The organism is Streptomyces sp. NPDC027185 (assembly GCF_055567035.1).
Genome location: NZ_JBVHRF010000007.1, coordinates 115344 through 230686, shown reverse-complemented (window position 1 = coordinate 230686; position 115343 = coordinate 115344). Strand labels below are relative to the sequence as shown.

At 73.1% G+C, this 115343-nt stretch carries 87 protein-coding genes, 2 tRNA genes and 1 pseudogene (2 of these 90 cut by a window edge); 62 read left to right on the top strand and 28 right to left on the bottom strand.

The window, feature by feature from the left end; translation table 11 throughout:
- Positions 1–294, top strand: the 3' portion of a protein-coding gene (locus ACZ4M8_RS23480) for an endonuclease V (protein ID WP_467610339.1). It extends 423 nt beyond the left edge of the window; the window shows 294 of its 717 coding nt (coding positions 424–717); its start codon lies off the left edge, out of view; its stop codon occupies positions 292–294.
- A 363-nt stretch (positions 295–657) separates the two neighbouring features.
- Entirely contained in the window at positions 658–1587 is a 930-nt protein-coding gene (locus ACZ4M8_RS23475) for a dihydrodipicolinate synthase family protein (protein WP_467610336.1), read from the top strand.
- A gap of 13 nt (positions 1588–1600) precedes the next feature.
- Here the strand turns inward: ACZ4M8_RS23475 and ACZ4M8_RS23470 are convergent, their stop codons facing one another.
- Positions 1601–2341, bottom strand: coding sequence for an MgtC/SapB family protein (locus ACZ4M8_RS23470; RefSeq protein ID WP_467610333.1), 741 nt, complete (start codon positions 2339–2341; stop codon positions 1601–1603).
- A gap of 558 nt (positions 2342–2899) precedes the next feature.
- On the opposite strand from ACZ4M8_RS23470, the gene ACZ4M8_RS23465 reads away from it, so the two are divergent.
- From ACZ4M8_RS23465 to ACZ4M8_RS23450, 4 genes are all read left to right on the top strand, one after another.
- A complete protein-coding gene (locus tag ACZ4M8_RS23465; protein WP_467610330.1) occupies positions 2900–4105 on the top strand; it encodes a CaiB/BaiF CoA transferase family protein in 1206 nt (401 codons plus the stop codon).
- Between the two features lie 61 nt (positions 4106–4166).
- Positions 4167–5309 (top strand): acyl-CoA dehydrogenase family protein, encoded by a 1143-nt coding sequence (locus tag ACZ4M8_RS23460; RefSeq protein ID WP_467610327.1) that lies wholly within the window; start codon positions 4167–4169, stop codon positions 5307–5309.
- Positions 5310–5371: 62 nt separating this feature from the next.
- Complete coding sequence (locus tag ACZ4M8_RS23455; RefSeq protein ID WP_467610324.1) at positions 5372–6586, top strand: acetyl-CoA C-acetyltransferase; 1215 nt, start codon at positions 5372–5374, stop codon at positions 6584–6586.
- A gap of 50 nt (positions 6587–6636) precedes the next feature.
- The gene (locus ACZ4M8_RS23450) at positions 6637–8802 is read left to right on the top strand and encodes a 3-hydroxyacyl-CoA dehydrogenase NAD-binding domain-containing protein (RefSeq protein ID WP_467610616.1); all 2166 of its coding nucleotides are present in this window, start codon (positions 6637–6639) and stop codon (positions 8800–8802) included.
- A 406-nt stretch (positions 8803–9208) separates the two neighbouring features.
- Here the strand turns inward: ACZ4M8_RS23450 and ACZ4M8_RS23445 are convergent, their stop codons facing one another.
- Positions 9209–9955 (bottom strand): MerR family transcriptional regulator, encoded by a 747-nt coding sequence (locus ACZ4M8_RS23445; RefSeq protein WP_467610321.1) that lies wholly within the window; start codon positions 9953–9955, stop codon positions 9209–9211.
- 359 nt (positions 9956–10314) lie between these two features.
- Between ACZ4M8_RS23445 and ACZ4M8_RS23440 the strand changes: the two genes are divergently transcribed.
- Positions 10315–11796, top strand: a complete 1482-nt coding sequence (locus tag ACZ4M8_RS23440) for an amino acid permease (protein ID WP_467610319.1) — start codon at positions 10315–10317, stop codon at positions 11794–11796.
- A 78-nt stretch (positions 11797–11874) separates the two neighbouring features.
- Here the strand turns inward: ACZ4M8_RS23440 and sph are convergent, their stop codons facing one another.
- The 3 genes from sph to ACZ4M8_RS23425 all read right to left on the bottom strand — a co-directional run bounded on the left by sph (position 11875) and on the right by ACZ4M8_RS23425 (position 15695).
- Positions 11875–12852, bottom strand: coding sequence for a sphingomyelin phosphodiesterase (gene sph / locus ACZ4M8_RS23435; RefSeq protein ID WP_467610316.1), 978 nt, complete (start codon positions 12850–12852; stop codon positions 11875–11877).
- Between the two features lie 195 nt (positions 12853–13047).
- Positions 13048–14538, bottom strand: coding sequence for a M1 family metallopeptidase (locus tag ACZ4M8_RS23430; RefSeq protein WP_467610312.1), 1491 nt, complete (start codon positions 14536–14538; stop codon positions 13048–13050).
- Between the two features lie 164 nt (positions 14539–14702).
- Positions 14703–15695 (bottom strand): FAD-dependent oxidoreductase, encoded by a 993-nt coding sequence (locus ACZ4M8_RS23425; protein ID WP_467610310.1) that lies wholly within the window; start codon positions 15693–15695, stop codon positions 14703–14705.
- A gap of 535 nt (positions 15696–16230) precedes the next feature.
- On the opposite strand from ACZ4M8_RS23425, the gene ACZ4M8_RS23420 reads away from it, so the two are divergent.
- Positions 16231–18291: an FUSC family protein gene (locus tag ACZ4M8_RS23420; RefSeq protein ID WP_467610307.1), complete on the top strand. Its 2061-nt coding sequence runs from the start codon at positions 16231–16233 to the stop codon at positions 18289–18291.
- A gap of 299 nt (positions 18292–18590) precedes the next feature.
- Here the strand turns inward: ACZ4M8_RS23420 and ACZ4M8_RS23415 are convergent, their stop codons facing one another.
- The 3 genes from ACZ4M8_RS23415 to ACZ4M8_RS23405 all read right to left on the bottom strand — a co-directional run bounded on the left by ACZ4M8_RS23415 (position 18591) and on the right by ACZ4M8_RS23405 (position 23077).
- Positions 18591–20999, bottom strand: coding sequence for a Tex family protein (locus tag ACZ4M8_RS23415; RefSeq protein WP_467610614.1), 2409 nt, complete (start codon positions 20997–20999; stop codon positions 18591–18593).
- A gap of 188 nt (positions 21000–21187) precedes the next feature.
- Complete coding sequence (locus ACZ4M8_RS23410; protein WP_467610305.1) at positions 21188–22057, bottom strand: SCO6745 family protein; 870 nt, start codon at positions 22055–22057, stop codon at positions 21188–21190.
- A 252-nt stretch (positions 22058–22309) separates the two neighbouring features.
- The gene (locus ACZ4M8_RS23405) at positions 22310–23077 is read right to left on the bottom strand and encodes an enoyl-CoA hydratase/isomerase family protein (protein WP_467610303.1); all 768 of its coding nucleotides are present in this window, start codon (positions 23075–23077) and stop codon (positions 22310–22312) included.
- 54 nt (positions 23078–23131) lie between these two features.
- Here ACZ4M8_RS23405 and ACZ4M8_RS23400 point away from each other — a divergent pair, with 54 nt between their 5' ends.
- The 4 genes from ACZ4M8_RS23400 (at position 23132) to ACZ4M8_RS23385 (ending at position 26400) form a co-directional block, all read left to right on the top strand.
- Positions 23132–24775 (top strand): ABC-F family ATP-binding cassette domain-containing protein, encoded by a 1644-nt coding sequence (locus ACZ4M8_RS23400; protein WP_467610300.1) that lies wholly within the window; start codon positions 23132–23134, stop codon positions 24773–24775.
- A 70-nt stretch (positions 24776–24845) separates the two neighbouring features.
- Positions 24846–24919: transfer RNA gene (locus ACZ4M8_RS23395), tRNA-Met, on the top strand.
- A gap of 128 nt (positions 24920–25047) precedes the next feature.
- A complete protein-coding gene (locus tag ACZ4M8_RS23390; protein WP_467610297.1) occupies positions 25048–25752 on the top strand; it encodes an HdeD family acid-resistance protein in 705 nt (234 codons plus the stop codon).
- 93 nt (positions 25753–25845) lie between these two features.
- Entirely contained in the window at positions 25846–26400 is a 555-nt protein-coding gene (locus tag ACZ4M8_RS23385; RefSeq protein WP_467610294.1) for an ATP-binding protein, read from the top strand.
- Here ACZ4M8_RS23385 and idi read toward each other — a convergent pair.
- Positions 26333–26944, bottom strand: a complete 612-nt coding sequence (gene idi / locus ACZ4M8_RS23380) for an isopentenyl-diphosphate Delta-isomerase (protein WP_467610291.1) — start codon at positions 26942–26944, stop codon at positions 26333–26335. The genes ACZ4M8_RS23385 and idi overlap by 68 nt on opposite strands.
- A gap of 548 nt (positions 26945–27492) precedes the next feature.
- Between idi and ACZ4M8_RS23375 the strand changes: the two genes are divergently transcribed.
- From ACZ4M8_RS23375 to ACZ4M8_RS23300, 16 genes are all read left to right on the top strand, one after another.
- Positions 27493–29313 carry a DUF5941 domain-containing protein gene (locus ACZ4M8_RS23375; protein WP_467610612.1) on the top strand — a complete coding sequence of 607 codons (1821 nt, stop codon included), beginning with the start codon at positions 27493–27495 and terminating at the stop codon, positions 29311–29313.
- On the top strand, positions 29310–30047 hold the full coding sequence (locus ACZ4M8_RS23370) for a phosphocholine cytidylyltransferase family protein (protein ID WP_467610289.1): 738 nt from the start codon (positions 29310–29312) through the stop codon (positions 30045–30047). The genes ACZ4M8_RS23375 and ACZ4M8_RS23370 overlap by 4 nt, the downstream gene beginning before the upstream one ends.
- Entirely contained in the window at positions 30035–31096 is a 1062-nt protein-coding gene (locus ACZ4M8_RS23365; RefSeq protein ID WP_399083418.1) for an iron-containing alcohol dehydrogenase family protein, read from the top strand. Before ACZ4M8_RS23370 ends, ACZ4M8_RS23365 begins: the two co-directional genes overlap by 13 nt.
- Positions 31074–31853 carry a CDP-alcohol phosphatidyltransferase family protein gene (locus tag ACZ4M8_RS23360; protein WP_467610287.1) on the top strand — a complete coding sequence of 260 codons (780 nt, stop codon included), beginning with the start codon at positions 31074–31076 and terminating at the stop codon, positions 31851–31853. The genes ACZ4M8_RS23365 and ACZ4M8_RS23360 overlap by 23 nt, the downstream gene beginning before the upstream one ends.
- A 17-nt stretch (positions 31854–31870) precedes the next feature.
- Positions 31871–32752 (top strand): glycosyltransferase family 2 protein, encoded by an 882-nt coding sequence (locus ACZ4M8_RS23355; RefSeq protein ID WP_467610610.1) that lies wholly within the window; start codon positions 31871–31873, stop codon positions 32750–32752.
- A 79-nt stretch (positions 32753–32831) separates the two neighbouring features.
- Positions 32832–33770, top strand: a complete 939-nt coding sequence (locus tag ACZ4M8_RS23350) for an ABC transporter permease (RefSeq protein WP_467610284.1) — start codon at positions 32832–32834, stop codon at positions 33768–33770.
- Positions 33763–34566 carry an ABC transporter ATP-binding protein gene (locus tag ACZ4M8_RS23345; protein ID WP_467610282.1) on the top strand — a complete coding sequence of 268 codons (804 nt, stop codon included), beginning with the start codon at positions 33763–33765 and terminating at the stop codon, positions 34564–34566. Before ACZ4M8_RS23350 ends, ACZ4M8_RS23345 begins: the two co-directional genes overlap by 8 nt.
- A 357-nt stretch (positions 34567–34923) precedes the next feature.
- Complete coding sequence (gene hpnC / locus ACZ4M8_RS23340) at positions 34924–35850, top strand: squalene synthase HpnC (RefSeq protein WP_467610279.1); 927 nt, start codon at positions 34924–34926, stop codon at positions 35848–35850.
- Complete coding sequence (gene hpnD, locus ACZ4M8_RS23335) at positions 35847–36794, top strand: presqualene diphosphate synthase HpnD (RefSeq protein WP_467610278.1); 948 nt, start codon at positions 35847–35849, stop codon at positions 36792–36794. The genes hpnC and hpnD overlap by 4 nt, the downstream gene beginning before the upstream one ends.
- A gap of 97 nt (positions 36795–36891) precedes the next feature.
- Positions 36892–38310 carry a hydroxysqualene dehydroxylase HpnE gene (hpnE, locus tag ACZ4M8_RS23330; RefSeq protein WP_467610275.1) on the top strand — a complete coding sequence of 473 codons (1419 nt, stop codon included), beginning with the start codon at positions 36892–36894 and terminating at the stop codon, positions 38308–38310.
- A gap of 20 nt (positions 38311–38330) precedes the next feature.
- On the top strand, positions 38331–39428 hold the full coding sequence (locus ACZ4M8_RS23325) for a polyprenyl synthetase family protein (RefSeq protein ID WP_467610274.1): 1098 nt from the start codon (positions 38331–38333) through the stop codon (positions 39426–39428).
- Positions 39429–39532: 104 nt separating this feature from the next.
- Positions 39533–41524, top strand: coding sequence for a squalene--hopene cyclase (gene shc, locus ACZ4M8_RS23320; RefSeq protein WP_467610272.1), 1992 nt, complete (start codon positions 39533–39535; stop codon positions 41522–41524).
- A complete protein-coding gene (locus ACZ4M8_RS23315; RefSeq protein ID WP_467610271.1) occupies positions 41524–42177 on the top strand; it encodes a phosphorylase family protein in 654 nt (217 codons plus the stop codon). The genes shc and ACZ4M8_RS23315 overlap by 1 nt, the downstream gene beginning before the upstream one ends.
- 5 nt (positions 42178–42182) lie before the next feature.
- A complete protein-coding gene (gene hpnH / locus ACZ4M8_RS23310; RefSeq protein WP_467610269.1) occupies positions 42183–43205 on the top strand; it encodes an adenosyl-hopene transferase HpnH in 1023 nt (340 codons plus the stop codon).
- An 88-nt stretch (positions 43206–43293) separates the two neighbouring features.
- Positions 43294–44676 (top strand): aspartate aminotransferase family protein, encoded by a 1383-nt coding sequence (locus tag ACZ4M8_RS23305; RefSeq protein WP_467610268.1) that lies wholly within the window; start codon positions 43294–43296, stop codon positions 44674–44676.
- Positions 44677–44690: 14 nt separating this feature from the next.
- Positions 44691–45875 carry a serpin family protein gene (locus tag ACZ4M8_RS23300; RefSeq protein ID WP_467610266.1) on the top strand — a complete coding sequence of 395 codons (1185 nt, stop codon included), beginning with the start codon at positions 44691–44693 and terminating at the stop codon, positions 45873–45875.
- Positions 45876–45895: 20 nt separating this feature from the next.
- Here ACZ4M8_RS23300 and ACZ4M8_RS23295 read toward each other — a convergent pair whose 3' ends face one another.
- Positions 45896–46702, bottom strand: coding sequence for a tyrosine-protein phosphatase (locus ACZ4M8_RS23295; protein ID WP_467610265.1), 807 nt, complete (start codon positions 46700–46702; stop codon positions 45896–45898).
- A gap of 274 nt (positions 46703–46976) precedes the next feature.
- Here ACZ4M8_RS23295 and ACZ4M8_RS23290 point away from each other — a divergent pair, with 274 nt between their 5' ends.
- Positions 46977–47777 carry an SGNH/GDSL hydrolase family protein gene (locus ACZ4M8_RS23290; RefSeq protein ID WP_467610263.1) on the top strand — a complete coding sequence of 267 codons (801 nt, stop codon included), beginning with the start codon at positions 46977–46979 and terminating at the stop codon, positions 47775–47777.
- A gap of 75 nt (positions 47778–47852) precedes the next feature.
- Here ACZ4M8_RS23290 and ACZ4M8_RS23285 read toward each other — a convergent pair whose 3' ends face one another.
- Positions 47853–48305 carry an ATP-binding protein gene (locus ACZ4M8_RS23285; RefSeq protein WP_467610261.1) on the bottom strand — a complete coding sequence of 151 codons (453 nt, stop codon included), beginning with the start codon at positions 48303–48305 and terminating at the stop codon, positions 47853–47855.
- 134 nt (positions 48306–48439) lie between these two features.
- Between ACZ4M8_RS23285 and ACZ4M8_RS23280 the strand changes: the two genes are divergently transcribed.
- From ACZ4M8_RS23280 to ACZ4M8_RS23270, 3 genes are read left to right on the top strand one after another with little or no spacing between them, the layout of a single operon-like run.
- Positions 48440–49309: a helix-turn-helix domain-containing protein gene (locus ACZ4M8_RS23280; protein WP_467610259.1), complete on the top strand. Its 870-nt coding sequence runs from the start codon at positions 48440–48442 to the stop codon at positions 49307–49309.
- Between the two features lie 3 nt (positions 49310–49312).
- On the top strand, positions 49313–49591 hold the full coding sequence (locus tag ACZ4M8_RS23275) for a DUF397 domain-containing protein (RefSeq protein ID WP_399083370.1): 279 nt from the start codon (positions 49313–49315) through the stop codon (positions 49589–49591).
- Complete coding sequence (locus tag ACZ4M8_RS23270) at positions 49588–50475, top strand: SAM-dependent methyltransferase (protein WP_467610257.1); 888 nt, start codon at positions 49588–49590, stop codon at positions 50473–50475. The genes ACZ4M8_RS23275 and ACZ4M8_RS23270 overlap by 4 nt, the downstream gene beginning before the upstream one ends.
- A gap of 30 nt (positions 50476–50505) precedes the next feature.
- Here ACZ4M8_RS23270 and ACZ4M8_RS23265 read toward each other — a convergent pair whose 3' ends face one another.
- Entirely contained in the window at positions 50506–51456 is a 951-nt protein-coding gene (locus ACZ4M8_RS23265; RefSeq protein ID WP_467610256.1) for a carbohydrate kinase family protein, read from the bottom strand.
- A 299-nt stretch (positions 51457–51755) separates the two neighbouring features.
- Here ACZ4M8_RS23265 and ACZ4M8_RS23260 point away from each other — a divergent pair, with 299 nt between their 5' ends.
- The 4 genes from ACZ4M8_RS23260 to ACZ4M8_RS23245 all read left to right on the top strand — a co-directional run bounded on the left by ACZ4M8_RS23260 (position 51756) and on the right by ACZ4M8_RS23245 (position 56268).
- Complete coding sequence (locus ACZ4M8_RS23260; protein WP_467610255.1) at positions 51756–53150, top strand: NAD(P)/FAD-dependent oxidoreductase; 1395 nt, start codon at positions 51756–51758, stop codon at positions 53148–53150.
- A 189-nt stretch (positions 53151–53339) separates the two neighbouring features.
- A complete protein-coding gene (locus tag ACZ4M8_RS23255; RefSeq protein WP_467610253.1) occupies positions 53340–54209 on the top strand; it encodes a GNAT family N-acetyltransferase in 870 nt (289 codons plus the stop codon).
- Positions 54210–54667: 458 nt separating this feature from the next.
- Positions 54668–55852, top strand: a complete 1185-nt coding sequence (locus tag ACZ4M8_RS23250; protein WP_467610252.1) for an MBL fold metallo-hydrolase — start codon at positions 54668–54670, stop codon at positions 55850–55852.
- Positions 55853–56124: 272 nt separating this feature from the next.
- Positions 56125–56268 carry a hypothetical protein gene (locus tag ACZ4M8_RS23245; RefSeq protein WP_467610250.1) on the top strand — a complete coding sequence of 48 codons (144 nt, stop codon included), beginning with the start codon at positions 56125–56127 and terminating at the stop codon, positions 56266–56268.
- Positions 56269–56869: 601 nt separating this feature from the next.
- Here ACZ4M8_RS23245 and ACZ4M8_RS23240 read toward each other — a convergent pair.
- The 10 genes from ACZ4M8_RS23240 to ACZ4M8_RS23195 form a co-directional block, all read right to left on the bottom strand.
- On the bottom strand, positions 56870–57373 hold the full coding sequence (locus ACZ4M8_RS23240) for a glycine-rich domain-containing protein (protein WP_467610249.1): 504 nt from the start codon (positions 57371–57373) through the stop codon (positions 56870–56872).
- 146 nt (positions 57374–57519) lie between these two features.
- Positions 57520–58128, bottom strand: a complete 609-nt coding sequence (locus ACZ4M8_RS23235; protein ID WP_467610247.1) for a hypothetical protein — start codon at positions 58126–58128, stop codon at positions 57520–57522.
- Between the two features lie 34 nt (positions 58129–58162).
- A complete protein-coding gene (locus ACZ4M8_RS23230) occupies positions 58163–58732 on the bottom strand; it encodes a hypothetical protein (RefSeq protein ID WP_467610246.1) in 570 nt (189 codons plus the stop codon).
- Between the two features lie 57 nt (positions 58733–58789).
- Positions 58790–59002: a hypothetical protein gene (locus ACZ4M8_RS23225; protein ID WP_467610243.1), complete on the bottom strand. Its 213-nt coding sequence runs from the start codon at positions 59000–59002 to the stop codon at positions 58790–58792.
- On the bottom strand, positions 58987–59283 hold the full coding sequence (locus tag ACZ4M8_RS23220; RefSeq protein ID WP_467610241.1) for a hypothetical protein: 297 nt from the start codon (positions 59281–59283) through the stop codon (positions 58987–58989). The genes ACZ4M8_RS23225 and ACZ4M8_RS23220 overlap by 16 nt, the downstream gene beginning before the upstream one ends.
- Positions 59280–59750: a hypothetical protein gene (locus tag ACZ4M8_RS23215; RefSeq protein WP_467610238.1), complete on the bottom strand. Its 471-nt coding sequence runs from the start codon at positions 59748–59750 to the stop codon at positions 59280–59282. Before ACZ4M8_RS23215 ends, ACZ4M8_RS23220 begins: the two co-directional genes overlap by 4 nt.
- Positions 59747–60046 carry a hypothetical protein gene (locus ACZ4M8_RS23210; RefSeq protein ID WP_467610237.1) on the bottom strand — a complete coding sequence of 100 codons (300 nt, stop codon included), beginning with the start codon at positions 60044–60046 and terminating at the stop codon, positions 59747–59749. Before ACZ4M8_RS23210 ends, ACZ4M8_RS23215 begins: the two co-directional genes overlap by 4 nt.
- 13 nt (positions 60047–60059) lie before the next feature.
- Positions 60060–60218 (bottom strand): hypothetical protein, encoded by a 159-nt coding sequence (locus ACZ4M8_RS23205; RefSeq protein WP_467610235.1) that lies wholly within the window; start codon positions 60216–60218, stop codon positions 60060–60062.
- Positions 60219–60441: 223 nt separating this feature from the next.
- Positions 60442–60927: a hypothetical protein gene (locus ACZ4M8_RS23200; RefSeq protein WP_467610233.1), complete on the bottom strand. Its 486-nt coding sequence runs from the start codon at positions 60925–60927 to the stop codon at positions 60442–60444.
- On the bottom strand, positions 60927–61388 hold the full coding sequence (locus ACZ4M8_RS23195; protein ID WP_467610231.1) for an ATP-binding protein: 462 nt from the start codon (positions 61386–61388) through the stop codon (positions 60927–60929). The genes ACZ4M8_RS23200 and ACZ4M8_RS23195 overlap by 1 nt, the downstream gene beginning before the upstream one ends.
- A gap of 227 nt (positions 61389–61615) precedes the next feature.
- On the opposite strand from ACZ4M8_RS23195, the gene ACZ4M8_RS23190 reads away from it, so the two are divergent.
- The 18 genes and pseudogenes from ACZ4M8_RS23190 (at position 61616) to ACZ4M8_RS23105 (ending at position 79475) form a co-directional block, all read left to right on the top strand.
- Positions 61616–62023, top strand: a complete 408-nt coding sequence (locus ACZ4M8_RS23190) for a hypothetical protein (protein ID WP_467610608.1) — start codon at positions 61616–61618, stop codon at positions 62021–62023.
- Positions 61995–62519, top strand: a complete 525-nt coding sequence (locus ACZ4M8_RS23185; protein ID WP_467610229.1) for a DUF6879 family protein — start codon at positions 61995–61997, stop codon at positions 62517–62519. Before ACZ4M8_RS23190 ends, ACZ4M8_RS23185 begins: the two co-directional genes overlap by 29 nt.
- 7 nt (positions 62520–62526) lie before the next feature.
- Positions 62527–63381: a helix-turn-helix domain-containing protein gene (locus ACZ4M8_RS23180; protein WP_467610227.1), complete on the top strand. Its 855-nt coding sequence runs from the start codon at positions 62527–62529 to the stop codon at positions 63379–63381.
- 12 nt (positions 63382–63393) lie between these two features.
- The gene (locus ACZ4M8_RS23175) at positions 63394–63570 is read left to right on the top strand and encodes a DUF397 domain-containing protein (RefSeq protein ID WP_467610225.1); all 177 of its coding nucleotides are present in this window, start codon (positions 63394–63396) and stop codon (positions 63568–63570) included.
- A gap of 23 nt (positions 63571–63593) precedes the next feature.
- The gene (locus ACZ4M8_RS23170; protein ID WP_467610224.1) at positions 63594–63920 is read left to right on the top strand and encodes a histone-like nucleoid-structuring protein Lsr2; all 327 of its coding nucleotides are present in this window, start codon (positions 63594–63596) and stop codon (positions 63918–63920) included.
- Positions 63921–64981: 1061 nt separating this feature from the next.
- Positions 64982–65188, top strand: a pseudogene (locus tag ACZ4M8_RS23165) (MBL fold metallo-hydrolase); the annotation flags it as partial.
- 345 nt (positions 65189–65533) lie between these two features.
- Positions 65534–67354, top strand: a complete 1821-nt coding sequence (locus ACZ4M8_RS23160) for a septum formation family protein (protein ID WP_467610222.1) — start codon at positions 65534–65536, stop codon at positions 67352–67354.
- A gap of 22 nt (positions 67355–67376) precedes the next feature.
- Positions 67377–68993, top strand: coding sequence for a hypothetical protein (locus ACZ4M8_RS23155; RefSeq protein WP_467610220.1), 1617 nt, complete (start codon positions 67377–67379; stop codon positions 68991–68993).
- The gene (locus ACZ4M8_RS23150) at positions 68944–69375 is read left to right on the top strand and encodes a hypothetical protein (protein WP_467610218.1); all 432 of its coding nucleotides are present in this window, start codon (positions 68944–68946) and stop codon (positions 69373–69375) included. Before ACZ4M8_RS23155 ends, ACZ4M8_RS23150 begins: the two co-directional genes overlap by 50 nt.
- Before the next feature lie 328 nt (positions 69376–69703).
- Positions 69704–71851: a tetratricopeptide repeat protein gene (locus tag ACZ4M8_RS23145; RefSeq protein WP_467610216.1), complete on the top strand. Its 2148-nt coding sequence runs from the start codon at positions 69704–69706 to the stop codon at positions 71849–71851.
- A gap of 68 nt (positions 71852–71919) precedes the next feature.
- Positions 71920–73656 (top strand): hypothetical protein, encoded by a 1737-nt coding sequence (locus ACZ4M8_RS23140; RefSeq protein ID WP_467610214.1) that lies wholly within the window; start codon positions 71920–71922, stop codon positions 73654–73656.
- 604 nt (positions 73657–74260) lie between these two features.
- Entirely contained in the window at positions 74261–76075 is a 1815-nt protein-coding gene (locus ACZ4M8_RS23135) for a sensor histidine kinase (protein WP_467610212.1), read from the top strand.
- On the top strand, positions 76065–76526 hold the full coding sequence (locus tag ACZ4M8_RS23130) for a roadblock/LC7 domain-containing protein (RefSeq protein WP_467610210.1): 462 nt from the start codon (positions 76065–76067) through the stop codon (positions 76524–76526). Before ACZ4M8_RS23135 ends, ACZ4M8_RS23130 begins: the two co-directional genes overlap by 11 nt.
- A 2-nt stretch (positions 76527–76528) precedes the next feature.
- Positions 76529–76924, top strand: a complete 396-nt coding sequence (locus ACZ4M8_RS23125) for a DUF742 domain-containing protein (protein ID WP_467610208.1) — start codon at positions 76529–76531, stop codon at positions 76922–76924.
- On the top strand, positions 76902–77522 hold the full coding sequence (locus ACZ4M8_RS23120; RefSeq protein ID WP_467610206.1) for a GTP-binding protein: 621 nt from the start codon (positions 76902–76904) through the stop codon (positions 77520–77522). Before ACZ4M8_RS23125 ends, ACZ4M8_RS23120 begins: the two co-directional genes overlap by 23 nt.
- Positions 77519–78100: a GAF domain-containing protein gene (locus tag ACZ4M8_RS23115; protein ID WP_467610205.1), complete on the top strand. Its 582-nt coding sequence runs from the start codon at positions 77519–77521 to the stop codon at positions 78098–78100. Before ACZ4M8_RS23120 ends, ACZ4M8_RS23115 begins: the two co-directional genes overlap by 4 nt.
- Before the next feature lie 219 nt (positions 78101–78319).
- Complete coding sequence (locus tag ACZ4M8_RS23110; protein WP_467610203.1) at positions 78320–79243, top strand: alpha/beta fold hydrolase; 924 nt, start codon at positions 78320–78322, stop codon at positions 79241–79243.
- A gap of 158 nt (positions 79244–79401) precedes the next feature.
- Positions 79402–79475 (top strand) — tRNA-Pro (locus tag ACZ4M8_RS23105).
- A gap of 110 nt (positions 79476–79585) precedes the next feature.
- Here ACZ4M8_RS23105 and ACZ4M8_RS23100 read toward each other — a convergent pair.
- From ACZ4M8_RS23100 to ACZ4M8_RS23075, 6 genes are all read right to left on the bottom strand, one after another.
- Entirely contained in the window at positions 79586–80470 is an 885-nt protein-coding gene (locus tag ACZ4M8_RS23100) for a hypothetical protein (protein WP_467610201.1), read from the bottom strand.
- Between the two features lie 96 nt (positions 80471–80566).
- The gene (locus ACZ4M8_RS23095) at positions 80567–82048 is read right to left on the bottom strand and encodes an FAD/NAD(P)-binding protein (protein WP_467610199.1); all 1482 of its coding nucleotides are present in this window, start codon (positions 82046–82048) and stop codon (positions 80567–80569) included.
- A gap of 508 nt (positions 82049–82556) precedes the next feature.
- Positions 82557–85532: a helix-turn-helix transcriptional regulator gene (locus tag ACZ4M8_RS23090; RefSeq protein ID WP_467610197.1), complete on the bottom strand. Its 2976-nt coding sequence runs from the start codon at positions 85530–85532 to the stop codon at positions 82557–82559.
- A 206-nt stretch (positions 85533–85738) separates the two neighbouring features.
- Positions 85739–86614 carry a LuxR C-terminal-related transcriptional regulator gene (locus ACZ4M8_RS23085; protein WP_467610196.1) on the bottom strand — a complete coding sequence of 292 codons (876 nt, stop codon included), beginning with the start codon at positions 86612–86614 and terminating at the stop codon, positions 85739–85741.
- A complete protein-coding gene (gene cofD, locus ACZ4M8_RS23080) occupies positions 86611–87627 on the bottom strand; it encodes a 2-phospho-L-lactate transferase (protein WP_467610194.1) in 1017 nt (338 codons plus the stop codon). Before cofD ends, ACZ4M8_RS23085 begins: the two co-directional genes overlap by 4 nt.
- A gap of 1 nt (position 87628) precedes the next feature.
- The gene (locus ACZ4M8_RS23075; RefSeq protein ID WP_467610192.1) at positions 87629–88954 is read right to left on the bottom strand and encodes an AMP-binding protein; all 1326 of its coding nucleotides are present in this window, start codon (positions 88952–88954) and stop codon (positions 87629–87631) included.
- Between the two features lie 158 nt (positions 88955–89112).
- Here ACZ4M8_RS23075 and ACZ4M8_RS23070 point away from each other — a divergent pair, with 158 nt between their 5' ends.
- The 8 genes from ACZ4M8_RS23070 to ACZ4M8_RS23035 form a co-directional block, all read left to right on the top strand.
- The gene (locus tag ACZ4M8_RS23070) at positions 89113–89850 is read left to right on the top strand and encodes a response regulator transcription factor (RefSeq protein ID WP_467610189.1); all 738 of its coding nucleotides are present in this window, start codon (positions 89113–89115) and stop codon (positions 89848–89850) included.
- A 74-nt stretch (positions 89851–89924) separates the two neighbouring features.
- Positions 89925–91592, top strand: coding sequence for an ATP-binding protein (locus ACZ4M8_RS23065; protein WP_467610187.1), 1668 nt, complete (start codon positions 89925–89927; stop codon positions 91590–91592).
- 430 nt (positions 91593–92022) lie between these two features.
- Positions 92023–95316: a right-handed parallel beta-helix repeat-containing protein gene (locus ACZ4M8_RS23060; protein WP_467610186.1), complete on the top strand. Its 3294-nt coding sequence runs from the start codon at positions 92023–92025 to the stop codon at positions 95314–95316.
- Positions 95317–95541: 225 nt separating this feature from the next.
- The gene (locus ACZ4M8_RS23055; RefSeq protein WP_467610184.1) at positions 95542–96858 is read left to right on the top strand and encodes a S8 family serine peptidase; all 1317 of its coding nucleotides are present in this window, start codon (positions 95542–95544) and stop codon (positions 96856–96858) included.
- Positions 96859–97454: 596 nt separating this feature from the next.
- Entirely contained in the window at positions 97455–98843 is a 1389-nt protein-coding gene (eccD, locus tag ACZ4M8_RS23050; RefSeq protein WP_467610182.1) for a type VII secretion integral membrane protein EccD, read from the top strand.
- Between the two features lie 64 nt (positions 98844–98907).
- Positions 98908–100374, top strand: coding sequence for a type VII secretion protein EccB (gene eccB / locus ACZ4M8_RS23045; RefSeq protein WP_467610179.1), 1467 nt, complete (start codon positions 98908–98910; stop codon positions 100372–100374).
- Positions 100375–100474: 100 nt separating this feature from the next.
- The gene (locus ACZ4M8_RS23040) at positions 100475–100855 is read left to right on the top strand and encodes a hypothetical protein (RefSeq protein WP_467610178.1); all 381 of its coding nucleotides are present in this window, start codon (positions 100475–100477) and stop codon (positions 100853–100855) included.
- Positions 100856–101077: 222 nt separating this feature from the next.
- On the top strand, positions 101078–115343 hold the 5' portion of the coding sequence (locus tag ACZ4M8_RS23035; protein ID WP_467610606.1) for a WXG100-like domain-containing protein. The gene runs 11657 nt beyond the window's last position; the window shows 14266 of its 25923 coding nt (coding positions 1–14266); it begins with the start codon at positions 101078–101080; its stop codon lies off the right edge, out of view.

The following is a 115343-nucleotide window of genomic DNA, read 5'->3' as shown; positions in this document are numbered from 1 at the left end:
GGTCTGCCCACGATCGGTGTCGCCAAGAACCCCTTCACCTTCCGGTACGACCCCCCTGGCGACGCACGCGGGGCGACCTCCCCGCTCCTGGACGGCATCGGCGGCACCACGGAAGAGGTCGGCCGGGCGCTCCGTACCCAACGGGGCGTCAAGCCCGTCTTCGTCTCGGTCGGGCACCGCACCGATCTCGACGGAGCCTGCGCGCACACGCTCCGCCTGGCGCCGCGGTACCGGCTGCCGGAGACCACCCGCGCCGCCGACGCCCTCTGCCGCCGGGCGCTGGCCGCCAACTGAGGCCGGGCTCCGGCCGCACGATGGACCGCCGCTCCGGCCCGGTGCCGGAGCGGCGGCGCGAACCGTCAAACGCGGGAGGCCGCGCCGCGACACGTGACCACTGCCTCTTCGCAGGCGCTTTCGCCGTATTCCGCAGGCGGTTTGGGCAGCCCTTGTCCCTGAATTCAGGCTTCCGTTCCCCGCCCTTCAGGCAGGCGCCTGCGAGCTCATGGTCTTGACACCCTGCCTGCCCTGGTCCACATTCACCGATGACATGGGACGTCCCATGTCCGGACGGCGGCGCGGGTACGGGCCCCCACCGCCCTGTGCGTCACCGCCGCGCACCCGCACCACCGGCCCCGTACGGCAGAAGGCTGGACCTGCATGCCCCTCCCCGCACCACTCACGGGCGTCGTGCCGCCCGTGTGCACGCCGCTCACCGCGTCCGGTCGCGTCGACGTCGACTCGCTCGCCTCCCTCACCGAGCACCTCATCGACGCCGGCGTGGACGCCCTGTTCGTGCTCGGCTCCACCGGGGAGGCCGCCTGCCTGTCGGACGGCAGACGCAGCACCGTCATCGAAACGGTCGTCGCCGCGGCCCGCGGACGGCTCCCCGTACTGGCCGGCGCCCTCGACATGGCGACCACCCGCGTCCTCGACCACGCCCGCACCGCCCAGGCGCTGGGGGCCGACGGCATCGTGGCCACCGCGCCCTTCTGCACCCGGACCCACCCGGCCGAGATCGCCGACCACTACCGCCGCATCCGCTCCGCCGTCGACCTGCCGCTCTTCGCCTCCAACGCCCCCGCGGCGGTCCACACCGAACTCTCCGCGGACACCGTGCTCGAACTGGCGGCGGACGGTGTCCTGGACGGAATCGAGGACAGCAGCGGTGACCTCGGCGCGCTGCGCCGCCTCCTCGTGCGGCTGCCCGCCCTGGACCGGCCGTTCTCGGTGCTCAGCGGGTGCGAACTCGCCGCCGACGGCGCCCTGCTGGCCGGGGCGCACGGAGTCGTACCCGGGCTCGCCAACATCGACCCCGCGGCCTACGTACGGCTCCGCGAACGCGCCCGCGCGGGCGACTGGCGTGCGGCCGCCGCCGAACAGGACCGGCTCGCCGTGCTCTTCGCACTCGCCGATGTGGGTGACACGGCGCTGATGGGCCGCGGGTCGTCGGCCATGGGGGCGCTCAAGGCGGCGCTGCACCTCCTGGGCGTCATCGGCTGCCCGGACACCGCGCCGCCGCAGATCCCGCTGGACGGCGCCGCCCGCGAGGCGGTGCGCCGCCTGCTGGAGGAAGCGGAACTGCTCTGAGACGCGGGGGCCGTCACTCGGTCGTGTCCGGCTGCCGGCCCAACTGCACCTCCCGCACCCCGTCGAGGTCGGCGAGCGCCTCCACCAGGGCGTGCGCCGACGCCGTGCCTTCCAGACGGAGCAGGACCTCGGCCGAGACGGCGCCTTCCGGAGGGCCGGTCTCCACCTGGACGTCGGACACGAGGAAGCCGCTGCCGGTGCACAGCTCCAGCATCCGCCCCAGCAGCCCCCTTCGGGGGCGGTAGGTCAGGCGCAGCTCGAACCGTTCCGCCGACGGCGTGGCGCCGATGCGCTCCGACACCTTCGCGAATCCGCGCACGACGAGGAAGTGCACCGCCGTCGCCCCGAGGGCCAGCAGCGGCAGTCCGCCGCCGCACGCCATGCCGATGGCGCAGGTCAGCCAGATGGTGGCGGCGGTCGTCAGGCCCCGGACCGCGTCCTTCTTCACGAAGATCAGGCCGCCGCCGATGAAGCCGATGCCGGACACGACCTGCGCGGCGACGCGGGAGGGGTCCAGCGCCACGCCGTCCGCGCCCAAAAGCGCGCCGAAGCCGTGGATCGACACCTCCATGAAGAGCGCGCTACCGACCCCGACGAGGGTGTGCGTACGCAGCCCGGCGCTCTTCTGCCGGGCTTCCCGTTCCATCCCGATCAGCGACGACAACAACAGCGCGAGGGCCAACTCGGCGAACTGACGAGGGCCCTGACCTGGTTGGAAAGCGAACAGCGAGGCGGCGAGAGGAAGATGTGACATGCCCGCATTGTCCTCCCGCACCGCTCGTACGCCGCCGCTTCACGGGCCGTTGTCAGTGGTGGCCGTTAGCGTGGATGACGAGATCGGGAGAGGGCGCCGGAGCGGGACGACGGACGGCGGAAGCGGCCCGGAACGACCGGCACATGACGAGGCGGGCGCGCCCGTGCGGAGACGGAACGAAGGGAAGGGGAGAGCGGCATGGCGAAGGTATGCGGAGGGGCGACGCGCGGGCGGGTCGTCGTGCCGGGGTGCGCGGGGCCGGCGGGGGAGCGGCGCCGGGCGGGTGCCGCCGTGGCCCTCGGGGGAGCGCTGCGGGGTCCGGCGGCGGAGCCGTACCGCGGTATAGCCCCGTCGTGGCCCATCGCCGGGTTCGACGGGGGATAGCGGCGCGCGAGCAGGCGTGCAAGACCCGTGGCGGCGAGGGCTGTTGAGCCTCGCCGCCGTTGTCGTTCCAGGGGGCGGAAACGATGCCCAGGGGGCTTGTGGAAAGTGGAACACGTTCTTAACATCGCGGGTGTTACATCAGAAGTGTCACAGTGCGGAGGAGCGGGGAGCACGATGACGGAGTCAGGCAACGGCCCGCTCAGCGGGGTACGCGTGGTGGAACTGGCGGGCATTGGCCCCGGCCCCTTCGCCGCCATGACCCTCGCCGACCTCGGCGCCGACGTCGTACGCGTCGACCGCCCCGGCGGCGCCGTACTGGGCATCGACCCGGCGTACGACCTCACCAACCGCAACAAACGCTCGGTCGTGGCCGACCTCAAGACGCCCCGGGGCGTGGAGCGGGTGCTGGAGCTGGCCGAGCGCGCCGACATCCTCATCGAGGGGTACCGCCCCGGCGTCGCCGAGCGCCTGGGCATCGGACCCGAGGCGTGCCTGGCCCGCAACGAGCGGCTCGTCTACGGCCGGATGACCGGCTGGGGCCAGCGGGGACCGCTCGCCAAGGCCGCCGGACACGACATCTCCTACATCGCGGTCACCGGCGCCCTCGGCATGATCGGCACGCCGGACAGCCCGCCCCCCGTCCCCGCCAACCTCCTCGGCGACTACGCGGGCGGCGCGCTCTACCTCGTCATCGGCCTCCTCGCCGCACTCCGCCACGCCGCCGCCCCCGGGGGCACCGGACAGATCGTCGACGCCGCCATCGTCGACGGGACCGCGCACCTCTCCTCGATGATCCACGGCATGCTCGCCGCCGGCGGCTGGCAGGACCGCCGCGGCGCCAACCTCCTCGACGGCGGCGCCCCCTTCTACGGCACCTATCGCACGGCGGACGGCGGCCATATGGCGGTCGGCGCGCTGGAGCCGCAGTTCTACGCCGAGTTCATCCGCCTGCTCGGCATCGAGGAGCAGGTGCCCGAGCGCGGCGACCTCGCCTCCTGGGACGCGCTCCGCGACGCCATCGCCGCCCGTTTCCGGCAGCGCACCCGCGCCGAGTGGACGGCCGTCTTCGAGGGCACCGACGCCTGCGTTGCCCCGGTGCTGTCGCTGCGCGAAGCGCCGGACCACCCCCATCTGGCCGCCCGCGGCACCTTCCTCGACCACGGGGGGCTCACCCAGCCCGCACCCGCGCCCCGGTTCTCCCGCACCCCCGGAGCCGTCCGCCGTCCGCCGGCCCGACCGGGCGCCGACACCGAGGAGATCGCCCGCGACTGGGCCGTCCCCGGCCTGCTCACCGACCCGCCGGACACCCCACCCACCCCGCAACCGCCCGCGGCGGACCCCGCACGGCCGGTGCGCCCCGGTGAGCGGGAGGCCCGCTGACCGACGCCGCGCGCTCCCCCGTCGCTCACCGCAATCCGGCTCCCAGGAGGGCCAGCACACCATGAAGCGTCAGATCTTCACCGCGGATCACGAAGCCTTCCGCGAGACGGTACGGACCTTCCTCGCCAAGGAGGTCACCCCGCACTACGCCCAGTGGGAGCGCGACGGCATCGTCAGCCGGGACGCCTGGCGGGCCGCCGGCCGCCAGGGGCTGCTGGGCCTGGCCGTCCCCGAGGAGTACGGCGGCGGGGGCAACCCCGACTTCCGCTACAGCGCCGTGCTGGCCGAGGAGTTCACCCGCGCCGGTGCGCCGGGCCTCGCCGTCGGGCTGCACAACGACATCATCGGCCCGTACCTCACGACGCTCGCCACCGACGAGCAGAAACGCCGGTGGCTGCCAGGGTTCTGCAGCGGAGAGATCATCACCGCCATCGCGATGACCGAGCCCGGTGCCGGCTCCGACCTCCAGGGTATCCGCACCACCGCCACCGACCACGGTGACCACTGGCTCCTCAACGGCTCCAAGACCTTCATCTCCAACGGCCTCCTCGCCGACCTCGTCCTCGTCGTCGCCCGCACCACCCCCGAGGGCGGGGCGCACGGCCTGAGCCTCCTCGTCGTCGAGCGCGGAATGGACGGCTTCGAGCGCGGCCGCAACCTCGACAAGATCGGCCAGAAGTCCCAGGACACCGCGGAACTCTTCTTCCACGACGTCCGGGTCCCCAAGGAGAACCTCCTCGGCGAGCTGAACGGCGCCTTCATCCACCTGATGACGCACCTCGCGCAGGAACGCATGGGCATCGCCGTCTCCGGCATCGCGGGCGCCGAACACCTGCTGGAGATCACCACGCGGTACGTCAAGGAACGCGAGGCGTTCGGCCGTCCGCTCGCACGGCTCCAGCACATCCGCTTCGAGATCGCCGAGATGGCCACCGAATGCGCCGTCACCCGCGCCTTCCTGGACCGCTGCATAGCCGACCACTCCGCCGGGGAGCTGGACGCGGTACACGCCTCGATGGCCAAGTGGTGGGCCACCGAACTGCACAACCGCGTCGCCGACCGCTGCCTGCAACTCCACGGCGGATACGGCTACATGACCGAGACCGCGGTGGCCAGGGCATTCACCGACGGCCGCATCCAGACGATCTACGGCGGGACGACGGAGATCATGAAAGAGATCATCGGCCGTTCCCTGCTCGGCTGACCCCACCGCCGCGTCCCGCCGCCCCTGCCGAGGCTTTCCCCACATCCGAAAGGCTGCCTGACTTGAGCACCGAAGCGTACGTGTACGACGCGATCCGCACCCCGCGCGGCCGCGGCAAGGCCAACGGCGCCCTGCACGGCACCAAGCCTGTCGACCTCGTCGTCGGCCTCATCCACGAACTGCGCCGCCGCTTCCCCGGACTGGACCCGGCCGCCATCGACGACATCGTCCTCGGCGTGGTCAGCCCCATCGGCGACCAGGGAGCCGACATCGCCAAGATCGCGGCCATCGCCGCGGGGCTCCCCGACACCGTGGCCGGGGTCCAGGAGAACCGCTTCTGTGCCTCCGGGCTGGAAGCCGTCAACCTCGCCGCCGCCAAGGTCCGCTCCGGATGGGAGGACCTGGTCCTGGCCGGTGGCGTCGAGTCCATGTCACGGGTACCTATGGCCTCCGACGGCGGCGCCTGGCACCTGGACCCGATGACCAACTTCGAGACCAACTTCGTCCCGCAGGGCGTCGGCGCCGACCTCATCGCCACCCTCGGCGGGTTCTCCCGGCACGACGTCGACACCTTCGCCGCCCGCTCCCAGGAACGCGCGGCCCAGGCGTGGAAGGAAGGCCGCTTCGACCGCTCCGTCGTCCCGGTGCGCGACCGGAACGGCCTGGTCGTCCTCGACCGCGACGAACACATCCGCCCCGGCACCACCGCCGAGTCGCTGGCCGGCCTCAAACCGTCCTTCGCGACGATCGGTGAGGCGGGCGGCTTCGACGCCGTCGCACTGCAGAAGTACCACTGGGTCGAGAAGATCGACCACGTCCACCACGCGGGCAACTCCTCCGGCATCGTCGACGGCTCCGCCCTGGTCGCCATCGGCAACGCCGCCGTCGGCGAGCGCCACGGCCTGACGCCCCGGGCCCGGATCGCCGCCGCCGCGGTCTCCGGAGCCGACCCGACGATCATGCTGACCGGCCCCGCGCCCGCGGCCCGCAAGGCACTCGCCAAAGCCGGTCTGACCATCGACGACATCGACCTCGTCGAGATCAACGAAGCCTTCGCCGCCGTGGTCCTGCGGTTCGCCCAGGACATGGAGCTTCCCCTCGACAAGATCAACGTCAACGGCGGCGCCATCGCCATGGGCCACCCGCTGGGCGCCACCGGCGCGATGCTCGTCGGCACCCTCGTCGACGAACTGGAACGCCAGGACAAGCGGTACGGCCTGGCCACCCTCTGCGTCGGCGGCGGCATGGGCATCGCCACCGTCATCGAGCGTCTCTGACCACCCGTCCCACCCCTTACGGAGAAGCCACAGTGAGCGAGACCTCTGCGATGACGACCATCCGCTGGGAGCAGGACGAGACCGGTGTGGTCACCCTGGTCCTGGACGACCCCGGTCAGTCCGCCAACACCATGAACGATGCCTTCAAGACCTCCCTCACCGCGGTCGCCGACCGCCTGGAGGCCGAAGCGGACACCGTCCGCGGCATCATCGTCACCTCCGCCAAGAAGACCTTCTTCGCCGGGGGTGACCTGCGCGAGCTGATCGCCGTCACCCCCGAGGGCGCCCAGCGGGCGTTCGAGGCGGGCATGGGCATCAAGCGCGATCTGCGCCGTATCGAAACCCTCGGCAAACCCGTCGTGGCCGCCCTCAACGGCGCGGCCCTCGGCGGCGGTTACGAGATCGCGCTCGCCTGCCACCACCGCATCGCCCTCGACACCCCCGGCACCAAGATCGGCCTGCCGGAGGTCACCCTCGGCCTGCTGCCCGCGGGCGGCGGCGTCACCCGCACCGTCCGCCTCCTCGGCATCGCCGACGCCCTGCTGAAGGTGCTGCTCCAGGGCACGCAGTACAACGCCGTACGGGCCAAGGACGCCGGGCTGATCCACGACGTCGCCGCCACCCCCGAAGAACTCCTCGCCAAGGCCCGTGCGTTCATCGACGCCCACCCCGAATCCCAGCAGCCCTGGGACGTCAAGGGGTACCGCATCCCCGGCGGCACCCCGGCGCAGCCGAAGTTCGCCGCCAACCTCCCGGCGTTTCCCGCCAACCTCAAGAAGCAGCTCAACGGCGCGCCCTACCCGGCGCCGCGCAACATCCTCGCCGCCGCGGTCGAGGGCTCCCAGGTCGACTTCGAGACCGCCCAGACCATCGAGGCGCGGTACTTCACCGAGCTGGTCACCGGCCAGATCTCGAAGAACATGATCCAGGCCTTCTTCTTCGACCTCCAGGCCGTCAACTCCGGCGCCAGCCGTCCCCAGGACGTCGCGCCCCGCCCCGTCGAGAAGGTCGCCGTCCTCGGCGCCGGGATGATGGGCGCGGGCATCGCCTACAGCTGCGCGCGGGCGGGGATGCAGGTCGTCCTGAAGGACGTCTCGCCGGAAGCAGCCGCCAAGGGCAAGGCGTACTCCGAGGGGCTGCTCGCCAAGGCGCTGGCCCGCGGCCGTACCACCGAACGTAAGCGGGACGAACTCCTCGCCCGCATCACCCCCACCGCCGATCCGCGGGACCTCGCGGGCTGTGACGCCGTGATCGAGGCGGTCTTCGAGGACACCGCGCTCAAGCACAAGGTCTTCCAGGAGATCGAGAACATCGTGGCGCCCGACGCGCTGCTGTGTTCCAACACCTCGACGCTGCCCATCTCGCAGCTGGCCGAGGGCGTGCAGCGGGACGCCGACTTCATCGGCCTGCACTTCTTCTCACCGGTCGACAAGATGCCGCTGGTGGAGATCATCAAGGGCGAGCGCACCGGCGACGCGGCGCTGGCCCGCGCGTTCGACCTGGTCCGGCAGATCCGCAAGACCCCGATCGTGGTCAACGACTCGCGGGGATTCTTCACCTCGCGGGTCATCGGCCAGTTCATCAACGAGGGCGTGGCGATGGTCGGCGAGGGCCTCGACCCGGCCTCCGTCGAACAGGCCGCCGCGCAGGCCGGATACCCGGCGAAGGTGCTCTCCTTGATGGACGAGCTGACGCTGACCCTGCCGCGCAAGATCCGCCGGGAGACGCAGCGCGCCGTGGAGGCGGCCGGCGGCAGCTGGCCGGCGCACCCTTCCGACGCGGTCATCGACCGGATGGTCGACGAGTTCGGCCGCACCGGCCGCAGCGGCGGCGGCGGTTTCTACGACTACGCCGAGGACGGCACCCGCAGCGGTCTGTGGCCGGGGCTGCGCGAGCACTTCACCCGGCCGGACGCCGCGATCCCGTTCCGCGACATGCAGGAGCGGATGCTGTTCGCCGAGGCGCTGGACACCGTCCGCTGCTTCGAGGAAGGTGTGCTGACCTCGGTCGCCGACGCCAACATCGGCTCCATCCTCGGCATCGGCTTCCCCGGCTGGACCGGCGGTGTGCTCCAGTACATCAACGGCTACGAGGGCGGCCTGCCCGGTTTCGTGGCCCGCGCCCGCGAGCTGGCGGCGGCGTACGGCGAGCGCTTCGCGCCGCCCGCCCTGCTGGTCGGCAAGGCGGAGAGGGGAGAGACCTTCCGGGACGCCTGAGCGGCGGGGGCCGGGCCGGGTGACGGCCGGAACCGGGCACGGCAGGGGGCGAGCCCCGGCTCCGCGCCCGGCCCCTCACCCACGCCCCGGCCCAGGGTCCGGCCCGCCCGGCCCCCTGCCCGGCATCCGCCCGGAGCCCGAGGCGGGCCCCGCAGCGCCGCAGCTGAGCCGCCCTTTCCCCAGGGGCCGTGCCCGAGCCCACCAGACACTCCGGGCCCGGCCTGCCCCCCCCAGCACGCGACCGGACTCCACCAGGCACTCCGACCGGACTCCACCCGGCACTCCGGCCGAACCCCACCAGGCACTCCGCCGACCCCCGCCCGGCCCAGCCCGAGCCCGGAGTCGAGCCCACCGACCGGGCCCACCGCCCCGATCCTGAGGGACCCCGCCCCCCGTGGTTCGCCCCCTACCCCTCTCCGAACGCCTCCCGGAGTTCCTCGCGCATCGAGCGTTGGAAGGCGGTGACCAGGGCCTGGACCACCATCGGCTGCATATGGGCGGAGAGGGATTTGATGCGGGCGACGTCCTCGGCGTCGGGGGTGCCTTCGCGGTAGGGCTCCCAGACCTCGTCCTTGAAGAGGCGGCTCAGCTCGCGCGCCGCCGAGCGGGTGTGTTCCAGCACGACGGTGCGGGCCGCGAGGATCGTCTCCAGCGCGATCGGCACGTCCAGCAGCCGGGTGCCCAGGTGCAGCAGCCCCGGGTCGACCTGGAAGACGTCCGGGTCGTCGGTGCGGACCAGCACGCTCATCGCGGCCAGCCGGTCCAGGTCGTCCTCGGTCAGCTCCCGGCCGACGCGGCGTTCCAGCAGGTCACGGGTGGTGTCCTCGGCTTTGTCCGGGATCCAGCTCGCCACCAGGGCGCGGTGGATGGCCAGGTCCTGGGCGCTCAGATCGGGCGGCAGCTGCCGCAGATAGCGTTCGATCGCCGACAGGGTCATGCCCTGGTGCTGGAGTTCCTCGATCAGCGCGAGCCGGGAGAGGTGGTCGGGGCCGTACCGGCCGACACGGCGGGGGCCGATCTCCGGCGGGGGCAGCAGTCCCCGGGTGCTGTAGAAGCGGATCGTGCGGACGGTGACGCCGGCGCGGGCGGCCAGTTCGTCGACGGTCAGAGCGGTGCCGGGCCCGGTACCGGTCTCCGTGGCGGACTCTTTCATGCGGGACAGTATTGCTGTCTCACCAATTGTGTGAAACCTCTGGAACGGTTCCGCGGATTCCGTGCGGCGTTCCGGGCGGACGCTTCGGTGCGGAGTGGGGAACGACACGGCCGTTCGCCGTCATTTCCCGGAAAGATCGCCGGAATTCATCCGGGCGTGTGCGGGACGGTGTTTTTGAAATGTCCGCCCGGTGCAACAGCGGGCAAAAGGCCCCAACTTCAAAATGGCTGATATCTCATGTGATCCAGGCCACAGACGAGGGGCCCGGGTTCGGGGAAGGTGTGCCGTCGGCCCTTCGTGTGAACCGCGGGATTCGGCCACGGTTCCCGGTGCCCGCCTGAAAGCGAGTTGAACCACCAGTGAGTACTGAGACGGTTACGGAAGAAACGACGCAGCCACCGGGTGGGGGTGGCGGCGGACGTCAGGACGCGGGGGACGCCGGCTACAGCAAGGCCCTCAAGGGCCGCCACATCAACATGATCGCCATCGGTGGAGCAATCGGAACCGGCCTCTTCCTCGGTGCGGGCGGCCGGCTGCACTCCGCCGGACCGGCGCTGGCCATCGCCTACGCGGTCTGCGGCCTCTTCGCCTTCTTCGTCGTCCGGGCCCTCGGTGAGCTGGTCGTGCACCGCCCGTCGTCCGGCTCGTTCGTCTCGTACGCCCGGGAATTCCTCGGGGAGAAGGGCGCCTACGTCGCTGGCTGGATGTATGTGGTCAACTGGTCCACGACCGGTATCGCCGACATCACCGCGATTGCCCTTTACACCCACTACTGGAGCATGTTCACCGACATTCCGCAGTGGGTGATGGCGTTGATCGCCCTCGCTGTGGTGCTCACCGTCAACCTGATCTCGGTCAAGATCTTCGGCGAGCTGGAATTCTGGTTCGCGATCATCAAGGTCGCGGCGCTGGTCGTGTTCATGTTCATCGGCATCTTCCTGCTGGCCACCCAGCACCCGGTGGGCGGCCACACTCCGGGGCTGCATCTGCTCTCCGACAACGGCGGCTTCTTCCCGACCGGTCTGCTGCCCGTGGTGATCGTGCTCCAGGGCGTCGTCTTCGCGTACTCCGCCGTCGAGCTGGTCGGTGTCACCGCCGGTGAGACCAGCGAGCCTGAGAAGGTCGTCCCCAAGGCGGTCAACTCGATCATGTGGCGGGTGGGCGTCTTCTACGTCGGCTCGGTGCTGCTGCTGACGCTGCTGCTGCCGTGGAACAAGTACACCGGCGGGGAGAGCCCGTTCGTGACCGTGCTCTCCAACGTCGGTGTGCCGGCGGCCGGTGATGTGATGAACCTCGTCGTGCTGACCGCCGCGATGTCGAGCCTCAACTCCGGCCTCTACTCGACCGGCCGCATCCTGCGCTCCATGTCCATGGCGGGCTCCGCCCCGAAGTTCGCCGGGCTGATGAACCGCAACCAGGTGCCGTACGGCGGCATCCTGCTGACCTCCGCCGTCTGTGTGCTCGGCGTCCTGCTCAACTATCTCGTCCCGGGCAAGGCGTTCGAGATCGTGCTGAACATCGCGGCGCTCGGCATCATCAGCACCTGGTGCACGATCATGATCTGTCACATGGTGTTCGTGCGCCGCGCCAAGGAGGGCACGGTCCGGCGGCCCCGGTTCCGGCTCCCCGGTACGCCCGTCACGGACCTGGCGACGATCGCGTTCCTGCTCGGCGTCATCGTGCTGATGTGGTTCGACGACGGTGTCGGGCGGCAGACCGTGATGCTGATCCCCGTCCTCGCGCTGGCGCTGATCGGCGGCTGGTTCGTGGTGCGCGGCCGGGTCGGCCGGCTCGCCGCGGAGCGGGAGGCCGAAGCGGCCGGGCAGGGAACGCCGCAGTGACCGCGTAGGCCACCTCGTACGGGAGGGCGGCCGCGGTGGACCCCGGTCCCCGCGGCCGCCCTTGCGTACGTGTACCGGCTAGCCGCCGATCAGCGGGTAGTGGTCGGAGAGGTTGGTGTAGGTGTACTGCTTGCCCCAGCTGGAGACGGTCCAGGGGGCCGACTCCTCCTTGACGACGGTGTTGCCCCAGCCGCTCGGCCGGGCGTGGCCGTTGCGGTGCAGGACGTAGTCCAGGTCCTCGCGCGGATCGTTCGGGTAGCGGTCCTTGGCGATCGAGTTCTCCTGGGTGTCGAAGGAGTACGGATGGCCGGTACGGCTGTCGGCCGGCGCCAGGTCCGCGTCGGCCAGCAGCGCGTCGTACTCCGGGCCGCGGGAGTCGATGTTGAGGTCTCCGGCGACCATCACCTCCTCGTCCGCGGGGATCTTCTTCGCGTCGAGGAAGGCGTCCAGCTCCTTCAGCTGCGCGGCGCGGTCGGCGGCCGCCTCGCCCGCCTTGCAGCCGGAGTCCGTCGACTGGGTGTGGGTACCCACGACGTGCACCTTCGTGCCGTTCACATCCAGGACGGCGTAGACGAAGCCCTTGTTGGAGAGGGTGTCCGAGCCGCAGGCGTCCTTGTAGACGTACTGCTCCTTGCGCAGCAGCGGCCACTTGCTCAGCAGCGTCACCCCGCCGTCCTCCGGGGTGGTCGCGGAGTAGGCGCCGCCGGTGGCGTCCCAGCCGTCCTTGGTGCGGCCGACCACCGGCGTCTGGTGCGGGTACCGCGCCGCGGCCCGCGCCTTGAGGGCGTCGGAGGAGGAGTTGTCGAACGCCTCCTGAAGGACCACGACGTCGTTGCCCTGGAAGAAGTCCGCGTCGGGTATCGCCTGGGCGCGGTGGTCCTGGCCCCAGTTGGGGTAGAGGGTTTTGCTCATCAGGAACGCGTTGTACGTGAGCACCTTCAGGTGCGGGGGCGGCGTCGCGGCCGAGGCGGCCGGCGCGCCGGCGGCGAGAACGGTGGCGGTCAGCGCCGCGGTGAGCTGGACGGCCCGGCGGGCGCGCGGCGAGAGGTACGGCACGGAAACTCCCTGTGGGGGTGGGGACGTGACCCGGCGCCGCCCATCCAACCAGCCGCGGTTACCTCTTGGTAACCGTCCGGTGTGCGCGGGATTCCCCGGCGGTGACGGACCGGGGCGCCCGTACGCGGACGAACCGGGGCGCGGTCGCCGCGTACGGCCACCGCGCCCCGGTCCGGGTCCTGCCGCTCCGGGTGCTCAGCCCTGGTGGACCGAGTGGGTGGCCGCGATCTTCGGCCACGAGGCGGGGCGGGGCGCCGGGGCCGCGGCGCGGGCGCCGAGGGCCTGCCGGGCCGCACCCGCCGACGGCTTGGACGGCTGGAACAGCCAGGTGTCGAAGAAGTCCGCGAGCGGCTTTCCGGACTTCTTCTCGGCGAACGCCACGAAGTCGGCGACGGAGGCGTTGCCGTACGCGTGCTCCTGCGGCCACGACTTCAGCAGGCCGAAGAAGACCTTGTCGCCGAGCTTGTTGCGGAGCGCCTGGAGGGCCACCGCGCCACGGTCGTAGACGGCGTCGTCGAACTGCTTGTCCGGGCCCGGGTTTCCGGGCTTCACGGTCCAGAACGGGTCGTCGTCCGGGTGCTGGTCGTAGACGTAGTCGGCCAGCTCCTGGGCGGTGCCCTCGCCCTCCTTCTCGGACCAGAGCCACTGCGCGTACGCCGCGAAGCCCTCGTTGATCCAGATGTCCTTCCAGTCCTTCAGCGAGACGCTGTCGCCGAACCACTGGTGGGCCAGTTCGTGGACGACGACGGAGACGTTGGCGCCGCGGTCGAACGCCTTCTTCCCGTAGAACGGGCGGGTCTGGGTCTCCAGCGCGTACCCGGCGGGGACGTTCGGGACGTAGCCGCCGACGGCGTTGAAGGGGTAGTGGCCGTAGACCTTCTCCAGCCAGCCGGTGATCTCGGCGGTGCGCTCGATGCTGGCGCGGGCGGCACCCTCGTTGGCGCCGAGGTCCTTGCTGACGGCGTTGAGCACGGGCACGCCGCCCTCGGTGGTGCCCGTGGTGATGTCGAACTTGCCGACGGCGAGCGTCGTCAGATACGTGGCCTGCGGCTTGTCGGAGCGCCAGCTGAAGCGTGTCCAGCCGAGCTTGGAGGTCTGCGAGGCCAGCACACCGTTGCTGATCGCCTGGGTGCCGTCGGGCACGGAGACCGAGATGTCGTACGTCGCCTTGTCGGTGGGGTGGTCGTTGCTCGGGTACCACCACACGGCGGAGTCCGGCTCCTGCGCCGCCACACCGCCGTCGGGTGTACGGGCCCACGCGGTGTAACCGTCGATCTTCACCTCGGAGGGCTTGCCGGCGTAGCGCACCACGACACTGATCCGCTTGCCGCGCTCCAGCGGCGCCGCCGGGGTGATCTGCAGCTCATGGGCGCCGGTGGCGGCGAACTTCGCCTTCGTGCCGTCGACGCGGACCTCGCTGACCTTCAGACCGAAGTCGAGGTTGAAGCGGGAGAGGTCCTGGGTGGTGGTGGCCAGCAGTGTCGCGGTGCCCTCCAGGAGGTCCGTCTTCGGCTGGTACTTCAGGCGCAGGTCGTAGTGGGAGACGTCGTAGCCGCCGTTCCCGCTCTCCGGGTAGTAGGAGTCGCCCGCACCGGGCGCGCCGGGGGTGAAGCTCGCCGCCGATGCCGGGATCGCCAGCAGCAGACTGAGCGCGGCCGCGCCCGGGACGAGGAGTCTGTGACGCACCGAGTCCTCCAACTCGTAGGGGTGGTCGAACCGTTCCGACCTTATGTACGCTCCCGCCCCTCGTCATGTCCATGGCCTCAACTGACACATGAACGACATGAGGGGCGGGATACGGCGGCGGTCGGGCACCCGGTGCGCCGCGCCCGGTGGTCACGGCCCGTACGTCACACGGCCGGTGCCTCGCGCACCAGCCGCCGGACCTCGTCGGCGCAGCCCCACGCGACGGTGACGCCCGCGCCGCCGTGGCCGTAGTTGTGCACGCACCAGGCACCGCCGGGCAGCCGTTCGCCGGCCAGCCGGACCGCGGCGCGGGCGGGCCGCAGCCCCACCCGGTGTGCCAGGACCTCGGCCCCGGCCAGTGCGGGGAACTGCCGGGCGGCGCGCGCCACGATCGCCTCGGCCACCGCCGGATCGGGCTCCGTCGACCAGGCGTTCTCGTGCGCGGTGCCGCCGACCACCACGCCGTACGGCTGCGGCAGGACGTACGTGGTGTCCGTGGCGCCCGGGGCGGCACGGACGTACCACTCCTCGATCCCCGGGTCGGCCACCACGACCAACTGGCCCTGCACCGGGTGGACCTGCGGGTCCGGCACCAGCTCACGGGCGCCGAGACCCGAGCAGTTCACCACCACGGGCGCCTCCTGGCCCGCCTCGGCGAGCGAGGTGAACGTGGTGCGCTCCACCGTGCCGCCGGCCGCGCGGAGCCGCTGCTCCAGGTAGCGCAGATGCGTCGGCATGTCGACGAGCGGGGTCCGGGCCCGCCAGCCGGTGTGGCCCTCCGGGACCTCGTCGGGGCGGGTCCGGCGCAGACCGGGCACGGCCGCGTACCAGGCGGCGAGCGGATCGCCGTCGGCCTCCGGCCCGGCGGCCACCGGCTCGGTCATCGTCCCGGTCACCATCCGCGCCCCGGTCTCGTCCGGCCGCTCGGCGAGCCGGCCCAGGATCTCGAAGCCGCGCAGGGACCACCGCACCGCGGGCGCGTGCGGCTGGATGCGGTAGGGCCAGCACAGCCCGCCCGCCACCGCCGAGGTGGAGTCGGCGGCCGGGTCCCGGCTCACCAACCGCACCCGGTGCCCGCCCTCCGCCAGCGCGATGGCCGAGGTCAGACCGATGACACCGCCACCGATCACCAGAATGTCGTTCGCCTCGCTCGTCATACCCGGACGCTATCGGCTGCCCTTCGACCGGGCGAGAGCAGGCCCGCCCACGGATGGCGTACGCGCGCGGGTGACCTGGGGCGGGGAGGGCGGCCGGCGGATCGGCGCCGGGCGGCGACGGGGGCGCGGGGCGTACGTCACCGGGGGCGGTGCGGGTACGGGCCCCGGGCCGCGGAGCGGCGGCGTTCGGCGGGGACGGGACGCGGCGGGCGGCCGTCGGGCGGGCCGCGTGGTGCGTGCCGGACGGTGAACCCTCCCCTGCCGGGCGGGCCGCGGGGCGTTGCCCGCAGCGGCTGACGCTCGGCGGCGGACCGCCCCCTGCCGGGCGGGCCGCGACGCGTGCCCCGGGACGGCGGGCCGCCCCGTGCCGGGGTGCCGTGGCACGCGCCCCGGGACGGCGGGCCGCTCCCGGAGGCCGTGCCGTGGCGCGGGCGGTGCCCGACGGGGGAAGATCCGCCGCGTACGCTGGTGACCAGCACCGTCGGCCGATGTCGCCCCTCGGATCGTGTTCGTCATCCGTCGACTGAGGAGGCACATGCCCCGCGCCCCGCGGGCCGTTCCCGCCTGGCTCGCCCACCCGTTCCGCTGGCAGCGCCTGCCCGTGCCGTGGCCCGCCGTCGTCCGCGGCGGGCTCTGCGCGGGGCCGCTGCTCGCCGCCGGCATCGCCACCGGCCATCCCGCGCCCGGCGTCCTGACCGGCCTCGGCTCCATGATGGCCGGGGTCAACGACCGGCCCGGCACTCGGCGCACCGGCATGGTCCACATCGGACTGCCCGCCCTCGCCTGCGGCCTCGGCACGCTGATCGGCGCCTCGTTGCAGTCCGCGCACGCCGGATGGTGGACGGTGCCCGCGCTGTGCGCCGTCGCCTTCGTCTCCGGCGCCGCGAGCGTGGCCGGACCGGTCCGCTCCACCGCCGGGATGCAGATGCTGGCCACCGCCGTCCTCGGCGCGGGCATGCCGCTGCCCGGCTCGCCCTGGGCGAAGGCCCTGTACGTCCTCGCCGGATGCGCCTGGCTGCTGCTGTTGCGGCTGGTGCTGCGCTCGCCGCGGCCGCCCGGCGGCGCCCTCGGGGGCGAGCGCGCCGCCGTCGCCGCCGTCTTCGACGCGCTGGCCGACGCGCTCACCGCGGTCGGCGGCGAGGACGCGGAACCGGCCCGCCGCCGCCTGACCTCGGCCCTGGACCGGGCCGACGAGGCGCTGCGGCTGCGCCGCCTCACCGACCGGCTGCTGCGCCGTACGCCCCGTGCCGAGGAGGTGTTGCTGGGCGAGCGGTTCGCGGCGGCGACCGCGCTCTGCGAGGCGAGTGTGGCGCTCCTGTGGGAGGGCAGGCCGCTGCCCGGCGCGGTCACGGCGAGCCCCCGCCGGTTCGCCGCCGCACTGCGCACCGGTCAGGCGCCCGGCCGCCTCTCCGCCCCCGCGAACAACTCCGCCGCCCGCGGCGCCTTCGACCGCGCCCTGCTGGCCGCGGCCGTGGTCTTCGACCGGTCCGCGCCCGCGGGGACGGACGGACCGGGGGAGCCGTACCGGCCGTCCGGACCGGCGGCCGTGCCCTCCGCCCCGGACGCGCCGGCCGCCGCCCCGACGGCACCCGGGCCGCGCCCCGCGCGGTGGCGGGCGTTGCCCGGCCGGATCCGCGGCTTCCTGGACCGGCGCACCCGCCGTGGCCGGGATCTGCTGGGGAGCGCCGCCCGCGACTACGGACTGCGCGTCGCCGTCTGCGTCGGCGCCAGTGCGGCGGTCGCGCTGCTGCTCCACCCCGAGCACTGGTACTGGCTCCCGGCGACCGCGACCTTCCTGGTCAAGCCGGACCTGGGCCCGCTGTTCTCGCGGACCGTCAACCGCTTCGCCGGGACCGTCGCGGGCGTGCTGGTCTTCGCGCTGGGCGGCGCGCTGCTGCCCGGCTCCTGGTGGCCGGCGCTCGCCGCGGGCATCGGGGGTGCGGTACTGCCGTTCGCCACCCGCCACTTCGCGTTGCAGACCTCGGCGATCACCTTCATGGTGCTGGCGTTCGTCTGGGTGGGCGGCGACCCCCAGGCGGCGGGGGAGCGGATCGCGGACACCGCCATCGCCTGCGGCATCGTCCTCGTCGTCGGCCATCTGCCGCGCCTGGCCGACCCGCGCCGCCGCCTCGCGCAGCGGGCGGTCACCGCGCTGCGCGCCACCGAGGTGTACCTGCGGCACGTGCTGGCGGCCGGTCCCGGCGCCGGGAGCACCGCCGAGCGGCTGGCGCTGCGCCGCCACGCCTACCACGCCCTGGGCCAGGCCAGGACGGCGGCCGAGACCGCCGCCGCCGAACTCCTCGCCGCCCGCGGACGCACCCCCGACTGGCCCGCGATCCTGGCCGCCGCCGAACGCGTCGTCGACGCGGTGACGGCCGCCGCCGTCCGCATCGACCACGGCGCGCGCCGCCCGAGCCCCGAGGAGGCCGCCCGGCTCGGCGAGGCGCTCTCGGCGATGGCCGACGCCCTGGCCGACCCCGGCCGCCGCCTCCCGCACCGCCACGACCGCCCCCTCGCCCCCGTCCCCGACTGCGCCACCCTCACCGACGTGGCCACCGAACTGGAACGGATGCGCGGCCACACGGGCGCGCCCTGAGCCACCGCGGCACGGCCGGGACCTGGGGCGATGTCCCCAGGCCACGGGGCGGTCGCGTACCGCCGGGGGAGCGGTGCGGTGCGCGGAACCCGGCCGCGTACCGCCGGCCGCTCCGTGCCTCGCCCCCTGTACGGGCCCCTGCCGACGACGGGGCGAAGCCGCCCGTACGGCGGAGATCCGGACCGGACCCCCGTGGCACGGCCCCGCCCACACCGGGCCCACGACACGGAAGCGGGGCCCCGCGGGAACCCCCGCGAAGCCCCGCTTCCGGCGCGCCGGGACCACGGCCCGGCCCCGGGTCAGCGCCGCTTGCCGCCGCCCTCGCCGCCGCCGAGCAGACCGGCGCGGCGCAGCGCGTCGGCCATCGCGTCGTTCGCGGGTGCGGGACCCTGGCCGCCGCCACGCCGGTCGCCGCCGCGTCCGCCGCCGCCCGACCGGGGCGCGTCGGCGCGTCCACCGGAGCGCCGGGCGGCCGGCCGCCGACCGCCGGGCCGCTCACCGTCGCCACGCCGCTCACCCGCGGCCTTGCCCTCGCGTCCGGGCTCGTCGTCCAGACGCAGCGTCAGCGAGATCCGCTTGCGGGGGATGTCGACGTCGAGGACCTTGACCCGCACGATGTCACCGGGCTTGACCACCTCACGCGGGTCCTTGACGAACGTCTTCGACAACGCCGACACGTGCACCAGACCGTCCTGGTGGACGCCGACGTCCACGAACGCCCCGAACGCGGCGACGTTGGTCACCACGCCTTCCAGGACCATCCCCGGCGTCAGGTCGCCGATCTTCTCCACACCGTCCTTGAACGTCGCGGTCCGGAACTCCGGACGCGGGTCGCGGCCCGGCTTCTGAAGCTCCTGGAGGATGTCGCCGACGGTCGGCAGCCCGAACGTCTCGTCGACGAAGTCGGCCGGGCGCAGCGACCGCAGCACCGAGGTGTTGCCGATCAGCGTGCCCACCGCGCCGCCCGCCGCGGCGGCCATCCGGCGCACCACCGGGTACGCCTCCGGGTGCACGCTGGAGGCGTCCAGCGGGTCGTCGCCGCCGCGGATCCGCAGGAAGCCGGCGCACTGCTCGTACGCCTTCGGGCCGAGCCGCGACACGTCCTTGAGGGCCTTGCGGGAGCGGAACGGGCCGTTGGAGTCGCGGTGCGCGACGATGTTCTCGGCCAGGCCCGAGCTGATGCCGGAGACCCGCGAGAGCAGCGGCGCGGACGCGGTGTTGACGTCCACACCGACGCCGTTCACACAGTCCTCGACGACCGCGTCCAGCGAACGCGACAGCTTCACCTCGGACAGGTCGTGCTGGTACTGGCCGACACCGATCGACTTCGGGTCGATCTTGACGAGTTCGGCCAGCGGGTCCTGCAGCCGCCGGGCGATCGAGACCGCGCCGCGCAGCGACACGTCCATCCCGGGCAGCTCCTGCGAGGCGAACGCCGAGGCGGAGTACACCGACGCGCCCGCCTCGGAGACCATCACCTTCGTCAGCTTCAGCTCCGGCTGCGCGGCGATCAGCTCGGCGGCCAGCTTGTCCGTCTCACGGGAGGCGGTGCCGTTGCCGATCGCGATCAGCTCGACGCCGTGCTCCTTCGCCAGCCGCGCCAGCGTCGCCAGCGACGCGTCCCACTTCTGCTGCGGCACGTGCGGGTGGATCGTCTCCGTCGCGGCGACCTTGCCGGTCGCGTCCACCACGGCCACCTTCACCCCGGTACGGAATCCGGGGTCCAGGCCCATCGTCGTGCGCGTCCCGGCGGGCGCCGCCAGCAGCAGATCCCGCAGGTTGGACGCGAAGACCCGGACCGCCTCGTCCTCCGCCGCCTGCCGCAGCCGCAGCCGCAGATCGATACCGAGGTGGACCAGGACGCGGGTGCGCCAGGCCCAGCGGACGGTGTCCAGCAGCCAGCCGTCGGCCGGCCGCCCGCGGTCGGCGATGCCGAACTTCGCGGCGATGGTCCGCTCGTAGGAGGTACGGCCCTCGACGGGCTCCGCGTCCGGCTCCAGCGTGAGGTCGAGGATCTCCTCCTTCTCACCGCGGAGCATAGCCAGCACCCGGTGCGAGGGCAGTTCGGTGAACGGCTCCGCGAAGTCGAAGTAGTCGGCGAACTTCGCGCCCGCCTCCTCCTTGCCCTCGCGCACCTTCGCGCCGAACCGGCCGCGCGACCACATCCGCTCCCGCAGCTCACCGATGAGGTCCGCGTCCTCGCCGAACCGCTCGGTGAGGATGGCCCGCGCGCCCTCCAGCGCCGCACCCGGATCGGCGACGCCCTTGTCCGCGTCCACGAACGCCGCCGCGGCCGCCTCCGGCGCGACCGAGGGGTCGGCGAGCAGCCCGTCGGCGAGCGGTTCCAGCCCCGCCTCCCGCGCGATCTGCGCCTTCGTCCGCCGCTTCGGCTTGTACGGCAGATAGATGTCCTCCAGGCGCGCCTTGGACTCCGCGCCCCGGATCCGCTCCTCCAGCGCCGCGTCCAGCTTGCCCTGGGACCGTACGGACTCCAGGACCGCGGTGCGCCGCTCCTCCAGCTCCCGCAGATAGCGCAGCCGCTCCTCCAGCGCGCGCAGCTGCGCGTCGTCGAGCATCTCGGTGGCTTCCTTGCGGTAGCGCGCGATGAACGGGACGGTCGAGCCGCCGTCCAGCAGCCCGACCGCGGCCACCACCTGCCGCTCCTTGACGCCGAGCTCCCCGGCGATCCTCGCTTCGATGGACACCATGACCTTGGTGGATGCCGTCACGTTGAACCAGACCCGCCTTCCCGCGCTCGCTTGAGCCTGCATTGTGCAGGTTCACCGGTCGCGGTGTCGCACCGCCCGGCCGGGAGCGCCGGGGTGTGAGAAGGCGCACGCCCGCCCGGCGCTCCCCTGCGGGAACGGCGGACGGGCGTACGGTCCGAGGCAGCGGTCTACCGGCCGAACAGCTCCGCCGGGAACGCGCCCGCCGCCATCGCCGCCTGCGTGAACGCCCCGCCGATCTCGGTGAGCCGCGCCACGCCCTCCGGGCCCAGGTGCTCGTACGGCGCCCGGTCCAGCCGGTCGGTGGTGTCCTCCAGATCCGCGCGCAGCCGCACCCCCGCCTCGGTCAACTCGCCGTCGGCGTCCAGCAGTCCGCGCCCGCGCAGCCGCTCCTGCGCGGCCGTCCACTCCGCCTCGCTCCAGCCGCGGGTGCGCATGACGCCCAGGTAGCTCATGCCCCGGCCGCTGGCGTTGTGCGTGACCAGCGCCTCCAGGCCGTCCAGCTCCGCGTCCAGCAGCGCCATCAGGTGGGCGTCGCCGCGGTGTTCGCGCAGCAGCGTCGCGGCGTGCCAGTACGCCAGGTGCGGCGCTTCGGGAACGGGCAGGTCGGCGTGGGCGGCGAACAGCGGCCGGGCGCAGCGGCTGCCCGCCTCGGCGGCGCGCAGCGCCAGCCGGGCGGCCTCGGCCATCTCCGGCGACGCCAGCGCCTCCTCGCCGAGCAGCCGCCGCAGCGTGGCGTCGGCGGCCCGCAGCCGCGCCGCCAGAACCGCCTCGGGCGTCACCTGCTCCCAGACGGCGGGGACGTGCCGGGCGACCAGCGCGTGGCTGAAGTTGTAGAACGTCGCGGTGACCGTGCCGGGGCCGACCGCTCCCATGGCGGCGGCGCGGACGGCGAAGTATCCGGCGCTGCGGTCCTCGACCCCGAGCTTCGCCAGCTCGACGCCGAGGTCGGGGGAGAAGTAGTGCGTCGAGTGGAACGGGTTGACGACGTTGTGGCAGTGCCGTCCGGCGCGCGGCGCCAGGGAGGTCGCAGAGGTCATACCCGGCAGGTTACCGACCCGTCGGTATGGCCGGAAGGGCGGTACGGGAAGGGGCCCGGCCGGTACAGGGACGGACCCGGTGCGGGTGGGCGGGGCTCGGCGGTCCCCGCCCACCGCAGCTCACCCGGCCGCCGGCCTCCCCGTCCCGTGGCGCACCCGTCCCCGGCCCCGCCGCGCGCCCCGCCGCCGGACCGCCTCTCCGTCCCGTGGCGCACCCGGCATCGGCCCCGCGGCCCGGACCGCTCCCGCCTGTCAGAGCGCCGGACCGAACCTCGGCGTCCGCCGCTCCAGGAACGCCGCGGCGCCCTCCGCCGTGTCACCGTTCGCCTGTGCGCGGGCCGCCCAGTGCGCGGCGCGGCGCTCGGCCTCCTCCGCCGGGACCTGCCCCGCCCCGTCGATCAGCTCCTTCGCCGCCGTCTGCGTCACCGACGACCGGCTCGCCAGGACGGCGGTGAACTCCGCGACCCGCGTGTCCAGCCCGCCCGCCGGGCTCACCTCATCGACCAGGCCGGTCCGCAGCGCCCGCGCGCAGTCGATCAACTCACCGGAGAACAGCAGGTACTTGGCGGCCGTCGGCCCCACCAGCCGCACCAGCCGCCGGGTGGCCGACGCCGGATAGACCACGCCCAGCTTGGCGGGCGTCACCCCGAACACCGCGCCCTCCTCGGCGAACCGCAGATCGCAGGCGGCCGCCAGCTGCGCCCCGCCGCCCACACAGTGCCCCCGTATCGCCGCCAGCGTCGGCCGGGGGAACGCGGCCACCGCCTCCTCCGCCGCGACCGACAGCGCCTGCGCCTCACCCGCGCCCGCGCGCAGCGACGCGATGTCCGCACCGGCGCAGAACGTTCCGCCCTCGCCGGTCAGCACCAGCGACCGGACCGCGCCGTCCGCGGCCAGCCGCGCCAGCAGCGGCGGCAGCTCCCGCCACATCCGCGGTGTCATCGCGTTGAGCTTGGCGGGATTGCGGAGGACGACGGTCGCTGTGCCGTCGCTGACATACGTGTTCAGGCCCGGTTCCATCCCCGGATATTAGAGCGGTCGCCCGGCGGCCGGGCCGCTACGATCGGCGGTCTGATGTCAGCCACCCTCATCGCCAAGGACCTCACCGCCGGCCACGGTGAACGCGTCCTCTTCTCCGGCCTGGAGCTGGTCGTCGCCCCCGGCGACGTCATCGGCCTCGTGGGCGCCAACGGCGCGGGCAAGTCGACCCTGCTGCGCCTCCTCGCCGGCCTCGACACCCCGGAGCAGGGCTCCCTCGCCCTCAGCCCGCCCACCGCCACCGTCGGCCACCTCCCGCAGGAGCCCGACCGCCGCCCCGGCGAGTCGGTCCGCGCCTTCCTCGCCCGCCGCACCGGCGTCGCCCGCGCCCAGAGCGACCTCGACGCCGCCACCCAGGCACTGGTCGACGAGCGCCCCGGCGCCGACGACGCGTACGCCACCGCCCTGGAGCGCTGGCTCGCCCTCGGCGCCGCCGACCTCGACGAACGCGCCGAGGAGACCTGCGCCCAGCTCGGCCTGACCACCGGCCTCGACCACCCGATGACCGCCCTCTCCGGCGGCCAGGCCGCCCGCGCCTCCCTCGCCTCCCTCCTCCTCTCCCGCTACGACGTCTTCCTCCTCGACGAGCCGACCAACGACCTCGACCTCGACGGACTGCGCCGCCTGGAGGACTTCGTCTCCGGACTCCGCGCCGGCACGGTCCTGGTCAGCCACGACCGCGAGTTCTTGACCCGCACCGTCACCTCCGTCGTCGAGCTGGACCTCGCCCAGCAGCAGGTCACCACCTACGGCGGCGGCTACACCTCCTACCTGGAGGAACGCGAGCGGGCCCGCCGCCACGCCCGCGAAGAGTACGAGGAGTACGCCGACACCAAGGCATCGCTGGAGGCCCGTGCGCACACCCAGCGCAACTGGATGGCCAAGGGCGTCCGCAACGCCCGCCGCAAGGCCACCGACAACGACAAGATCGCCCGCAAGGGCCGGGTGGAGGCCACCGAGAAGCAGGCGGCCAAGGCGAAGCAGACCCAGCGCCTGATCGACCGGCTCGACGTCGTCGAGGAGCCGCGCAAGGAGTGGGAGCTGCGGATGGAGATCGCCGCCGCGCCCCGCGCCGGAGCCGTGGTCGCCACCCTGCGCGCCGCCGAGGCGGCGCGCGGCACCTTCCGCTTCGGCCCGGTGGACCTCCAGATCGACTGGGGTGACCGCGTCGCCATCACCGGCCCCAACGGCTCCGGCAAGTCGACGCTGCTCGCCGCCCTCCTCGGCCGCCTCCCGCTGACCGCGGGCGCCGCGGCGCTGGGCCCCGGCGTCGTCGTCGGCGAGGTCGACCAGGCCCGCGGTCTCTTCACCGGCGATGCCCCCCTGATGGACGCCTTCCGCGCCGCCGTCCCCGAGATGGCCCCGGCGGACGTACGGACCCTGCTGGCGAAGTTCGGGCTGAAGGCGGCGCACGTGCTGCGGCCGGCGGACACCCTGTCGCCGGGGGAGCGCACCCGCGCCGCCCTCGCCCTTCTCCAGGGCCGCGGCGTCAACCTCCTCGTCCTGGACGAGCCGACCAACCACCTCGACCTGCCCGCCATCGAACAGCTGGAGTCCGCGCTCGCCTCGTACGGCGGCACCCTGCTGCTGGTCACCCACGACCGCCGGATGCTGGACGCGGTGCACACCACCCGCCGGATCGAGGTCGACGCCGGAACGGTCACCGACCGGGCGGTGTGACCGTACGGAGGCGGTTTCCGGTCACCGATTTGGCCCTGCGCCGGCCGGCCCGTACTGTGGGGCGAACCGACGCGGGGTGGAGCAGCTCGGTAGCTCGCTGGGCTCATAACCCAGAGGTCGCAGGTTCAAATCCTGTCCCCGCTACTCATCGAGGAAGGCCCGGTGCCCACGGCACCGGGCCTTCCTCGTTCCCGGACGCCGCTTCCGCTCGCCCTGCCCCGCCCGCCGAAACGCGGTATACCGGGACGAATCAGGTTTTCGAGGAGGCGGCGATGACCGGCAGATCCGCGCGGGACCGTACGCCGGAGCAGCGGCGCTCCGCTGAGCTGGGCCGCGGCTTCGGCAGGCTGATGGCGCTCGGCGTCGTCCTCGTCGTCGCGGGCGCGGTGGGCCTGGTCTACGCCGGACTCGCCACGCTCACCTCGATGCTGCTCTTCGGCTGGCTGCTGCTGATCGGCGGCGCGGTGGGGCTGCTGCACGCCTTCCAGTCACGCGGGACGCACTTCGTCTGGCTGGCGGTCATCGTGGCGGCGCTGAACCTCGCCGCCGGCGTCGTGGTGATCGTCCGTCCCGATGTGGCCGCGGCGGCGCTGACCATGTTCGCCGCGCTGCTCTTCCTGACCGGCGGCGTGTTCCGGCTGGTCGGCGGCGTGGTGGTACGCGGCGCGCAGTTCGGCTGGACGCTGGTGCAGGGCGCCTTCGACCTGTTGCTGGGCATCCTGGTGCTCGGCGACTGGCCGCACAGCAGCCGCTACGTCCTGGGCGTCTTCATCTCCCTCGCGCTGCTCTTCGACGGGCTCGGGCTCTTCGCGATGGGATTCGGCGGACGCCGGATCGTCAGCCTGGTCGAGGAGGGGCGGCACGACGGGACGGCCCGGCGGGAAGAGGGCGTGGCGAATGGCTCGGAACGTTCGTCCGGCGCGCCGTGGAGTTCGCTGACGAAGAAAGAAAAGCGCCAGGACCGGTCATCCGAATGAGCCAATCGCTCTGAACCAGTCAGAAGTCGTCGATTGGCGCTGACTTGTGTTCAGTTGGCCGGGCCGGACCGGCGCATTCCCAACACTCGACCTGTGAGGACGCCTCCCGGACCACCCGCCGGCCCCCCAGAGGAACTGACCGCGCCGCCCGCCTGCGAAGGCACCTGGCGCTTCACCGCCCCGCTCGACGTCGCCTCGGTACCGCTCGCCCGCCACGCCGTCCGGGACCTGCTCACCGAGCGGCGGGTCCCCCTCGACCCCGCCGTCCACGACGGCCTGCTGCTAATCGTCTCCGAACTCGTCACCAACGCCGTCCAGCACGCCGCCCTCTTCTCCCCCGAGATCGCGGTACGCGTCGACCTCGGCGGCGGGCGGCTGCGCCTCGCCGTCGAGGACAACCACCCCTACTGTCCGAAAGCGCTCGAAGCCGACGAGAGCGATCTCGGGGGCCGGGGGCTGTGGCTGGTCAAGACGGTCACCGCCGAGGCCGGGGGCGTCTGCGACGTCGCCCCGACACCCGGCGGTGGCAAGATCATCTGGGTGGAGTTCCCGCTGGCGGCCCGGCCGGGCGCCGCGCCCCTTACCAGCCCGCCGCCGAGCCCGTCAGCTCCCGCACCGCCGGACGCACCGCGTCCAGCACGGTCATGAACCACGCGGAGAACGGCCCCTCGGCGTGCCGCTTCGCCAACTCGTCCGGCGTCACGAACGCGATCTCCCCGATCTCCGCCGGATCCGGCCGGGGCGTCTCGCGCACCAGCCCGACGAAGAGGTGGTTGTACTCCTGCTCCACCAGCCCGGACGCCGGATCCGGATGGTTGTAGCGCACCGTGCCCGCCTCGGCCAGCAGCGACGGCGCCAGCCCCAGCTCCTCCGCCGTCCGGCGCGCGGCGGCAGCGAACGGCTTCTCGCCCGGGTACGGGTGACCGCAGCAGGTGTTGGACCACACACCGGGGGAGTGGTACTTGCCCAGTGCCCGGCGCTGGAGCAGCAGCCGCCCCTGCTCGTCGAAGAGGAAGACCGAGAACGCGCGGTGCAGCTGCCCGGGGGCCTGATGGGCGGCGAGCTTCTCCGCCGTGCCGATCGTCGTGCCGTCCTCGTCGACCAGCTCCAGCATGATCGGCGCGGCGTCGCCGCCCGGTGCGTTCACCGCCGCGAGTTCGGCGGTCTGTCCGTTGGCAGGTGTGATCGGCATGCCCATCCTTGTCGTCGGTCTTCGACGCCAAGTCTGCCCCACCGCCGTCCCCGTCACGGCCTCGGCGGCACGCGGCGGCGCGTACCCGCTTCCGCCCTCCCGGAACGCCGCCGCGCCGCGCGCCCGGCGGCGCCCCGCCCGCGTCGGGCGCCGCCCGGCCCGTGAGAAGGTCCACACCCCCGCGCGGGCCCCGCGCCTCCCCGACCAGGACATCCGTGCGGCCCCGGCGGGGTGCCGGACGCGTCACGGATCAACCCGCACCACCTGTGACCAGCCCCCGCATAACCGGCGCCGCAACGTGCCGTCGCCCCGGCCGCCAGTTGTTCCGGCGCCACCCGATCCACCATGATGATCGCGGCAGGCGCAGCCGTCGGTCACCCGATCGTGCGGTGAATCCGCGGTGAACGGCCGCAACCCGCATCCGATAGCCTCTGCCGACGTGCCACCGGCCCCCTGGGGCGAGGTGTGCCGCGCCCACTGCCCGGGTAGTTCGTGCCGAATGCGGACCGGCCGGCGCGGCCTTGTCAGCATTCAAGGAGTGAGTTCGTCTGTCGACCGCCATCCTCACCGGTCCGCCGGTCGCCGGGTCGCCGCTCGAAGGCGATCTGCGCGCGCTGGGCTTCGACATCCGTACGGCGCAGGACCCCGCGTCCGCGGCCGAGCTGATCGCCGCGGCCCCCGCCCATGAGCGGATCGCCGTCGTGGACCCCCGCTTCGTCGGCCACCGGCACACCCTGCGCCTGGCGCTCACCGACCCCCGCTTCCCGGCCGCCGCCGTCGACGGCGCGCTCACCGTGCAGCCCGCGGCCCGCGCCGCGCTGGACCGCGCCGCCACCCGCATCCCGGTCGGCGCCGGCAGCGCCCACCTCACCGACGTCCTCACCGGCACCCTGACCGACGCCCTGGAACGCGCCGACGTCGGCCTGACGCGCATCGAGCCCGGCAGCCTGGTCGCCGCCGTCCCGCTCACCCCGGCCGCTCGCGAGGAGGCCCGGGAGGCCGTCGCCGCGGTCGACGAGGAGGCGGTGCGGCTGCGCAGCGCGGTCAAGTCCCGCGACGGGTTCTTCACCACGCACTGCATCAGCCCGTACTCCCGCTACCTCGCCCGCTGGTGCGCCCGGCGCGGCCTGACCCCGAACCAGGTCACCACCGCCTCGCTGCTCACCGCGCTGATCGCGGCGGGCTGCGCGGCCACCGGCACCCGCGGCGGTTTCGTCGCCGCCGGTGTGCTGCTCCTCCTCTCCTTCGTCCTCGACTGCACCGACGGGCAGCTCGCCCGTTACTCCCTGCAGTACTCGACGATGGGCGCCTGGCTCGACGCCACCTTCGACCGGGCCAAGGAGTACGCCTACTACGCCGGCCTCGCGCTCGGCGCCGCCCGCGGCGGTGGCCATGATGATGTATGGGCGTTGGCCGTCGGCGCGATGATCCTCCAGACCTGCCGGCACGTCGTCGACTTCTCGTTCAACGAGGCCAACCACGACGCGACGGCCAACACCAGCCCCACCGCGGCCCTCTCCGACCGGCTCGACAGCGTCGGCTGGACGGTCTGGGCGCGCCGCATGATCGTGCTGCCGATCGGTGAACGCTGGGCGCTGATCGCCGTCCTCACCGCCTGCACCACGCCCCGCATCGTCTTCTATGTCCTGCTGATCGGCTGTGCGCTGGCCGCCTGCTATACCACCGCCGGGCGCGTCCTGCGCTCGCTGACCCGCCGGGCCCGGCGCACCGACCGCGCCGCCCGCGCGCTGGCCGACCTCGCCGACACCGGCGCGCTCGCCGAACTGATCGCCCGCCCGATGCGCGGCCGGGGCCGCACCGGCTCGTTCCTCGCCCCGGTCATGGCCTTCCTCGCCGCCGCCGTCCTGCTGGTCGCGGTGGTCTTCGAGGACGACCCGGCCTCCTGGCTCACCGTCGGTCTCGCCTGCTGCGCCGCGCTGCTGACCGGCGCCGCCGTGGCCCGCCCGCTCAAGGGCGCCCTGGACTGGCTGGTGCCGCCGTTCCTGCGCGCCGCCGAGTACGTCACGATCCTCGTGCTCGCCGCCCGCAGCGGGGCGCACGGCGCGCTGCCGGCGGCGTTCGGCCTGGTCGCGGCGGTCGCCTACCATCACTACGACGCGGTCTACCGCATCCGCGGCGGCAGCGGCGCGCCGCCGCGGTGGCTGGTGCGGGCGGCAGGCGGCAGCGAGGGACGCATCCTCGTCGTCACCGTCCTGGCCGCCGCGCTGTCCCCCTCGGATTTCCCCCTCGCGCTCGCGGTGCTCGCCGGCGCGCTGGGTCTGCTGGTGCTCGTCGAGAGCATCCGCTTCTGGGTGCGTGCCGCGAAGACCGGCGCACCCGCCGTTCACGATGAAGGAGAACCCGCATGATCGGCCTCGTGCTGGCCGCCGGCGCCGGACGGCGTCTGCGCCCCTACACCGACACCCTGCCCAAGGCGCTGGTGCCGGTTGATGGGGACACGACCATCCTGGACCTGACGCTCGGCAACTTCGCCGAGATCGGCCTGACCGAGGTCGCGATCATCGTCGGCTACAAGAAGGAAGCCGTCTACGAGCGCAAGGCCGCCCTGGAGGCCAAGTACGGCCTCAAGCTGACGCTCATCGACAACGACAAGGCCGAGGAGTGGAACAACGCCTACTCCCTGTGGTGCGGCCGTGACGCCATCAAGCACGATGTGATCCTCGCCAACGGCGACACCGTGCACCCGGTCTCCGTCGAGAAGACGCTGCTCGCCGCCCGCGGCAACGGCCAGAAGATCATCCTCGCGCTGGACACCGTCAAGCAGCTCGCCGACGAGGAGATGAAGGTCGTCGCCGACCCGGCCAAGGGCGTCCAGAAGATCACCAAGCTGATGGACCCGGCCGAGGCGACCGGCGAGTACATCGGCGTCACCCTCATCGAGGGCTCCGCCGCCGACGAGCTGGCCGACGCCCTGAAGACCACCTTCGAGCGCGACCCCGACCTCTACTACGAGGACGGCTACCAGGAGCTGGTCAACCGCGGCTTCCAGGTCGACGTGGCCCCCATCGGCGACGTCAAGTGGGTCGAGATCGACAACCACGACGACCTCGCGAAGGGCCGTGAGATCGCATGCCAGTACTGACCCGCCTCATTCCGTCCCCGGTCGTCGTCGACATCAGCGCCGGCGCCCTGGACGACCTGGCGGGCCTGCTGGCCGATCAGCGCATCTCCGCATCCGGGAAGCTCGCGATCGCCATCTCGGGCGGTTCGGGCGCCCGGCTGCGGGAGCGGCTGGCCCCCGCGCTGCCCGGCGCGGACTGGTACGAGGTCGGCGGCGGCACGCTCGACGACGCGATCAAGCTCGGCGACGCCATGAAGAAGGGCCACTACGACGCCGTCGTGGGCCTCGGCGGCGGCAAGATCATCGACTGCGCCAAGTACGCCGCGGCGCGGATCGGACTGCCGCTCGTCGCCGTCGCGACCAACCTGTCGCACGACGGCCTGTGCTCGCCGGTCGCCACCCTCGACAACGACGCGGGCCGCGGCTCCTACGGGGTGCCCAACCCGATCGCCGTCGTCATCGACCTCGACATCATCCGCGAGGCGCCCGTCCGCTTCGTCCGCTCCGGTATCGGTGACGCCATCTCCAACATCTCCGCGGTCGCGGACTGGGAGCTGGCCCACCAGGAGAACGGCGAGGCGATAGACGGGCTGGCCGCCGCGATGGCGCGCCAGGCCGGTGAGGCGGTGCTGCGCCACCCCGGCGGCGTCGGCGACGACAACTTCCTCCAGGTGCTGGCCGAGGGCCTGGTCCTCACCGGTATCTCGATGTCCGTCGCGGGCGACAGCCGGCCGGCCTCCGGCGCCTGCCACGAGATCAACCACGGCTTCGACATCCTCTTCCCCAAGCGGGCGGCGAGCCACGGCGAGCAGTGCGGCCTCGGCGCCGCGTTCGCCACGCACCTGCGCGGGGACGCGGAGACGTCCTCGCTGATGGTCGAGGCGCTCCAACGGCACGGCCTGCCGGTCACGCCGGGTGAGATCGGCTTCACGGACGAGGAGTTCGTCCAGGTCGTCGAGTTCGCCCCGAAGACCCGGCCGGGCCGGTACACCATCCTGGAGCACCTGGACCTGTCCACCGACGAGATCAGGGACGCATACGCCGACTATGCCAAAACCATCCGTAGCTGAGCTCCGGCCGGTCGTTCACCCTCCGGGCGTGAAGGACCGGCGGAGCGGCGAGCACTGGGCCGGCCGGCTCTACATGCGCGAGGTCTCCCTCCGCATCGACCGCCACCTGGTGAACACGAAGGTCACGCCCAACCAGCTGACCTACGTGATGACCGTCGCCGGTGCCCTCGCCGCCCCGGCCCTGCTGGTGCCGGGGATCTGGGGCGCCGTGCTCGGCGTGGTGATGGTCCAGCTGTATCTGCTGTTCGACTGTGTCGACGGTGAGATCGCCCGCTGGAAGAAGCAGTACTCGATGTCCGGTGTCTACCTGGACCGCGTCGCCGCCTACCTGTGCGACGCCGCGGTCCTGGTCGGCTTCGGTCTGCGCGCCGCCGACCTGTGGGGCACCGGCCGCATCGACTGGCTGTGGGCCTTCCTCGGCACCCTCGCTGCGCTCGGCGCGATCCTGATCAAGGCGGAGACGGACCTCGTCGGCGTCGCCCGGCACCAGCAGGGACTGCCGCCGGTCAAGGAGTCGGCGGCCGAGCCGCGCTCCTCCGGTATGGCGCTGGCCCGCAAGGCGGCCGCGGCGCTCAAGTTCCACCGGCTGGTCCTCGGCGTCGAGGCGTCCTTGCTGATCCTTCTCCTCGCGATCGTGGACGCCGTCCGGGGCGATCTGTTCTTCTCGCGCCTGGGCGTCGCGGTGCTCGCCGGTATCGCGCTCCTCCAGACGCTGCTCCACCTCGTGTCCATCCTCGCTTCCAGCAGGCTCAAGTGACGAAGACCCCTCAGAAGATGACGGTCGGCGCGGTGATCCTCACCATGGGCAACCGCCCCGAGGAGCTGCGCGCGCTGCTGGACTCGGTCGCCGGGCAGAAGGGCGACCCGGTCGAGGTGGTGGTGGTCGGCAACGGCTCACCCCTGCCCGAGCTGGACGTCCCCGGCCTCACCGTGCGCACCGTCGAGCTGCCGGAGAACGTCGGTATCCCGGCGGGCCGCAACGTCGGCATCGAGGCGTTCGGCCCCGGCGGCACCGACGTCGACATCCTGCTCTTCCTCGACGACGACGGACTGCTGGCCCGGCCGGACACCGCCGAGCTGTGCCGTGAGGCGTTCGCGGCGGACGAGAAGCTGGGCATCATCAGCTTCCGGATCGCCGACCCGGACACCGGTGAGACCCAGCGCCGCCACGTCCCGCGGCTGCGCGCCTCCGACCCGATGCGCTCCTCGCGCGTGACCACCTTCCTCGGCGGCGCCAACGCGGCCCGCACCGCGGTGTTCGCGCAGGTCGGCGGCTTGCCCGACGACTTCTTCTACGCGCACGAGGAGACCGACCTGGCCTGGCGCGCGCTGGATGCGGGCTGGCTGGTCGACTACCGCGCGGACATGCTGCTGCTCCACCCGACGATGGCGCCGAGCCGGCACGCGGTCTACCACCGGATGGTGGCCCGCAACCGTGTCTGGCTGGCCCGGCGGAATCTGCCCGCCCTGCTGGTTCCGGTCTATCTCGGTGTCTGGTTCCTGCTGACGCTGGCCCGGCGTCCCTCGCTGCCGGCGCTGCGCGTCTGGCTGGCGGGTTTCAAGGAGGGCTGGACGACCCCCTGCGGCCCCAGGCGTCCCATGAAGTGGCGTACCGTGTGGCGCCTGACCCGGCTGGGTCGCCCTCCCGTCATCTGACAAGCTCAATATCTGAGAGCATCAGGCGCGAGCCGGGGCGTGGCCCCGGCAGCGCACCTTGAGGACGAAAGTGTCAACTGTGAGCGAGACCACGCACGACAGTGCGGTCGCCATGAGTGCCCCGCCATCCCCCGACGACGGGCTCACCCCTGCCCAGCTGGCCCAGAAGTACGGGCTGTCGCAGAGCGGTGCCCGGCCCGGCCTGTTCGAATACGTACGGCAGCTGTGGAACCGGCGCCACTTCATCGCCGCCTTCTCCAGCGCCAAGCTGACCGCGCAGTACAGCCAGGCGAAGCTGGGCCAGGTGTGGCAGGTGGCGACGCCGCTGCTCAACGCGCTGGTGTACTACTTCATCTTCGGTCTGCTCATGGGCGGCCGGGGCAGCATGACGAACGACGTCTACATCCCGTTCCTGGTGACCGGTGTCTTCGTCTTCACCTTCACCCAGAGCTCGGCGATGGCCGGTGTCCGGGCGATCTCCGGCAACCTCGGACTGGTGCGCGCGCTGCACTTCCCGCGCGCCTCGCTGCCGATCTCGTTCGCGCTCCAGCAGCTCCAGCAGCTGCTGTTCTCGATGATCGTGCTGGTCATCGTGTTGCTCGGGTTCGGTCACTACCCGTCGCTGTCGTGGCTGCTGGTCTTCCCCACACTCGTACTCCAGTACGTCTTCAACACCGGCCTGGCCATGATCATGGCGCGCGCCGGTGCGAAGACCCCGGACCTGGCGCAGCTGCTGCCGTTCATCATGCGGACGTGGATGTACGCGTCCGGTGTCATGTACAACCTGACCGAGCAGCTGCGGGGCAAGCACGCCCCCGAGTGGCTGGTCGATCTGCTGGCGTCGAACCCGGCGTCGGTCTACATCGACCTGATGCGGTACTCGCTGATGGGTCACGGCTTCAACCACGCGGACCTGCCGCCGCACGTCTGGGCGCTGGCTCTCGGCTGGGCGCTGCTCGTCGGCGCCGCGGGCTTCGTGTACTTCTGGAAGGCTGAGGAGCGTTACGGCCGTGGCTGAGCAGCAGCAGGACACCGGGGCCACCGCGCAGGCGGCCCCGGCCACCCCCACCGTGATCGCCGACGATCTGCACATCGTCTACCGCGTCTACGGCGGCAGCAGCGGCAAGGGCAGTGCCACCGCGGCGCTCAACCGCATCATCCGCCGCAAGCCGGGCGGCAGCGTCCGGGAGGTCCACGCGGTGCGGGGCGTCACCTTCACCGCGTACCGCGGTGAGGCCATCGGGCTGATCGGCTCCAACGGCTCCGGCAAGTCGACGCTGCTGCGGGCCATCGCCGGTCTCCTCCCGGCCGAGCGCGGCAAGGTCTACACCGACGGCCAGCCCTCGCTGCTGGGCGTGAACGCCGCGCTGATGAACGACCTGACCGGCGAGAAGAACGTGGTGCTGGGCGGGCTGGCGATGGGCATGTCCCGCGACCAGATCCGCGAGCGCTACCAGGGCATCGTCGACTTCTCGGGCATCAACGAGAAGGGCGACTTCATCTCCCTGCCGATGCGGACGTACTCCTCCGGCATGGCGGCCCGCCTGCGGTTCTCCATCGCCGCGGCGAAGGACCACGACGTGCTGATGATCGACGAGGCGCTGGCCACCGGCGACCGCAAGTTCCAAAAGCGCTCCGAGGCTCGCATCCGCGAGCTGCGCAAGGAGGCCGGTACGGTCTTCCTGGTCAGCCACAACAACAAGTCGATCAGGGACACCTGCGACCGTGTGCTGTGGCTGGAGAAGGGCGAGCTGCTGATGGACGGCCCGACCGACGAGGTCATCAAGGCGTACGAAAAGGAGTCGGGCAAGTAGTCCGCCTGACGGCCCCGGGCCCCCGCGAGCGCTTTCGCGGGGGCCCGGGGCCGTCACGGGCCGGTCAACTCCGGCCGTTCCCATAACGGTTGGGCCCCGCGCGGCGTTGAGCCGGACGTGGGCCCGGGGCCCCGGACCCGGTTACCCGCCGTGAAGATCTACGGCGTAAGCTGTACGGGTACTGATCAGAATAAGTGGTATAAGTCGGGCAATGCTCGCCATTTCTGAGCATCGAACGGTCCCTTCGGGCATAGCGTGTCCGAAATGGGATGTTTTAGCTTGGCGGTGTAGAACGGGAGACGTGACGGCAATGGCTACTGGACCGCTCCGGCTCCGAAACGCGCCGGGCAGACTTCGGTGAGCCGAGAAACGGCCCAGGCCCCCGCAGGCCGGCCGGTGGACGACCCCTCGCGCGCCGTCCTCGACCAGGCCGCCCACGAGAACTTCCCGGTCGCGCCCTTCTTCCTGCCCCGCGCCTGGCGCGGTGACCTGATGGCGGTCTACGGCTACGCCCGGCTGGTCGACGACATCGGCGACGGTGACCTCGCCCCCGGCGGCGGCGACGCCGTCCTCCTCGGGCTGGAGCGCGCGCAGGCCGACGACCGCCTCGCGCTGCTCGACGCCCTGGAGGCGGACCTGCACCGCGTCTTCAGCGACCGCGCCCCCGGCCCCCGCCACCCGCTGCTGCGCCGGCTCGGCCCGACCGTGCGCCGCTGCGGGCTGACCCCCGGGCCCTTCCTCGGCCTGATCGAGGCCAACCGCCAGGACCAGCGGGTCTCGCGCTACGCGACCGCCGCGGACCTCGACGCGTACTGCGAGCTGTCCGCCAACCCCGTCGGCCGTCTCGTGCTGGGCATCACCGGCACCACCAGCCCCGAGCGCGTCCGGCGCTCCGACGAGATCTGCACCGCGCTGCAGATCGTCGAACACCTCCAGGACGTCGCCGAGGACCTGGCCCGCGACCGGATCTACCTCCCCGAGGAGACCCGGCGGCGTTTCGGTGTCACCGAGGCGGACCTGGCCGCGCCGCACGCCTCGCCCGCCGTGCGCGCGCTCATCGCCCACGAGGCGGACCGCGCCGCGCGGCTGCTGGACGCCGGAGCGCCCCTGGTGCACAGCGTGCACGGCCGGCTGCGGCTGCTGCTGGCCGGTTTCGTCGGCGGCGGGCGCGCCGCGCTGCGGGCCATCGCCGACGCCGGCCACGACGTACTCCCCGGACCGCCCAGGCCGACCAAGCTCAGCCTGCTGCGCGCGGTGGGGGCGACATTGCGAAGAGAGGGGTGAGTCGGACCGTGGAGGAAACCGCACAGACATCCGCGCCGGTGCTCGCCGCGTACCGCTACTGCGAGGCCGTCACCGGGCATCAGGCACGGAACTTCGCCTACGGCATCCGGCTGCTGCCGGTCGCCAAGCGACAGGCCATGTCGGCGCTCTACGCCTTCTCCCGCCGCGTCGACGACATCGGCGACGGCTCCCTGGAGCCGGAGGCCAAGCGGGTCCGGCTGGAGGACACCCGGGCGCTGCTGGCCCGGGTCAAGGACGGCGCGGTCGAGGAGGACGACACCGATCCGGTGGCCGTCGCCCTCGCCGACGCCGCCCGCCGCTTCCCGCTGCCGCTGGGCGGGCTCGACGAACTGATCGACGGCGTCCTGATGGACGTCCGCGGCGAGACCTACCGCACATGGGACGAGCTGAAGCTCTACTGCCGCTGCGTCGCCGGGGCGATCGGCCGGCTCTCGCTCGGCGTGTTCGGCACGGTGCCCGGCACGCCGGACGCCGCCCGCGCCCCCGAGTACGCCGACACCCTCGGCCTCGCCCTCCAGCTCACCAACATCCTGCGCGACGTCCGCGAGGACGCCGCCAACGGCCGCACCTACCTGCCCTCCGACGACCTCGCCGCGTTCGGCTGCTCGGCCGGGTTCGACGCGCCCGTGGCGCCGCCCGGCGCCGACTTCGCCGGGCTGGTGCACTTCGAGGCCGAACGCGCCCGCGCCCTCTTCGCCGAGGGTTTCCGGCTGCTGCCGATGCTCGACCGCCGCAGCGGCGCCTGCGTCGCGGCGATGGCCGGGATCTACCACCGGCTGCTGACCCGGATCGCCGACGACCCGGAGGCCGTGCTCCGCGGCCGGGTGTCGCTGCCGGGCCGGGAGAAGGCGTTCGTCGCGGTGCGCGGACTGTCCGGGCTGGACGCGCGCGCGGTGGGCCGCCGCACCGCCGGGAGGCGCTGATGGGCCCCCGCACCACCGGCCGCCCGGTGCCCGCGGCCCCCGGGACAACCCTCCCGGCGCGCACCGCGTCCCCGAGGGCGGCAGCGGAGGAGGACGTATGACGGCCGGAACAGGGCCCGGGAACGGTGCGGTGGTGATCGGCGGCGGACTGGCCGGTACGGCCGCCGCGCTGGCGCTCGCCGACGCCGGGCTGTCCGTCACCCTCGTCGAGGGCCGGCCGCGGCTGGGCGGGCTGGTCTTCTCCTTCCGCCGCGAGTTCGGCGGCGGTGAGCTGAGCGTCGACAACGGCCAGCACGTCTTCCTGCGCTGCTGCACCGCCTACAGCGCCTTCCTGGAGCGGCTCGGCGCCACCGGCCTGGTGCCGCTCCAGGACCGGATGGACGTCCCCGTCCTCGACGCCGACCGGATGCGTCTCGGCCGGCTGCGGCGCACCGCGCTCCCCGTCCCGCTGCACCTCGCCGGCAGCCTCGCCCGCTACCCGCACCTCTCCCTCGCCGAGCGCGCCGCGGTGGTCCGCGCCACCCTCGCGCTCAAGGGGCTCGACCCGGACGACCCGGCGCTCGACGCCGTCGACTTCGGCAGCTGGCTGCGGCGTCACGGCCAGTCGGCCCGTACCGTCGAGGCGCTGTGGGACCTCGTCGGCGTTGCCACCCTCAACGCCGTCGCGCCCGACGCCTCCCTCGGCCTCGCCGCCAAGGTCTTCAGGACCGGGCTGCTCTCCGCGCCCGGCGCCGCCGACATCGGCTGGGCCCGCGTCCCGCTCGGCGACGTCCACGACACCCTCGCCCGTACCGCTCTGGAGAAGGCCGGGGTCCGCGTCCTGCTGCGCACCCGCGCCACCGGCCTCACCCGTACGGAGTCCGGCTGGCGGGTCACCGTCACGGACGGCCCGGACGCCGATGCGGCGCTCGACGCCGGGACGGTCGTCACGGCCCTGCCGCAGCGCGAGACCCACGCCCTGCTGCCCGAGGGGACCCTCGACGACCAGGACCGGCTGCTCGGCATCGGCACCGCGCCGATCCTCAACCTCCACGTCGTCTACGACCGCAAGGTGCTGCGCCGACCGTTCTTCGCGGCCATCGGCTCGCCCGTCCAGTGGGTCTTCGACCGCACCGACACCTCCGGGCTCGCAAAGCTGCCCGAGGGCGCGGGCTGCCAGTACCTCGCGGTGTCGCAGTCGGCCGCGCAGCAGGACATCGGGGAGCCGGTCGCCAAGCTGCGCGACCGCTACCTGCCGGAGCTGGAGCGGCTGCTGCCCGCGGCGCGCGGCGCCCGCGTCCGCGACTTCTTCGTCACCCGCGAACGCACCGCGACGTTCGCGCCCACCCCGGGCGTCGGCAGGCTCCGCCCCGCCGCCCGTACCCGTACTCCCGGCCTGTTCCTGGCCGGTGCGTGGACCGCCACCGGGTGGCCCGCGACCATGGAAGGCGCTGTCCGCAGCGGCCACGCGGCCGCGCGCCACGCGCTCACCGACCTCGGCTTCCCCCAGGGCCGGCTGCCCCGGGAGGCAGCATGACAACGAGCACCAGCGCTCGCATGAGCACGAGCATCGGAAACAGAGGAGAAACCGTGAACCCGGCTTCCCCAGCTATCGACACCGAGAGCGTCACCGCGCTGCTGGAGCGCGGGCGCACGCTCGCCACTCCCGTGCTGCGTGCCGCCGTGGACAGACTCGCTCCTCCCATGGACACCGTCGCCGCCTACCACTTCGGGTGGATCGACGCCGCGGGCCACCCCTCGGCGGGCGACGGCGGCAAGGCGGTACGCCCCGCGCTCTCCCTGCTGTCCGCCGAGGTCGCGGGCGCGGCACCGGAGGTCGGCATCCCCGGCGCGGTCGCCGTCGAGCTGGTGCACAACTTCTCGCTGCTCCACGACGACCTGATGGACGGCGACGAGCAGCGCCGCCACCGCGACACGGTCTGGAAGGTGCACGGCCCCGCCCAGGCGATCCTGGTCGGCGACGCGCTCTTCGCCCTCGCCAACGAACTCCTGCTGGAGCTGGGCACCGTCGAGGCGGGCCGCGCCACCCGCCGGCTGACCACCGCCACCCGCAAGCTGATCGACGGCCAGGCGCAGGACATCTCGTACGAGCACCGGGAGCGGGTCACCGTCGCGGAGTGCCTGGAGATGGAGGGCAACAAGACCGGCGCGCTGCTGGCCTGCGCGGTCTCCATCGGCGCGGTGCTCGGCGGCGCCGACGACCACACCGCCGACACCCTGGAGAAGTACGGCTACCACCTCGGCCTCGCCTTCCAGGCGATCGACGACCTGCTCGGTATCTGGGGCGACCCGGGGTCCACCGGCAAGCAGACCTGGAGCGACCTGCGCCAGCGCAAGAAGTCGCTGCCGGTCGTCGCCGCGCTGGCCGACGGCGGCCCGGCCTCGCGCCGCCTCGCCGAGATCCTGGCGGCGGACGCGAAGAAGACCGAGGACGAGATCGCCGACTTCACCGAGGAGGAGTTCGCCTCCCGCGCGGCGCTCATCGAGGAGGCCGGCGGCCGGGCGTGGACCTCCGAGGAGGCCCGCCGCCAGCACGCCACCGCGATCGCCGCGCTCGACGAGATCGAGATGCCCCAGAAGGTCCGCGCGCAGCTCGTCGCGCTCGCGGACTTCGTCGTCGTCCGACAGAGATGAGCACTATCGACACGAACTGATCGCAGTCGCCGGCCGGTGCCAGCCGGGCGCCGGCCGACGGAATCCCTGAGCACGCTTCACAGTTCACTGCAGAAGGGGAAGCCATGACAGCGACGACCGACGGAAGCACCGGGGCCCTGCCGCCCCGGGCCCCCTCGGCCGGTGATGCCGCCGACCGCACCGAAGACCCGGCGGGCATCGCACAGCGGGCCCGGCGCGCCACGGAGCGCGCCACCGCGTACCTCCTCTCCGTCCAGGACCCCGCCGGATGGTGGAAGGGCGACCTGGAGACCAACGTCACCATGGACGCCGAGGACCTGATGCTCCGCCAGTTCCTCGGCATCCGGGACGCGCACACCACCGACGCCGCCGCCCGCCACATCCGCGGCCGGCAGGGCGAGGACGGCACCTGGGCCACCTTCCACGGCGGGCCCGGCGATCTCTCCGCCACCGTCGAGGCGTACGTCGCCCTGCGGCTCGCCGGGGACGCCCCCGACGCCCCGCACATGGCGCGCGCCGCCACCTGGGTCCGTGAGGCGGGCGGTATCGCCGCCACCCGCGTCTTCACCCGCATCTGGCTGGCCCTCTTCGGCTGGTGGAAGTGGGACGACCTCCCCGAACTCCCCCCGGAGCTGATCCACCTCCCGAAGTGGTTCCCGCTCAACATCTACGACTTCGGGTGCTGGGCGCGGCAGACGATCGTGCCGCTCACCATCGTCTCGGCCGAGCGCCCGGTGCGGCCCGCGCCGTTCGCCGTCGACGAGCTGCACACCGATCCGGCCGTCCCCAACCCGCCGCGCCCGCTCGCGCCGGCCACCAGCTGGGACGGCCTCTTCCAGCGTCTGGACAAGGCGCTGCACCTCTACCGCAAGGTCGCCGTCCGCCCGGTGCGCGCCGCCGCGATGCGCTCCGCGGCCCGCTGGATCATCGAACGCCAGGAGAACGACGGCTGCTGGGGAGGCATCCAGCCGCCCGCCGTCTACTCCGTCATCGCCCTGCACCTGCTCGGCTACGACCTGGAGCACCCGGTCCTCAAGGCGGGCCTGGCCTCCCTGGACCGCTTCGCCGTGTGGCGTGAGGACGGCTCCCGGATGATCGAGGCGTGCCAGTCGCCGGTCTGGGACACCTGCCTGGCCACCATCGCCCTCGCCGACGCCGGACTGCCCGCCGACCACCCGCAACTGGTCAAGGCCGCGGACTGGATGCTCGCCGAACAGATCGACCGCCCCGGCGACTGGACGGTCCGCCGCCCGCACCTTCCCTCCGGCGGCTGGGGCTTCGAGTTCGAGAACGACAACTACCCGGACATCGACGACACCGCCGAGGTGGTCCTCGCCCTGCGCCGCGTCGTCCACCCGGACCCGCGGCGGATCGAGGAGGCCATCGCGCGCGGGGCGCGGTGGAGCGCCGGGATGCAGTCGAAGAACGGCGCGTGGGGCGCGTTCGACGCCGACAACACCAGCCCGTTCCCCAACCGCCTGCCGTTCTGCGACTTCGGCGAGGTCATCGACCCGCCGTCGGCGGACGTCACCGCCCATGTCGTCGAGATGCTCGCCGACCTGGGCCGCGCCGGTCATCCGCGTGCCCGCCGGGGCCTGGCCTGGCTGCTGGCGGAGCAGGAGCCGAGCGGCGCCTGGTTCGGCCGCTGGGGCACCAACTACCTCTACGGCACCGGCTCGGTGGTGCCCGCGCTCGCCGCGGCGGGGCTGCCCGCCTCGCACCCGGCGATCCGGCGCGCCGTCGCCTGGCTGGAGCGGGTGCAGAACACCGACGGCGGCTGGGGCGAGGACCAGCGCTCGTACCAGGACAAGGAGGCGTGGGCGGGCCGCGGCGCCTCCACCGCCTCGCAGACCGCCTGGGCGCTGATGGCGCTGCTGGCCGCCGGGGAGCGGGAGAGCGAGGCCGTCCGGCGCGGTGTGGCCTGGCTGGTCGGCACCCAGCGGGAGGACGGTTCCTGGGACGAGCCGTACTTCACCGGCACCGGCTTCCCCTGGGACTTCTCCATCAACTACCACCTCTACCGCCAGGTCTTCCCGCTGACGGCGCTGGGCCGCTACCTGGGCGGCGGACCGGCGCCCGCGTCCCTGGGGGTCTGATGCCCCGACGGCCCCCGCCGGACGGCGGACCGCCGCTGCTGATCGCCTGTGCGCTCGGCATCGAGCGGTGCGCGCTGCGCGGCGGGGGCCGCGGCGCGGGCGCGCCCGCGCGGGTCACGCTCCGTACCGGCATGGGGCCGCACGCCGCCGAACGCGCCATGGCGCGGGCGCTCGCCCCGGGCGCGCCCACCGCGCACTCCCCTGTGATCGCCAGCGGCTTCTGCGCCGGGCTCGCCCCGGGCATGCGCCCCGGCGACGTGGTGGTCGCCGAGCGGACCCGCGACCACCGACCGGACGCATCCGACGTGACCTGTCACGGCGGCCCGCTGGCCGAGGCGCTGCGCTCGCGCGGGCTGACCGTCCACACCGGGCTGCTGCAGGGCAGTGACCACGTGGTACGCGGTGCGGAGCGGGCGGCGCTGCACGCCGCGGGCGCGGTCGCGGTGGACATGGAGTCCGCCGCGACGCTGCGGGCGGCGCGGGCGGCGGGCGACCGCCCGGTTGCGGCCGTCCGGGTGGTCGTGGACGCTCCAGAACATGAACTGCTGCGCCTGGCGACCCTGCGCGGAGGAATATCGGCCTTCCGCGTCCTGCGGTCAGTCCTTCCTGTGTTCTACGAATGGCACCGTTCTTTGCTGCTCCCCTGGAGGTGAGCCAGATGGCCATGCCGCTCCGCCAGTCCGTCCGGGTCGGGACCTATCTCCTTGAACAGAAACTGCGGAAGCGCGACAAGTTTCCGCTGATCGTCGAATTGGAACCGCTGTTCGCCTGCAATCTCAAATGCGAGGGGTGCGGGAAGATCCAGCACCCGGCGGGCGTCCTCAAACAGCGGATGCCGGTGGCCCAGGCGGTGGGGGCGGTGCTGGAATCGGGCGCCCCGATGGTCTCCATCGCCGGCGGTGAACCGCTGATGCACCCTCAGATCGACGAGATCGTCCGGCAGTTGGTGGCCAAGCGGAAATACGTCTTCCTCTGCACCAACGCGATGCTGCTCCGCAAGAAGCTGGAGAAGTTCACGCCCTCGCGGTACTTCGCCTTCGCGGTGCACATCGACGGTATGCGCGAGCGCCACGACGAGTCCGTCGCGAAGGAGGGCGTCTTCGACGAGGCGGTCGCCGCGATCAAGGAGGCCAAGCGGCGCGGCTTCCGCACCACCACCAACTCCACCTTCTTCAACACCGACACCCCGCAGACCATCATCGAGGTGCTGAACTTCCTCAACGACGACCTCCAGGTCGACGAGATGATGCTGTCGCCCGCCTACGCCTACGAGAAGGCGCCCGACCAGGAGCACTTCCTCGGCGTCGAGCAGACCCGGGAGCTGTTCAAGAAGGCGTTCGCCGGGGGCAACCGCCGACGCTGGCGCCTCAACCACAGTCCGCTCTTCCTCGACTTCCTGGAGGGCAAGGCGGACTTCCCGTGCACCGCCTGGGCGATCCCCAACTACTCCCTCTTCGGCTGGCAGCGCCCCTGCTACCTGATGAGCGACGGCTACGTCCCCACGTACCGGGAGCTGATCGAGGAGACCGACTGGGAGAAGTACGGCCGCGGCAAGGACCCGCGGTGCGCCAACTGCATGGCGCACTGCGGCTACGAGCCGACCGCGGTGCTCGCCACCATGGGGTCGCTCAAGGAGTCGCTGCGCGCGGCCCGCGAGACCGTCGCGAGCAACCGTGACTGAGCCGTCCGGCCGCGCCGCTACGGCCCGGGGGCCACACGCCTCCCGGGCCGTACGGGGCGGGAGCGCGCGGCGGCGAGGGGAGCCACCGGTGACCGGTTTCGATCTCGGCGCACTGCTCGCCGAGCGCGGCGGCGAACGCTACGACCTGCACAGCCGCCATCTCAACCACCAGCTGCCGCGAATGCTGCACACCCTCGGCTTCGACAAGGTCTACGAGCGGGCCGAGGGCGCGTACTTCTGGGACGCCGACGGGCAGGACTACCTCGACATGCTCGCCGGGTTCGGGGTGATGGGGCTGGGCCGCCACCATCCGGTCGTCCGGCAGGCGCTGCACGACGTCCTCGACGCGCAGCTGGCCGACCTCACCCGCTTCGACTGCCAGCCGCTGCCCGGACTGCTCGCCGAGAAGCTGCTGGCCCACGCGCCCCACCTGGACCGGGTCTTCTTCGGCAACAGCGGCGCCGAAGCGGTCGAGACGGCCCTGAAGTTCGCCCGCTACGCCACCGGCCGGCCCCGCGTCCTCTACTGCGACCACGCCTTCCACGGCCTGACGACGGGCGCCCTGTCGGTCAACGGCGAGGACGGCTTCCGCGACGGCTTCGCCCCGCTGCTGCCGGACACCGCCGTCCCGCTCGGCGACCTGCCGGCCCTGGAGCGCGAACTGCGCCGCGGGGACGTGGCGGCCCTGGTCGTCGAGCCGATCCAGGGCAAGGGCGTGCTCCCGGCGCCGCCCGGCTTCCTCGCCGCCGCCCAGGAACTGCTCCACCGCCACAAGGCGCTGCTGATCGCCGACGAGGTGCAGACCGGCCTCGGCCGCACCGGCGACTTCTTCGCGTACCAGCACGAGGCGGGCGTCGAGCCGGACCTGGTCTGCGTCGCCAAGACGCTCTCCGGCGGTTACGTCCCCGTCGGCGCGACGCTCGGCAAGGACTGGATCTTCAAGAAGGTCTACTCCTCCATGGACCGGGTGCTGGTGCACTCCGCCAGCTTCGGCGCCAACGCCCAGGCGATGGCGGCGGGCCTGGCGGTCCTCACCGTGCTGGAGGACGAGGAGCTCGTCGCCCGTGCCCGGCGCACCGGCGATCTGCTGCGTACCCGGCTGGCCGCGCTCACCGACCGGTACGAGCTGCTGCACGAGGTGCGCGGCCGCGGCCTGATGATCGGCATCGAGTTCGGCCGCCCGAGATCGCTGGGGCTGCGCGGCCGCTGGACGATGCTCCAGGCGGCCCGTAAGGGCCTGTTCGCGCAGATGGTCGTGGTGCCGCTGCTGCAGCGCCACCGGATCCTCACCCAGGTCTCCGGTGATCACCTGGAGGTCATCAAGCTGATCCCGCCGCTGATCATCGGCGAGCGGGAGGTGGACCGGTTCGTCGACGCGTTCACCGCCGTCATGGACGAGGCCCACGCGGGCTCCGGGCTGCTGTGGGACTTCGGCCGGACACTGGTCAAACAGGCGGTCGCCCACCGCTGACGGGAGGGGGAGGCATGACACCGACGACCGGTGAGGCCACGGTGCGGGCCGTCAACGCGATGACGGCCCGCTGGGCACGGGCCGCGGTGGGGGAGCGGGGCACCGTCCTGGCCGCCGCCGGGGTCTGGCCGCTGCTCGCCCTGCTCGCCACCCCGGCCGCGGGGCGGGCCCGCGCCGAACTCGCCACCGCCCTCGGCACCGCGCCCGAGCACGCGATGGACGAGGCCCGCGCGCTGCTCGCCACGGTGGACGCGATGGACGGCGCGGCGGCGGCCGCCGGGGTGTGGGCGGCCCGCTCCGCCGAGCTGCGGCCGAAGTGGCGGGCGCGGCTGCCGGAGGGCGCCCTCGGCGAACTGACCGGCGACGCGGCGGCCGACCGCGCCGCGCTGGACGCCTGGGCGCGCCGCGGCACCGGCGGACTGATCGAACGGATGCCGGTGGCGACGGGCCCCGGCACGCTGCTGGTCCTGGCGAGCGCGCTGCTGCTGCGCACCACCTGGCAGACGCCGTTCGCCGGGCGTCCGCTGCGCCCCGCCGACGGCCCGTGGGCCGGGCGGACCCTCGCCGAGCTGTACCGCCGGACCGAGGACGGGACGGAGCTGCGGGTGCACACCACCCCCGACGGCCCGCTCACCGAGGCGCGGGTCACGGGCACGGCAGGCACCGACGTCCATCTGCTGCTCGGCCCGGAACGGCTGCCGGGCGGCGCGGTGCTGGCGCACGGCGTGGCCGCGCTGGCGGGGACGTATCCGGTGGCGCCGGGGGCCGACGGGGACGGGCCGGGGCTCACGCTCTCCTCGGTCCCGTCCCACCACGGCCGTCCGCTGACCGAGCTGAGCACGGCGCGCTTCACCGTCGACGCCGACCACGATCTGCTGCGGTGGCCCGAGGTGTTCGGGCTCGGCGCCGCGGCCTCGGCGTCCACCGGTCACTTCCCGGGCCTCGCCGCGCGGCCGCTGGCGGTGTCCGCGGCGCGGCAGACGGCGACGGCGACGTTCGGGCCGCTCGGCTTCCGGGCGGCGGCGGTCACCGCGATCGGGATGCGGGCCGCGGGGATGGCGCTGCCGCCGCCGCGCCGCTCCCCGCTGGTGGCGGCGGCCTTCACGCGGCCGTTCGGCTTTCTGGCGGTGCACCGGGCGAGCGGGCTGGTGCCGGTCGCCGGGTGGGTCACCGACCCCGAGCCGTATCCGTCGGTGTGAGGGCCGGATACGGAGCGGGGTCAGCCCTCCAGGAGCCGGTCGCGCAGCCGTTCGCGGACGGCGGGGGTCAGGCCCAGCCCCTCGGTGAGGTAGGTCTCGGTCGAGCCCCAGGTCGCGGCGATCGCGTCGTAGGCGGCCGTGAGGTAGGCGGTGTCGGCGCCGAACAGCGGCGCCAGCAGCTCCATGACCTCGGGGGACATGGCGGCGGGGGAGTTGTCCGAGCGGCGGATCTTGTAGCGCCGGTGCGGGTCGTCGGACTTGAGGTAGTCGGCCTCGATGGCGTCCTGCTCGACGCCGACGGCGAGCAGCGTCACGGCGACGGAGAGGCCGGCGCGGTCCTTGCCCGCGGCGCAGTGCAGCAGGGCGGGCGTGCTGTCCTCGGCGAGCGCGTGCAGCAGCCGGCTGTGGTCGGCGGTGCGGGTGGTGATGATGTGGCGGTAGCTCTTCGCCATCCGGGCGGCGGCCTTGCCGTCACCGAGGATGCGCCGCAGCTGCTCCAGCTCACCGTCGCGGACCATCGTCCAGAACTCCGCGCCGTCGGCCGGGTCGGTCAGCGGGATGTTGACGTTCCGTACGCCGGGGAGGGTGACGTCCGGGCCTTCGAGGGCGATGTCCGCGGCGTTGCGGAAGTCGAAGACGGTGCGGAGGCCGAGGCCCGCGAGGAAGGCGGCGTCCGCCTCGGTGGCGTGCGCGAGGTGACCGCTGCGGAAGAGCCGGCCCGTCCGCACCCGCCGCCCGTCCACGGTCGGCAATCCGCCCACGTCGCGGAAGTTGCGGACCTCCACGAGAGGGGAATCGGCCGGTGGGACCTGCGGCGTCTGCGTCACGGGCGCTCCTCGGTTCGGCCGCCGGCGCGGTCGCCGGCGAGACGTGGCCGTTCCCGACGATACGACACGGATGCCGCAGGCAACCATGGTGGGAAGTGCCACCTCCGGGTCCGGACGCGCCCGCTTCCGGAACGGACAGGTGTCACTCGGTGACACCACGTGACCGCTCCCTATTCCAACTTGGAAAGAATTTGACCGGGTGGTATTAATCACCCCTCGTCAACCCCTGGTTACGGTGGCGTAGGTCACTTCTCACGGTGAAGTATGTCCTGACGTGGGAGACGATTCGAAAAACATCAGCAGCGGCGCCGTGCGCGCCATCGGGTCGTACGCAGCCGTCGGGGACAGCTTCACCGAGGGAGTCGGGGATCCGGGTCGTGACGGGGCGTACATCGGTTGGGCGGACCGCCTCGCGGTCCTGCTGTCGGACCAGCGCGCGGAGGGCGAGTTCCGCTACGCCAACCTCGCGGTCCGCGGCCGGCTCCTGGACCAGATCGTCGAGGAGCAGGTGCCCCGCGCCAAGGAGCTGGCCCCGGAGCTGGTGACCTTCTGCGCGGGCGGTAACGACATCCTGCGGCCCGGCTCCGACCCGGACGACGTCGCCGAGCGGTACGAGGCGGCCGTCGCGGACCTGCGCGAGACCGTCGGCACGGTCCTGCTCTGCACCGGCTTCGACACCCGCGGCATCCCCGTGCTCAAGCATCTGCGCGGCAAGATCGCCACGTACACCGCACATGTCCGCGCCATCGCCGACCGGCACGGCTGCCCGGTCCTCGACCTCTGGTCGCTGAAGTCCGTCCAGGACCGGCGTGCCTGGAGCGACGACCGGCTGCACCTGTCCGCCGACGGTCACACCCGGGTCGCGCTCCGCGCCGGTCAGGTGCTGGGCCTGACGGTCCCGGCCGACCCGGACCAGCCGTGGCCCCCGGAGGCGGAGCGGTCGGCCGCCGACGCGCGCCGCGACAACATCCACTGGGCGCGCGAACACCTCGTGCCCTGGATCGGCCGCCGGCTGCGTGGCGAGTCCTCCGGCGACCACGTCGAACCCAAGCGCCCGGATCTGCTGCCGCTGTAGGCGCGGCGCGACGGCCCCGGAATCCCGTGCAGGGATCCGGGGCCGTCGCCGTGTCCGGGCCTGCGCCGCCCGGAGTCAGCGGGTGGCGCTCTCGCGGGCGACCTCGGCCCACACCGTCCGGCCGCCGTGCGCGCCGTCACGGGTGCCCCAGCTCCGGGAGAGCGCGCCGACCAGGAAGAGGCCGCGGCCGCACTCCTGGTCCCCGCTGTCCGGGCGGGCCCGCGGCGCCGGCGCGCCGGCACCGCCCTCGTCCGTGACGGCTATCCGTACGTGCCCGGCGTGCAGGGACAGCTCGCAGCCGACCCGCTCGCTGGCGGTGTGCCGTACGGCGTTGGTGAACAGCTCGCAGACCACCAACTCCACGTCGTCGCAGACGGGTTGGCCGGTGCCCCACGCGTGCAGGAGCGCGGTGACACGCCGCCGCGCCTCGGGGACGGAGGTGCGGCGGGCCGGCAGGTGGAACGCGTCCCGGCGCCCGGCGGCGGGGCCGCGGAGCGCCAACGAGGGGGCGTTGCTGGAGGAAGCCACTACGCAACTATGTGCGATGCCGGTGATCGATGGCAAGGATCAATCTGCAAATTACAGAATCGGATTATGCAGTCTGTTCGCGTAACTGACGGCATGACACACTGCTGCCCGGAAGCAGGCAGAAGGGATCGGACGTGGTGGAAGCACGGTCGGGCGGGGCGCCGACCGTCCTGCGGGTGGTGCTCGGGAAGCGGTTGCAGGATCTGCGCGAGAGAGCCGGTCTCTCCTTCGAGCAGGCCGCCGAGGCCCTCGACGTCACCCACGCGACGGTACGGCGGATGGAGAAGGCCGAGGTCGGCCTCAAGATCCCGTACGTGGAGAAACTGCTGGCCACCTACGGTGTCACCGATGCCACCGAGGTCGAGGGCTTCGTCCGGCTGGCCCGTGAGGCCAACCGTCCCGGCTGGTGGCACCGCTTCCGCGACGTGCTGCCCGACTGGTTCAGCGCCTACGTCAGCCTGGAGAGCGAGGCCACCCTCATCCGCGGCTACCAGCCCGCCTACGTCCCCGGGCTGCTGCAGACCGAGGAGTACGCGCGGGCGGTGCTGCGCGCCGGGATGCCGCACGCCGCCGACGACGACATCGACCGCACCGTCGCCCTGCGCATGGAGCGGCAGTCCCTGCTCACCCGAGAGAACGCGCCGACGCTCTGGGTGGTCATGGACGAAACCGTGCTCCGCCGCCCGATCGGCGACGACCCGCGCGTCATGCGCGATCAGCTCGGCCGCCTCGCGGAGGCCACCGCACTGCCCAACGTCCGGCTGCAGATCATCCCGTTCGCCGCGGGCCCGCACCCCGCGATGTACGGGCCGTTCCACATCTTCCGCTTCCCGATTCCGGAGCTGCCGGACATCGCGTACGCGGAGAGCCTCGTCGGGGCGCAGTACTTCGACCAGCGCAACGACGTCTCGCAGTTCCTGGAGGCCCTCGACCGGATGTGCGCGCAGGCCGCACCGGCACACGCCACCGAGGGCATCCTGGGTGGCTTTCGCAAGGAGATCTGAACCATGGATCGCATACGCATCTACAACGGCATGCCCGCCAAGGAACTGGGCACCGACGGCTGGCACAAGCCGTGGAGCGGCGGCAACGGCGGCGAATGCGTCGAGGCGATGCGGCTGGGCGACGGCCGCGTCGCACTGCGCCAGTCCACCGACCCCGACGGCCCCGCGCTGATCTACACCCACCACGAGATCGTCAGCTTCATCGAGGGCGCCAAGGCCGGGCACGCCGACTTCCTGCTCACCGGCGGACCGCACCGCCACCCCGAACGGAGGACGGCATGAGGGACCCGGAGATCGCCCAGGGGCCGCTGAGCCCGCCGCTGCCCGACGGCACCGGCCACGGCGGCTTCCGCGCCGACGAGATCGACACCGGTACCCCGCACCCGGCCCGGATGTACGACTACTACCTCGGCGGCCGCGACAACTACGAGGTCGACCGGATCGCCGCGGACCGCGTCATCGAGGTGCATCCGCAGGTCCGGCTCAGCGCCCGCGCCAACCGCGCCTTCCTCGGACGCGCGGTGGGCACCCTGGTCGACGGCGGCATCCGCCAGATCCTCGACCTCGGCACCGGCATCCCCACCTCGCCCAACACCCACGAGGTGGCCCGCGCGACCGCCCCGGACACCCGGGTCGTCTACGTCGACAACGACCCCATCGTGGCCACCCACGCCGGGGCGCGGCTCACCGACACCGACCGCACCGGCTTCGTCCTCGGCGACGTCCGCGACATCCCGGCGGTCCTGGCGCACCCGACCGTGCGGCGCCTCATCGACCTCGACCGGCCGGTGGCCGTCCTGCTCCTCGCGGTGCTGCACTTCGTCCGGGAGGAGGAGGACCCGGCGGGCATCGTGGCCGCCCTCGCCGACGCGCTGCCCGCCGGCAGCCACCTGGTGCTCTCGCACGCCACCGACGAGCCCTACGAGGAGTTCCCCGGCGGCCGTGTCGACGCCACCGCCCGCGACGGCGTCGTCAACGTCTACAAGAACGCCACCGCGCCCCTCACCGTCCGCTCCCGGGCCCGGATCACCGAACTCCTCGGCCCGTTCACCCTGCTGGAGCCCGGCGTCGTCCGCGTCCCCCTGTGGCGTCCGGACGGCGAGATCCCGAGCGCCGAGGAGCTGAACAACACCATCTTCTACGGGGCGGTGGGCCGGAAGGACTGAAGCCCGCGGCGGCCGGGCGGGGCGCCGGGCTCAGACCGGGACGGTGTCCGCCGCCCCGCTTTGCGGCTGCCCGCCGGCCGACGCCAACACCGCCGCGTCCAGGGGCACGGTCTGCGTCCCCGGGGCGGCGCAGGCGTGCGCGCCCGCGAGCGCGCCCCGGCGCGCGCACTGGCCGAACTCCAGCCCGGCGAGGTGCCCGTGGAGGAATCCGCTGGTGAACGCGGAGCCGGCACCGTTGCTGTCCACGACAGGGCCGGGCGGTACGGCCGCTGGGACATGGCGCGGGGTGCGGTCCTCCGGGGTGAGCAGATACGCGCCCCCGGCGCCCGCCGTCGCGATCACCGCGGACGCCCGGCCCTCCCGCAGGATCTCCCGCATCACCGAACCGATGCGCTCACCCGCCCCGGCGGTGCTCAGGAACACCAGGTCGGAGCGGTACGCGAACTCCTTGTGGTGGCAGGTGAGTCCGTCCCAGTCGTGCAGGTCCGTGGAGACCGGCAGTCCCAGCGCGGCGATGTCGTCGTACAGGAACCGTGCGAAGTGGGTGACCGACAGGTGGACGTGGCGGGCGCGGCGCAGCGCGGGGAGGTAGTGCTCGGGCGGCATCCGCAGATCGAGCGGGTCGCGGGCGTCGTGGAGGGAGGTGCGGCGGCCGTCCGGGGCGACGAGGTTCACCGAACGGCGGGTGCCGTGCGGGGAGATCAGCGGCCGGAAGTCGACGCCGCTGCCGGCCAGCCGCTCCCGGATCAGCGCGCCCTGCGGATCGTCGCCGATGAAGTCCACGAATCCGGTGCGCAGTCCGAGCGCGGCGCAGCCCAGCGCGACGCCGGTCCCGGTGTGGCCCGCGTACTCCCGGACCGGCGGGACCGGTACGGAGTCGGCGGCGGGGACCGGCAGGGTGGGGACCCGTACGACGGTGTCCACCCCCGATCCGCCGATGACCAGGACGTCGTAGGGCTCGGTTCCCGGCTGTTGTGTCACAGGTCCATCCCTGGCTGGTGGCGGCGGTGTGCGGACGGGCCGCGTCCGCAGGCCGGAGTCTAGCCCCAAGATGCCGCAAATCGGGGCGTCAGGCGCAGAGGGGAGGAGGAGGGGTGAGGGTGGGGAAAAGGTGTGCGACGGCGGGGCGGGCGGCGGTGGTTGCCGGGGACGCGGGGGCGTCGCGCGGTGGTGCGGGACGGCGTTGACAAGGGGCGGCGGGCGCTGAAGTCTGGGCGCCGGAACGGTAGTTGATCATTCGTGGCGGGCGGCCGGCCGGTGGCCGGCCGAGGGGAGCGGGCATGACGCAGCGGCACACCGGCGGCGCACGGGACGCGATCGTGATCGGCGGCGGGCTGGCCGGAATGCTCGCCGCCACCGCCCTGTTGGGCCACGCCGACACCGTCACGGTCGTCGAACGCGACCGCTACCCCGAAGGCCGCGCCTTCCGTAAGGGCGTGCCCCAGGCGCGGCACCTCCACATCCTCATCACCGGCGGCCAACGCGCCCTGGAGGATCTGCTGCCCGGTACCTCGGCGGCGCTCGCCGAGGCGGGCGCCCACCGCCTCGACCTGCCGCGTGACCTGCTCACCCGCACCCCCACCGGCTGGCCGCGCCGGTTCGACGAGGGCCGCCACCACACCCTCAGCGTGACCCGCCCGGTGCTCGACGCCGTCGTCGCCGAACGGGCCAGGGCCGCGTTCGCGAACTCCGTCACCCGGGTGGAGGTGCGGGAGGCCACCGAAGCCGTCGGGCTCACCGGCGACGCGGACCGGGTCACCGGTGTCCGGGTCCGCCCGCGCGGGGGCGGCGCGCCGTACACCCTGACCGCCGGGCTTGTCGTGGACGCCTCCGGACGCGGCTCCCACGCGCCCCGCTGGTACGCCGGACTGGGTCTGGCCGCCCCGCGGGAGGAGAGCGTCGACACCGGCCTGGGCTACGCCACCCGGCAGTACCGGCCCGGCCCCGGGGGCGCCCCGGACACCGGCGTCAACGTGCCCAACTGGCCGGGCTCGCCGCGCGGCGGCTGCTATCTCCCCGTCGAGGACGGCATCTGGATGCTGACCCTCGCCGGGATGCGCGGCGACCATCCGCCCACCGACCCGGACGGCTTCCTCGCCTACAGCGCCACCGTCGGCGACCCCTACCTCCACTCCCTGGTCGCCGGCGCCGAACCGCTCACCCCCGTGCACGGCTTCCAGGACACCCGTAACCGCCGTCGCCGCTACGAGCGTTCCGGCGCCTCGCCGCGGGGCTTCCTCGCCCTCGGGGACGCGCACTGCACCTTCAACCCCGTCTACGGCCAGGGCATGTCGGTCGCCGCCCTGGGCGCGCGGGCCCTGCGCGACACCCTGGTAGGCACCGGTGGGCCGCTGCCGGACGCCGCCGCCGAGGCACGGCGGGAGGTCGCCGCCGTCACCGACCCGGCGTGGACCGCCGCGGTCGGCGCCGATCTGCCCTATCTTCCCGCCGCCGACGGGAAGCGGTCGGCGGGGGAGCGGCTGACGGCCTGGTACCTCGACCGGCTGGCGGCCCGCGCGGCCCTCGACCCGGTCGTCGGCGCCGTCTTCCGCGACGTCTTCTGTCTGACCGCTCCGCTGCCCCGCCTCTTCGGCCCCCGCGTCGCCGCCCGCACCGTCCTGCTGCCCCGCCGCTCCGCGCTGCCCGCCCCGCCGGAGTCGGTCGAGGCGGTCTGACGCCGGGCGGGTCCCGGGGCCGGTCCGGTGCCGGGCCGGTCCGCTCGCCGTTCGCGGGGGCCACGCGCTGGGGGCGTACGCGACGGTGCGCGCGCCCCGGCCCCGTACACGACGGGCGGGACGGCCCGGGGCCCGCCGGCGCGGGAAAAATGTGGTGCGGGGCCGGTGGCCGGGGCCGGAGGATGGGGCATGACCTGGACCGATACCGCTGATCCCGCCGCCTTCGAAGCAGCCGCCGGTGCCTTCCTCAGAGCCCGGCCGGTGCCCCACACGATGCTCCTCTCCGTCGCCGCGACCCTCCGCACCACGGGCGCCGACGCGTACGGCGACGACCCGCCCCGGTACGGCTGGTGGCGCGAGGGAGCGAAGACCGCCGCCGCCTTCCTCTGGACGCCGCCGCGTCCGGTGCTGCTCTCGGCCATGACCGAGCGGACCGCGAGCGCCCTGGCCGGTGCGCTCACCGCGTGGGGGTGGCGCGTCCCGGGCGTCGCCGGTGACCCCGCGGCCGCCGACGCCTTCGCCGCCACCTGGCTGCGTCACCACGGCGGCGCCGCCCGCACCGGCGAACGCAACCGCCTGTACCGCCTCGGCACGCTCACCCCGCCGGACCCCGGCCCGCCGGGCGCGGCCCGCCCGGCCACCGCCGCCGACCGCCCCCTCGTCCTGGAGTGGTTCACGGCCTTCGCCGCCGACGCCGGTGTCGCCCCGCCCCGGGACGCCCGTACGGTCGACGACCGGATCGCGCACGGCCGGGTGCTGCTCTGGGAGGACGGCGGACGGCCCGTGGCGATGGCCGCCCGTACCGGCGCGGAGGACGGCGTCACCCGCGTCGCCCCCGTCTACACCCCGCCCGAGCGGCGCGGACGCGGTTACGCCGGAGCGGTGACCGCGGCCCTGTCCCGGGCGGCCCGCGACGCGGGCGCCCGCGAGGTGCTGCTCTTCACCGACCTCGGCAACCCCACCGCGAACGCCCTCTACCGGCGGCTGGGCTACGAACCGGTCCAGGACCGGGTGATTCTGGAGTTCACCGGGGCGGGGCGGGAAGCGGCCCGGGTCTGAAGAGCGCCGGGCCGGCCCCGCCGAGCGCGTGCGGCACGGCTGTGTACCGGCCGGTGGCGGGTGACCTGCGTTCTCCGGCGGTTCTCCGCAGGTGCGGTCCGCCGGGTGCCGGGGCCACCGGGCGGGGCGGACGGCGCGAGGCCGCGGGCGTGGCGTCGCCCGGGGCGCCTCGGGAGTACGGGGGCCGGAACCCGGTGGCTCGTGCCCCGGAGGAACGCATACGGCGCCCGCCGAGGACCGGCGGTGTGCGCCCCGGCAGCGCGCCCGGCGGCCCCCGGCACCGGGCGGCGGTGCGGCGCCGCCCGCCCCGTACCACCGCCGCAGGTCGCGCCGTGGCGGGTGCGGGGTGAGGCTGTGGGGAGTGCCCGGGTGTCGCGGGGCCGGGGCGGGCCGGGTGCCGGAACCTGTGGCCCGTCCGGTCCGTTCACTGTGGCGACCACCCCGACATTGGAGGATGCGTGACCGGTTCCCGCCCCCGCCGCACGCCGTGGCGCGCGCTGCGCCCCGACGGCTTCGGCGCCGCGCCCACCGGTGAGCGACTGGCCAGGATGCGCCGGTCGCCGCAGTTCGTGGACGGCCAGTTCCGCAACCCGGCGCCGACCCGGCAGCTGCTGCCCGGCTCCGCACTGCGGATGGCCCGTACGCAGTTCAGCCGCGAAGGACGGCTGCACCGCGCGCCCGCCCGCCCGATACCGGTGCACCGCCCCGCCCCGGGGGAGACCGCCGGGCCGCCGCCGAGCGGGCTGCGCATCACCTGGATGGGCCACTCCAGTGTGCTCGCCGAGATCGACGGCCACCGGGTGCTCTTCGACCCGGTGTGGGGCGAGCGCTGCTCCCCCTTCACCTGGGCCGGGCCCAAGCGGCTGCACCCGGCGCCCGTCGCGCTGCCCGCGCTGGAGCCCGTCGATGTGGTGGTGATCTCCCACGACCACTACGACCACCTCGACATGGCGACGATCCGGCACCTGAGCGCCACCGGAGCCGCCTTCGTGGTGCCCCTGGGCATCGGCGCCGACCTGGAGTTCTGGGGTGTACCGCCGTCCCGCGTCACGGAGCTGGACTGGCACGGATCCACCCGCGTCGGCGCGCTGACCCTCACCGCCACCCCCGCCCAGCACTTCTGCGGCCGGGGGCTGCGCGGGCCCCAGCACACCCTGTGGGCCTCCTGGGTCGTCGCCGGGCCCGAGTACCGTATCCACCACAGCGGCGACACCGGTTACTTCCCCGGCTTCGCCGAGATCGGTGAGCGCCACGGGCCGTTCGACCTGACCATGATCCAGATCGGCGCGTACAGCGAGTTCTGGCCGGACATCCACATGACACCCGAGGAGGGCGTCCGGGCCCACCGCGATCTCCAGCGGGGCGATGCCTCGTACGGTGTGCTGCTGCCGATCCACTGGGGCACCTTCAACCTCGCCCCGCACCCGTGGGCGGAGCCGGCGGAGTGGACGAAGGACGCGGCGGAGGAGGCCGGGCAGACGGTCGCGTTCCCGCGCCCCGGCGAGCCGTTCGAGCCCGGGGGGAAGCTGCCCGAGGAGCCGTGGTGGAGAGCAGTGGCCGCACCCATTGCTCACCCTTGGCGCCGGCCCCGGGCTGAGGTCACGGTGGCCCGAGACGACGTTGACATGGCAGGCGAACGGTGACGCCCGTGGACGACCTCAGCGAGATGGTTCGGATGCTGGGGGAAATAACCCGAGAGGAGCGCGACCGGTTAGTGGAGACGATCGACGGCCCACGCCGCAATGAGCGCGTGGCGGTGCCGCAGCAGTTCAGCCCCTTACCCGCCTCACGGGGCTCATCGAGGGTCATAGTCAGAACTCGAATAGTGGATAGCTAATCGGAGGACGTTGTCACCATTTTCTCCGAGAGTGATGTCGAGTTCGGCTACCAGGACCTCGAACCGGACCTGCTGCGAGTGGAGGTCGCTAATGCGACCGGTGATGAGTTGGGTGTCGGTGAGTTCGAGGTACCGAAGATCCCCGTCCTGCCCTTCGCGACGAGCAGTGTGTGCGCCCAGGAAGGGCCAGTAGGCGAGCACTCCCACGAGGACGAGGACTAAGGGCGCGACGATCCACATGGACCACAGCCGCGGAGTGTGGCGCCCCGCGGCAGGTGACGTTTTAACGGGCTGGACATGGTGTCGAGCGTGGAGCAGACGCTGATAGTCGCGGGGCCATTTTGGTTAGTCCGTCTTGTCCGCTTGCCCTGTTGAGCCTCGGCCATTCTCCTGAATCTCGCGGCGCGGGGAGGAAGCAGCCTGGTAGCACCCCCTGACGTTAGGGGGTTGTTCCCCGCGCCGCGGGGAGGATTTGGATCTCGGCCGTGAGCACGCGCTGGACCGGGGGCCACCCCCGCGTTCGCGGGGAAGGTACTCGCTGACCTGCGGCGGTGCCCGAGGGTGGGGGCGGGGGTGCCGTCTTAGCCGGGGATGCCTGTCGGTACCACCGTGGGGGTTTTGGTCTTCGGGTCGACCATGACGATGAAGGGTAGTCCGTAGGGTCGCTGGCTCCGGCCTTGTCGGTGTCGTGGGGGTGTTGCCTGTTCCGAGCGTCGGTAAGTGTCCACCGCTTCTTGGTACTTCGGGTTAATCCACTCAGACATGGTTCCTACCGTACGGGCACGCCCCCGCTGGGTGCGGGGGCGTGCTCAGTTAGTCAGTGCTAGTTCTCACCTGTGTTCGAGCAGTCGCCGGAGCACGATCCGAACGGTCCGGGCGGGGAGTGTTCGCACTCCGCGGCGACCGGGATGGTGCTGTCCTTCGGCCCGGTCCACATCAGCGGATCTACGGGGAACCCTGCCTGCTCGATCGCGGTCTGCGTGCGAAGGAGTGCGTCAGGGGCGTGGCGGGTGGGGTCGGGCGGCTCCGGGACGTGGTGAACGAAGAGGCCGAGCCGTTCGGCCAGCCGGGCTTTCACCTTGGTGTGGAGGATCAGGGCGTGCCAGCCCTCATCGACCACGCGCGACGGCTTCAGCCGCGCCTGCGGATTGTGGGCGCAGGCCGCCTCAAACTTCAGCGCCTCTTCGGTGATGGCTTCGGCGACGTCGAGCGTCATGCCGGGGTTGTTGCGTTGGACGGTCCCGGCGACGGCGGTGAACTCCTCGGTGGTGAGGAGGTTCCTCGCGCTGGACACGGTCTGGCTCACGTGGTCCTGTGTGACAGTCACTTGCATCTCCTTTCTTCAGGGGTGTGTTGGTGGCCCGCTCCCACGGCTGGTCTTGGACGGACAGGTGCCGTGGGAGCGGATTCCTTCCCGCTGACGAAGACCAGCGGAAGTCTGGAACGTGCGCGGCGCGGACGTCGGGTCGGGGCTCATGTCGCGAATTCGGGCACTTGGGCGTGGCGGGCGCTGTCGGTCAGGTAGCCCCAGGACGTTGCCAGGTGGACGGCGTGCTCGGCGCTCGTCGCGTGGATGCCTGTCAGGAGGTTGTGGTACGCGGGGAGCACGTCATTTTTGTAGGCGCAGCGTCGCGCGGTGGCATAGGTCCTGAGCGTGCCGCCCTGTGCGAGCCACCGGAGGAGCCGCACTTCTTTTTCGGTGAGGAGCAGCCGGGCGTGGTCACAGGTGGGCAGGTGGCCGGCTCGCTGCGCGGCATAGATCAGCGCGGCCCTCGTCGGGGCTTCGTAGCGGCGCCGAAGGGCCGTGGCGTAGGCACTCACCTGCCCTGCGGACAGCCCGTAAGCCCGCTTAAGGGAGTCGAGGGTTTCGTGGGCGAGGTGGCGCAGGAACGTGGACTCGAATGCCGTGAGCGCGGGCAGCGGGGAGCGCGGTACGGCAGCGAGGCGCAGTGTGGTCGTCTGCCCGGCGTAGAGGGGGGTGCCGTCTTCGCGGTAGAGAGTGCCGACGAGGACAGCGCTCTCGCCCGGTTCCAAGGGAAGGGTGGTATCCGACACCAGAGCGATGGTGTGCGGGGAGGTCATGGGAATCCTTCACTGATCCAGGTACGGGCGGTGATCAGTCGCTTTTCGTGGCGTTGTCGAGGGCCGCGATCAGGTGGCGGGTCGCTTCGGCGGTGAGGCCGTGGGGCATCAGGCCCGGGGCGTCGCCGTGGCGGGGGCAGTAGGGGTAGATGTCACCGGCGATCGGCTCCCCGAGGACGGGCTCGCTGATGTCCGCGAGCCGGGCGCAGAGGCGTTCCGCGATCTCGTCCTCGACGTAGTCGTCCTCGTCCAGGGGGGCCGGGTACGGGGCCGCTCCGAGGATGAGCGTGAGGGCGTCGACCTGCGGCATGGAGAGTTCCCGGATGTAGGTCTTCTCCTTCCGCGCACGGACGGTCACGTCGATGTCGTGAGCAAGGAGGGCCTGCCGCAGCTCCTCCGCGAGTGTGCGGGCGTGGCTGAGCGCGCTGGAGATCAGTTTCGTCAGGAGGGCGGCATCGGAGCAGCCGAGCCTGCCGAGGACGATCGCGTCGGTGCCCTGCACCGATGCCCGGACGGTGAGGCCGGCCGCGCGCAGGGCCCCCTCCAGGGCCGAGGCGGCGCCCGCGGTCTCGGGCCAGGCGGAGTGGGCGGGATCAGGCGTCATCGGAGTCCAATCAAGAAGGAAGACGGTGGCGGTGCGGGTGAGGAGAAGTGCTTCGGGTCAGGCCGTGTGCGTCGTCGGAGGCGGTGCGGGGCTCCAGGCGGTCAGGCCGCTCGCCTCGGTGCGGGTGGCCAGGCGGCAGGAGGAGGCCAGGGCGTCCCACTCGCCGGAGGGGCGGCTGAGGACGAGGCAGGCCCCGTGCACGGCGGTGACGCGGGCGACACGGGTGCGCCGTTCGTCCACGACGATGTCGCCGACTACGAATGCGGGCATGGGTACCTCCGGTCGGGGAGTGGTGGAGGGAAGTTGGAGGGGAGCCAGCCCAACTCGGCGTAGGTGGCGAGCGCCGTGGCCAGCTCGCTCGCTTCATCGGCGGAGGGCTCGCGGCAGAAGGGGCTGGGTGCGGACCATGGCGGGCCGATTCCTCGGCTGAGGACGAGCCAGCCGCCGTGCTGGTAGATGAGGGATCCGGTGTGGCCGGTGATGGGGTCGGTGACGAAGGTGCCTCTGGGGTAGGCCGGGTATGCCGGACGGGAGTCCGGTCCGGTAGTCACGCCGCCGTCTCGTGGTGCGGATCGTCGGTATCGGCCACGGGGGCCGCGGTGTGCTGGCGGGCTTGGTGTGCCTCGTAGGCGGCGTGGAAGGCGTCGAGCACCGTGCGGGTGGCTCGGTCGGCGGCCGTCGCTTCCAGGCGGGGATGGATGGCGGGCCAGTGCCGAGCGAGGTGCTTGTCCAGGATCATCTCTTCATGGGCCACGGTGTAGAGGGCGGCCCGCGAGATCTGCCGGGTGCGGTACGTGACCGAGAGGAGGTGGACGCGCATCTCGCTGTACACCTCCTGGCCCTCGCGGTCGAGGGCGGGATCCATGATGAAGTCCACGGCGATGTCGAGGCGGAACTTCTCCAGGGCCAGAGCGATCCGGGCATGGTCGTGCCGGATGTTCTGTGCGAGATGTGCGAGGCCCACACCCGCGACGGCGAACAGCGCGACCGGCAGGAGGGGACGGGTGGCGGCTTTCATGAGGTCTTCTCCTGGTCGGCGGTGGCGGGGAGGCAGGCGCAGTCGTGGGGGCGCGTCAGGTATTCGGCGGGGTTCTTGACGCGCCGCCCGGTCTGGAGCGCGGCCCGCAGGGGCTGGAGCCCCCGGCGCAAGGCGCGTGAGACGAGGAATTCGGTCCAGGCGTCCTGGGCCCGGCCGGCGAGGGACCGCAGATCGCCGACGCGCGCTGAGCGGTGGAGACGGCAGAGCCGCTGGTTGTTGCTCATGTAGTTCGAGCGGTACCGGGGCGCCAGAGGAGATATCTGCGTCCAGTCCATGGTGATCATCCCTTCAGGACTTGTTCTTCTTCTCGTGCTTCTCGGCCTTCGCCGCATTGCGCTCGGCCTGTCGGCGTTCAGCGCGGTTGCCGTTCCGGTCCGCGTTGGTGACACGCACCTCCGCCCGGCCGTTATGCAGCGAATCGGAGAGTCCGCGGTTCTTCTTCGTCACCGGGACCTCAGTTCCATTCGTGAATTCGTCGGTGATTGACGGGTCTTCCGGCCGCCGCCCCGCCCATGGAGGCGGCGGCCGGAAGACCGCGGTGCGGCCGGGCCCGGCTGTAGGGAGCCGGTTGGCCCTCCCCGGCCGTCGGCCGTCGAGGGAGAGGAGGGGCCCCCTCGGGCCGTTCCGGGCCGTCCTGTCCAGATCCAGGCGGCCCGGGGCTTCTTCGGTTTCAGGACTCCGGCCGAGCGGGGAGGGCCAGTTGTCTGCCGGGCCCGAGGAGACACACCAGGTCGCGGGCCGCAACCGCGATCTCAGGGCTCCGCTGGTCGGGGTTCTGCTGAGCCGACCGGGCGCGCCGCAAGGTCTGGCAAACGACGACGCGTCCGGTGTCGAGGTGGTCTTCCGCGTAGTCGACGAGACGGGAGAGGTACCTGCTCACGGCGTCCAGCAGCGCGGTGAACTCTCCGTCGGGGTCGCCTCGGCGGTGGAGGGACAGCGCGCACTCGGCGCTGGTGCGGATCGCGTCCAGCGCGACGGGAGACACCGCGTCATCGGCCGCTCCCCACTGACGCAGGGCCTCGACCAGGCGGACCAGCTCCGCGTCCGGAGGCCGTACCCAGGCCGCTGCGACGAGGTCAGGGCACTCGTAGTCGTCCGGCTGCCGAGCACGAGCCGCGTGCGGATCCCGCCGCCGCGTTGCTGCGTGCGCCCCCATCAGACGCCCCGTTCCCGGACAGGTGCCGTCTGGTGTGAGGCCAGTACGTCTACTTCCAGTTCAGCCCAGACGACCTTGCCCCAGCGCCGGGTGTCCGTGCCCCACCCGGACGCCAGTTCGCCCACGATGCGAAGGCCACGACCCGACGTGTCCTCCGGAGCCGATTCGCAAGACACCGGCTGTTTCTTCGACTTGTCCGTGACCATGATTCGCACTCCGCAGGGCGAGTACCGGGTCACGCTTACGCGGAGGACCCTGGACCCGCTGTGGTTGACCGTGTTGGTGACCAACTCGGATGCGACGACCGTTGCTCGCCATCTCAGGTCCTGATCGAGGTTCCACGTGTGCAGTACGGCTTTGACCAGCGCGCGAGCACGACCAGCCGTCTCCTTCTCGCACGGCCACGTCTCGCTGTAACCAGGAGCACCGGTCGCATGGGGGTGAGTCACGGTAATCGTCATGGGGGCCATCCCTCCGAGGTGGTGGAACGCCCAGCCCTGACGGGAGTTCAGGGCCGGCACCGGACAGCCCGGCGGCGTCAGGTGGTGCGGCAATGAACCTAGAGCGGCCCGCGGTTGGCCCCCAAGAAGTTTGCGCGAGATTGCAGCAAGTCGATTGACGGGTACACACAGAACGCCGACCATCGACATGCGCAATCTCGCGCAAGGCAGAGGACGGGAGAGTGACCATGAAGCTACGGTTCCTGGGTAAGAACTCCACCCCCGGAGACAGCCCCACCCTGTACGCCAGTGACCAGGACAGCTATGTCGTCCAGGGCTGGAAGATCTTTGCCCAAGACCTGCTCATGCAGCTCGATGTGCCGGAGGGTCAGGCGGCGGTCGAGGTGCCGACCGAACTGTTTGAGCACCTGACGAAGGACGGTCTCGCGCACGGTGAGATCAAGAAGTTCGAAGACCCGATCATGCTTGTCACCGAGCAGGGAACGTGCGTCGTGCAGGGCCCGGCGATGCGCGACCCCGAGGCTCTGAGCCAGATGCGTTTGCCTGACTACGAGGATTGCATCGAGGTCCCCAAGTCCTCGATCATGGCCCTACTGGAGGAGAACAGTGGACCTGATCACCAGCGCCCAGCGTGACGAGCTGTTCAACAGCTTCGAGCACGACGCGTTCCACTTGGAGCTGAGGGACGACTACGGCTCACCCGTGGAGGACACCCCGTACGCGCGCTGGCAGCGCGGAGAGCCCGACGACTTCACATGGCTTGACCCCTGGATGACCCTCATGAGGCGGGTCGCCGGGGAGGGCAAGACCGTGCGTCGAATCCGGGTGGTCACCGAGCCGCACTCCCGATACGTCGGGTGGGAACACTCGCTGACCAAGTTCAACATCGAGGCCGGCGAGGACATCCGCTGGCTGCCCAGGCACCTGCTGCCCGAGGGAATCGAATTCCCCAATAACGGCAATGACTGGTGGCTCTACGACGACCGGCTGCTTGCAGTCGGACACTTCGACTCCGAAGGGCGAGTTCTGGGATCACAGATCATCAAGGACCCCGACACAGTGGCAGAGTGCATCAAGCTCAGGGATCTGCTGTGGACCATGGCCATCCCTCACACCGAGTACAAGCCCTGACCTCTCGGTGAGCACGCAAGCGCAAGAAGCACGCGAGGCGCTGGGCGCCCGGCTGCGTGGATTCCGGAAGGACGCGGGATTCACGAGTGGCCGGGCGCTCGCCCGTGAACTGGGCTGGCAAGAGTCAAAAGTCTCGCGTCTCGAAAACGGAAAGCAGAACGCCAGCGAAGAGGACATCCGGACCTGGTGCACGGTGACACGGCAGGAAGGTCACATTGATGACCTGATCGCCACCGTGCGGCACATCGACGAGCTGTGGCTTGAGTGGCGCCGACAACTCGCTACCGGTGCAGAGAAAAGGCAGCAGGCCGCTCTCCCGGTCTACGCCAAAACCAAAGTATTCCGCATCTGGCATCCGACGCTCGTGTGGGGGACGCTCCAAACGCCGGAATATGCGGCGGAGACATTCAAGCAGGTCGTCAGCTATTACCAGATACCCGACGACGCGGAGGCTGCCACAGCAAAAAGACTCGAACGGAGCAGGTACCTCTACGAAGGTGACCGGGTTTTCAACGTGCTCCTCGCCGAGCAAGCTCTCTACTCGAACTTCGGTGGTCCAGACGTGATGAAGGGGCAGCTCGATCGGCTGCGCTTCGCGATGCACCTCCCGAGGGTCAGCCTGGGGTTCATCCCCCGAGACGCACCACTTGCCATCTGGCCTGGGAACTCATTCTCCATGTTCGATGACAAGCTTGTTCTTGTTGAGACTTACTCTGCGGAGTTCTCCGTGACGCAGCCGCGGGAGGTCGATCTTTACGCCAAGGCGTTCGCCCTGCTGAGACAGTCTGCCGTTTACGGAACAGCAGCGCGAGATCTTATATCTCGCGCGATTCGCCATTTCGAGCAAATGGCAACGGATTAAGGAGGTAATGGAGTGGAAGAGAAGCCGAACTGGCACACCAGTACGTACACTAAGCAGGACAGCTGTGTTGAGGTGGCCGACAATGACCCGGATAGGGTGATGGTTCGGGACACGAAGGACCGAATGCGAGCTGTTCTCCACTTCCCACCCGGCACCTGGGCTGAATTTGTCGAGTTCAGCAAGCAGTAGGTCGTACGTCGTATGATTCGAGCATGGCACAGAAGATCGTCACGATTGTCACAGATGACCTCACGGGTGAAGTGTCCGCTGAAGCGACTCCCCACACCATCGCCATCGACGGTGTGGTGTACGAGATTGACCTTGGCCCTGACAGCTACGACGGGCTGTTGGAGGCTGTGGGCCCGTTCCTCAAGGCCGGCCGCCGTGTCCGTGGAGGCAAGGCTCGGACGAAGGCTGCGGCGTCGGCCAACCAGGACACCGCAGCGATTCGGGCATGGGCCAAGGAGAACGGCTACAACGTGAATGACCGCGGTCGTGTCCCCGCTGACATCCGCGAGGCGTACGCCAAGGCTAATTAATTAGTTCATTCAAAGACTCCCCCGCATCGGCGGGGGAGTCTTTGTCTTTCCCTGGGGGAGCACTGGCCCGGCTGCGAGGGTGGTCACATGGCACGAATCGTCGTTCATCCCCCAGCCCCGCTGGAGGCCGCCGCGTCACCGTGGACGGGACATCCTCGGCCTGGTTATGAACACCCGCGATCTGCTGAGTTCATCCGGAGAGCCGGCCTCGACCCGGACAACGTCGACCTGGACGACCCCGACCTCTCTGAATGGCGGGGCGGCGGCCCCGAGGACTGGTGACCGCCCCCGCCGGCCCACTCCGCAGCCGAGCTTCAGGTAAGCGCCCCGAGGCTGCTGAGCACCAGGAGGAAGAGCGTCAGTGCGACGCCGGCCGCGGCCGACCTGCTCTGAATGCACCCTGGGGCGCGGGCCCCTTCCCACTGAGCGAGCAAGCCGGCCACTAGGCGGACGATGACCGCTGCCAGCGCCGCCGCCAGGACGAGCAGCAGCCTGACGCCGAATGACAGTCCCACGTTGAACCTCCGCTAGATTTCCAGGACTTGATGGGCATCAGCGTCAGTGCTGGTAGCGAGGCTGGGCTACCCTTTTGGGCTACCTCAAGATTTCTTCGGACTACTACAGGGCTACGAGGAGATAGCAGTAGGGCGGCCCCGCAAGATTCGCAACTCGAGAACCCCGCAGCAGATCTACGCTGAGGCGCTGACCGCGTTACGTGACGCAGATGGAGAAGCCGGAGACGAAGCGCGCACCTGCCGCACTGCTGGCATCAGTCGGTCCACCTACTACGCCGCCTTGAACGGTGAGCGCTTGCCCAGTAGAAGCACCGTAATGAAGTTGGTCGGAGCTTGAGATGGCGACGTTGCGGTGTTTCTGGAGCAGCGCAGGAAAGCTGAGCTTGCTGCGGCAGACAGTTCCCGGCCTGAACCTCATGAACGAATGGCCGCCGACCTCAAAGCTGGTAGCTTAGCCAGAGAGGGGGCATGCAAGAAGCTGCGGGGGAGTTTTTTTAGCTCTGTATCAGAATGCTCGCAGACGCAGGGAAACACGCTGGAGTAGATGGCGACGACCCCGAGGACGCGGCGGAGGAGGCCGGGCAGACGGTCGCGTTCCCGCGCCCCGGCGAGCCGTTCGAGCCCGGGGGGAAGCTGCCCGAGGAGCCGTGGTGGCGGGCGGTGTCCCGGCCGCTGGACCACCCCTGGCGCCGCTCCCGGGACGCCGGGGCCGGGGCCCGCCGCGGTGATCTGGACGTCGCGGGCGAGCGGTGACGCCGCACGCTCCGGCGCGGAGCGGCCGCGGGGCCGCGCACGGGCGCGCCGGAGCGTGCGGGATTCCCCCCTTCGAGTGCACACCCGGCGGCCCCGCCTTCCCGTCGGCGCGTACCGCGGATGCCGCCCCCGGTCGCCGGTGGCCTTCCTCTCCGCTGCCGGACTCCCGTACGAGGGAGGGAAGTTCGGCGGCCCCTCCCCCGGGGCAGGAGGGGGGCGGGCGCCGGGGCCCGGGGTGACCGGCCGCGGCGCACCGGCCGACGGGAGGGGCAACGCCGTCCCGGCGGGCGCAGTAGGGTTCCGGTACCGACGGCGGGCGGACAACTCCCGTGTTTCTGTGGTGAGTTGACGCCCGGACGGCAACTGCGGCGTGCGGGGGTGTTCCAGCTGAGCGAGCGGGAGATGGTCGGCGGCCGGTACCGGCTGGTCCGGCGGACGGGGCAGGAGACATCGGGCGGCGCACGCTGGCTCGCCCAGGACGAGGACCTGGGGGCGGACGTCGTCCTCACGGAGCTGCCGCTGGTGCCCGGTGAGGACGCGGCGGCCCGGCTCCGCCGGGTGCGTGAGCGCGTCGAGCGGGTGCGGCAACTGGGTCCGCGCGCCCGGACGGTCGGCGTGTACGACGTGGTGGAGCACGCGGGCAACCCCTGGATCGTCTCCGGGTACCACCCCGAGGCGACCGCCCTCGCCTCCCGCGTCGCGGCGGGCACACCGGTCCCCGTGAGCGAGGCGGCGGCCATCGGACTCGCCGTGCTCGGCACGCTCACCGCCGGCCACTTCCTGGGCGTGACACACGGCAGGGTGTCCCCGTCCGCCGTCCTGCTGGTGCCGGAGGAACGGGAAGAGCGGGCGGAACGGGAGGGAACCGGGGAAGGTGACGCCGCCGCGCCGTCCCGGGTGCTGCTGAGCGACTACGGGCTCGGCGAATCCGGTGTCCCCACGGCGGCGGAGTACCTCGCCCCGGAGCAGGCCCAGGACCCGGGCGCCCCCGCGACACCGGCGGCCGACCTCTACGCCCTGGGCGCGACGCTGTACGCGGCGGTCGAGGGCCGCGCGCCGTTCACCGCCGGTGAACGGCCGGTGCAACCCCCGGCCCCGGAGCACGCCGGGGAACTGACGGAGATCATCCTGGACATGCTGTCCGGGCCGCCGGGCGAGCGGCCGTCGGCCGACGCGGTGCGCGCGGCCTTGGAGCGAGCGGCCCGGGAGGACGGGCGGCGACAGGAGCCGGACGCGCGGGGCGACGGCGGCGCCGGACCACCGGACGCGGCCGGCCGGCCGGCCGGGGCGCCGAGCCGCGGGGAGTTCTGGCGGCGGCCGCCTCTGAAGGTGGCCGCGGCACTGGCCCTCGCGGTCGCGCTGGCCGTCGGCGCCACTTTGCTGCTGCTCCCCGGCGGGGGCCCGCCCGAGGACGGGAAGGGGAAGGGGGGAACCGCGGGGACGCGCTTCCCCTACGGACAGCTGGTGGGGCTCACCGACCGCCTCGACGTGGGCGATTGCGTACGGGCGGTCTGGCCGCGGCAGCCGCTGCGGGGTACCCCGAATCTCGGCATGACCGACTGCGGGGCCGGCACCGACGCGCAGACCGTCGCGGTCATGGACTTCCCGGACGTCGAGGCGGCGCGTACCCGGGCGGCCGAGCGGTGCGCGCGGCAGGCCGGGGAGACCGCCGGGCGGATGCCGGACGCCGGGACCTACGCCCTGGTGCCCACGGCCGAGGGCTTCGCCAAGGCGGGCCGGCGCGCGGCGTGCCTGGTCGTCTCGCGGCACACCTCCTTCGGCGGTGAGGTGGGCCGCTTCCGTGACAGCGGCATCGACCTCAACCTCCAGCAGATGGCGATCGGGGACTGCTGGACCTACGAGGACACGGCGGAGTCGTACAAGGCGTTGCTGGTCTCCTCGTGCGCCGAGTCGCACACCGACCAGGTGGTGGGCTTCGTGACACCGCCGCCGGACATGAGCTCCGACACGGCCCTGGATCAGTCCGGGAAGCTGTGCGAGAACAAGTTCGGCGGCTCCTGGCCGGCCGGCGCCGACGCCGAACTGGTCGGCCGCATCGTCGCGGAGGACTCCTGGGGCAAAGGGTTCCGGCAGGTGATCTGCACGATCCGGCCGGTCGACGGCACAGCCGTCACCACCGAATACCAGCCCTCCCAGGGCTTCTGACAGCACGGCGGAAGGGGCGGACATGAGCGGACGCGCCACGGCGGAACCCGGCAATCAGGAGGCGACCCGGCTGCTGTGCGCCGGGGTGTACGCGGACTACCGGTTCCGGCGCCGGGTCATCGAGGAGTTGGTGGAGCACGAGGAGCGGCCGGTGGCGCCCTCGCTCGGCTGCGATGTGCTGCCGGTCCTGGCGCACGCGCTGCGGGCCCGCCGCTGGGAGGCCGTCACCGGGGTGGCCGTACTGCTGGTGTGGACGGCCTTCGCGGTGGTCGGCGGCCGGGAGGCGGTGCCGTTCGCGGCGGCGTGGGTGCTGCTGTGGGGCGCGCGCCTGCTGTGGAACCGCCGCACACCGAACGTCTTCGACCCCGTACGGGCGGAGAGCAAGGAACTCCCTTTCCAGGTCATCGCGTTCGGGGCACTGCTGCTCATGGGCGCGCTCGGCGCCATCGTCCAGTTCCTCCTGGACTGGGCGCGGCTGGACCGTATGCCGGTCTGGCACTGGGTGCTCTTCCCGCTGCTGCTGGCCGCGCCCGTCTGGGCGCACCGGACGCGGCAGGTGCTGCTGATGCGGCGGGAGCTGAGCCGCGAGGGCTTCGCGGCCGGGCCGCCGCTGCGGCTGCCGGGGACCGCCCGCTACCGCCGCATCGGCGAGGCGATCGCCCGCGAGCAGTTCTCCCCCCTCGCCCCGTACCCGCCGGTCCGGCCGCTGATCGGCTTCGGACTGCCCTACGACGCCTGGTCGTTCGCGCTGGAGCTGCGGCCGGTGGCGGACGGCGCGGCGGGCGGTGGCCGGCTGACCAACCGCGACGTCCTCGACCTGATCCGCCCCCAGGTCGCGTCGCTGCGCCTGTCCGGCCAGGGCACCGCCCGCGACCGGCTCCGGCAGCTGAAGGTCGACGAATGCGTCTGCCGCCCGGTGGACGGACCGCGCCGGGAACTGCCCTACGCGACGGACCGGCTGCGGGAGAGCCTGCGGGAGGCCGTGGACGGCGACGGGGAGCGCAGCCGGCACTTCCTGCGGGTGCGGATCACCGCCTGGGACGGGCAGTTGGTGGTGACCGTCCTGGTCCGGGTGCACACCCAGGGCGGGATGCTGGTGCTGGAGGTGTCCCCGCACGTCCTGCCGCCGGTCCGCGACGATTTCGCGGTGGCCGCCGACGCGGCGTCCGAGCACGACCGGCTGATGCTGCGCAACACCCTGCGGGCGCTGTTCGCCGGCCCGGCCGCCTCCACCGCGGCCGTCGTCTCGCTGCTGCGGACGGCCGTCGCCGTGTCCCGGACCTGGCTGCGCCGCTCGCCCAGCTCCCGGCCCGGCGGCCCCCAGCTCGCCGTACGGGAACTGGCCGCCGCGGAGCAGGTGACGTTCTTCCAGGAGATGGACATCAGCCGCTATGTGAAGACCGTGCAGGACCGGGTCAAGAACGGTGTGCTGGAGGCGCTGCGGGCGAAGGGGTACGACACCCAGGAGTTCGAGCAGCAGACCGTCAACATCGGCCGGGGCGCGATCTACGTCGGCCGGATGAGCGGTGGCGTCGCCGCCACCGGAGAACGTACGGAGATCCACTACACCTCGGGAGACGGAAACCGCCATGGCACACACAGCGGCGAACGGCGAACCGCACCACCACAGCCCCGCTGACGGCCCCGGCGCCGCGGGTGCGCAGGGCCGGCGGGCCGGTGACATCCACGTCGGGGGTTCCGTCTCCGGCGGGGTGCTCAGCACCGGCGCGGACGCCCGGATCGACTACCGGGCGCCGCAACCGCTCGACCTCGAACGGCTGCTGCCGGCGCTGACCGCGCTGCGCGCCGCCCTCCAGCCGGACGCCGCGGGCTCGGACCTCGGCGCCGTGGTGCTCGGCGCCGAGGTCGCGAGCGCCCAGGAGGAGATCCGCAGCTCCGGCACGCTCGCCCCGACCCGGCGCCAACTCCTGCGCGAGCGCCTGGAACTGGTCGCCACCGCCGGCGCCGGAGGGGCGTCGCTGGCCACGCTGGCCCAGACGGTCGTCGGCCTCCTGAGCTGAGCCGGGGCCGGACCCGGGGGAGCGGCGCCTTGCGGGACGGCCCCGATCACCGGACGCGCCCCGCCGCCCCGGACGCCCCCGGCGACGGTGCCCCCGAGGAATCCGCCGCCCCGCCCCGCACCGTCCTCGCCCACCGGTGACCGGCCGCCGGCCCGCGGCACATCCCGGTGTCCGCCCGTACCCCGACTCGCTCCACCGGAGCGGGAGTTGACGCCGCGCTCCGTCGCCCGCCCCGCCCGCCGCGGGCTTGCCGGGAAACCCGCGCCCGCCTCCCCGGAGGGAATACGCTGGGGCCACAGGGGTGTGGGAGCGGCAGGAGGGAACGCCGGTGAACGACCGCCGGACGCGGGAGCCCGCGGACGTACACAACACGGTGGCGACCGGCGCGGTGGTCACCGGGCCGGTCATCCAGGCGGGCCGGATCGAACGGCTCCAAGTGGCGCCCGCCGCGCCGTCCTGGGTGCCCCGCCAGGTGCCGCCGCCCCACCAGGGCTTCGTCAACCGCCGCAGCGAGCTGGCGGAGCTGCGCCGCGCCGCGGCCGTCCGGGAGAACGACGCGGGACGGCCGGCGGAGCCCGCGCCGGTGATCGTGGTGACGGGGCTGGGCGGCGTCGGCAAGACCCAGCTCGTCTCCCAGTGGGTCGCCCGCGACCTCGGCGAACGCTGCCCCGGCCCGCAGCTCTACGTCGACCTCGCGGATCTGCGGCGGGACGGCGGCGTCCACGTCGCGGACGTCCTCGGCGGCTTCCTGCACGCGCTCGGCGTCCCGCCCGACCTGATCCCCGCCGGGCTCGGCCCCCGTACGGCGCTGTTCCGCAGTGCCACCGCCGGGGGCCGGGTGCTGGTGGTGATCGACAACGCGCAGCACGCCGCCGAGGTCCGCCCCCTCGTGCCCGCCTCCGGGCTGGCCGTGGTCACCAGCCGCGCCCGGATGCCGGGCCTGCAGATGGACGGCGCCGCGCACGTCGTCGTGGACCCGCTGGACGAGGCGGCCGGTATCCAGCTGATCCAGGGCTGGCGGATCGCCGCGTCCGAGAGCGCCGCCGCCGAACTGGTGCGCCGGTGCGGCGGGCTCCCGCTCGCCCTGCGCGCCGCGGGGGAGTGGCTGGCGGGCCGCCCCCACCTCCAGGTCGGCGACGCCGTACGCCGCCTCGGTGCCACCGGCGCCGGACAGCGGCCGGCCGCCGGCCCGGACGGTGACGACCGCGAAGCCACGGCCGGAGATCTGACGAGGACGGTGGGCCAGGTGTTCGACTCCGTACTGAGTGAACTGTCCGACGACACCCGGCGGGTCCACCGGCTGCTCGGCACCCTGCCGGGCACGACCTTCGTCCGCGCCGTCGTCATCGCCACCGGCGCCCCGGGCGTCGACGACGCGCTGGGCGACCTCCTCACCTCCCACCTCGTCGTCCCCGCCGACCCGGACGACGCCGCCGGACCGCGCCGCTTCCGCATGCACGACCTCGCCCGCAGTCACGCCCGCGCACTGGCCGGGGAGCTGCCCGCCGAGGAGGTCCGCACCGTCCGCCGGGCGGTGACCGACTTCTACGTGGCCGCCGCCGCCCACGCCGACCGCGCCGTCTCGCCCGGCCGCTTCCGTATCCAGGAGACCCCCGGCCGGACCCCGGAGGAACTGGCCGCCGGTGAACCGCTGTTCACCGGCAAGGCGCAGGCGCTGGACTGGCTGGACGCCGAGCGCGGCAATCTGCTGGCCGTGATGCGGATGGCCGAGCGGGAGCGCTGGTACGACGCCGTCTGGCGGCTGTGCGAATCACTCTGGCCGCTCTACCACGACCGCAAACACCACGCCGACTCCATCGAGGCGCACCACCTCGGCATCGAGGCCGCCCAGTGGGAGCAGCGGCCCGGCGTCGAGGTCCGGATGCGCAACCAACTGGCGCGCGCCCACCACGAGTTGGGGGAGTACGAGGAGGCGGAGCGGGAGCTGGCCCGTGCCCTGCCGCTGGCCGACGCCGACCCCGACACCCGGGTGCGCGGTGTGATCCTGGAGAGCCAGGGGCTGGTGGCGCTCGCCCGCGGCCGGTGGGAGGCGGCCCTCGGCCTCTTCGGTGAGGCCCTGACGGCCAACGCCGGTGACCCGCACGGCACCGTCGTCCAGCGCTACAACCTCGCCCAGGCGCACCTCGCGGGCGAGCAGTGGCAGCGGGCCCTCGACGTCCTCGCGCCGGCCTGGGAGACCGCCGTGGGCACCGATGACGCCCCGATGCTGCCCGGCCTCGCGCTCGTCCGCTCCCGGGCGCGGGAAGGTCTCGGGCAGCTCGACCGGGCGGTGGACGACGCGGTGCTCGCCGCCGAGAAGGCCCTGGAGGTACGGCGCACCGCCAAGCTCCACGACGCGCTGGAACGCCTCGCCCACCTCGCCGGGCGGACCGGTGACACCCGGCTCGGGGCCGCCTGCCGCGATCAGCTGGCACGGCTGCACCACCGGGCGGACGACCGCCCGCCCACCGGCTGACCCGCCGCCCCCGTCCCGCCCGGCGCGAGCCCCGCGCCCGTCCGCCCGCCGTAGCCCCGGAGTATCCGTTGCCCCTGCTGCCCAGACGACTGCTGCCCGTGCCCGCGCACCGGTCCCGGCAGCACGCACGGCGGCTGCTGCCCCGCTGGAACACGCTGCCCCCGGCCCGCGCCCACGTCCTCGGCGTCGCCCGCACCCTGACCTCCGCGACCCGGCTGCTGGACGTCCTCCCGCTGCTGCTGCGCGAGGACGGCATCGAGACCTACTACACCGTCAACCCCGGCTCCGCCTTCGACGCCGGACTCGACACCTACCTCGGCGCCCTCGGCCTCGGCGACCGCCTGCTGACCTGGCAGGAGGCGCTGCGCCGCCCCTTCGACCTGGCAGTCGCCTGCTCCCTGCACCGCTCCATGCGCCACCTGCACGCCCCGCTGATGGTGATGCCGCACGGCGCCGGGTACAACCGCCTGGTGACCGAGTCGACCGGCGACGACGCCGCCCCCGTCGGCCTGTCCCGGTACGAACTCATGGCCCGCGGCAAGCTCGTCCCCGCCGCGATCGGCGTCTCCCACGAGGAGCAGCTGACCCGCCTGGCCCGCACCTGCCCCGAGGCGGTGCCGCGCGCCGCCGTCATCGGCGACCGCTGCATGGACCGCATCCGCCGCAGCCTCCCGCTGCGGGACCACTACCGCGCCCGGCTCGGCGTCAGCGGCGGCCGCCGGCTGGTCGCTCTGCACTCCACCTGGAGCGAGCACTCCCTGCTGGGCCGCCACCCCGACCTCCCGCTCCGGCTGGTCACCGCGCTCCCGGCGGACGAGTTCGCCGTCGCCGCCGTCCTGCACCCCAACGTCTGGGCCCGGCACAGCCCCGCGGGCGTCCTCGACCACCTCGGCCCGGCGATGGCCGCCGGGCTCCTCGTCATCCCGCCGCAGGAGGGCTGGCGCGCGACGATCGTCGCCAGCGATCTCGTGGTCGGGGACCACGGCAGCACCTCCCTGTACTCCGCGGCCGCGGAACGCGCCGTCCTCCTCGCCGCCACCGGTCTGGACGAGCTGGACCCGGACTCCCCGACGGCCGAGTTCGGCCGCAGCGCCGTCCGCCTCGACCCCGCGGGCGACCTCCTCGCCCAGCTGCGCGAAGCCGCGGAGAGCTACGACCCCGCGCTGCTGGAGCCCGTCGTCGAGCGGCAGTTGGGCGCCCCGCACCGCTCCGGCGAGCTGCTGCAACGCCAGATGTACGGCTTCTTCGCCCACCGGGGCATCGCGGGGCCGAGCCATACGCCCGCGCCCGAGCCGGTGCCCGCGCCGGAGCCGGCCCCGCACCCTGCGCCGACCACGTTCGACGTGACGGGGACGGCCCATCCGGACGGCGCGGTGGACCTGCGGCGCCATCCGGTCGTCGCCCGGCACCACGAGGCCGCCCGCGGCTTCTACGCCGTCGCGGCGGAGGAGACCAATCTGCGCTGGCGGCAGAGTGCGGAGGTGCTGGGCCGCGCCACCGCCGACGCCGAACTCGACCCCCTCGACTGGGCCGCGCAGCAGGCCGAGCGGCTCCCCGGTCTCGGCGTGCTCGCCGCCGCGCTGGCCGAGGACCGGTGCCTGGTGCGGCTGCGGAACGGACTCCTGCTGGAGGCGGTGGCCGAACGCCCGTGGGGCACCCCGCGTCCCCGGCTCGACCCGCTGCTGCTGGGCGCCGCCGTGAACCTCTGGCTGACCAGCGGCGCCGACCCGTCCACCCTCCGCGACGGCCTGCTCATCCGCACCGGCAACCGCCACGTCCGGGTGAACTTCGACCCCGGCCCGTAGGCCCCGGCCCCGGCACCGCTTCCCCGACCGTCTGACTCTGTGTCATCTGAACGGGCGCGCAGGCGTCACACGTCCGGGTACCGGGTGGGTGTGACGTTACGTCAGTTACCCCTTTCCGCACGCCACTTCTGCATGGGCGAATGTGCTTCCGGGCCCGGCCCCGACTTCTGTCCGGTCCTCCCGGCGGTGCGGCGTGCGCGGACAGTCGCCGGCCTTCCGGCACCCGCCCTGAGCCCCGTCCGGCACCGGTCACCGTAAGGAATGTTTCCGCACCCCTTATGGGAACGGCGGTTCGCACCCCTTCGAGCGGACGTCCGGTCGGTGCCCTCGTACGGAGGTGGCGGGGGGTGGCGAAAGGGGCAAGGTGGTCCGGACCCCACCCCGGTAACAACTACCGTGCGTGCTTTGCGAACTGCCGATGGCCGATCCGGAGGGCACGATGCCTACCGCACTTCCCCAGGAGCGCCCGACGCCCCAGGAAACGGGGTCCCACGGACCCGAGCCTTCCCCGGGGGCCGCCGCCGTACCCACCGGGGCACGGCGGCGGGACCGCGAGGGCGGCCGACACGGACGGGCCGCCTTCCCCGGCTCGGCCACCGATGCGGTGATACGGGCCAGGCTGGTCCGGATCGCCGTCGTCCCCTGCGCCGTCACCACCGCGGTCTGCGCGGCGGCCGTCGTCTGCCTCCTCCAGACCGGCGCCGCCGCCCTCTCCGGCCGCGCCTGGCCGGTGCTGCTCGCCGCACTGGTGCTGCTCTGCGGGGTCGCGGTCGCCGCGGGCGCCGCGGCCACCTTTGAGGCGCGCGCCACCGCGGACCGCTGCACCGCGCTGCGCCGCCGCTGCGCACGCGACCGGGCGGACCTCCAGGCCCTCGTGGACCGGGTACGCCGGGGGGAGCGCCCCGAACACCACGCGGCCGAACCGGCGGCGGCGCCCGACGGCGACGCCCTCGATCTGCTCGCCCACGAGATGGCCGCGGCCGGGGACGCCGCCTCGGCGGCCGTCGCCGAGGCCGTCGAACTCACCCGGAGCGCCGCCGCCGGGGAGCAGAAGGTCGAGGTCTTCGTCAACCTCGCCCGGCGCCTGCAGTCCCTGGTGCACCGCGAGATCGAGCTGCTGGACGACCTGGAGAACCAGGTCGAGGACCCGGACCTGCTCAAGGGCCTCTTCCACGTCGACCACCTCGCCACCCGCACCCGCCGGCACGCGGAGAACCTCGCCGTCCTCGGCGGCGCGATCTCCCGCCGCCAGTGGAGCCGCCCGGTCGCCATGACGGAGGTACTGCGCTCGGCCATCGCGGAGGTCGAGCAGTACCCGCGGATCAAGCTCGTCCCGCAGATCGAGGGCACACTGCGCGGCCACGCCGTCGCCGACGTCATCCACCTGCTCGCCGAACTCGTCGAGAACGCCTCCGTCTACTCCGACCCGCAGACCCACGTCCTGCTGCGCGCCCAGCTCGTCACCGCCGGACTCGCCGTCGAGGTCGAGGACCGCGGCCTGGGCATGACACCGGACGAGCGGACCCGGATGAACGGACTGCTCGCCGACCCCGACCACGTCGACATGGAGGAACTGCTGGCCGACGGCCGGATCGGCCTGTTCGTCGTCTCCTCGCTCGCCCGCCGCCACGGCATCGCGGTCCGTCTGGAGAGCAACATCTACGGCGGGGTGCAGGCCGTTCTGGTCCTCCCGCGCGACCTCCTCGGACCGGAGTGCCAGGACGCCGGGGCGCTCGACGGCGCCGTCCCCGGCGCCCGCGACGGCCACACGCCCTCCCCGCCCACCGGCGAACCCCCCGCCGGGACCGGACCGGACCGTACGCCGGGACCCGACCGCGCTCCCGGCCCCGACCGCGGGTACGGCGCCCCGGAGCGGCCGTACGCCACGCCGGACCCGCCGTCCGGACCGGCGACAAACTTCCCGGACATCCCGGCGGCACGTGGACCGCTCCCCGCACCGGGAGCGGCCCTGCGCACGGGCGTGCCGGGCCCGGCCGCATCACCACAGGACGTCCCGGCCGGCGGCGACGGTGCGCGGCCCACGGCCGGCGCGGCCCCGCCGGAAGGCGCCGCCGGCGCGCCGTCCGAGGTGCGGGCCGCCGGGCCCCGGCCGTCCCTGCCGCGCCGCCGGCGCCAGGAACACCTGGTGCCCGAATTGCGCGGTGAACCGATCCTGCGGTCCACCGCCGACCGCGCCGGACCCGAACCGGAGCACGACCCGGGCCTGATGGCCGCGTTCCGGCGCGGCATCAGCCTCTCCGACGACGCCTTCGAGGCCGGGCACTCGGCCGGGGGCGACGCCTTCCGCCCCACCCTGAGCCCGGCCTTCGACGGGCCGGACACCACCGAACCCCGCCCCACCGACCCCGAGGCCCCGACGGCCCGCCCCCGAGGAGACGAGCCCCATCATGGTGAGTGATCTGCGCACACCGACCCACACCCCGGCGCACCCCCCGCTGCACACCGGCCCGCAGCCCGACCTCTCCTGGCTGCTGACCGGCCTCGTCCAGCGCGTCCCGCACGCCCGCAGCGCGCTCCTGCTGTCCTCCGACGGCCTGGTCAAGGCCGCCCACGGCTTCGACCCCGACAGCGCCGACCACCTCGCGGCCCTCTCCTGCGGCCTCTACTCCCTGGCCCGCAGCGCCGGGGCCCGCTTCGGTGAGGGCGACGACGTCCTCCAGGTCGTCGTCGAGCTGGAGTCCACCTTCCTCTTCGTCTCCACCGCCGGCTCGGGCACCTGCCTGGCCGTCCTCGCCGGCCGCGAGGCCGACGTGGCGGTCCTCGGCTACGAGATGGGGATGCTGGTCAAGAGCGTCCGCCCGTACCTGATCACGCCCGCGCGGCGGCAGATGCCGGCGGGTGGACGCTGACGATGGCGCTGTGCCACCGCAGCCGGGACGGCGGCCGGGAGCCCGCGTGGTACGACGACGCGGCGGGCCGTCTGGTCCGCCCGTACACCGTCAGCAACGGGCGGACCCGGCCCACCGCCCCGTTCGACCTCCTGACGCTGGTCAGGGCGACCGGGCGGCGGGCCGACGAGCAGGGGCCGGAGCACACCCGGGCGCTCGCGCTGTGCCGGGCGCCGGTCTCCGTCGCCGAGGTCGCCGGCCATCTGCGGCTGCCCGTCGTGGTCACCAAGGTGCTCCTCGCCGACCTCGTCGACTGCGGTGCGCTCACCGCCCACGCCCCCGCGCCCGCGGACGGCGCACCCCGGACCGACCGAGCACTTCTGGAGGCGGTGCTGCATGGACTGCGCACCCGACTGTGATCCCCTGACCCCGCCGGATGACGGGGCCGTCTTTCCGACCGCCGTGAAAGTCCTGGTCGCGGGCGGCTTCGGAGTCGGTAAGACCACCTTCGTCGGAGCGGTCAGCGAGATCGAACCGCTCTCCACCGAGGAGCTGCTCACCCAGATCAGCGTCGGCCACGACGATCTGCTCGGCGTCGAGGACAAGGACACCACCACCGTCGCCATGGACTTCGGCCGGATCACCCTCGACCGGTCGCACATCCTCTACCTCTTCGGCACCCCCGGGCAGGAACGCTTCTGGTTCATGTGGGACGAGCTGTCGCACGGCGCGCTCGGCGCTGTGGTCCTCGCCGACACCCGGCGCCTGGACCACTGCTTCGCCGCCGTCGACTTCTTCGAACGCCGCGACATCCCCTTCATCGTCGCCGTCAACGAGTTCGACGGCTCCCACCACTACGCCCCCGAGGAGGTACGGACCGCCGTCGACCTCGGCCCGGACGTGCCCGTCGTGGTCTGCGACGCCCGGCGCTGCACCTCGGCCACCCACGTCCTGGTCGCCCTCGTGCAGCATCTGCTCGCCCCCGTCCCCGCCGCCGCTGCCTGGGAGCTGCCGTGAGCCGGTCCGCCGCGTACGACCCGAACCGGCATCTGCTGCGCACGCCGGTGGACACCGAGGCGACGGCGCGCGCGGCCCGGCTGCGGGAGCTGGGCCTCGGCGACGCCCCGGTGCCCGCCTTCGACGCGTACGCCCGCGAGGTCGCCCGCGCGCTGAAGGCGCCGTACGGCGTGGTGAACCTCCTCGGCGAGCAACGGCAGTACCTCGCCGGGCTGTACACGCCGCCGCGCGGCCGGGTGCCGGGCGCCCCGCGCGCCCTCGGCGGCGATCTGCGGGTGATCGCCCGCGACCACGGCTACTGCCCGCACGTCGTCGTCCGCCGCAAGGCCCTGGCCCTGGAGGACGTCCGTGACTTCCCGCGGTTCGCCGGGAACCCGGTCGTCGACGGTGCCGGGGTCCGCGCCTACCTCGGCGCCCCGCTGATCGATCGCACGGGCCTGGCGCTCGGCACGGTCTGTGTGGTGGATCTCGAACCGCGGCCGTGGGGCCGTCCGGGGCTGGAGGCGATCAAGGAGGCGGCGGCCGGTCTGGTCACCCGGATCCACCGCCGCGAGGACGGGCTGAGCGACACCTTCTGACCCCGGGCCGCCCGCGGTGCCCCGCTTGCGGCGCGGTGCCCCGAACACCCCGGAACACGCGCCGGGGCGGGGCTCTTGGCGGGGCGCCGCCCGGGAGGGAGAGTGGCGTGCGGCGGGGCGCCGGTCCGGTGGCCGGGATCCGGTGCGGTCCGGTGCGGGCGCCCCGCCGGACCCGCCGCCGTCCGGGCGGCCCGCCCCGCAGTCAGGAGACGATGCCCCATGCAGGTCCCCCAACCGGAGTTCCACGTCGCCCCCGACGGCGCCCGGATCGCCGCGTACACCTGGCTGCCGGAGGCCGGGCAGCCCCGGGCCCTGGTCCAGATCGCGCACGGTGCGGCGGAGCACGCCCGGCGCTACGACCGGTTCGCCCGCTTCCTGACCGCCCGCGGTTTCGGCGTCCTCGCCTCCGACCACCGCGGCCACGGCGCCACCGCCGCGTCGACCGGCGGCCGGGGTGTGGTGGGGGAGGACGCCTGGCGGGCGACGGTCACCGACCTCAAGCGCCTCGGCGATCACGCCGCCGCCGCGCACCCCGGCGTCCCGCTGGTCCTGCTCGGTCACAGCCTGGGCTCGATGCTCGCCCGCGACTACGCCCAGGAGTACGGCGCCGACCTCGCCGGACTGATCCTCTCCGGCACGTTCCGCACCCTGCCCGGTATGGAACTCGGCTCCATCATCGAGGAGTTGGAGGCGGAGGTCGCCGAGCGGGGGCGCACCGCCCCGTCCGCCTTCATCCCCCGCGCCTTCGGCGCCTTCAACGACGCCTTCCCGCACCGCACCGGCTTCGAATGGCTCTCCCGCGACACCGCCGAGGTCGACCGGTACGTGGCCGACGAGGACTGCGGCTTCCCGTTCTGCGCCGGGCTCTGCCTGGACTGGGTCCGCGCGGTCCGCAAGATCAACGATCCGGCGCACCTCGCCCGGATGCCCCGCGATCTGCCGGTACACCTCGTCGTCGGCGCCGAGGACCCCTGCAACCAGCGGTTGACGCAGGTCAGCGAGATGCTGGAGGACTACCGCTACCACGGTGTCCAGGACCTGACCTGGCGCGCGTACCCAAAGGCCCGGCACGAGGTCCTCAACGAGACCAACCGCGACGAGGTCCAGCGCGACCTGCTGGCCTGGCTCGACGCCCGGGTCTGAGTGCCCGGGGGCGCCGCGGACCGCCGGGCCCGGACGCGGCCCGGTCCGGCGGTCGCCGGGCGGGGCGCGGTGCCGTCCGGAATCCGGCAACAGGCACCCTCTGACATGCGGTATTGTTCTCGTGCGCGGTCAGCCGGGGAACCGGCAGGGCGAGCGATCGGGACGTGGCGCAGCTTGGTAGCGCACTTGACTGGGGGTCAAGGGGTCGCAGGTTCAAATCCTGTCGTCCCGACAGTTGTCGGAAAGAGCCCGCCGATCCGGGGAAACCTGGATCGGCGGGCTCTTTCCGTATGTCCCGGGGGCCGCGGTCCGGCCGTGGTGCCGGCCGGACCGCGGCCGCGCTCAGCTCAGGAGCTGGCCGCGCCATTCGCGGAAGCCGTCGGCGAGGTCGGGGCGGCCGGCGGCGGTCAGGCGCGCCACGTGGTCGTCGACGTAGTGCAGGTAGAGCGGGAGCAGTTCCCTCTCCAGGAGGGCGAGGGCCGCCGCGGGGTCCTCGGGGGGCGTGTCGCGCCAGGTGAGGGCGGCGGTGACGAGGGCGGCGCCGGGGGCCTGGGGGTCGGCGGCGTGGTGTTCGGCGGCGCCCCGGTTCGTGCCGACCAGGCCGGTGGCGGCGGTGTAGAGGAAGCGGACGGGGAAGAGGACGACCTTGGTCAGGCGCCGCGGGCCGTGGTCGAGGAGGAGGCGGGGGTCGCGGATCTCCGCCAGGGCCGTGCGGTCGGCGGCGGGCATCGGGCCGAGGCCGGTGGCGGTGGTCGCCGGGTCGTACGCGCGGCCGGCGAGGAAGGCGAGGGCCAACTCGGCGCCGATGGCGAGGAGTTCGTCCGCTCCGGGGCGGCTGATGCCCTGGCGGGACTCGGTGCCGGTCAGGAGGCGGCCGTGTTCGAGGAGGTCGAGGCGGTCGTAGGGCGGGAAGCGGCCGCCGTCGCTCTCGCCGGACAGGGTCGACGGCGTGCCCCAGAAGACCGACAGCCGCTCGTGCAGCACGGAGCCGCCCTTCTTGACGGTGCCGGTGACCGCGTCCACCTCCGCCGCGTCCGCGGGGGTGTGCGGGTCGGCCAGGACGAGTCCGAGGTCGACGTCGCTGACCGGCTCGCTGAAGCCGCCGTGGGCGAGGCTGCCCAGGGCGTAGGCGGCGAGCAGGCGCGGGCCGAAGCGTTCCTGGTAGGCGGCGACGGCTTCCGCGAGGACCTGCTCGCCGCCCGGGTGGGAACTAGGTGTGTCGTACATCTTTGTCCGATCTGTGCGCTGCGGACGTTCACCGGTCACCGGGGGGATGCGCCGGATGAGGTGGTGGGAAACCGTCCGGGGTGGGGCGTGGGGAGGTCAGCCGCGGGGGGCGGCCGTGCGGCACTCGTCGACGAGGGCGGCGAGGATCCGCTCGACCTGGAGCTGCATGACCGGGATGCCGAAGGTGAAAAAGACGGCGCCGCTGGTGATGTCGCCGAAGGCGAAGAAGCGGGGGTCGGCTCGGCCGTCGCGCTGCAGCCTGCTGCTGTGGCGTTCGATGCGCAGACCGCCGAACGGGTGGGGCTCGGCGACGCCCGCGGACACCAGGGCGTCGGTGATTTCCCGGGCCGCGCCCGAGGTGCGCTTCACCGGAGTGTTCATCGCGTTGATGACGGCGTCGACGGTGAAGGAGTCGTCAGCGGTTTCGACGGAGAAAGTGCCGTCGGAGAGCGGAGTGATATCGACGAGGCGGTCGCGGATGCGGAGATGGCCGCTCTCGTGCATGGCGAGGAGTTTACGGGCATTGGCGGGCGGCATCGGACAACATCGGGAAAGCAGCAGCCGCTGGTGCGACGCCAGCAGGGCGGCCTTTCCCTCGTCGTCGAGGAGATACCACAGGTCCTGGCCGACCGCGCGGGCGGCGAATTGCAGTGTCCGCAGCCGGGTGTCGGGGGAATCCGCCGCGTCCAGCTGGCTCTTGAGATCGGTGAGCGGGGAGGCGGCGAGCGTGAGCTGCCGGCCGAAATCCTCGAATTCCTCCGTCGTCAGGCCGAGTTCGGCGCGGGCCAGTTCGACGATGTCGGTCAGCGTCAGGGTGCCGCCCGCGGCGCGCTCGTCGGCCTTCTCGGGGGTGAGGTGGGTGAGCGTGAGGCGGGTGCGGCGCTGGCGGACGGCGGGCAGCGCACCGGAGCGGGAGAGGAAGGTGACGGGACCCCGGTGGTCGCGCGCCCGGAGGGCGAGGGCCACATCGACGCCGGTCAGACCGCTGCCGACCACGGCGACGTGCGCGGTGGGGTCCAGTGTGGTCAGGGTCTTTGACAGGGGGTACGGGTCCGCGATGTAGTGCGGCGCCGCGGCGAGACCGTAGGCGTCGGGCGGGGTGCCGCCGCCGGGGGTCAGCACGACGCGGTCGGCGGTGTGGCGGCCACCGGAGCGGGTGCGCAGACAGGTGGTGTCGCCGGTGAGTTCCACGCCGGTGACCTGGTCCTCGACGATGCGGACGCGGCGGCCGTGTGCGGTGAGGCGGGCGATGGCCTCCCGGGCGGAGTCCGCGAAGTAGTCACCGGCGAGGGTGCGGGAGGGGTACCAGCCGTCGGCGGTGTCCGAGTCGCCGGTGTTGCCGTGGGCGTTCAGCCAGCGGGGGAAGTGGTCCGGGTCGCCGATGCGTACCGACATGTCCTGGGGGACGTGGTTGACCAGCACCTCGTCGGTGTCGCGCTGGTAGGCCCGGCCGCGCCAGAGGTGGCGTCCGCAGTCGAAGACCGTGACCTCCCCCGCGGGCAGCAACTCCACGGCCTGGGCGAGGGCGTCCAGGAGGAGTACGGCGGCCGGACCGCCGCCTATCACTGCGATGTTCATCCGGCTCTCTTTCCTGCTTGTTCGTCAAATACCGCGTCGTGGTGGTGTGCGGTCCGCGATATGTCGTGCTCCGGAATTCCGGCATGGGTGACCGGATCGGGTGTGCGGAACCCGGACGGAACGCATGGTGCCGATCCGGCCCGGGGAAAGCGAGAGGAGGCGGAAGTGTTCACCCGCTGTTCGGTGTACGGGAATTGGCCGTCGCCCGCTTTTCCTTTCCTCCGCCGCTCGGTCGGAACGGGTGAGGGGACCGGAAGCTCGTCATGCCGCTGTGTGTCGCGGACGAATGATTTCCGGTGTACCCGGAAGCCATGCGGGCGAGGTGCCATGAATTCTTTTTCAGGGGCCCCTTAGGGGTTCGGCACGGGCCCGGGAACGGGCGGTGTGCTCCTCCAGAACCACCGCCGGGACGCACCGCGTACGGCGCCGGGCTGCCGAACGGCCGGTGGCGCCCCGGGCCGCCGCGAGCGGTGACACCACTCGCCGTGCGGCACCCGCGGGCCGCCGCTCACCGGGCGGCGGAGTCCTGCCCCTGCGGCGCGGCGCCGTTCGCCGCGTGGGCGAGGGAGGCGGGACGGGGGCGCAGCATCGCCGTGAGGTCGGTGCGGCGCTTGACGTGGAGCTTGCGGTAGACCCGGGTCAGATGCTGCTCGACGGTGCTGACGGTGATGTACAGCCGGGCCGCGATCTGCCGGTTGCTGTGGCCGCGGGCCGCGAGCTCGGCCACCCGGCGCTCCGCGTCGCTCAGGCTCGCCCGCAGCCGGCACTCCCCGTCCGGCCGGCCGGCGTGGGCCGGCCGCGCGGCCGGTGCGAACGGCTGCTGCCGCCCGGCGCGCGCGGCGTCGGCGGCGCTCCGGGGCTGGGGCACGGTCTGCCCCGGGCGCCCGCCGCCGTGCTGTGCGGGCGGCGTCGCGGACCGGCCGCGCGCCGCCGCCTCCGCCGACTCGTCCGTTCCGGCTCCCTGACGCTCCATCACCGTGTACCTCTCTCCCGACGTCCGCAGCTTTGTGCGCTGCCCGATTCCGTTCAGTTGCTTCAGTACGGCCGCCCGGTCGCGCAGCGCCCCGCACTCCGCGAACGCCGCCGCGGCCTCCTCCAGCAGGGCGGCCCGCTCCTCCTGCGGAGCGCAGGCGGCGAGCACCCGCAGGGCGGCGCCGCGCGGGCGGATCTGGAGCGGGGTGCACCGCTCCAGCTGCGTCTGCGCCAGGGTGCGGGCGCGCGCCCGGTCGCCGAGGGCCAGGCACGCCCAGGCGGCCTCGCTGCGCCACGGCACCAGCGCCGGTACGTCCATCTCCCACTCCTCCATCAGCGCGCCGATGGAGGAGAACTCGTCCAGCGCCGCCTGCGGCTGCCCCGCCGCGAGCTGGTACCGGCCGCGGGCGCACAGGTAGTGCAGCCCGATCGGCGTCTCGAAGAGCGTGTCCGGCACCGGGACCCGCAGCGCCCGCCGCGCGATCTCCAGCTGCCCCGACGCGACCCCCGCCGTGATCAGGGTGCCCAGCGGCATCCCGATGCCCACGCCCCAGCTGTCCTGCGAGGTCGCCGACAGCGCGGTGTGCGCCAGCTGGATGGCCTCCGCCAGCGCGCCGCGCCGCAGGGCGAGTTCGGCGCGTACGGCGGTGAAGAGCGCCTGCCAGTTCTGCGCCGGGATCAGCGGTGCCTCGGAGGCCAACCGGCGGCAGGCGGCGTCGGCGGCCTCCAGCCGGTCCGAGTAGAGCAGCGTGATCAGCGCGGAGAGCAGGACCGGGAAGCTGCGTTCGGTCAGCCGGTAGCGGCACAGCAGCCGTTCGGCCTCGTCGGCGAGGGCGGTGTCGGGGCCGGTACCACTGAGCCGGCTCAGCAGTACCGCGCCCTGGACCTCCGGGCTCAGCGGATCGCTGAAGGGCGTCGCGGGGGCCGTGCCCTCCGGTACGTCGACCGGCTCCCACCGGCCCGTCGCGGTCGGGTAGCCCAGCCGCAGCCACTGCAGCGACGCCTGGACGTGGGCCGCCGCACCCGGTGCGTACACCTCCGGCGCGGCGTTGATCCGCTGGAGTCCGGCGACGGCCGACTCCACGTCGCCCAGCCAGAGCGGGACGGTGGCGGGGGCGCCCTCGGCCGTACCCGCCGGGTCACCGGGGGCGGGTGCCAGCGCCGGGAGGCCGCGGACGGCGGCGCACGGGTCGGTCCGCCACTCGATGTCGAACAGCGTCGCCGTGATGGAGGCCCGCAGCTTCTCGTCGGACGGCTCCAGCTCCCGGGCGCGTACCAGGCAGTCGTGGGCCAGATCCGGTTCGCCGCCGCGCAGCGCCGTGCGGGCCGCCTCGTCGAGGATCTCCGCCGTCCAGTCGCCGTCCGGTACGGGCGAGGCGGCCAGCAGCTGACGGGCGATGGTGACGGGCGCCGCGCCGCTGCGGTACAGCACCTCCGCGACCCGGCCGCGCAGCGCGGCCCGTACCGCCGGCGCCGTGTTGTCGAGCACCGCGGCGCGTGCCTTCGGGTGCCGGAAGCGGCTGCCCGACAGGACACCCGCGTTGTTGAGGGTGTTGACCGTCCGCATCAGCGTGGTGGTGTCGACGCCGGTGAGCTGGGTCAGCAGCCGGGTGCTCGCCGGGTCGTCGAGCAGGGCGACGTACCGGGCCAGCGTCTGCGCTTCATCACCGCAGCGGTGCAGGCACGACAGGACGGCCGCGGTGTAGCCGGAGTCGACGGCCGGGGCCCCGGCCGCGGGGTCCGTGTGCCGGTTGTCGGCGATGAGCCCGTGGACCTGGAGCGGGTTGCCCGCCGTGATGTCGTAGCAGGCGTCGCCGAGGTGTTCGGCGGCCGCCGCGCCCAGCTGCGCGGTCAGCAGATCGCGGACGGCGGGCCGGGACAGCGGGCGCAGCCGCAGCCGGCGGGAGTGCGGCTCCAGGGGCAGTTCCGCCTGGAGGACGGCCTGCGCGGCGGGCAGGTCGGGGGCCTCGCCCAGGACGATCAGCACCGGCTTCGTCCCGAGCCGCCGGACGACCGCGGCCAGGCACTGCAACGACACCGCGTCCGCGTGCTGGAAGTCGTCGATACCGAGCACGACCGGGCCGGGCAGCCGCTCGACGGCGTCCAGCAGCGGCAGGCAGAGGGTGTTGACGACCTGCGCCGACAGGGGGAGGGAGCCGTCGGCCGGGGCGGTGCCCGCCGCGGTGTGGAGCTGCGCGGTGTCCAGCAGACGGCCCGGGGAGGGGGAGCCGCCGTCGGACATGAGGGCGGCCGCGCCGCGGAAGAGCTGGGCCCATACGCCGAACGGCACCAGGTGCTCGGTTCGCGACGCCGTCGCGCCGAGGTAGCTGCCGCCGCCCTGGGTGACCTGGCGGGCGAAGGTGCGCAGCAGCTCCGATTTACCGCAGCCGGTGGGCCCCGAGAGGAAGGCGAACCGTGCCGGGCCCAGCCGGTCGTCCGTCAGCAGCTGCTGGAGGACGGTGAGATCCTCCGTGCGCTCCTGGAGGTCGGAGAAGACAGCCTGGCCGTTCATCGCTGCTCATTCGGTCGTTGCGGAAAGCCGGGGTATTCCTTCACGTTTCTTCCTGAACGTCATGGCGGCGGGCGCCCTGCCGATGGCGCCGACGCTCCGGGTGGGGGAGGGCGGGGAGGTGTTCCGTACCGGTGCGTGTCCCCCCGGCCCCCTCGGGCCGGCGGGTGTGGCGGTGCGGACGTGCCCTAAGGCGGGTACGGAGGCGTTCACAGCGGGATTCCCAGGTCACGGGCGCGGGCGATGGCCTCCACGCGGTTACGCGCGTTCAGCTTCTGGAGCACGTTCTGCAGATAGCTCTTGACGGTGTTGCGGGAGATGAACATGGCGGTCGCGATCTCCGGATTGCTCTGGCCGAGCGCGACCCGGCGCAGCACCTCGTGTTCGCGAGGGGTGACGACACCGTCCCCGGCGGCCGCCGCGGCCGGCTGCCGGGCCGGGGCCGGGGCGGCGGAGGGAGCGGCGACCGTGGCGGCGCTGACCCGCTCGACGGTGATGCCGTACCGGGTGACCGGCGCCGCCCAGTCCGGGTGGCAGGTCAGCAGCGCGACGCGGGTGAGGCCGAGGGCGGTCAGCATCTCGGCGACGATCCGGCTGCCGCTCTCCCGCTCCGCGCGGTACTGCGGGGACGCCACCGACGACTGGCGGCGGGCGCAGCTGTCGAGGGCGCCGACGGCACCGAAGCCGCGGCCGGTCTGCCGCAGGTAGAGCAGCACACCCCCGGCGTCGTGCACGGACCGGATGGTCTGCTGGAGGCGGGCCGCGCAATCACAGTGCAGCGCGCCCAGCACCTGACCGCTGAGGCATTCGCTGTGCACCCCCACCAGCGGGGCCCGCCCGCCGGCCGCCGGGGACGTACCGAAGCCGAGCGCGACGTGCTCACCGCCGTACGACAGGCCGCTGAAGGTGAACGACGTGCCGGTCGCGGTGCCGCCGCCCTTCAGGCCGACCTGGAGTTCACCGGCGGCCCGCACCCGGGGGCGCGGCGGAGTCGCGGGCACGGTCCGCTCCCGCTCACCGCGCGGCCGTCCGTCCGGGATCTGCCGCCGTGCGGCCGCCGGGTTCTCCGGGCTGACGAGCGTCATCGCCGCACCCCTCCGATCGCTGCGCCACGGGCCGGGCGGACGCCGTTCACCGTGTCGAGCACGGCATCGGCGAGGGACCGGGGGACCCGGCCGCCGTGCGCCAGGGTCGGGGTGATCCGCACCTCCGGCCCGAGCGCCCGGATCGCGTCCGCCTCCTGCGCGTCGGCGGGGTCCAGGACGAAGACGTCGCACAGGTCGCGGATCAGCTCCGCCGCGCCGGTGGCGGTGGCGGCCACGCCCCGGGACTCCATGAGGCGTTGCCTGCTGTCCGCCCGTCGCGCTTCACCGGGATCCTCGAACGGCACCCGGCTGACGGTCGGGGTGACCGCCACCACCGGGCAGCGCACGTCCCGCAGCGCCTCGCGTATCCCCGGCACCGCCAGGACCGGGCCCAGGCTCGCCACCGGGTTGCTCGGGCCCAGCACGACGAGGTCGGCGCTCTCCAGCGCCTGAAGCACACCGGGCGCCGGGCGGGCCGCGGAGATACCCGCGTACGTCACCTCGTGCACCCGGGGCGCGGCGGCGTCCCGCACCAGGAACTCCTGGTAGCTGCGGCGCTCGCCGTCGGTGCACAGCAACTGGGTGCCGACGGGCTGTTCGGTGGCGGGCAGGACCCGGCAGCGCAGCCCCATGGCGTCGGCGAGCCGGCGCGTCACCTCGGCCAGGCCCACCCCGTCGCGCAGCCACGAGGTGCGCAGCAGGTGGGTGGCGAGATCGGTGTCGCCGAGGTTGAACCACACGTCGTTGCCCAGCTCACGCAGGGTTTCCATGCACCGCCAGGTCTCGCCCTTGGTGCCCCAGCCGCGCTCGGTGTCCTGGCGGCCGCTGAGCGCGTACAGCGTGGTGTCGAGGTCGGGGCAGACCCGCACGCCGTGCGCCCAGAGGTCGTCCCCGGTGTTGACCACCAGGGTCAGGGGAGACGGGCCCGGCGCCGCCTCGTCCAGTGCTTCGTTCAGGGTGAGCCACAGGCGCGATGCGCCGATGCCGCCGCCGATTCCCACAACGTTGACCATGTCACTCCGCCTCAGCGCACTCATTCACCGGCCGCCGGAAGCCGGCGGCTCTCAGGGACGACAGCAGGTCGGCGCGGAAGTCCGCCGACCGGATCTCACATGATCTGCCCGGCACCCGGTCCGCCTCGGGGCGAGCGAGCGGGGGCCGCCCGTACGCCTTCGGACCGGGGCTCCGGGGCTCTCCGCGGCCGGGCGGCCGGCCCCGCACGGGGGCCGCCCGGGGAGGCGGGGGAGCGAGGGGCCCTAACCAGTTGCCCGGCCGCCCGTCCGGACCGGCACCGCCTCCCGGCGCCCGCCTGGTGAGGGCCCCGCGCTCCCGTTTACGGCGTCTGGCCTGCGCGGACGCCAGCACCGGGGCGACGGTCTCCTGCATCCCGTACAGCTGGAGCAGGGAGACCTGGAACCGCTTCTCGAACAGGGTGATCCGCTCCTCGGACACCTTCTGCGTGGCGATCACCGCCCGCAGACCGTGCGCGGTGTCCCAGACGCTCTCCTCCCGCGCGAGCAGCATGCACAGCGGCGCGGGCAGCAGCCCGGCGAGCGTCGCCCGCAGCGCCGCCGCCTGACCGGCCCACCGCTCGGCGGTGAAGCCCGGCGTGAGTGCGATGGAACCGCCGCTGACCAGCGCCGACATCGACGCGTACTGCTGGGAGTTGCCGCGGAAGAGCGGCAGCACGATCAGCTGGCGGTCGTCGGGCCGCATCCGCAGCCGGCCGGCGATGTTGCGCCCGGCGCCCAGGTACGCGGCGTGGCTGAGCGGTACCTCCTCGGCGGGGCCGGACCCCGCCGCGGCGTGCAGCACCCCGAGGAGGTCGTGCGGCCCGGGGCCGGTGCCGTCCCGCCCGGTGTCCCACGGCGCGTCCGACTGCGCGTCGCGCGCCGTGTGGAACGCGTCGGCGCCGTGCCCGCCGATGACCAGCAGATGCCGGCAGTCCGGTGCCTGGAGGCAGGCGCGCGCCGCGGTCTCCCGCAACGCGGCCTGGACGACGGTGACGTGACAGCGGGAGCGGGCGAGCAGATATCCCAGCTCGTCCGGGGTGTGCAACGGATCACTCGGGACGAGTACGGCGCCCAGCCGGGCCGCGCCGAACCACAGGTCGTAGAACTCCGGGCAGTTGCCCGTGTGCACGTTGAACCGGTCACCGGTCCGCAGTCCGAGCGAGCGCAGCAGCCGCGCCGTCCGGGTCGCCCGTGCGTCCATCTCGGCCCAGCTGACGACGCGTTGGCCGCCCTCCGGTGTCTCGGCGACGAGGAAGGGCTCGGCGCCGTGACGGGCGGCTCCCTGGGCCAGTGCGGCTGCGACGGTGTCCGCGGTTCTCGTACTCACGCCAGTGACTCTTGTGCGGTCACCTCACTTGGACCGCAACGGTTCATCAAATATTGCTTAACTGCTTGCTCAAGGTGATCGCGTGGTGACGCGAAGGGGTGAACAATGAGATCATCGACACCCCGCGCAGTGCGGTTCGATCGATGCGGGGAGGCGCTTTGCCGAGCAGTGACACACATGCTCTCGTCCTGGTGGTGGACGATGACGAGGATGTCCGGACGCTGGCCAGATGGCAGCTGGAGTCCGAGGGCTTCGAGGTGCTGACGGCGGCCGACGGACAGGCCGCGCTCGACGCCGTGGCCGAAAGTCACCCCGATGTCGTCCTCCTCGACCTCACCCTCCCGCTCGTCGCGGGCCTCGACGTCCTCACCCACATCCGGCGCCGCTCCGCCGATCTCCCGGTGATCGTCGTCTCCGGCCGGTCCGGTGAGACCGACCGCATCATCGGCCTCGACCTCGGCGCCGACGACTACGTCGTCAAACCCTTCTCCCCGGCGGAGCTCGCCGCGCGGGTCCGTTCGGTGCTGCGCCGCAGCCGCCGCTCCGAGACCGCGCCCGCGGCGCCCGCCCCCGCGCCGGAGCCCGCTCCCGAGCCACCGAACCCCCGCAAGGGCCTGGTCATCGACCGGGCGACCCGGACGGTCACGGTGCGCGGTGACGCCGTGGAGCTGACCGCCCGCGAGTTCGACCTGCTGGCCTTCCTCGCGGCCTCGCCCCGCCACGTCTACACCCGCGACCAGCTCCTCGAACACGTCTGGCGGTCCTCCAGCGACTGGCAGGAGCCGGCCACCGTGACCCAGCACGTCCACCGGCTGCGACGGAAACTGGAACGCGACCCGGACCGCCCGCACTGGCTGCGCACGGTCCGCGGAGTCGGCTACCGCTTCGAGCCCTGAAAAACCCAGAAGGTGTCATGTTGCGCGAATTCGATCGGCGTGCATCCCCCGATGCGGGCCCGGACACCGAGTCCATGCCGCAGTTGCTCGTCCACCACGCCCAGGTACTGGAGATGATGGCGGAGGGCGCACCGCTGCGGCCTGTCCTCGACGCCGTCACCAGCGCCCTGGAGGACCTGCTGCCGGGCACGATGTGCTCGGTGCTGCTCCTCGACGAGCGTTCCGGGCGGCTGCACCACGGCGCGGCCCCCAGCATGCCGCAGCAGTACATCGAGATGATCGACGGTATGGACACCGGCCCCTGCGCGGGCTCGTGCGGCACCGCCGCGTACACCGCCGTGCCCGTGGTGGTGCCCGACATCCACCGCAGCGCTCTCTGGGACGACTTCCGGCCCGCCGCCGCGGTGGCCGGGGTGCGGGCCTGCTGGTCGACGCCCATACCGGGCAAGGACGGTCAGGTGCTCGGCACGTTCGCGGTCTACCACGAGGTGCCGCACACCCCCACCGAGTACGAGCGCCTCCTCGTCGAGCGGTTCACCCACCTCGCCGCCGTCGCCATCGACCACGACCGGCTCTTCGGCAGCCTGGCACAGAGCGAGGAACGCTTCCGCCGCGCCTTCGACGACAACGCCGCCGGCATGGCGCTGCTCGGCCTCGACGGGCGCGTGACACGGGTCAACCGCGCCCTGTGCGCACTCCTGCGGCGGGAGGCGTCCGACCTGGTCGGACGCTACTTCCAGGATCTGGTGGAGGAGGAGGACCGGGCCGGTCTGCTGCACGGCGTCGCCGCCGAGACCGACGACCGGCACCGCTTCGAACTCCGCTTCCGCCGCCCCGACGACGTGCCGATCGTCACCTCGACCACGTACTCCGGTGTCCGCGACGCCTACGGCAACATCGTCTCGTGGTGCGTCAACCTCGTCGACGAGACCGACCGCAAGGCCGCCGAGGAGGAGCGGCGGGCGCGCGCCGAGGCGGAGATCGCCCAGCGCCACGCGGAGGAGAACAGCCGCACCAAGTCGCAGTTCATGACCGCGCTAGGGCACGAGATCCGCACTCCCCTGCACGCCGTGGTCGGCTTCGGCGAGATGCTGCGCTCCGGCGCCCTGGGCCCGGAGCGCAGCCGGGAGGCGCTGGACCGGATGCGTTCGGCCGCGGGCCACCTGGTGGACCTCGTCGACGACCTCAGCGATGTCGCCGCGATCGAGGCGCGCGCCCTGCGGCTGCGCGCCGAGCCGGTGCCCGTCGGCGAGCTCCTGACCGATGTGCACGGACTGCTGGCCAACGCGGCGGATGAGGCGGCGGTGACGTTCGAGACCGAACTGCCCGCGGACGCGGTGGCCGTCATCGGCGACGAACGGCGGCTGCGGCAGGTGCTGCTGAACCTCGCCACCAACGCCATCAAGTACAACAGCCCCGGCGGCCGAGTCACCCTGGGCACCGCCCCCGCCGACGGCGACCGGCTCTCCCTGGTGGTCACCGACGACGGGCCCGGCATCCCCCGCCACCTCCAGCACCGGCTGTTCGTCCCCTTCGACCGGCTCGGCGCCGAACGCGGCAAGAACCCGGGCTCGGGCCTCGGCCTGCACGTCACCAAGGGACTCGTCGACGGAATGGGCGGCGAACTCGCCATCGAGAGCGGCGGTCCGGCTCCCGGCACCGTCGCCCGCGTCACCCTGCCCGCGCCCCGCGACACCGCCGTCCCGTCGCCCGGGGAGCGTCCCGCATCCCGGGACGCATGACGGGACGCATGACGGGACGGAACGGGGCAACCCCCTGCGTACCGTGCCCACCGCCCGTCCGCCGTAAGGCATTTACGCGTACACTTCGCGGCGGCAGCGGCGCGGCGCACCCCTTGTGTCCGCTGCTCAGGCCGTCGGGACGAGCCCGGCGCGCCGGGGACGGGGCGGGCCCGCCGCCACGGTCCCGTCCGCGAACGACGAACGGCACCGGCCGTCGGCCGCGCCCTCGCGGTACGCCGTGCCGAAGCGGTGGTCCGGCGGCGCCGCCGCAAAGCTTTCCGCCGCCATCCGCCGACGCGTCCTCCGGTCGCCCGGGGCCGGGCCCCGGGCGCGGGCGGCCCGAACACACCACACCGAATCAGGGAGCCGACCCGCTCCGGTGCACGACCGGTACGGTCGCCGACCCGACCCAGACGAAGGGGGAGCGGCGTTGGCCCGCCACCTGCTGATCGTGGACCCGGACGGGGTCGACGGACACCGCACCATCGCAGAAGCCATCCAGGCAGCCCGCAGCGGCGCCGTCATCAGCGTGCGGGCCGGGCGTTACGAGGAGAATCTCGTGGTGACCAAGATGGTCACGCTGGTGGCGGACGAGGCGGGCGCGGTCGTCGACATCGCGCCCCGCAAGGGCAGCGCCGTCCAGGTGCTGGCCGAGGCCGTCAAACTCTCCGGACTGCGGCTGCGCAGCGACGACACCGAACTCCCGGTCGTCGACGTACCGCGCGGTCAGGCGGCGCTGGACGACTGCGAGATCACCGGCGCGTCCTGGACGGCGCTGCTCTCCCGCGAGGAGGGCTCCCTGGCGATGCGGGACTGCCGCGTCGTCAACCAGGCGGGCGCCGGCATCGTCGACATCTCCCGCGCCACCAGCGTCATCGAGAACTGCCTCCTCGAACGCCTCGGCAGCTCCGGCGTGGTGATCGGCGAGGACGCCGACCCCGTCGTCCGCGGCTGCACCGTGCGCGACGCCCGCGGCAACGGCGTCCTCGCCAACGGGCGGGCCCGCGGCACCGTCGAGGACTGCACCCTGACCACCACCGGCAAACCGGCCGTCGCGCTGGAGGAGGACAGCGCCACCCGGATCGCCCGCTGTCTGGTACGGGACACCGTCATCGGTCTGCACCTGTCCACCACCTCCCAGGTCACGGTGGAGGAGTGCACGGTCAGCCAGACCTCCAGCCACGGGATGACGCTCGGCGGTGACACCGACCCCGTCGTCCGCGGACTGCGGGTCGAGCGCAGCGACGGCCACGGCATCGTCGTCACCGGGCACGCCCGCGGCACCTTCACCGACTGCACCGTCGAGGAGGCGGCGGGCTCCGGTGTGGTGGCCGAGGAGTCCGCCGCACCCACGCTGACCGGCCTCACGCTGCGCGGCTGCGCGGCGGAGAGCCTGCTGCTCGCCGGGGACGGCGCGGCCCGCGTGGACCGCGCCGAGATCGTCGCCGCGAAGGGCACCGGCGTCCTCGTCGGCGGACAGGCCGCACCGGTGCTGCGCCGGGTGAACGTCACCGACCCGGAGGGCCACGCGCTGGAGATCCGCTCCACCGGCCGCGCGCAGATCGAGGACGGCGAGCTGACCGGCGCGGGCCGGTGCGGCGTCGTCCTCGCCGAGGGCGCCCGGCCGACCCTCCAGGCCACCACCGTGCGCGGCGCGCGCAACAGCGGCGTCCTCGTCGGGCCGCGGGCCGCCGCCACGCTCCTGGACTGCGAGATCGCCGCCGCCGGGGCGGACGGTGTGCTGCTGGAGGAGGAGGCCGAACTGACCGCCGTCCGCACCTGGGTGCACGGCGCCAAGGCCAACGGCGTACGCGTCGGGGACAAGGCGCGCGGCGCGCTCAACGGCTGCCGTCTCACCGACAACGCCGGGGACGGCGCCCGCGTCGAGAGCGAGGAGCGGTTCCGGGTGACCGGCTGCACCGCCACCGGCAACGGCGGCGCGGGTGTCCGCCAGACCTCACCCGAGGGAAAGACCAGCGTCGAGTCGCTGACCAGCAGCGACAACGCCGACCCGGACATCTGGGGCGAGGCCGCGGCCGCCGCGGGTGCGGGCGGCGGCGTCGACGCCCGCGGGCCGCTGGCCAAGCTCGACGGACTCGTCGGCCTCCAGGGGGTGAAGGAGCAGGTCAACATGCTCGTCAACCTCAACCGGCTGGCGCGCCGCCGCCGCGAGGCCGGACTGCCGGTGCCGAACAACTCCCGCCATGTCGTCTTCGCGGGCCCGCCCGGCACCGGAAAGACCACCGTCGCCCGGCTCTACGGCTCGATCCTCGCCTCGCTCGGTGTGCTCCGCTCCGGCCACATCGTGGAGGTCTCCCGCGCCGACCTGGTCGCCAAGATCGTCGGCGGTACGGCGCTGAAGACCACCGAGGTCTTCGAGAAGGCCCTGGGCGGCGTCCTCTTCATCGACGAGGCGTACACCCTCACCGCGCAGGAGGGCGGCGGCGCCAACTTCGGTCAGGAGGCCGTCGACACCCTCGTCAAGCTGATGGAGGACCACCGCGACGACGTCGTGGTCATCGCCGCCGGCTACACCGCGCAGATGAGCAACTTCCTCGACTCCAACCCGGGACTGGGCTCGCGCTTCAGCCGCACCATCGAGTTCGAGAACTACACCGTCCCCGAACTGGTCACCATCGTCCGCAACCAGTGCGAGGCGCACCGCTTCACCCTCGCCGAGGAGACGGAGAAGGCGCTCGCGGTGCACTTCGAGCGGATGCCGAAGGACGAGTCGTTCGGCAACGCGCGCGCCGCCCGCAAGGTCTTCGAGGAGATGGTGGACCGGCAGGCGTTCCGGCTGGCGGAGATGGCCGAGGTCTCCCAGGACGATCTGACCGCCTTCGTCCCGTCCGACGTCGGTGAGCAGGCGGCCGCCGCGGTCGGCGCGGGCACCGCCCGGCACGACAACGAGGCGCTGGACGAGGTCCTGGGCCGGCTGCGCGCCATGACCGGTCTGGAAGCGGTCAAGAACGAGGTCGAGGACCTGGTCAACCTCCTCGGCACGGCCCGCAGGCGGCAGGCGGCCGGGCTGCCCGCCACCTCCGTCGGCCACCACCTGATCTTCGCCGGGCCGCCCGGCACGGGAAAGACCACCGTCGCCCGGCTCTACGGCGAACTCCTCGGCTCCCTCGGTGTGCTGCCGCGCGGCCAGCTCGTGGAGGTGGCCCGCGCCGACCTCGTCGGACGGTACGTCGGCCACACCGCGCAGCTGACCCGCGACGTCTTCACCCGCGCCCGCGGCGGCGTCCTCTTCATCGACGAGGCGTACACCCTCACCCCCGAGGGCGGCTCCGGCAACGACTTCGGGCAGGAGGCGGTGGACACCCTCGTCAAGCTGATGGAGGACCACCGCGGGGATGTCGCGGTGGTGGCCGCCGGGTACTCCGGCGAGATGGAGCGCTTCCTCGCCTCCAACCCGGGCCTGGCGTCCCGTTTCTCGCGCACCGTCCACTTCGAGGACTACACCACCGACGAACTCCTCTCGATCGTGCAGAGCACCTGCGCCCGCGACGGCTACGAGTGCGTGCCGGAGACGGTGGACGCGCTGCGGCACCACTTCGCCGCCATCGAGCGCGGCGACGACTTCGGCAACGCCCGCTACGCCCGCAAGGTCATGGAGGCGATGGTCACCCGCCAGGCGAGCCGCCTGAGCCGGATGCCGGACGCCGGCCTGGACGAGCTGCGCCGGCTGCTGCCGGAGGACCTGGCGAGCGCCAACCTCTGAGCGGCCGCGCCGCCCCGGTGCCCGCCGTCCTCACGGGCGGGCACCGGACACCGCGGCCGGAAAACACCGCCGCATACCCCCCACTTGTAGGTGGTGGCGGCTGCCCGGACCTGGGTGAATGAGGGGTCCGTGGCAGCCGGGGACCGCCTCCCGCCCACGGTCACGGCCGCGCCCCGCTCAGGGGCGGGCGGCCGCGGGTGACGACGACGTGAGGGAACACCGCTGGTGGACAACTGCCGCGAGAGCACTGCCCGGTTCACCGCCCGCGGGGGCCGCCGCCCCCGGCCCGGGGGCGGGCGCCGGGCGCTGACGCTCCTCGCCGCCTTCGGGTTGCTGGCCATGGGAGCCGGTCCGGCGTCGGCGGACGGTCCGGGCGACATCTCGCTGCCGCCCATCCCCCGGGGGGTGGAGGGCAAGTCCTGCACCAAGCCTTCCGCCAAGAAGATCTCGGGGCGCCCGTGGGCGCAGAACGTGCTCCGGCCCGAACTGGCCTGGGATCTGACCGAGGGCGACGGCGCGACCGTCGCCGTCGTCGACACCGGCGTCGACGCCCACGGCACACCCGCCCTGGAGGGGCGGGTCAAGGCCGGTCCGGACGTCGCCGGGGGCGGCTCGGCGGGCAAGGACTGCGTCGGGCACGGCACCTTCGTCGCCGGGCTGATCGCCGCCGCGCAACCGGACGACGCGGGCTTCGCCGGGATCGCTCCCAGCACCCACATCCTGTCCGTCCGGGCGACCGCGGACAACGGCACCACGACCCCGGACCGGCTCGCCGCCGGGATCGACGCCGCCGTCGCGGGCGGTGCGAAGGTCATCGACGTGCCGGTGGCGCTCGCCACCGGGAGCGCGAAGCTGACCGCGGCGGTGAAGGCGGCCCGCGCCGAGGACGTGCTGATCATCGCCCCGGCCTACGGTGTCCAGCAGCTCGACAGCGGCAAGGCGGCGCCCGCCGCCTACCCCGCGCAGCTGCCCGGCGTGGTGGCGGTGGCGTCCCTCGCGCCGCCCGAGGGCCTGCCCGACCAGCAGCAACCGCCGCGTACCGCCCCGGATCTGGCGGCCCCCGGCGACAACGTGGTGAGCGTCGGTCCGCGCGGGGACGGGCACTTCACGGGCAGCGGCGCCGACTACGCCTCGGCGGTCGTGGCGGGTGCGGCGGCGCTGGTCCGTTCCTACCGGCCGGACCTGACGGCACCGCAGGTCCTGGCCCGACTCCAGCGGACGGCGTACCACTACCAGGGCGCGGCCCCCTTCGTCGGAGCGGGCACGGTGGACCCGGGTGCGGCGGTCGCCGCCAACCTCGCCTCGCGCCGGGACGCCGCCGCGGATCCCGCCACGGCGCTGCGGCTGCCCGATCCGCCGTCGCACGACGCCGAGTACCGCGCCTGGACGATCGCCGGGGTCTCGGCCGGGCTGATCGTGCTGCTGGGCGGTGCCGCCGCCGTCGTCCCGCGCGGACAGCGGCGCGGCTGGCGTCCCGGCAGGCTGTCCGCCGCCACACCGGACGCCACCGCCGACGCGGGTCCGGCCTCGTCCGGCGCCTGACCGTCATGGCCCGGACGTCCGGACCGTCCCCGGCCCGCCCCGCCCCCGCGCCACTTTCCGCGGGGGCGGGGCTCTTCCCTCGTTCTCCCACTCCTTCCTCCCGCTATTTCCCGCCGCTCCGCGCCGGTAATTCGCCACCCCAAACCCTCCATCTGGGGGTGGTGCGCGACGGTGTTTCCTCCCTGCTTTCTCCTGCTGTGCCGGAAAGGCGTCCCATTTCGTTCCGGGCGCGAGTGGGAGAGGGCGGCAAAAAGGGAGCGCGTGTGCTTCAGCGAACGCGTCAATCCATTTCCGTCCCGAGGGCGAGGCGGGGGCCCGGGGAAGGTTCTTCCGTCATGGCCCTGTCCAGCAGCTGTGATGCCGGATGGTGGCGGCCTCTCCCATCCCGCTTCAGTGCAATTCTCTTCGCGTATGCACCTTTGCTCATGGTTCGCCGTACGGGGGGTTTTTCCGTACGGTGCGCGGGGGCCTCGGGAATTCCCGTACACCCCTCGGGAGTACCCTCCGTAGTCACTTGATCGATAACCCGTCACGCTAGTCTTTCCGATAATCCGCGTCGGCCCGGAGGGTTTTCCGGGCGAAGAGAGCGAGCCGCCGTGAGCGACACCACAGTCGGCCTGTGCCGACTCACCGTCCGATCCCCAGAAAGGGCCTTCGACATCGGCGTGCCCGTCGATGTGCCCGTCGCCGACCTGCTGCCGGTGCTCGTCGACTACGCGGGTGACGATCTCCACGAGAAAGGCCTGGAGCAGGGCGGCTGGGCCGTCCAGCGGCTGGGCGGGCCGCCGCTGGACGACGAGGGCACCCCGCGCAGCCTGGAACTGCGCGACGGCGAGACCCTCTACCTCCGCCCCCGTAACGAAACGCTGCCCGAGGTCGCCTATGACGACCTCGTCGACGGTGTGGGCGAGGCGCTCCGCAAGCGCCCCGACTCCTGGCGCCCCGAACTCACCCGCCGGCTGCTCCTCGGCTTCACCGTGACCGCGCTCGCCGTCGGCCTGATCATCCTCGCGCTGCCGGGCTCGGGCGTGCTGCGCGCCGTCGTCGGGGCGGGGCTGGCGCTGCTGCTCATCGTCTGCGCCGGTGCCGCCTCCCGCGCGGTGGGCGACGCCCCCGCGGGCGCGGTGCTCGGCACCATGGCGGTCCCCTACATGGCGCTCGCCGGGGCCCTGGTGCCGTCCGGCGGGGAGCCCGAAGTCCTGCTGGGCGCCCGGCTGCTGGCGGCCGGTGCGGCCGGGGCCGGCGCCGCCGTCCTCGCCCTGTCGGCGGTCGCGGCGTACGCCCCGCTCTTCCTCGGCGCGCTGACGCTCGACCTCTTCGTCGCCGTCGGCGGCGCCGGGGCCGTCGCCGGACTGCCGCTCGCGCACGCCGCCGGTATCGCCGTGCTCTGCGTGCTCGTCTGCGGTGGGCTGGTGCCCAGCCTCGGGTTCCGGCTGTCGGGGCTGCGGCTGCCGGTGCTGCCCTCCAACGCCGACCAGCTCCAGGAGGGCATCGCCCCGCACCCCGCCGAGCAGGTCAACTCCCGCGCGGTCCTCGCCGACAGCTACATGACCGGTCTCTACGCGGCGCTGGGCCTGGTCTCCGTCGCCTGCCTGACCGCCCTGCTCACCGCCCCCGCCGCGGACGGCTGGCCGCCCCGCGCCTGCGCCTGTGTGCTGAGCGTGCTGTTGCTGCTGCACTCCCGGCACTTCGGCAGCCTCTGGCAGCGGCTGGCGATGGCGGTCCCCGGCGTCTACGGACTCGCCCTGGCCGCCACCCTCACCGCGGTCGGCTTCGCCCTCCCCGCGCGGCTCACGCTGGCCGCCGCCCTGCTCGCCGCGGGCGCCGTCTCCGCCGTCGCCGCCTGGACGGTGCCGGGCCGCCGCCTGGTGCCGTACTGGGGCCGTATCGGCGACGTTCTGCACACCCTGACCGCCGTCGTCCTCGTCCCGCTGACGATCCTCGTCGCCGGCATCTACCAGCAACTGCGCGCCATCAAGGGCTGATCCGGCCGCGCCGGCGACCGCCGGCCGCACCACGCGGCCGCGGAAGCCGAGGAAGGGGAATGACATGCAATCCAGGCGGGACCAGGTCCAGGCCCACCTGTTCGTGATGAGCCGGCTGTCGGCGGGGATGCTCCGCGTCGAACCTGACGCCCCGGACGCGCCCAGCGCCCGCACCAAGCGCGGTCTGATCGGCGGCACCATCGTCGCCGTGCTCGCCGCCATCGGCGTCACCCTCTACGGGTTTCTCTCCCCGGGCGGCGCCACCTCGTGGAAGAAACCGGGCACCCTCGTCCTCGTCGACGACTCCACCAGCCGCTACCTCTACGCGAACGGCGCCCTGCACCCGGTGCTCAACGAGGCGTCGGCCAAGCTCATCGCCGGTACCCGGATGACGGTGCAGCACGTCAGTGCCGCCTCCCTCGGCGGCACCCCGCACGGCGCCCCCGTCGGCATCGTCGGCGCGCCCGACGCGGTGCCCGCGCCCGACGCCCTGGACAACGGCGCCTGGCTGACGTGTTCCGGGCGCGTCACCGACGCGTACGGCAAGAAGCGGACGCTGCTGAGCGTCGCGGTCGGCAGTGAGGAGGCCGGGCGCTCCCTCGACGACGCCACCGGCACCCTCGTCACCTCGCCCTCGGGCGGTGTCCAGCTGCTCTGGCACGGTATGCGCCACCGCCTCGACACCGAGCACGGCGCGCACACCGCCCTCGGCTGGGCCGACAAGGACCCCCTGCCGGTCAAGGACGACTTCCTCAACACCCTGACCGCGGGCACCGACGTCGCGTCGCCCCCGGTGCCGGGCCGCGGCTCCGACGGCCCCGAACTGGCCGGCGCGCCCAGCCGCATCGGCCAGCTCTTCTCCGGCTCCGGCCAGCACTACCTGCTGCGGGAGGAAGGCCTCGTACCGCTGACCCCGCTCCTCTTCGACCTGCTGCGCGGTGACACCCGTACGCAGAAGGAGGCGTACGGCGGCGCCACCGTCGAGGTGCGCGGGATCGGACCGGCCGACATCCAGGCGCACCAGGCGTCCTCCGGTGTGGGCAACGCGCTCGCCCAGGGCCTGCCCGCCACTGCGCCGCGCCTGGTGGCGGCCGGCCGTACGCAGGACGTCTGCGCCAAGGTCACCCCCGGCGACGGCACCAAGGGCCCGGTGACCGGTATCGCCGTCCTCGACGCGACGGACGTCCCGGCCGGCGCCCCCAACGACCAGCCCGGCGTCCAGGCGGGCTGCCTGCCGTCGGACCGGGTCTGGGTGCGGCCCGGCAGCGGCGCCCTCGTCCGCGCGCTGTCCTCGGGCGGCGCGGGCGCCTCCGACTACCTCGTCACGGACTCCGGCACGGTCTACCCGCTGCCCCCGGCGGCGGCCAAGCAGCTCGGCTACGACAACGCCCGGCCGGTCACCGTCCCCGGCACGCTGGTGCAGCTGCTGCCCACCGGGCCGAGCCTGGACCCGGCCAAGCTCGCCAAGGGCGGCGTGGTGCCCGCGGCGGCCGGCACGTCCGCGAACTGCCCGACCGGGAGCGGCACATGAACGCGCCGCGACGGGGCCCGCGGAGCGGCCCGGCGGGGCGGGCGGGACGGAGACCCGCGACCGTCCCGTCCCGAACCGACACCACCGAGGAACGAAACCCATGAGTGAGATCAGGACCACCAGCGACCTCCGGCGCATCTTCACCCAGTACCCGCAGCTGGCCGCGCAGGTCGACGCCCTGGGCCACGACATCGACCAGATCGCGGCGCTCAACGAGAAGGGCGCCGGGACCAACGACGAGGTCCACGACCAGTACACGAAGATCGCCACCCCGGCGACCGAGGTGCTGCGGAAGGTCGTGCAGCTGATGAGCGACGTCACGGCCAAGACCGGCCAGGACGGCGACGACGTCATGCGGCTCTTCGAGGCGGCCGAGCACGACAGCGAGGCGCTCGCCAAGGCGTGGGACGTCCTGGAGGCGGCCGAGAAGGGCATCGAGAAGGGCACCCCGAAGAAGGAGCCGGGCGATGGCGGTCACTGAGAGATGACGCCGCCGCGCGTCCCCGAAGGCGCCCGCTCCCCGCTCCGCTCCTCCGGCACCGGCCCGTTACGGGCGGCCGGAGCGAGCGGCGCGGGCGCCTCCTGACGGTTCCTCCCCCCGTCACACCCTTCTTCCGCGTTCCCGTACGCGTACCGCCACGCTCCGCACGACGGGCTTCCGCCCGCGCACAGCATCACCAGAAAGGGGTCTGCTGTGGCCCTCATGCCCTCCCAGGACGTCATCAACTTCCTCAACACCATCGGCATGAAATGGCCGCAGGCGAACGAGGACGTGCTGCGGGAGGCGGAGGCCGCCTACCGGAAGACGGCGGTGGACTTCCGGCAGGCCGAGGAGTACTTCCTGGAGGTGGCCAAGCACATCAGCGCGGAGTTCAGCGGGGCGAGCGCGGATGAGTTCGGCAGGTGGGTGACGTACCTCGCCTCCGGTGACCAGCCCGTCCTCGGGGCCGCCGCGGCGCAGTGCGAGCAGCTCGCCAAGAACGCCGCGGACACCGCCACCGACGTGGAGCACACGAAGTGGTCGGTCATCGGCCAGGCCGTCGCGATGATCGCGATGGAGGCCGCCATGGCCGCGTTCCTCTGGTTCCTGGGCCCCGGCGCGGTGTTCGGCCTGAGCTTCGAGTACGCGCTGGTCCAAGAGTTCATCATGAACCTGATCGCGGCGCTGCTGCGGTCCATCGCCACCCAGGCCGTGATCGGCGCCGGCGTCGGCGCCGCGGTCGACCTCGCCATCCAGGACCTCCAGAAGCGCCAGGGCCACCGCGACGCCATCGACCTGAACCTGGTGGGCCAGGCAGCGGTGGCCGGGGCCATCGGCGGTGCCATCGCCGCGCCGTTCGACCTGGTCGGCGTCGGTATCGGCAAGGCGTTCGGCAACCGCATCGGCTTCGGCGTCAAGGGCGTGCTCGGCAAGGAGTTCGGCCACCTCTTCGAGGGCGCGGCCGTCGCTCCGGCCGGTCAGTTCGCCAAGGCCGAGCAGAAGGCGCTCAGCAAGGAGTTCGCCCAGACATTCGCCGGGCTCCTCGGCAACACCCAGCACGAACTGGCCAGCGGCTTCGAGAAGGGCCTGTTCAGCAAGGGCTTCAAGGGCCTCGTCGGCAAGGGCACCGCGGGCGGCGAGGGCACCATCGCGCACGCCTTCACCGAGAAGACCGGCGACCTCTTCGCCAAGAACTTCGGCGGGAAGCTGATGGCGGCCGAGGGCACGGCGATGACCGAGGCCCAGGCCAGGACGTTCGGCAAGGACTGGGCGCGGGCCATGATCCACGAGAGCGGTGACACCGCCGCCCACGGCCTGGAACACGGCACCGCCAAGGGCCTCGGCGCGGGCGCCGGCAAGGAACTGCCGCTGACGATGGACGAGGTGGTCGCCAAGCACCTCGGCAGCGACGGGACGAAGGAACTCTTCGGCACGGCCGTGCCCCACGCCGTCCGCGAGGCGATCGGCACCCACCTCGAAGGCGACCTCCGCTACCGGCTGGCCGGACTGGCCGCGGGCACCATGACCGACGGCGCCAACAACGCGCTCTCCGACGCCGTCGTCAACTACGTCTACACCGGCAAGTTCGAGACGACCGGCGGTGCGTTCCTCGGCGGCATGGTCATGGGCGCCGCGGGCCGTGGCCTGGGCGAGTACGTCATGCCGCCGATCACCAGGAACGTCATCCACCCCGCGATGGCGGCGGTCGGCGGCGGGCTGTCGGCCGTTCACCAGCACGTCCTCGCCCCGGCGCTGACGTCCGTGGGCGAGAGCCTGAAGGGGGTGAAGGAGAGCCTGTTCGCCCCGTCCGTGACGAACGGCGAGACCGTTCCGCTCCTGTCGGACACCGCGAGCATCGCCACGACCAGCACCTCGGACCTCAGCACCTCGGACCTCAGCACCTCGGACCTCAGCACCTCGGACCTCAGCACCTCGGACCTCAGCACCTCGGACTCCAGCACCCTGAACGGGTCGGACGGTGGCGACGGGGCCTACGGCAAGGACCTCGGCGCGGGCTTCGGCAAGGACTTCGACGAGGACTTCGGCAAGGGCTTCGGGGGAGACGAGGACGGCAGCGACACGGCCAGCACCCTCTCCGGCACGGGCACCGTTTCCAGCACGGACACCTTGTCTTCCAGCGCCGACACGCTCCTCACGCACAGCTCGGACGACAGCTCCCCCTCCGGTGCGGACGGCGACGCCGGTGCGGGCGCCGGCCCCGGGGCGGCACACCTCGCCGGTGCCGGGGCCACGGGGCCGTACGCGCCGGAGCACCCGGCCGGTACCCCCGGCCGGAGCACCGGACCGTCCGCGGGCGGCACCCCGCACCCCGGCGCCCCGCGCCCGCAGCGCACCACCTCGCAGAACGACACGGGCCACGAACCGGCCCGCACCGGACCCGCGGCCCGGCCGGGGCAGGACCCCGCCCCGGTGCCGTCGCCGAAGAAGGTCGCCACCGCCGGCAGCCAGGGCGAGACCGCCACCACCGGCGACCACCCCGCGTCCACGGCCCCCACCACGCCGCAGCCGCCCACGGCCCACGCCACGCAGAGCGGCGGTGCGCCCGCCCACACCACCGAGGACACCGGCGCACCGGCCCCGGCCACCGGCGAGCACACACCGGCCACGGACACGCCGCAGCCCGTCACCACCGAATCGGGGGCGGGGACGCGGAGCGGGGACGAGGACACCACCGGCACCGGGCACTCCGACGCCCTGCCGGACTCCGTCACCGACCTGGTGGACCGGATGATCCGGGTCCGCTCGGCCCGTCACGCCGCCGAGGTCACCGAGGTGCCGGGCGAGGTCCACGGGCCCCGGACACTGCTGGAGACCGTCTTCGGCACCGGCGGCCCGCTCGCAGGCCGTCCCGGCGATACCACGCCGACCGGCCTGCCGCACGACGACGGCGGCCCGCTGCGTCCGCTCACCGACGCGGAGCGGCAGCAGTGGATCCAGGAGCGGCTGTCGGCCGACCGCGAGAACCAGGACATTCCCGAGGATCTCCTCCGCGAGCACCTCGACGACTTCCTCACCCGGCTCCACACCGACCTCGCCCCGGAGTTCAGCTTCACCCCGGCGCCCAGCTGGTCCACACACCCCGACGCGGGCACCCGCGCCGACAACTGGCGCCACGCCCAGCGCCGGATGGCGGACGCCTACGAGGACGAGTTGTCGCAGGCCGCGCAGACGGTCACCCGGGAGGACTTCTACGAGAGCGTCTTCGACCAGTGGGCCGGCGAGCGTTTCGGCACCCCGTCCGACAGCCGCCAGCTGATCCCGTATCAGGGAGGGAGCGGTGCCGCGCCGTCCGGGAGCGAGCTGCACCACGCCGTCCTCCAGCGCCTCCGCGACCAGATCAGGGAGCTGGCCGGACACCGGATCGCCGGTGAGGACGACACCCCGCTCGCCACCGCCGAGGAACTCCGCGCCCACCTCGACCGCGCCTGGGTGATCGAGCACGGTGTGGAGCACCTGACCGGCTGGTCCGAGGCAGCCTTCCACGAGTGGCGCAACGGCCTCACCGACGAGCAGCGCGCCCTGCTGGACGAGACCGAGTCCGGCAGCACCTCCCCGAACCCCGGTGCCGCCCCGCGCCTGCTGATGCCGCAGACCCACGGCGAGTGGGTACTCACCGAGGCGCAGCGCGCCTTCGAACAGCAGGCCCGCGCCACCCTGGAGCGCCTCGTCGGCCCCGGCCCGCTGCGCGGCGACCCGAAGACGCTGATCGCCACCCTGGACGCGCTGAACGCGGGCGCGTTCCGCACCGAGACACTGACCGAACACCTCGGCGCGCAGGCCGACATGGTGGGCGACGCCCTCGCCTCCTCACTGAACCGGCTGCACCGCACCTTCGACGACGCCCTCCAGGACCTCGTCGACCACCGCGCCGCGGAGCAGATCTTCGAGGAGGCTCTCCAGTTCGGCACACTCCTGCCCACGCCCGTCCCCCGGCCGACGGAATCCGCCGATGCCCCGCTCCTCTCCGAAGGCGGCCGGGAGCGGCTCCGCCACGAGTGGTGGAAGACGTACGACCGGGACCGGCGGGACCTCCTGCGGGCCCCCGGCGGCAGGAAGCGGCCGACCGAATCCGACGCGCCGCAGGACACCTGGGAGGCCCGGCGCCGGGAGCGTGCCGAGAAGCTGCACGACGAAGTGCTCCTGCAGATGGCCAAGGAGACCGCGGCGCGGGAGGCCGTCACGGCGGTCGAGCAGGCCGCGGACACCTGGCAGCAGTCCCTGGCGGAGCTGTCCGACGACGTCAGGGAGAAGTTCGGGAAGGCATTTGCCCTCGACGGGCAGCAGCCCGCGCCGACGGAGGCGCGGCGCGAGGCGATCCGCGCACTGGGTGAGGCGCTCCACGAGCAGTTCGAGAACTGGGGCCGGAAGGAGAGCCGGGACCCCGCCGGGCTCCACCGTCTGCTGGCGGAGTACACCCGGCCGGACGAGGTGCGGCGCCGCATCGCCCTCGCGACCGCCCGTGCCGAGGCGATCCGCGCCGCCCGCGCGGAGGCCGAACAGCTCGCCGCCGACGAGGCCGAGCACCTCGCCCGGGACGCCCGGGACCGCTTCGTCACCGAGCACGTCGACCGCGTCACCGCCCAGTTCGACGCCCTCTTCACCCTCGGCAACGTCTTCGGCACCGGCCGGCCGGCCGCCTCCCGCCTGCTGACGTACCCGGAACCGCACGACGTACGGGGCGCCGGCGCCACGGACACGAAGCCCGAAACGGCGGATACGGACGGCGAAGCGGACGCGAAGCCCGAAACGGCGGACGCGGAGGGCGAAGCGGCGGGCGCGGCGGACCGCACGGCGGACCCGGCGGGGGAGACGCCCGCGAAGAACGGCGGGACGGAACCTGCGGCCGGGACCGTCACCCGCCCGTTCCCCGAAGCGTTCGCCGCCTGGCGGGACGGCCGTGACAGCCTCAGCGGCGAGCTGAAGATGCGGCTCCTGTTCGAGATCAGCGCCACCGACGGCCTGGGCACCTGGGCCAAGGGCTTCGGCGACGCCGCCGCCCGCCACACCGTCCACCAGGACGAGCTGCGGCGCATCGGCGACGACACCCGCAGGGACTGGTTCACCGCCTTCAGGAAGGCATGGGGCCCCGAAGACCTCGACGCGCTGCGCTGGCTGACGCACGAACGCGAGCACAGGGACCGCTTCGGCACGACCGCCTCCGCCACGGAACCGGAAAGCGCCCTCACCCGCACCGGGCCCCGGCCCGAGGCGGAAGAGATCTTCGGGGAGCTCACCCGGCAGGACCGGGTGGGCGAGGAAGCGCGCACGGGGGAGACGGAGGGTACGCCCGCGCCCGCGGAGGTCTCCGAGGTGACTCCTGCCGCGGCCACGGACTCCCCGGTGGCCTCCGCGCCGGAGTCCCGGAGCGCGGAGGAGCAGCAGGCGCTGGTCACCCCCGGTTCCGACGAGAAGCCGGCCCGTTCCGAAGAGCTCCTCCTCGTCGCGCGCCGGGCCGGTATGCCCGCGCAGGACGTGGTGGAACATCTCCAGGGCTGGGACCGGGCGGGGAAGGCACCGGACGCGCTTCTTCCGCTGGCGCACTCCCTTCTGAGGTGGCAGCCGCCGATCGGGGACGGCCCGGAGGCGGTCCGGCGGCGCGAGGTGACGGCCGCGGCGCGCCGAGAGGTGCTGGACGTGCTTCTCCGGGAGGGGAAGAGCGCCGCCGAGGCGCGCGCGGCCGAACTGTCCCGGAGGGAACGCGAACTCGCGCTGGATACGCTGCGGCGGACGGCCCCGGGACTGTTCGACAGGCGCGGCCCGGAGCCGAAGGGCGGCTGGGACGACTGGCTGGCGGACAAGACCTGGATCGGTTCGGAGACCCGCCGCAGGGGAAAGCCCCTCGGCGGCATGGCGTCGCAAGGATGGCGGATCTCCCCGCCCAGCGGGCGGCAGACGACCGGCTCCTGGCCGGCGGGCCCGTCGGCCTCCGTGCCGAGCACGGGCGCGGCACACCACGCCGGGGCCTTCAGCACGCCGATGCCGGAGCGGGACGTCGTGGCCGGCGCGCTGCTGGAGAAGCTGAAGCAACGGGACGGCGCCGACGGCCACGGCAACCGGCACGCATGGGTGAGCGAGGTCCTGAAGGGCGCCGAGGCCATCGGTATGCACGACGAGTACACCGCGACCATCGAGGCGTGGCTGGAGATCCTCGACGAACGGGGCCAGGACCTGACCGCCCCCTCCCGGGAAGCGGTGGAGCAGGTCACGGAGAACCTGTGGACGTACCTGGGCGCGGACCTCGACCTCGCCCTGGACCCCCTGCTGTCCCTCTCCGTTCTCCGCGACCTCTACGGGGCGGCGGGCGCACCGCTTGTGCCGGGGTACTGGCCCGGTGGCCACCCCTTCGCGGACGTCGTGCCGGACATCCGGGAGGCGGGGCCGATGGAGCTCGATACGGACCCCGCGGGCCCGATCCCGGTGACCACGCCGCAGCAGACGGAGGGTGCGGGCCCGCCGGCCGTCCGGGCGAGCGGAAGCGCGGCCCACGGTGGCGCCCCCGGTACGCCGGGGGCGGGGGTGGACGCCGCTGTCAGGGGACTTCTGGAGAAGCTGCGGGAACAGGACGGTGCTGGGGGCCACGGCGGCCCGTACGGCTGGGTGAGCACCTACCTGGCGGGCGTCGCGTCCCTCCAGGTGCGGGGCGAGCACGCCGAGATCATCGGCGTCTGGCGGGACTTCCTCCGCGAACGGGGCCAGGACCTGACCAGCCCGTCCCAGGAGGCGGTAGGTGAGGCCCTGGAGAATCTGCCCTGGCCCCCGGGCGCGGGCCGGGCCCCCGGCACGGAGTCGGTGCTCTCCGCCCTCCGCGACCTCTACGGGGCGGCGGGCGCACCGGACGTACCGGGGTACTGGCCCGGTGGCCATCCGTTCGCGGTCGTGCCGGTGGGCGGCTCCGGCATCCGGAGGACCGGGCCGGCAGCCGGCCGGGTACCGGACGGGAGCGCCGGCAGGGGATCCGTCCTCGAGGACCAGGAAATGGCAGCTGTCCAAGGGCCGTTGTGCCGTCTCGTTCGCGATCTGGAGAGCTTCTTCGGGGAGGGGAGCGACGAGGCGTGGGTCGCAGCCCGCGCTCTGCGGAAGTTCAGGAATGACGGCAATCAGTCGCGGGCGGTCTGCGGCCTGCGGGCGTGGTGGCGCCAGCTCGACGGTGCCACGCTGATGAACCCGACCCGGAAGCAGGTCCTGCGTTATCAGGCTCAGGTCCGGGCGAGGGCCGACGAGGCGAACACCGGCAGGGACGAGAGGCGGCGTGCGCGGAGGGCGTCGCAAAAGGCGACCAAGGACCTGATGGGTCCCCGCGCCTTTTACGACCAGCTGGTGCAGGAGCGAAGGCTCCGCGTCAACCCCTTCAGAATGCTGCCGAAACACAGGAATGACCAGCGCGGGGCCATGACCGGCCCACTGCCGCCGCTGCCGGACGGCATCGGCTCCGGGTGGGAACCCGCTCCGTCCCCCGGCGGTCCCCACCAGGCCACGGCGAGGGGCCTCGAGGCGCACCCGGTGGGGCCGAGCCGGACCGGGAACACCGTGCAGCAGCCGGCCGGAACGGCCTACGAGCCCACGGATGACAACGACGGGTTCGGCCTGCTGACGGCTGAGGAACTCGCCGCCGAGCTATTCGGAACGCACCACCCGGCCGAGCTGATGGACGCCGGTCCGGGCGCCGGACAGCCGGTGACGGCCCTCCAGGGGACATTCCGTCGGCTCGGCGCGGTGGCGGCGAAGCCCGAGGAGCTGATCGGCCTCGCGTACCGGGTCGGCATCTCCGAACTGGAGCTGGTGGAACGGGTCGAGAACTGGGACGGGGTCTCCAAAGACCTGGGCAAACTTGGTCTCTTGGCCCATTACTTCCTGAATTGGCCCCCGGTGCTGGTCGAGGGCGAGGGCACTCGTGAGGCTCTCAACCGGCGCTTCGTACTGCGTCAGGCGGAGCGGGACGTGCTGGAGGTGCTTCTCCGGGACGGCGCGGACGCCGCTGCCGCGCATGCGGTCAAGGTGTCGCAGGAGGAGCGCGAAGCCGCACTGGCCCGGTTGTGGCAGCGGGACCCCGAGCTGTTCGCACGGCGTGACGGGGAGTCGGAAGAGGACTGGCGCCTCCGGCTGGAGAACCGGACCTGGATCCGCACGGAGCGGCACCGCCTGGAGAAGCGGCGGGGCGGTATGCCGTCCAGGCCGGGGCAACAGCCCCGGGAGCAGGACCTCTCCCGGGCATCCGGATCGGGAAGCGCGGGCTCGTCGGCCTCCTCGTCCGGTTCGGGCGGCGGGCGGCCCGCCGCCAGGCCGGTCACCCCGTTCCGTGACGACGAGGCACTGCCGGTGCACCACCCGGGGCGCCGCGACTCCCTCTCCCCGATCGAGGAGGAGGGCGAGGAGCACGGGTCCGTGGAAGGCGCGGCGACGGAGACCGCGGCATCGGACGACGCCCTTTCCGCCACTCCGCAGGAGGAGTTCGCGAACCTCGTCGAGAAGCTCGCGGACAAGGCCGCCGAACGGAGTGAGGCTCTGGCGGACGAGGTCGAGGCGATGGCCGCCCTCATCGAAGATCACGACCTGCCGGCCACCGTGAATCTGTCCCTCCTGCTGAGCAGGGCCGTCGACGCCTTCCTGTCGAGCGCGGACGTGCAGGCAGGGGCCGGCCGGAGCGCGGTCGAGCGCGTCCTGGAGTACGTCGACTCCCACGGCCGGCTGCCCGCCGATGACCTGTTCCCGTCCGTCCTGACCGATCCTGGGACCCTGCCTCAGCAGATCCGGGAACTCCTCCGCACGCTCGGCCTGTCGTACGCCGGCCTTCTGGAGACCGCCGGGCATCTGGAGATCGTGCCCGAGTGGCTGGCCCCCCTCGCCGGGGAGCTGTCCTGGAGTCAGGAGCTCACCTCCGATGAGCGTTCCCTCGTGCTCGCGCACGCGGTGGAGAGCCGTCTGGGGCTGCTCGGTTTCGCACCGCAGGACCTGGAGTGGTTCGCCGGGTACGGGGCTGTGACGTGGGAGGACCTCGCGGGCTTCCGGCACTACCTGGAGAGCCGCAACGATTCCGTCGCCCTGCTGAGGGAGCGCCCGGAGGATGTGCCGCGGACGCTGGCCGACTGGCTGCGGTGGCGGGGCGAGGAGGGCCGACCGCCGCAGCTGCGGGATCCGGTGCGTCTTCTGGCGCTGGCCGTCACGTCCGGTGCCCCTCTCACCGGCGCTTCGGTGACGGGCGGCGGGCCGCACACCGATCTCGCCGACACGGTGAAGAAGGCCGCGGACGAACTCCGCCTCGACGTCGTGGAACTCGTCCAGCTCTTCGAAGCGGACGTACGGATGCTGCACCGCCGGCGGGCGGGCCACGCATGGCAGATCCCGTCGGACTGGATCGAGGCCATGCGGTACCAGAAGACCGCCCTCGGTCTCGACCGGCCCGCGGACCGGGCCGCCCTCGCCGCCCTGACCGGCCGCTACCCCCACCTGCTCGCCCCGCAGGCCCACCTGCCCGCCAGGGAGGGGGAAGAAGGAAGGCCGCTCTTCGGCAGCGCCACCTATCGCCGGGCGGCGGACTTCCTGAGGGCCTTCAGCCCCCGGAGCCCCGAGATCCTCAACGACCACGGCTGGCATCCGGGCCGCTACACCCTGACCTCACTGCGTGCCTCCCGTGCCTGGGCAGGCATCCTCGACACCGTCTTCGAAAATCTGGGCCGGCACCCGGGGCTGAGGGGCTCGCCGCAAGCCCTCGGGGACCTCGCCGACCACCTCTTCCTGACGGCCCGTAGCAGGACCGCCGACTGGCCGTCGCTCCAGGGGCGGCCCGGCGGCCGGCTGCGGGCAACCCTGGAGTGGCTCGCAGCCGGTGCCCTCACATCCCTCGTGGAGGACTGGGCCTCCCACTACCGCGACCCCTCGGCGGAGTCCGGTACCTCCCAGGCGGAGCCGGCGTACGAACCGCTCCCGCTCTACCACGACGCGACCGGCGAGGAACAATCCCTCCAGGCGCCGCCCTACCTCGATGTCCCGGACCACTGGTCCCTGCGCGACACCACACAGGCGCCGCCCTACACCGAGTCCCCGCACGACGTGCCTCTCAGGACGGACGCGGAGCGCCGTGCGTGGGAGGCCCAGCTCGAAGAGGAGGCCCGGAACCACTTCCTGGAACGGTTCGGCCTGCCGGACGATGAGGACACGCTCTCCGTGCTGAGCGAGGTCTTCGCCGCCGTGGGGCCGGACGTGCCCGCCGTCCGGACCTGGCTCTACACCTTCCTGTCCGACCCGGCGGTCTCGGGCCCCGACCCGCGCACGCAGCAGTGGACGGACCGCTGGTACGCGCCGTCACAGGTGCTCTGGGCCCTGACCGCGGCCGCTTCGTACGCCGAGCGCTTTGACGGTGCTTGGCCACGCAACGGTGTGGCGACGATGCAGGGGGACGAATTCACCACCGCGCTCGGCCGGTTCGACGACCTGCTGTCGGAATTCGGGCGCAACGGCGCAACGCTCGCGACCCTCCACCCGGTGGGGGTCGGTCCGCAAAGCGTCCTGGAGCGGCTGGAATGGGTCGCGGGTTACGCCTACGACCGGCAGTACCTGAACCTCGCCTTCCATTTCGGGCTCTCGAACCCCGCCCAGCCCGGCAACATCGCGCCCTACGCCCAAGCCGGGCTGGTCGAGGACGCGCTGTGCCTCGTCGGAGCGGGGCGCTTCCGTGACCATGTCGTCTTCTTCCGGCTGGCCGTCGCGGCGGGTTCGCTGCGCGCCGCCGCATACCTCGCCCCCGCCTCCCGCGAGAACGGACGGATCCTGCCGGGCTCCGTGCTGACGCTGTTGCACTGGAACGACCAACGGCACGCGAACGAGCATCCGCACGAGCCCGGCAGTCTCGTCGGTGGCCACACCTTCGCGACACTGTCCCGGATGGACGTCGACGACGCCGTGGCGTTCCTGCACGACCTGGCGACGCGGTACGAGGCGGCGCACCCCGGCGAAAACCTGCGCTTCCGCTTCCCCTCGCCGGACACCACGGGAGGGCCCGAAGCGCCCCTCCAGGTCGTGTCGGGCACCCACGACCTGCTCATGTCGCCCCTCGGCACGCGGACGGACACCGACCAGCTCGCCCTGCACAGGGCGGAATCGGGCATCCGTGTCTGGCTGGACTTCACGGAGGCGCAATGCGAGCAGTACGCCTTGTCGGAGGAGGAACAGCGGGAGCTGGGAGCGTTCGGCAGCAGCCCCGTCCCCTGGCTGGTCGATCACCTCGACGCCCTCGCCGGCCTCGACGGCCCTGACCCCGCCCGGTCGGCCGGGTACCGCATCGGACTCGAAGACGTACGGGAGATGCTGCGCATCCGGCTGGCGACCGGTCACTTCCCGGTGGCGGAGGTGCTGGCCATGGCGCGCCAGGAATCCGTACCGGCGTCGCTCGCCCCCCTCCTGGTGCGGTTCAGCTACGAGTACGGCTTCGAGGACCAGCCTTCTCTGGTGACACCGCTCATCGCACCGCTCCTGGACGTGCTGCGGAACGGTGGTGACGTCCGGGACTGGCTGGACGACACCTTCCTGGAACTGCTGGTGCCCCATGGCCTGGACCGGGAGCGTCTGGAGGAGGCTTCCCTGGGCCGGCCGGCGGACGAGTCGGAGCAGCTGGCCCTGGAGGAAGAGCGGGACGAGCAGCTGCGTTACATCCACCGGCTGCTGAAGTGCCTGTCCGCCACCGGTGCCTCGCTGACCGAACTCCCGGAGCTGGGATCCTTCCTGGCGAACAGGCTGGAGGCGCTGGAAGAGGTGCTCCCCGCGCGCGGGGCGGCGTTCGGCTACGCGCACGCCCCGGTCGGCCTGCGGATGGCTGTATGGAAGGCCGTCCCGGAAGAACTGCCTGCCGAGGTCGGCCGCTACTGGCGGGCGTGGCAGCACGGCATGGACCTGGAGCGCTACCGCGACCGGATCCGCCAGCCCTGGTTCGACGCCGCGGGAATCACCGAGGTGGCGCGCGTCCTGCGTCCCGAGGGGACGCCCGGGGAGACGCAGGAGCCGGCTCTGGAGCAGGCTCTGCGGCTGGCCGAGCAGATCCAGGGAGTGCCGTACGCCCTCGGGGAAGCGGCGGAGGTGCTGGGGACGACCCCGGACCAGCTGTGGGAGAAGCTCACCGGCGAGGAGAGCGCGGAGTACCGGCATGTCCTCGTGATGGGCGTCATGGCGCCGTACCTTTTCCCCTCGCGCGGGTCGTCGGACGCGGCCCCGGCCGATGAAGCGCGACAGATCATGGGGAACGAAGAGGTGCGGAACGCCCTCGTGCGGGCCCTGCTGACCGAGGGCAGGGCCGCAGCCGGGCAGTTGGCGGCCCGGTACCTCCGGCAGTTGCAGGAGGAGCAGGAGGCGTCCGCCGCACTCCAGGACGGCGAGGCGTCTCAAGGTGACGGCACGGAGCCCGACGAGCTGAGCGTGTCCGGGGACGGCACCCGCGCCGATGAGGACGAGGCCGTGGTGCTCACCGACCTCGACGACGTGAGCGTGGCCGACGGCCAACTGTCCCTGAGCGGTGACGAGGACAGGGCGTCGGTGCACGGCGCCGCCACCGGCGGGCAGGACCAGGAGCCCCACACGGCGGCGCGGGACGTGGAGGAGGAGCTGATCGCCCAGGTCATGCCGCTTCTGGACCTGAGCGCTCTCCTGGAGTCGTCCCCCGAGGATCCCATCGGTGTCCTCTTCGGGCATTTCCAGGACCACGGCGTCACCTCCCTGCGGGGACTGGCCCAGATCCTCGACCTGGCGGGCAGGGTGGAGTCCGGGCCGTTCGCCCGTTTCGTCGAGTCGCTGCGCGCCGTCGGGCGGCCCGAGGGCGCGTTGCCGTCCGAGCGCGGCCGGTTCCGTCATCTTCTGGCCGGCTGGAGCCGTGGCGTGGGCCGGCGCGTGGACCTGCCCGCCTCGTTCCGTGCCGACCTGGTGCTGGAACGGGTGCTCAAGGACGGCGAGGGGGACGAGGCGCGGACCGCGTCGCTGGTGCGCTGCGCCCTCGACCACACAGACCTGCCCGAGACCGAGCTGACGGTGCTTCTCGACGTGGTGTCGGAGCTCCTCGGCACGGGAGCGGAGTACGCGGACCTCATCGGGATCACCGCGGAGCTCGACGGCATCCCACTGGACCATCTCGCCGTGGTCACCGACGACCTGACCTGGCTGGGCGAAGCGACGCCGGACGAGCGCGCCCGGTTGGGCGCGCACCGGGTCCGCAGCCGGCTGCGGGCGCTGGATCTCGAACCCGAAGACCTCAGCTGGTTCGCCGGCCGGGGCGCGGGGCGCACCTCGGCGGACCTGGCGGCGTTCCGCGCCCACCTGCGGGACACCCTCCGGCAGACCCCGGCGCAGCTGCGGGAGCAGGGCGCCGAAGCGGGGAAGGCGGCGGTTGGGGACTGGCTCGCCCAACTCGGCGCCGCCGCCGCTCAGGCCCTGCGCGAGGCCACCGTCGCCACGCACCCGGCCCTGGCCGAGTTCCTCCTCCCCGAACAGAGCCTGCGCGAGACCGCTGTGCGGACAGCACGCGATCTCGGGGTGGATCTGCAGGAGCTGGTCCACCTCTTCCGCCCGCAGGTGGAGCAACTGCACCAGGCACGTGCGGCGTCGGGCCGCGCGGCGAACGCCATGGGGACCACCGGCCCGTGGTGGGACGGCATACGGCGGAACATGACCAACCTCGGCCTGGACCGGCCCGTCGACTGGGTGGCGCTGTCCCGGCTCTCGGAGAGCTTCGCCCTCCTGGACGTCAACCGGCCGCTCGGCTCCTCCTCCCTGACGGACGAAGAGACCTTCCCGCCGTTGGGTGCGGTCCGCTACCGCCAGGCGAACCGTCTCCTGGGCGATCTGGGCACCTCCCTGCGCGATCTGCTGCACTCCGAGGACGCCGAGCACTACCACGAGATCTGCGCGGTGCTCTCCCTCCACCCGCAGCTCCGCGGCGACCGGACGGCTCTTCGCGCGCTCCGTCGCCACCTCGTGGAGAGCGCCGGTCCGGACATGACGCCCGAGCAGGTGCGCCATATGGTGGTCACGTGGGCCGCTGACGCGGCCCGGCGGTATGCGGAGGAGGCCATTGAAGCGGTCGTGGACGACGCGACGCAGCTTCCGACAGCCTTCGACCTGCCCTCCTACGCGGAGACCGAGGTGCCCTCCTACGAGGCCGCCGTCGCCCGGACCCGGCACCAGCGCGACTTTGGGCACGACCGTGGCAACCCCCCTGGCTATGTGAGCACGGAGCGGATCAGGGAGGTCTGGAGCGCCTACGCCGGCAGGCGGGGCGGCGACCTGACCCCGAATCAAATGATCACGCTCATCGATGTGCACGACCGCTTGGGTGTGCACCGCGTGGAGAGTCTCGTCAAGCTGGTCCGGGCCCTGGGGGAGGTGCCCACGTACGACCAGTTCGCCGAGGGGGCCCGACTGCTGGGCCTGAGGGACGTCAAGGATCTCTACCGGGTTCTGAAGAAGTTCCCCGTCCGACCGGACGAGCTAC

Bases quoted from the DNA above. Each gene is read 5' to 3' on its own strand.
- ACZ4M8_RS23150 (WP_467610218.1), top strand. From the start codon at position 68,944: ATGGCACACACAGCGGCGAACGGCGAACCGCACCACCACAGCCCCGCT.
- ACZ4M8_RS23365 (WP_399083418.1), top strand. From the start codon at position 30,035: ATGCCAGTACTGACCCGCCTCATTCCGTCCCCGGTCGTCGTCGACATC.
- ACZ4M8_RS23370 (WP_467610289.1), top strand. From the start codon at position 29,310: ATGATCGGCCTCGTGCTGGCCGCCGGCGCCGGACGGCGTCTGCGCCCC.
- ACZ4M8_RS23460 (WP_467610327.1), top strand. From the start codon at position 4,167: ATGAAGCGTCAGATCTTCACCGCGGATCACGAAGCCTTCCGCGAGACG.
- ACZ4M8_RS23255 (WP_467610253.1), top strand. From the start codon at position 53,340: ATGACCTGGACCGATACCGCTGATCCCGCCGCCTTCGAAGCAGCCGCC.
- ACZ4M8_RS23300 (WP_467610266.1), top strand. From the start codon at position 44,691: ATGACACCGACGACCGGTGAGGCCACGGTGCGGGCCGTCAACGCGATG.
- ACZ4M8_RS23065 (WP_467610187.1), top strand. From the start codon at position 89,925: ATGCCGCAGTTGCTCGTCCACCACGCCCAGGTACTGGAGATGATGGCG.
- ACZ4M8_RS23400 (WP_467610300.1), top strand. From the start codon at position 23,132: ATGTCAGCCACCCTCATCGCCAAGGACCTCACCGCCGGCCACGGTGAA.
- ACZ4M8_RS23085 (WP_467610196.1), bottom strand. From the start codon at position 86,614: ATGACGCTCGTCAGCCCGGAGAACCCGGCGGCCGCACGGCGGCAGATC.
- ACZ4M8_RS23230 (WP_467610246.1), bottom strand. From the start codon at position 58,732: ATGACGCCTGATCCCGCCCACTCCGCCTGGCCCGAGACCGCGGGCGCC.
- ACZ4M8_RS23225 (WP_467610243.1), bottom strand. From the start codon at position 59,002: ATGCCCGCATTCGTAGTCGGCGACATCGTCGTGGACGAACGGCGCACC.
- ACZ4M8_RS23120 (WP_467610206.1), top strand. From the start codon at position 76,902: ATGGACTGCGCACCCGACTGTGATCCCCTGACCCCGCCGGATGACGGG.
- ACZ4M8_RS23195 (WP_467610231.1), bottom strand. From the start codon at position 61,388: ATGACGATTACCGTGACTCACCCCCATGCGACCGGTGCTCCTGGTTAC.
- shc (WP_467610272.1), top strand. From the start codon at position 39,533: ATGACAGCGACGACCGACGGAAGCACCGGGGCCCTGCCGCCCCGGGCC.
- hpnE (WP_467610275.1), top strand. From the start codon at position 36,892: ATGACGGCCGGAACAGGGCCCGGGAACGGTGCGGTGGTGATCGGCGGC.
- ACZ4M8_RS23270 (WP_467610257.1), top strand. From the start codon at position 49,588: ATGAGGGACCCGGAGATCGCCCAGGGGCCGCTGAGCCCGCCGCTGCCC.
- idi (WP_467610291.1), bottom strand. From the start codon at position 26,944: ATGCCGATCACACCTGCCAACGGACAGACCGCCGAACTCGCGGCGGTG.
- ACZ4M8_RS23155 (WP_467610220.1), top strand. From the start codon at position 67,377: ATGAGCGGACGCGCCACGGCGGAACCCGGCAATCAGGAGGCGACCCGG.
- ACZ4M8_RS23425 (WP_467610310.1), bottom strand. From the start codon at position 15,695: ATGACGAGCGAGGCGAACGACATTCTGGTGATCGGTGGCGGTGTCATC.
- ACZ4M8_RS23325 (WP_467610274.1), top strand. From the start codon at position 38,331: ATGAGCACGAGCATCGGAAACAGAGGAGAAACCGTGAACCCGGCTTCC.
- ACZ4M8_RS23090 (WP_467610197.1), bottom strand. From the start codon at position 85,532: ATGAACGGCCAGGCTGTCTTCTCCGACCTCCAGGAGCGCACGGAGGAT.
- ACZ4M8_RS23415 (WP_467610614.1), bottom strand. From the start codon at position 20,999: ATGGTGTCCATCGAAGCGAGGATCGCCGGGGAGCTCGGCGTCAAGGAG.
- ACZ4M8_RS23190 (WP_467610608.1), top strand. From the start codon at position 61,616: ATGAAGCTACGGTTCCTGGGTAAGAACTCCACCCCCGGAGACAGCCCC.
- ACZ4M8_RS23275 (WP_399083370.1), top strand. From the start codon at position 49,313: ATGGATCGCATACGCATCTACAACGGCATGCCCGCCAAGGAACTGGGC.
- ACZ4M8_RS23110 (WP_467610203.1), top strand. From the start codon at position 78,320: ATGCAGGTCCCCCAACCGGAGTTCCACGTCGCCCCCGACGGCGCCCGG.
- ACZ4M8_RS23040 (WP_467610178.1), top strand. From the start codon at position 100,475: ATGAGTGAGATCAGGACCACCAGCGACCTCCGGCGCATCTTCACCCAG.
- ACZ4M8_RS23475 (WP_467610336.1), top strand. From the start codon at position 658: ATGCCCCTCCCCGCACCACTCACGGGCGTCGTGCCGCCCGTGTGCACG.
- ACZ4M8_RS23095 (WP_467610199.1), bottom strand. From the start codon at position 82,048: ATGAACATCGCAGTGATAGGCGGCGGTCCGGCCGCCGTACTCCTCCTG.
- ACZ4M8_RS23355 (WP_467610610.1), top strand. From the start codon at position 31,871: ATGACGGTCGGCGCGGTGATCCTCACCATGGGCAACCGCCCCGAGGAG.
- ACZ4M8_RS23170 (WP_467610224.1), top strand. From the start codon at position 63,594: ATGGCACAGAAGATCGTCACGATTGTCACAGATGACCTCACGGGTGAA.
- ACZ4M8_RS23360 (WP_467610287.1), top strand. From the start codon at position 31,074: ATGCCAAAACCATCCGTAGCTGAGCTCCGGCCGGTCGTTCACCCTCCG.
- ACZ4M8_RS23405 (WP_467610303.1), bottom strand. From the start codon at position 23,077: ATGGAACCGGGCCTGAACACGTATGTCAGCGACGGCACAGCGACCGTC.
- eccB (WP_467610179.1), top strand. From the start codon at position 98,908: ATGCAATCCAGGCGGGACCAGGTCCAGGCCCACCTGTTCGTGATGAGC.
- ACZ4M8_RS23420 (WP_467610307.1), top strand. From the start codon at position 16,231: ATGCCCCGCGCCCCGCGGGCCGTTCCCGCCTGGCTCGCCCACCCGTTC.
- ACZ4M8_RS23410 (WP_467610305.1), bottom strand. From the start codon at position 22,057: ATGACCTCTGCGACCTCCCTGGCGCCGCGCGCCGGACGGCACTGCCAC.
- hpnH (WP_467610269.1), top strand. From the start codon at position 42,183: ATGGCCATGCCGCTCCGCCAGTCCGTCCGGGTCGGGACCTATCTCCTT.
- ACZ4M8_RS23100 (WP_467610201.1), bottom strand. From the start codon at position 80,470: ATGTACGACACACCTAGTTCCCACCCGGGCGGCGAGCAGGTCCTCGCG.
- ACZ4M8_RS23125 (WP_467610208.1), top strand. From the start codon at position 76,529: ATGGCGCTGTGCCACCGCAGCCGGGACGGCGGCCGGGAGCCCGCGTGG.
- ACZ4M8_RS23315 (WP_467610271.1), top strand. From the start codon at position 41,524: ATGCCCCGACGGCCCCCGCCGGACGGCGGACCGCCGCTGCTGATCGCC.
- ACZ4M8_RS23445 (WP_467610321.1), bottom strand. From the start codon at position 9,955: ATGAAAGAGTCCGCCACGGAGACCGGTACCGGGCCCGGCACCGCTCTG.
- ACZ4M8_RS23450 (WP_467610616.1), top strand. From the start codon at position 6,637: ATGACGACCATCCGCTGGGAGCAGGACGAGACCGGTGTGGTCACCCTG.
- ACZ4M8_RS23260 (WP_467610255.1), top strand. From the start codon at position 51,756: ATGACGCAGCGGCACACCGGCGGCGCACGGGACGCGATCGTGATCGGC.
- ACZ4M8_RS23390 (WP_467610297.1), top strand. From the start codon at position 25,048: ATGACCGGCAGATCCGCGCGGGACCGTACGCCGGAGCAGCGGCGCTCC.
- ACZ4M8_RS23465 (WP_467610330.1), top strand. From the start codon at position 2,900: ATGACGGAGTCAGGCAACGGCCCGCTCAGCGGGGTACGCGTGGTGGAA.
- ACZ4M8_RS23210 (WP_467610237.1), bottom strand. From the start codon at position 60,046: ATGGACTGGACGCAGATATCTCCTCTGGCGCCCCGGTACCGCTCGAAC.
- ACZ4M8_RS23130 (WP_467610210.1), top strand. From the start codon at position 76,065: ATGGTGAGTGATCTGCGCACACCGACCCACACCCCGGCGCACCCCCCG.
- ACZ4M8_RS23215 (WP_467610238.1), bottom strand. From the start codon at position 59,750: ATGAAAGCCGCCACCCGTCCCCTCCTGCCGGTCGCGCTGTTCGCCGTC.
- ACZ4M8_RS23470 (WP_467610333.1), bottom strand. From the start codon at position 2,341: ATGTCACATCTTCCTCTCGCCGCCTCGCTGTTCGCTTTCCAACCAGGT.
- ACZ4M8_RS23235 (WP_467610247.1), bottom strand. From the start codon at position 58,128: ATGACCTCCCCGCACACCATCGCTCTGGTGTCGGATACCACCCTTCCC.
- ACZ4M8_RS23200 (WP_467610233.1), bottom strand. From the start codon at position 60,927: ATGGGGGCGCACGCAGCAACGCGGCGGCGGGATCCGCACGCGGCTCGT.
- cofD (WP_467610194.1), bottom strand. From the start codon at position 87,627: ATGGTCAACGTTGTGGGAATCGGCGGCGGCATCGGCGCATCGCGCCTG.